Here is a 115343-nt window from a genome sequence, read left to right as displayed (position 1 = left end):
GGCTGAGGTCATCCCGACCCTGAAGCGTCTGATCGGTGAGGCTAAGCAGCGCGTTATTCTCGCTTCTTTCGCTTCCAACGTCTACCGTGTGCAGGCTGCCGTGGATGCCGCAGTGGCCAATGGTCGCAAGGTTGCCTTCAACGGCCGCTCGATGATCCGCAACATGGAGATCGCCGAGAAGCTGGGCTACCTCAAGGCACCGCGTGGCACCATCATCTCGATGGAAGAAGCTTCCCGTCTGGCTTCCCACAAGGTCCTGCTGATCACCACCGGTACCCAGGGTGAGCCGATGGCAGCACTGTCTCGCATGGCACGTCGTGAGCACCGTCAGATCACCGTCCGTGATGGCGACATGATCATCCTGTCCTCTTCGCTGGTTCCCGGCAACGAGGAAGCTGTCTTCGGTGTCATCAACATGCTCGCGCAGATTGGCGCGACTGTGATCACCGGCTCGGACGCCAAGGTCCACACCTCTGGCCATGGCTACTCCGGCGAACTGCTGTTCCTCTACAACGCAGCTCGTCCGAAAAACGCCATGCCCGTCCACGGCGAGTGGCGCCACCTGCGCGCCAACAAGCAGCTGGCTATCTCTACCGGCGTCGACCCGAACAATGTCGTCCTGGCACAGAACGGCGTCGTCGTCGATCTGGTTGATGGCCACGCCAAGGTCGTTGGACAGATCCCAGTGGGCAACCTCTACGTCGATGGCGTGACCATGGGCGATGTGGATGCTGACGTGCTTGCAGATCGCACCAGCCTCGGTTCTGGCGGTCTGATCTCGATCACCGCCGTGATTGATAACCGCACCGGCCGGTTGCTGGAGTCTCCGACGGTATCGACCAAGGGCTTTTCTGATGATGCCAAGGCCATGATGGCCGAGGTTCGTGAGCTCTCGGAGAACACGCTCAATGATCTGGCAGCGGAAGGGGAGAACAACCCCTACCGGATGGTTCAGCAGCTGCGCCGCAAGGTCTCTCGTTTTGTGGAGCAGAAGTGGCGTCGTTCCCCGATGATCCTGCCGACGGTGGTCCCGATGTCCTCTGAGGACCGGAGCATCGATGAGTCGGATCTGAAGGCTACTCGCCCTTCGCTCTAACTGATCTCTATCTGAGCTAAGCCCATGCACCCTGGCACTGTCACAAGAACTCGTGGCTATGCTGGGGTGCATGACTTTTGCCAGTACCGAACGAAGTAGCCTTGCCAAGCTCATGCTCGAACTAGGACCGGATGCTCCGACCCTCTGTGAAGGGTGGACCACTCAGGACATGGCTGTCCATCTGTTGATCCGAGAAAACCAGCCGCTAGCTGCCGGCGGAATGTTTGTCCCGGCTCTTTCTGATGTGTTGGACAAGGCCACGGCGAAGGCCAAAGCACGGGACTACACAGAGGTGGTGTCTGAATGGGCGGCTGGTCCAGCCAAGTTCAGCCCGGTCCGCTTGATTGATCCGTTGATGAATACCGCTGAGCATTTCATCCACCATGAGGATGTGCTCCGCGGATCGGGTGAGATCAATCCCCGCGAGCTAAGCCACGTGGTTAACGGTCAGCTGCACAAGGCACTGTCGACTATGGGGCGCAAGATGTTGTCAAAGAGTCGGGTGCCAGTTGTACTTCTCCCCACCGATTTTCCGCGCATTGTGGCGGCAGATCAGAAGGGAGTTTCCCCGGATGGGGAGGCAGTGGTTCGGGTATCGGGCGATGTTGGAGAGCTATTGCTGTGGGCCTATGGTCGCGATGCGGTCAAGATCACGGTGGAGGGTGACCCGGAAGATATTAAGAGGTCAGGCGTGTAGGCTTGACTTCTCTATGAAAAATTGCGTGGCTCCTATCGGTGTGGCTGATGTGAATAGTGTGGTCTGAACTACTACAGTTGGGCCCATGTCTGCACGTAACTCGGCGCCCCGCACCACCAAGCGCTCATCTTCCCGGACCGGCGAGGTCGATCGAACCCGCCCGTCCGGGAGCACTCGTTCGCGGACGGCCAATAACAGCCCATCAGCGGCTCCTGCTACCTCGGCGTTCCGCGCAGCCGAGACCTCCCAAGAGCGAACCGGCAGTGCCTTCCGCGCCGTCGGTGATGGAATCGGGACGGTATTTTCCGCCACTGCCCGCGGGCTCGGCGGGCTCACTCGCTCCATCTCGGCCAGATCTCAGTCTGATGAGGATGGGCTTTTCGAGGATGATTCGGCCACCACGGTGATCTCCCGGAAAGACTCCGCTAGCAAAAAAAATACCAAGAAGGAGACTGGGACCACGAAGTCCAAGAGTGCTCGATCGGAAGCTACAGAAGATGTAGATGAGCTCGAGGATGCAGAAGCAGACCTTGATGGATTGGCATTAATCCTCATTGGCTTAGCCGCCGTATTAGGCGCCTCAGTCTGGTTAGATATCGCTGGCCCGATCGGCGCTGCCATCTCCACTGCCGTCCACCTCATTATTGGCGCCGGAGCCCTAGTGCTTCCCGTGGCTTTGGTTGGCTTGGCCGTCGTACTCATGCTCAATCTGCGACAAAGCCCGGGCAATCGAACCCGAGTAGCGGTGGGAACCTCCCTGATCATTATCTCCATGCTGGGATTAGTGCACCTATTCGCTGGCAATCCGAGCGATTGGGAATCCCGCAGCCGCGCGGGCGGTGCTGTTGGAGCTTGGACGGGTGGCTTCTTGGCCGCAGGTTTTAGCTCCTATGTCGCGATCCCGCTGTTGATCTTGGTCATCATCTACGGCGCACTGAAGGTCACCGGGATCACCACCCGCCAGGCTTTCGGATATCTGCGCGAGCTTATCGACGCCCGCCTTAACCGTCCCGATCGCGATGATCTGGACAACCAAGAAGAAGACGATCTTTATGCCCATGTGGCCGAGGACATCGAAGACCGCGCGCAAGGTCGAGAGCCTGCCCGGCGCGAGATCCGGGAACCGCGTGTCCGTAAACCACTAGCTAGCCCGCGCAGGACTCCGCTGGAGAACTACCCGCTCGATAGCGAAGAAGACCACGAGGGACAGTTCGAGCACGACACCGAACACAAGCTATTCGAGACTCCGGAAAAGCCGCGCGCGCAGAAGCCGAAACCGCCGGTCAAAGAAACCACCGACACCGAAGAGTTCCCGGCAGTCGTTCCGCCAGCCAGCGGAGACGTGGTCGATCAGTCGCGGGAAGCAATCCGCCAGGCCATCGTTGCTAGATCTGGAATTGATCCGAGTGCGATCCCTGCCGCTACTCCGAAATCTGAGCGCGAGGAGCAGCTGCCAGAAACGGCTCCTCGTCTCCCCGAAAGTGAGTCCAATTATCAGCTACCGAGCACCGATCTGCTGGTAGCCGGACAGCCGCCGAAGACTCGCACTGAGACCAATGACCGCATGATTGAGGCAATCACTGGCGTCTTTGGCGAGTTTAAGGTCGATGCCGTGGTGACCGGATTCTCTCGTGGTCCGACCGTGACTCGCTATGAGGTGGAGCTAGGTCCAGGTGTGAAGGTCTCCAAGATCACCAACCTGCAGTCCAACCTTGCCTACGCCGTGGCCAACGACAATATTCGTCTGTTGACTCCCATCCCCGGCAAATCCGCCGTGGGCATCGAGGTGCCCAACTCTGACCGTGAGATGGTCCGGTTGGCAGATGTACTCAACGCCCCGGCCACTCGCGGAAACCATGACTCCATGCTGATCGCTTTGGGCAAGGATATTGAGGGTGAGTTCGTCTCAACCAGCATTCAGAAGATGCCGCACCTCTTGGTTGCCGGTTCCACCGGCTCAGGTAAATCTGCCTTCGTGAACTCTCTGCTGGTCTCCTTGCTCACTCGAGCCACTCCTGAAGAGGTTCGACTGATCCTGGTTGATCCGAAGATGGTGGAGTTGACTCCCTATGAAGGTATTCCGCACCTGATCACCCCGATTATCACGCAGCCGAAAAAGGCAGCGACAGCATTGCAGTGGCTGGTCGAGGAAATGGAACAGCGCTACATGGATATGAAGTCGGCCAAGGTTCGACACATTAAGGACTACAACCGCAAGGTCATCTCCGGCGAGATTCAAGCCCCTGCCGGTTCCCAGCGCGAATACCGCCCGTACCCGTTTATCGTCTGTGTCGTCGACGAGCTGGCCGACCTGATGATGACCGCACCGAAGGAAATCGAAGAGTCCATCGTGCGCATCACTCAGAAGGCACGTGCTGCCGGCATCCACCTCGTGCTGGCTACCCAGCGGCCCTCGGTTGATGTGGTTACCGGTTTGATCAAGACGAATGTTCCCTCCCGTCTGGCCTTTGCTACCTCATCGCTGATCGACTCTCGAGTCATCCTCGACCAAGGCGGAGCAGAAAAGCTCATCGGTATGGGTGACGCACTATTTATTCCACAGGGCGCTGGCAAGCCACAGCGACTACAGGGATCCTTCGTCACCGATGATGAGATCCAAGCGGTGGTGGATGCTGCCAAGAACCAAGCCGAGCCCGATTACACCGAGGGTGTGACCGAGGACAAGGCAGCCGAAGCTAAAAAGAGTATCGACGCCGATATCGGCAAGGATCTTGACGATCTACTCGAAGCCGTCGACCTGGTGGTTAACTCACAACTGGGTTCTACCTCGATGCTCCAGCGCAAGCTGCGCATCGGCTTCGCTAAGGCAGGTCGCCTCATGGACCTGATGGAAACCCGCGGTGTCGTAGGCCCCTCCGAGGGGTCAAAAGCACGAGACGTGTTGGTCAAGCCCGATGAGCTAGAGACCATCATCTGGATGATTAAGGGCGCCAATCCTGAAGACGCCCCGAAAGAAGATAGCGGGGAGGACCAAGTGTCAGCGGAGGATGCCTCCGAGACTCGAACTGTCCAGGCCACCTACAATCCTTCTGCGGGCGCCTTCTAAGTAGCTCTGCTGGCTCTTTGCCTGCCCTCTTGTCAGAGCGGGCAGCCCCTGCGCCTAGCTGGAGCAAGTAGCCAAGCCTTTTTAAGTCTTGTTCACTGCGTGCTCCACCAGTTGGAGGGGATGACAAATCCTTATTGCCAGGTATAGTGGCACCTTGTCATGGAGGGGAGTACCCCACTCTCAGTGCTAATCGTCAACACGGAGCTTTTCGGAGCTCCCGGTTGTGCTGGCTCGCCGAGAACGCGAGCGGGGGAGACCTCCGGTCCATTTTTTTTCATTCAACGACCGGAGGATTGGTTTTTATGTCCGTACACCTATGGATCTGGATAGCCACCATTGTGGTTATCGCAGGTTTCTTCGTCTTCGACTTTTATAGTCACGTACGCACTCCCCACGAACCAACGATTAAAGAAGCGGCGTTGTGGTCGGCCTTCTATGTCGGCTTAGCGTTGGTTTTCGGCGGATTCGTCTTTTTGATGTGGGACACCCAGCACGGAGTGGAGTACCTCACCGGCTATGTCACGGAGAAGGCTCTGTCGGTGGACAACCTCTTCGTCTTTGCGCTGATCATCGGTGCTTTTAAGATTCCCCGAAAGTACCAGCAGAAGGTGCTGCTGATCGGTATTGCTTTGGCACTAATCTTCCGACTAGCTTTCATCCTGCTGGGAGCAGCCGTTATTGCTGCGTGGTCGGACGTGTTCTACCTATTCGCGGTGTTCCTGCTGTGGACTGCGATCAAGCTGATCTGGGATGAAGCCTCTGACAAACCCGAGACTGATCCCAATGACATGAAGCTGATCAAGTGGCTGCGTCGGGTCGTCCCAGTGACCCCGGGATATCACGGCGATAGTTTGATCACGAAGTTCCACGGCAAGCGCGCGCTGACCCCACTGTTTGTCGCTTTGGTGGCAATCGGCTTGGTCGATATCATGTTCGCTTTCGACTCCATCCCCGCGATCTATGGCATCACCACCGAGGCCTATTTGGTCTTTGCAACCAACGCCTTTTCGCTGATGGGACTGCGCCAGCTCTACTTCTTGCTCGACGGATTGCTGGATCGCCTGGTCTACCTGCCCTATGGTTTGGGCCTGATCTTGGCCTTCATTGGCGCCAAGCTATTGCTTCATGCTCTGCACGAAAACAACCTGCCGTTTATTAACGGCGGTGAGAATGTCGCGGTCCCAGAGATTCCGACTGAGCTGTCTTTGCTAGTTATTCTGGGAATTCTCGTAGTCACCGTCCTGCTATCGCTCTGGCGTAACAAATATGACCATGCACAAGGCGCGCTCGATACTCGCATCCGGCCAGAGGAGTGGGACCACGAGCTCAGCGAACATGAGATGTTCGATGCCGCGGAGCCCGCATCTCCTGCCTCTCCCGAGAATAACGGGGAAGATACCGGAGAAACCCGCAGTTAAGCTTCCGGATCTGCAAAGACGTTAATCACGGGGTTCCATTCCCGAATGCTGCGCCCAGCCAGGGCGTCAGCTTTGTGGAATGGATCATTGTCCATCAATTCCTCGGCGTCAGTAAGAGTGGCTGATTTCGGCAAACGAATGATGATCAAGGCACCGCCGAGGCCATCGGTGAAGGGGCCAGAACCGACGAGCTTGCCTTCGTCGAGCAAGCTGCCTAGCCATTGCCGGTGCGCTGGGCGAATCTCGATGATCTGTTCGGAATCGGGGGCATAAAGATACTGGGCTACGAAATAGTTCATGCCATCCGATCCTAGTCCGCGCTCCTTAACTCAGGGGCGAGGACTACTGACGGGTAGGGTGTGGGATGTGAATGGAGCAAAGACCTCAGCGTCCGGCGGATCTGATAAGCCAAGCAATCTCAATCTGCCTAATGTGCTCACTAGCCTGCGCATTGTTTTCATCCCGGTTTTTGCCTGGTTAGTGCTCAAGGGAGATAACCAGTACGTCGGCTGGATGTGGGCGGCCTTTGCCACCTTCGCTTTGCTGATGTACACCGACAAACTCGATGGTGACATCGCCCGCGCTCGTGGATTGGTCACCAACTTCGGCAAGATCGCTGACCCGATCGCCGATAAAGCACTGATGACCACAGCTTTCGTTTGCCTCAACATTATTGGGGTACTGCCCATCTGGGTCACCGTGGTCATCGTGATCCGTGAGTTCGGCATTACTTTTTGGCGCATGTATATGCTGCGCCAAGGCTTGGTTGTGCCAGCCAGCAAGGGCGGAAAGATCAAGACCGTCTTGCAGACTCTCGCAGTTGCCCTCTATCTCATCCCGTTCCCCTCGTGGATGGATATTCCCGTCTTTATCGTCATGCTCGCGGCGGTCGCAGTCACCGTGGCCACTGGTATCCAGTACTTGATTGATTCTCGGAAAAAGGCGTGAATGATCCAACCACTGCGGCTGCGCTGGTAGCTGCTCTTTCTTCCGCGGGGCTGAGTGTGTCCTTTTGCGAATCGTTGACTGCTGGTTTAGCGGCGGCGACGGTGGCAGATATTCCCGGCGCCTCTGCCGTCTTACGTGGGGGACTGATCACCTACGCTACCGAGCTCAAATCGACTCTCGCTGGAGTTCCCGTGGAGCTGCTTGCTACCCACGGACCTGTTGCATCAGAGACGGCAGCAGCCATGGCCGTTGGTTGTCGAAAGGCCTGCGCCTCTGATTGGGCGGTATCCCTGACTGGTATCGCTGGGCCCGATACCCAAGATGAACACCCCGTGGGGCAAGTTTGGCTCGGGTTTGCCACCGATGGGGACGTATCCACCGCACAATGCCAGTTCAGCGGTAGCCGGCGAGAGATTAGGAAGGCCGCAGTCGAAGCAGCTTTAGCTGGTCTTTTGGCACGGCTTTAAAATTAGTTGAACCCAAGGGGAACAAAACCTAGGTCCGTGTCGTTAAAGAGAGTAATGGTTACTACCGCTGTTCTCGACACCCCGATCACCCCGTCCAGGCGCGCTCCAGAGCTGCTACTGCGCGAGGCCCTCGGTGCCGCACTGCGCGGCTTTCGGGCCGACCAGGGCATCACGCTGAGGGAGCTCGCCGAATCGGCTCGCGTCTCGCCGGGTTACCTCTCTGAGCTCGAACGCGGCCGCAAGGAGGTTTCTTCTGAACTCCTCGCCTCGGTCTGCCATGCATTGCACACCACGGTCGCCGATGTCCTCATTGAGGCAGCCGGCTCCATGGCTTTGCAGTCAGTGGCTGAGGAACTTGCCTCCGAGCATATTCAGGCTTAAACGTTCTCATCTAAGATACGTCGGCGGAATAGGCTGCCCTCCGCTACCATAGTGGCGATGAGGTCTCCTTTCCTCGACTAATTTCATTGAAACATTTTTAGGAAGGTCCAATCCAGCATGGCTAATCCCTTTTCGAAGGCATGGAAGTACCTGATGGCGGCATTCGACTCCAAGATTGAGGAGAATGCGGATCCGAAGATTCAGATCCAGCAGGCCATCGAGGAGTCCCAGCGTCAGCACCAGGAACTCTCCCAGCAGGCTGCCGCGGTCATCGGAAACCAGCGCCAGTTGGAGATGCAGCTCAACCGTCGTCTCGGCGAAATCGAGAAGCTGCAGGCTAATACTCGCCAGGCACTGCAGCTCGCCGACAAGTCTCGTGCTGAGGGCGACCAAGCTAAGGCCGTCGAGTATGAAAACGCCGCCGAGGCCTTCGCTGCGCAGCTGATTACCGCCGAGCAATCGGTGGAAGATACCAAGCAGCTCCATGATCAGTCTCTTCAGCAGGCTGAGAAAGCTAAGCAGGCCGTTGAGCGCAATGCTCTTGCCTTGCAGCAGCAGGTCTCTGAGCGCAGCAAGCTGCTCTCTCAGCTGGAGCAGGCGAAGATGCAGGAGAAGGTCTCCGATTCCCTGCAGTCAATGAACGCCATCACTAATGGTTCGGGTTCTACCCCGAACTTGGATCAGGTGCGCGAGAAGATTGAGCGTCGTTACTCCACCGCTCTGGGTCAGGCCGAGCTGGCTGAGAACTCCGTTGAGGGTCGGATGGCTGAGGTCCAGCAGGCTGGTGTCCAGATGGCTGGCCACTCTCGCCTCGAGCAGATCCGTGCAGAGATGGCTGGTGGAAACCAGATTTCCGCACCGGCTGCAGATCCGGCAATTGAGTCTGGCGACTCTGCTGCTGGCACCGATGATGCTGTCGCTCAGCGGATGCGTGAGCTACGCGGGGAGTAATTCCCGATCTAGTTAGCCTTCTAATCTTTGAGAAAACCTCGAACACCCGCTTCCTTGCCTTATCCATCGGCACGGGGGCGGGTGTTCTTGTGCGTTCTGAGTTGGTTAGTCAGCTACTCCGCGAGCGATGAGCGCCTCGGCCAAGCCTCGGGCTCGTCTGATTGAGCGAATCAGTACTGGAGTCCCGAAGGCTGCGATAGAAAACCCGGCCCCACGGGCTTTCCTGGCTGTCAGAACATCCTGGACGGTAGCCAATTGCAGCGGAATTAGCCGAATAGTCAAAGATACGGCGAGGGAAATGGTCTCCACCGGCAGGCCAAGCCTCCCCAGGGGTGCTAGACCAGTCTCGATCGATTCCATAAGTTCGGCGATAGTAGTGGTCAAGGTCAGTAGCGCGGCGGCTGCGACGGCGGCGAAAAGTGTCAGAACTGTTACTGCTGCGAATTCTGCACCGCGCTGCCACCATTGAAAGGCTCCGAGCATCAGCAACACGGGCAAGACGGGTGCGGTCTGGCCTACGGCGATTCTGAGTGGGATACGGGCCACTAGGTAGCCCGCCAGCACCATTGCCACAGCTCCCACCGCGATTACTACGGTGTCCGCTAGCACGGTGCTGGAGATGATAAACCCGAGCAACCCGAGCAGTTTGAGGCCTGCGGGCATTCGGTGCAGTGCGCTGTGGCCAGGAACATAGACACCTAGGGGGATCGAGGTGATCTTCATAGCGGATTCTGGCTGATCAGCGAATGATAGAAGGAAATGACCTCGTTTGGTTCGCCGTCGGCCACCACGGAGCCTTGGTCGAGGCAGATCACTCGGTCGAAGTCATCGAGCATCTCTAGATCGTGAGTGACTACGATCAATTGTTGTTCAAGTTGAGCGAATTCGCGGGCAATGCGTGCCCGATTGCGCAGATCCAACAGCGTGGTGGGTTCATCGGCAATGATCAACTCTGGTTCGATCACTAATACGGCAGCCAGTGCCAAGAGTTGTTTTTGCCCGCCGGAGAGGGTGTGGGGGGAGGCTTCGGCATGGCGGCTGAGGCCAAAGCGGTTGAGGGCGGCGTCGACACGCTCTTTTTTCACTTGTTTGGAGAGTTTGAGTCGCCGCAGGGAGAAGGCGACGTCGTCATAAACTTGCGGCATGACGATCTGATTCTCGGCGTCGGAGAATACGAAGCCTACTCGTCGGCGAATCTCTCGACCGTGTTTGGAAACGTCTAGATCATCGATAGAGATGTGGCCTTGAGTCGGATCCCCGAGCCCATTGATCAATCGCGCGAGGGTTGATTTTCCGGAGCCATTTGCGCCGATGATGCCGATGCGGTGTTCGTGGAGATCCAGATGGATCTGGTCAAGGACCGGGAAAGTGCTACCGGGATAGCTGACGGAGACCTCGTCGAAACGAATATGAACCATGATGTCGAAGACTAGGCGCTGCGCCGACGAGGGGCTAATAGGTCAGGGAAGGCGGCGTGGATGCCTAGGGCAATGACCACCATGAACGCGAATTTCGCAAGATCTGGGATGAGGAAGGGTACCTGGGCCAGGGCAGCTTCGCTAAAGCTCAGGCCAGCACGCCACATTAGGCCGAGCCCGCCGCTGAGGTATTGCAGGAATAGACCAACGGTGGCAGCGATGGCGAAGATAGCCGCTTGGGTCTTTCGCCGTTGAGCGGGGGCGCGGTAGGCGATGGCGCCGGCGACCGTCGCCGAGATGAGATAGCCAGCGACGTAGCCAATGGTGGGGCCGGCCAGTGCAGCGAGAGTGGTGCGACCACCGGCTAACACCGGCAGTCCTAGCATTCCCAGGCCAAGGAATAGGGCTACCGCGAGGAATCCGCGCCGCCCGCCGAGGACCAAGCCAGCTAGGACTACTGCCGCATTCTGGAGGACGATGGGGACTCCGAAGACACCGACAGGGACGGCGACAAACGCTAAGACGATCATCAGCGCGGCGAAGACACAGATATAAGCCAGATCTTGCACCCGTGATCGAGAGGAAACGCGGGAGCTACTTGGCTGGGAAGTTGTTTCAGTCATGGTGTGAGACTCTATCATTGAACGGTGTTTAGCCACGATAGCGGCTATTTTGAATGATGTTCAATGATCAGACTTTCGAGATTGGCTAGCGGCGGTACTATCGGGGTATGCGGTTGACGGAATTTCATCAGCTCATCAATGATGAGTTTGGCCCACTTCAGGCTGGGTGGATCGTGCATTCGCATGTCTTGGCCACCTTTGGTCGCACTGGCGAACAACTTATCGAACAGGGTGAGGATCTTAGGGCGGTATGGCTGGGCCTGTGTGATGATTTCCAAATCCCTGAATCGCGACGTCTGGGCAGGGATGATCCGCCTTTCGGGGTGTGATGAAATTTCCAGGTCATCATGACTGATAGCCGTTGCATTCGAACAGATGTGCGTGTAGGTTCGAACTCGATGACGGAGACGGCAGATATCCTTGCTCCTTAGTAAAAGAAGAATCTGGCGGTGCAATCTGCGGATCACGGGAGCCGCAGGCGGGGATTCAACGTCTAATAGGATGTGGACACACTTTCCCGCCCGATGCATCCAACGCTGATAGCCACCTCGACAGAAGGAATAACCTCCATGGCACCTAAGAAGAAGACCAACGCCTCTTCCACCGGCGATGATCGCAACAAGGCACTTGGCGCCGCGCTAGCGATGATTGAGAAAGACTTCGGCAAAGGCGCAGTCATGCGTTTGGGCGATGATAATCGTCCGCCGATGCAGGTAATCTCCTCCGGCAACACTGCTATCGATGTCGCACTCGGCATTGGCGGATTTCCCCGTGGCCGCATCGTCGAGGTCTATGGGCCAGAATCTTCCGGTAAGACCACCGTGGCTTTGCATGCCATCGCGCAGGCACAGAAGACCGGCGGCATCGCTGCCTTCATCGATGCTGAGCATGCGCTTGACCCGGATTATGCCAAGAAGCTTGGCGTAGACACGGATGCGTTGTTGGTCTCCCAGCCGGATACTGGCGAACAAGCTCTCGAGATCACGGACATGCTGGTGCGTTCCGGAGCGATTGACATCATCGTCATTGACTCCGTGGCAGCACTGACGCCCAAGGCCGAGATCGAGGGGGAGATGGGAGATAGCCATGTCGGCCTGCAGGCCAGGCTCATGAGCCAGGCTCTACGCAAGATGACTGGTGCGCTTCATAATTCCAATACCACCGCCATCTTCATCAACCAGTTGCGCGAGAAAATCGGCGTGATGTTTGGTTCCCCGGAGACCACCACCGGCGGCAAAGCTCTAAAATTCTATGCCTCTGTCCGCTGTGACGTGCGCCGAATTCAGACTCTCAAAGACGGCCAAGACGCAATTGGCAACCGCACCCGCATGAAGATCGTCAAGAACAAGGTCTCCCCGCCGTTTAAAATTGCTGAATTCGACATCATGTACGGCGAGGGCATTTCTCGTGAGTCTTCCTTGATCGATATGGGTGTGGAGAACGGCATCGTGAAAAAGTCCGGCTCTTGGTACACCTACGAGGGCGACCAGCTGGGTCAGGGTAAAGAGAAAGCCCGACTCTTACTCAAAGAGACCCCAGAGCTGGCTGATGAGATCGAGCGCAAGATCTTTAGCAAGCTTGGTATCGGTGCTCAAGCCGAGGGCGCTGACGATAGCCTCAGCGATGACCCGGTTGATATGGTCCCCAACGTCGACTTCGACGATGAGGACGAAAAAACTACAGCCAAGAAATAGGTTTAGAAGGAGCCGTAGTTGACCTCCGATTCCGGCCAACAGGCCACCCTAGAAAAGCTCCGCAGGGCACTGGCTGACTACGCGGAAGGGCAGACCCCAGGTCTTTTTGATCACGAGGCTGAAGAAGCAAAAGCGCCAGTGCGTAAACGCGCCCTGGGATTGCTCGATCAACGGGCACGGTCCCAACACGAACTCCGCACCAGGCTTCTGGCTGCTGAATTCGAACCAGTCGTTGTTGACGCTGTCTTAGAGGACCTCGTTGGCGTTGGTCTGCTGGATGATGCCCACTTTGCTCAAGAATGGGTCCGCCAGCGCCATGCACGGCGGGGCAAATCAGCCCGCGCGCTCGATCGAGAGCTGGTAGATAAGGGCGTGGATGCGGATACCCGCGCGTTAGCGCTAGAGCAGATTGAACCTTCCGATGAAGAAGCCACCGCCAGGTCCTTGGTTGCTAAGAAGGCTCGCAGTATCCACGAGATCCCCGCATCATGGTCCGAACGCGATAAAGCACTCCGACGTATTGTCGGAGTGCTTGCCCGCCGTGGCTTCAACGAAGGGATGTCCCTTCGCCTGGCCCGCGAGGCGCTCGAAGAGCGGATCAACGAGCTTAGCTGAGGTTAATTTCCTAGCTCTTAGTTTCGCCAGATCCCGGAGCAGGTTGTGCAGGTACTTCGGCCACGGGCTGGTCTTCGGTGGTATCTTCCGTGGTCTCTGCCACCGGGGTGCTCTTTTTCTCGCGCCCTGAGCGAAGTCGCTTTTCGATTGTCTGGGCCAGGCTGGTCAGCCCCCAGTTGATCAGGATCATAATGATCGCCACGACTGCCAGCGAGGCCAGGAAGTTCTGGTTAACAGAAGCGGACTGGATGCCGGAGCGGACAACCTCCACATAGCCGATCTGGTAGCCGAGTGCGGAATCCTTCAGTGCGATAACCATCTGGGCAATCAGCGCCGGCAGCATGGATGCCACGGCCTGGGGGAGCAGGATCGTCCACATGGTCTGGCGATGAGACATACCCAGCGCACGGGCAGCTTCGGTTTGACCCTTGGGCAGAGACTTGATGCCGGAGCGCAGAATCTCTGCGATAACTGATCCGTTGTACATGGTCAGTCCGAATACGACTGCGGAGAAAGCCAGTTGCTGTGGCGGGACCATGTTGTAGATGGCAAAGAGCTGATAGGCGAAAATCATCAGCAACAGCACTGGGATCGCTCGGAAGAATTCGACGATCACAGCACAGATCCACCGCAGCCAGGATTTCTCTGAAAGCCTTCCCAATCCGAGCAGGACACCGAGTATCAAGGCCAGCAAGATGGAAACGAAAGCTGATTTCAGAGTGCCCCAGAGGCCGGGGAGCAGGTAGGTCTTCCACGTCAGCGGGTCGACGAAGGGATCCCACTTTTCGGCTGTCAATTGGCCGTTGGCCCCGAGAGTCCACAACACCCAGCCGATGATTCCGGCTGCAATCACAGCGGTAATGGCTGTGTAGATCAGGTTGTTGCGTCGACCTTTCGGCCCTGGAATGTCATAAAGGACGGTTGCTTGGGCGCTCATTATTTCTTCACCGCCATGCGGTCGGAGAGCCGGCCCAAGGCCAGGCCTGTGGGCAGCGTCAGGATGATGAAGCCGAGTGCGAAGATACCGAAGATCACAAACAGCATGTTGGCGTGGAACTCAATCGTGGACTTCATTAGCAGTGAAGCTTCAGCGACACCGATGACGGAAGCAATCGTGGTGTTCTTGGTCAACGCGATGAGTGTGTTGCTCAACGGGACGATGGCGGCACGCAATGCTTGGGGAAAGACCACCAGTCGGAAAATTTGTCCGAAGGTCAATCCCAACGAGCGGGCGGCCTCGGCTTGGCCGAAGTGAACTGTATTAATGCCTGAGCGCAAGGACTCTGAGACAAACGCTGAGGTGTAGAGAACGAAAGCCAAGATGGCTAGTCGGAAGTTATTGTCTATCAAAAACGTGGAGGAATCCGGGTTAGAAAGGGTCAGTCCAAGGTTTTGGTAGAGGCCGAAGGAACAAAACAAGATGATCAGCGTCAGGGGAGTGTTACGCAAGACGTTGATATAAAACGTTGCCATCCCGCGCAGAATCGCGACTGGGGAGAACCGCATGGCGGTGAGGATGGTACCCAGGATCATCGATCCGATCGCGGAATAGATGGTCAGCTGGATGGTCAGCCAGAACGCTGGCAACAACTGCGGGCCGAGATCAGCCCATAGTGCGCTCATGCGGGTCTCCTTGTCGTGGCGAAAATACTCAGTTCGGGCGGTTTTACTCTAGGAAGGACAGGTCACCCGGGGTGCCGGGGGAGACTGCCTCGTCGCCGCCGAGGTTCTTGTCCACCAGCACGTCGAACTCGCCGGACTCATGCAGCTCAGTCAGCGCAGCGTTGACAGCATCGGTGCCCTCGGTGTCGTCCTTGGTCAGGCCGATGCCGTAGTACTCATTGGTGAAGGGCTCGCCGTCCTGTTCCATTTCCAAGACCTTGAACTGGCCTGGTGCCTGTGCGGAGTAGCCCAGCAGGATGGTGGCGTCAGTGGTCATCGCATCGATGTTGCCCTGACGCAGTGCCTCAACACAGGAGGAGTAGGTGTCGAATTCCTGCAGCTGGACGCTGGGGAGAGCTTCCTTGACCTTCTGCGCCGGGGTGGAGCCGGTGACCGAACAGAGGATCTTGCCGTCGAGGCCTTCAAGACCGGTGATCTCAGCCTCGTCCTCGGCCACCAGCAGTGCCTGGTGGGTCAGCAGGTAGGGGCCGCCGAAGTTGACGGACTCTGCACGGCTGGCGTTGATGGAGTAGGTCGCAGCAATGAGGTCAACCTCGCCATTTTGGATGAGCGTCTCACGCTGGGCGGAAGGAGTCTCGCGCCAATCGATGGAGGGCTCGTCCCAACCGTTGTCCTCAGCGATGTAGTTGAGGATGTACTCAGCGACGTCGACGTCGAGGCCGGACATGGTGCCGTCCGGGTTGCGCAGACCAAGGCCGGGCTGATCAAACTTGGTTCCCACGGTGACCTCACCGGCTTCGATGGCGGCGAGCATGTTGTCATCGGAGGATGAGTCGCTGCCACAGGCGGCGAGGGAGACGCCGGCCACAACAGTGGTGGAGGTCAATGCGAGGGTGCGGAGGAACATGCGATTCATGGTCTTTTAGGTCCTTTGCTGCTCGTGTATTTAGTGGGAGAGGATCTTGCCAAGGAAGTCCTTGGCTCGGTCAGTACGCGGATTGGAGAAAAATTCCTCCGGGGTGGTGTCTTCGACGATCAAGCCATCAGCCATAAAGAGGACACGATCGGCCGCCCGACGGGCGAAGCCCATCTCGTGGGTGACCACGATCATGGTCATGCCTTCTCCGGCTAGCCCGGTCATGACGTCGAGAACCTCGTTCACCATTTCTGGGTCGAGGGCCGACGTCGGCTCGTCGAAGAGCATGACCTTCGGGTTCATCGCTAGTGCTCGGGCGATGGCCACGCGCTGTTGCTGACCGCCGGAGAGCTGAGCAGGATATTTGGCAGCCTGGTCAGCGATGCCGACTCGGTCGAGCAGTGCCATCGCCAGTTCGCTAGCCTCGGCCTTTTTCATTCCGCGCACCTTGAGGGGGCCGAGGGTGACGTTTTCTTTAATCGTCAGGTGCGGGAAAAGGTTGAACTGCTGGAAGACCATGCCGACGTCGGATCGCAGCTTTGCTAGCTCGCGTCCTTCATCAGGCAGGATCTGTCCATCGATGTCGATGGAGCCGCCTTCGATTGTCTCGAGGCGGTTGATTGCGCGGCACAGGGTTGATTTGCCGGAACCGGAGGGGCCGAGTACCACTACGACCTGCCCTTGGGGCACCTCCAGGTTGATGTCGGTGAGCGCGTGGAAGTCGCCGAAGAACTTCTGCACGTCCGTCATCTTGATCATGGGGACTTCTTCCGCACCACGACCAGTGTCCTGTGTGTTCTGCGTCATGAGGGGAATCTTATACATACAAGCTTCGCTAATTCGACACTTTTCCAATCAATTTCACAGCGAATACGCGAAGTTTGCAAAGAATCCGCGAGGTGGACACAGTCGGGCGTGAACGGCAATAACTATTAGTTGGCAGGTAAGGGCCTTGTTTGGTGGTTACTAGCCGGTTGGGTGGACCTCTTGGTGGTGGCTACAATGACCTGCGTGGAGCAGCGAGAAGTAGATACCCCCGTCAAGACCCCCCGCACTTATGAGGTCCGCACCTTCGGGTGCCAGATGAATGTGCACGATTCCGAGCGCCTTTCCGGCCTGCTCGAGGAAGCCGGCTATGTCGCCGCCGATGCCGGAAATGATCCTGACCTGGTGGTATTTAATACCTGCGCAGTTCGAGAAAATGCCGATGAGCGCCTTTATGGCAGCCTTGGCCAGCTCAAATCCACCAAGGAGAAACATCCCGGCATGCAGATTGCCGTCGGCGGCTGCCTGGCGCAGAAGGACCGCGACACCGTGGTCACCAAGGCGCCGTGGGTGGATGTGGTCTTTGGTACCCACAACATTGGCGCCCTGCCGACGCTGTTGAAGCGTTCCCTACACAACGAGTCAGCTCAGGTAGAGATCGTTGAATCGCTGGAAGCCTTTCCCTCAGTGCTTCCGGCCAAGCGGGAGTCCGCCTATGCCGGTTGGGTATCCGTGTCGGTGGGTTGCAATAACACCTGCACCTTCTGCATCGTGCCCAGTCTGCGTGGCAAGGAAGTCGACCGTCGACCAGGCGAGATTCTCGCCGAGGTCCAAGCCCTCGTTGATCAAGGCGTCAGCGAAGTCACTTTGTTGGGCCAAAACGTCAACTCTTATGGCGTGAATTTCGCCGATCCCGATATCGAACGGGATCGCTCGGCCTTTTCTAAGCTTCTACGCGCGTGCGGCCAGCTAGAAGGACTAGAGCGCGTGCGCTTTACCTCCCCGCACCCGGCCGAATTCACCTCAGATGTCATTGATGCCATGGCTGAGACCCCCAATGTTTGCCCGCAGCTGCATATGCCCCTGCAATCGGGCTCCGATGACGTGCTCAAGCGGATGCGTCGTTCTTATCGCTCCAAGAAATTCCTCAACATCCTGCACGAAGTACGAGAGAAGATCCCGCACGCCTCTATTACTACCGATATCATCGTCGGCTTTCCGGGGGAGACCGAGGAAGATTTCCAAGCCACCCTTGATGTCGTCGAGCAGTCCCGCTTTACTTCGGCCTATACCTTTCAATACTCACCGCGCCCTGGTACCCCGGCTGCCACCTATGAGGAGCAGATTCCCAAAGAGGTCGTCCAAGAACGTTTCGAACGTCTCATTGCGCTCCAAGAACGCGTCAGCGAAGAAGATAATGCGGCGCTGGTCGGCACCGAAGTTGAGCTGCTGGTCCAAGCAGTTGGTGGGCGTAAGAATGCCGCCACCAAGCGCATGAGCGGCCGAGCACGCGATGGACGCCTAGTTCACTTCGCCCCTAACGGCGAGCTAGACGGAATAATCCGACCCGGTGATGTCATCACCACCGTGGTCACTGATTCGACCCCCTATTTCCTGCTCGCTGATGCCGGAGTGATCACACATCGCCGGACTGCTGCCGGGGACATGTCCGCTGCTGGGCGGGTGCCCACCACCGCGCCGATCGGAGTGGGCCTTGGGCTACCCAGCCTGGGGGCACCCGCCTCGACCCCCGTGGCTGCGGGGGAGTGCGGTCTCTAGCTGTCCTCGGGTCTATTCTGGGCCAATAGACCTCCGGGCAGAATCACTACCAGCACCGGCCCGCGGAGAATCAAGGAGATGCCTGAGATATGAGTGAGACCACCCCAGAATCAGATGCTTCTGATTCCACGCAGATTCGGAAGAATTCGGAGTCGGTGCGCAACCTGGCGGTAGAGGAGAAAAAGGCCGCCCGTCGGATGAACCTGGGCGTCCACCTCTACACCCTGCTCGCAGCGGTGGTCCTCTACGTCATCGCACTCTTGCTGCCGCAGGCCGGCGACGTTCGTGGATACGAGATCTTGCTGCATCTGCCCGCAGCCTCGGAATCGGGAATCAAGATCACCGAGTATTCCTATGCCAATCTATTGTTTCTGGGCCTGGGACTGTTTAGCACCTTGACCTTGATTACCCGGCGCGCAGTCTTCGGCCTGATCGCCTGGATGTTCTGCACCGTCGGCTTGGCCTACTCAATCTTCGCAATTTGGCTGCGACAGACCCGCAGCAGCTCGAGCGACGGAGTTGACCTGAATATTGGTATGTGGGTGTCCATCCTGGCAGTTGCCCTAGCTTTCTTCGCCTACAGCATGGTTGCGCTGCGTCGCGATGATAAACAGGCGGAGTTGGCGGATTCGCGCGCTCAACAAGAAAACCTCGATGAGGTCGGCTACGCACAACGCTCCGCGATGGTCTCCCAGCAGCATGCTTCCGCTGAAGACAACCCGTTGCTTATCGACGACCGTCGTCACCGCGCCGCCGAGCGCCACCCTGACCACCCAAACGCCACTAGCCCGACAGCCAAGCCAGACGCTGAGCCGAATCAACAGCCCACAGACTAGGCAGCTAGACCGTAGGAAGGTGTTTCTGCCAGCCAGAGCCACCGCTGAGAACTCGCCACCCAAGTGCCTCGTTGACCGCAATCATGGCGCTATTCACGCTCGCGCAGGAGGTATAAATCCGGCGGGCGGCGGGCAGCTCTGTGGCCACCGCGTGGAGCAATTCTCGTTTGAGGAGCAGACCTAGGCCGCGTCCACGGGCACGGGGGTGGATGATGGTAATGCCCTGCTCGAGCACATCTGGATCAGAACCAGGATGGCAGGTCACCTCGCTAAGACCAATGACCCCAGAGTCGTCGATCAACAGCACCGAGAGCATGCTTCGCTCCGTGGTCACTACTCGCTTCGCTGCCTGGTGCAACCTCCTCGGGGTCCATTCCACGGGTTCTGCGTCAAGGCTGCCATGGGGCACCTCCACCGAGGCTAATCGGTAGAGCTCAATTAATCCGGGGATCAATGCTTCAGGTACGCAGAGATCTCGGATGATCTCTGCCCGAAGACTAGCGTCCTGGGGCAAGGATTCTCCGATGGCGGTGGTGGCGATATTGGATTGGATATCTACAAACCCTTGAATTTCAGTTAACCCTGGCAGGTAGCCATATTCGCGCAAGAGATCGGCGAACTCACCGGTACCGGCTGGTTCATCTGGGCTATGCAGCAGCCAGGTTTGCAGGGTGTTTCGGCCTATAACCCGAGCTACCCGCTCGGCTTCCGCGAGCAAACGATGGATGACGTGCTTGCCCTCAGCTTCCAGCACCTCACCTGGGATCGGGAGATAGCCAGCATCGAGGATAAATTCCACCTCGACCACGCCGGTGTCTTCCTGGAGCGGTAGCCCCAACAGGAGGAAGCCCTCGGCGTCGTCAACCAGCTCGGTGTCATCATCGCCAGTAGCTGGCACCAACGGGTAGCCAAGATCAGAGAGCTTTGAGCCTGGTGGAACAGGTAGGTCATCGATCAGTGCTAAAGCCAGCACATCATGAACGGTGGAACCGACTAACCGATGGACTAGCCGCTCAGTAGAGGTCGAGGACGCGGTATCGCCAGTGGTCTCTTGGGCCGCCAAGTTGGCTAAAAACACCAGGGTCCGAATGCCATCGGCCGGTTCCCACCCGGGAACCGGCCGATCGAAGTGAACGAACATGCTCGAAAAAACTACTGGTTTTCGATCGCATGCTGGGCAGTAGTAGCCCATTCCTGCCACTGCGCTGCCTGCTCACGCAATTGGCTGGCCTTTTTAGCCTTACCCTTGGCTTCTGCAGCCTCAGCCTGGGCGGTGAACTCATCGACCTTGGCACGGAACTGATCCACTCGGGCCTGAGCCTCGGGATCGGTGCGACGCCATTGGGAATCCTCGGCCTCGGAGACTCGCTTTTCGAGCTTGCCGATCTTTTCTTCGTACTCGCCGATCTTGCCGCGTGGGACGAAACCGATTTCGTCCCACTTTTCTTGGAGATCGCGCAGACGAGCCCGAGCCGGGGCGATTCCCTTGGCTGGGTCAATCAGGACATCGTATTCTGCGATCAAGGCATCCTTGGCCTGAGCATTGGCCTCGAACTCCTCATCCCGTTTGGCTGCGAGGGCATTGCGCTCGTTGAAGAAGTGATCCTGGGCGCCACGGAAGGCCTCCCATAGTTTGTCATCGACCTCGCGGGGAGCGCGCCCAGCTTCCTTCCACTCCTTCATCAGGTCGCGGAAGGCACGGGCAGTGTCATTCCACTCGGTGGAGTTCTTCAGCGCCTCAGCGCGCTCAACCAAGGCTTCCTTGACTCGACGAGCAGCGGCACGACCCCGGTCAAGGTCAGCGAAGTGGGAGCCGCGACGGCGGTTGAAACCATCCCGGGCACGCGAGTAGCGCTTCCACAATGCGTCATCAGTAGTGCGGTCGATGCCTCGAATGGACTTCCACTCCTCGAGGATGACCCGCATCCGATCACCGGCGACCTTCCAATCGGAAGAGTTGGCAGCCAGATCTTCAGCCTCAGCGGCCAGAACTTCCTTCTGCGCGATAGCTTCTTCCCGGCGACGGGCCTTGTCCAGCTTGGCCTGCTCACCGGCAGCCTCAGAGTGATCGACAATGGAATCCAGGCGGGTAGCCAAGGCCGCAAGGTCACCGATGACCGCAGCGGTGGGCAGAGATTCCTGCAGCTGACGGGCAGACTTCTTGATTGCAGCCGCATCATCGGGATGCGAGAGCAAGCGAGCCTCAAGCAACTCCACCTCAGTAGCTAGGTCCTCGAACCGAGTGCCATAGTGTGCCAGTCCCTCCTCAGGGGTACCAGCCTGCCAGGAACCGATCTGACGCTCCGAGTCACCAACGCGAACGAATACTGCACCGTCCTCGGCGACCCGTCCCCACTTGGCCGGATCATTCTTGGGCAGTGCCGAAGGGGCTGGCGTCTGAGAGGCAGGACGCGGCGACGGAGTCGGGCGAGCTCCCAAATGAGCTCCTGGGCGGGGTCCCGGCTTCGGGCCCGGCTTAGGCATGTTGCCGGGGGAGGGGGAGGGCGTCGGGGGAGTAGTCATTTGTGGAGTCCTTCTCTATCGTCGTCATGCCGCGCGACACGGCTGCCAGGGCCCGCGACTGCGGACCCGTATGAGTGCTCCACCTAACATACCGCGCACCCCTAGGCGGGACAGTACTATGGCCGGGGTGAACGCCAACCTTCTCGTGATGCCAGCCGGGCCCGCCCTGGTGAAACAACTCGCCCCGCAGGATTTAGAAGGTGCAAAATTGCTTGCCAAACTCCGCGAGCTTATCGACGCCCTCCCTTCCGCTACCCCCATTGACCTGGTCGGTAGCCGTGCAAGTCGGTGGATCACCAAACGAGAAGGCTCCTTCGGAGCCTGGGGCGCACCAGAAGTCAACGTCGGAAAAGGGCACCATCTTCCGGAACTTATCCAGCGCTACGCATTGGGCAAACGGGCCGAGCAAGTAGAACAAGTCCGTGGACAGCTCGGGCAGCCACGCCCAGGCGTGCTGACACTAGTAGCCATTGACGGCAGCGCCGGGTTGACCCCCAGAGCGCCCCTGGCATTGCTAGATCAGGCCCCAGAAGTTGATCACTGGTGCCGACAGCTCCTCGCCGGGCAGCTACCTGAGATCGCGCACAACGCGGCGTCGTTAAGCGATGCTGGAATCATTGAGCCGGAGCTATGGCTGGAATTGGCGTCACTGCAACCTCAGCGGGCAGAGTTAATCAACGCTGATATCAGCTTGGGCGTTGGCCGCTACGTGGCCAGATGGGAAATTTAGGAAACAATGCAACCAATTGCCGTAGTGGGGCCGACCGCCTCCGGAAAATCAGCACTGAGCCTAGCGCTGGCACACCAATTCAACGGTGAGATCGTCAATGTTGACTCCATGCAGCTCTACCGCGGGATGGACATCGGCACCGCCAAGCTCAGCATTGAACAACGAGAGGGCATCCCGCACCACCAATTAGACGTGTGGGAGGTCAGCGAAAGTGCCTCGGTGGCCCGCTATCAAACCGATGCCATCGCCGATGTTGAAGAAATCATGGCGCGAGGAAAGACCCCGATCCTGGTCGGCGGATCGATGCTCTATGTCCAATCCCTCATCGACGATTGGCGTTTCCCCCCAACTGACCCGGAAGTACGAGCCCATTTCGAAGGACTACTCCACGAGATCGGGATTGACGCACTCCATGCACAACTAGCCGCAGTAGACCCCACCGCCGCCGCGATCATCGAAGACCAAGACCCTCGTCGCACCGTCCGCGCATTAGAAGTCATCGAACTCACCGGGCAACCCTTCCAAGCCTCCCAACCGCCTAAAAACGCCCCGCCCAGATGGAACACCAGAATCTTGGGTCTGCGCACCAACTCCGAATGGCTCAACCCTCGCATCGAGCAGCGCACTGAGCAGATGTTTGAAGAAGGCTTCATCGATGAGGTCACCGGCCTGGTTCAACAGCATGGGTTGGTGGCAGATTCCACCGCCGGCCGAGCCATCGGCTACGCCCAAGTACTAGCGGCACAAGCCGGACAACTGCCCTGGGAGGACGTCCTCGAGCGCACAATCATTGGAACTAGGCGCTACGTACGCCGCCAACGCTCCTGGTTTAACCGAGATTTGCGGACCCATTGGCTAGCAGCAGAAGATAATCCCATCGAACGGGCGTTAGAGTGGGGCGCGTGAACACCATAGAATTCTCCAAAGGCCATGGCACTGAAAATGACTTCATCATCCTCCCTGACCCACATGGACAGCTGGATCTGACCCCTGCGCAGGTAACCGCACTCTGCGATCGGCGCGCCGGGCTGGGTGCTGATGGCATCTTGCACGTCGTATTCGCCGATGGATTGTGGTTTATGGATTATCGCAACGCTGACGGCTCGATCGCGGAAATGTGCGGCAATGGAGTGCGCGTATTCGCTCACTACCTGCGCTCCCGCGGGCTGGTGGATACGGACGCGTTTACCGTCAACACTCGAGCAGGTCAGCGGCCAGTGGTGGTCCATGACTGCGATGACTTCTCAGCCACCGTCACCGTAGAAATGGGGCCAGCTGAGGTCACTGGCGTATCTACTGCCCAGATGGGCGGGCTAGATTTCGCAGGTCTCGGAGTAGACCTCGGCAATCCGCACCTAGCCGCCGTAATCCCCGGATTGAGCCCGCAACAGCTCAGCGAGTTGGTCTTTGATTCGCCTACTTATGATGCAGAGTTCTTCCCTGAGGGCGTGAACCTAGAGGTAGTCACCGAGCTTGTCGACGATCGCGTGTCCATGCGGGTATTCGAACGCGGGGTAGGTGAGACCCGTTCCTGTGGAACGGGCATTATCGCTGCTGCTCGGGCAGCTCTGGCCGATGCTGGCAAGACCGATGGCCAGCTCACCGTGGAAGTACCTGGCGGCCAGGTGCTGGCGGAGATCACCGGGGAAACCTCCCGGCTGACCGGGCCTTCCCGAATTATTGCTAGTGGCCAGATTGTGCTGGCCGACTAGTAGTTCGGGCCGAGGCGTTTGGCGGCCTGCCGAGCCGTCAGCCAGGCGCTTTCGATATCGAGAGCGCGCTGGTCGGTGACGCTAAGCAATGACTCCAGTTGACTGACCTCTAGAGCAGGATTAGACAACCTAGCTTCAAGCCGGCTGAGATAGCGACGGCTGGTGGCATATTGATGGCGGAAGGATTCCACCGCCGGATCCTCGCAGTCCTGGTCTATTAACGCCGGTCGCATCAGGGTGCGATCGGCGAGCGAATCTGCATCGGGGGCGGTGGCAAACTGGTCATACTCGGCCAGGACATCGCTGATGTCTTCCGCCGAGAGCGCGATAGAGGCACGCAATGCCGTGATCTCCGTAGCATCAGGGCGTTTGTTGGAGACTAAGAAAGCGATCGCCACAATCGGGGCAATCAGCAATAATCCTTGTAACCGAAATAGCACCAAAATCAGCAACGAGCTGATGATGATGATTGTCATCGCCCAGGGGAATTTATTCGGCCCGGGATGGGGGAGTGATCCTTCGCGCATCATGGCACTTTCCAGCTCCTATCCCGGTTGATTATCGCTTGTCGCTGCTAATTTTTAGCCGCAACCACAGCTTCCGCCGCAACCTCCGCAGCCACCACCGGAGACCGGAGACAACACCGAGGCGGTCAGCAGCGCAGTACCGGCAATGATCGCGTCACGGGCTGGGAGCTCAGAGACATCTGGCAGACACACATCGAAGGGGAACGCGCCATCGACGACGGCGTGGATAAAACGCTGTCCGGTGAGCTGGTTCGTGCGGTGTTCAGCCTCAAGAACGCGGGCAGAAAAGCTGATGGCAGCATCCGGCACGGCTCCGCCGGAGCCAGAGATCACGAGCTGAGCACCTTCGGAGACCAGCTGTCCCTCGACCTCGCCGGTGGCGGCCTGGTAAGCATCGGCGCTGTCATAAGTGGTGGTGTTGAGAGCCAACGCAGTGACCCCGATCTGCTGCCACTGCTGAGTGGGTTCTTCTGCCAGCAACGGGCCTTGAGCAAGGTTGCAGGTGATAGAGGTCAAAACATTTCCGGCAGGATCAAGGATCTCGCAGAAAGCCAGCACATCGTTGACCATGCTGACATGGGCGAAAGTTTGGGTAATCGCCTCAAATCCGGCGAAGGTCGCGAAGGGTTCGACGGCGAGGATATTGATCTGCGCGCCGGAAACATCCGCGAACTGAATGAGCTGTCCGCCTCGGATCTCACCGATGACGGCTAGCTGATTGGTGGCGATAGCGGCTTCGACGGCATCCTGCCAGCGGTCGAATCCCAGGCCGATGCTTTTCAGGTCGGTACTCATGATCTTCAGTCTAACGGTTCCCACCCACAACCTGAATCACGGTGGCAGATATCCGACCTATGCCAGGTCGGGGGAGCAAACGTGGAACAATAGTAAACAATGACTGAATCCTCAGACCACAATTCCGGCCGCCGGAGCATTGACTCCGATCACGACGGCCTTCTCGCACGTGCGTTCAAAGACAACACTCCGCAGCCGACGGAACCGGAGGACCCGGGCACAGACCTGTCCGGCCTCCTATCGCCAACGGTCGGCGAGCTCGATCTAGCCGAGCGAAATGCGATGCGCCAGGGCTCCCGCGAGACCACTATCCGCGCCGAAGAAATCCAAGATGGCTTCGAGGTTGAGTACCGCAAGCTGCGCCTAGAACAGGTCATCTTGGTTGGCGTATGGACCGAAGGCACTAGCGCAGAGGTCGAAGCGAACATGGCGGAACTGACCGCTTTGGCGGAAACTGCTGGCGCCGAAGTCCTCGAATCGCTCTATCAGCGCCGAGACAAGCCCGACCCCGGTACATTCATCGGCTCGGGAAAAGTCACCGAACTCAAAGAAATCATCGCAGCTACCGGAGCAGACACGGTCGTCTTCGATGGTGAGCTGACTCCTGGCCAATTGGTCACCCTAGAGTCCACACTCAACCTCAAAGTAATCGACCGAACCATGCTCATCCTGGATATTTTCGCCCAGCATGCGAAGTCCAAAGAGGGTAAAGCTCAGGTCGGCTTAGCCCAGATGGAGTATCTCTACACCCGTGTGCGCGGCTGGGGCGGTAGTCTGTCGCGTCAGGGTGGTGGCCGAGCCGGTTCTAATGGCGGCGTTGGCCTTCGTGGCCCTGGCGAGACTCGAATCGAGTCTGACCGTCGTCGCCTACGCGCCGATATGGCCAAGCTGCGTCGTGAACTTGCCAGCATGAAAACTGCCCGTGAGATCAAGCGTCAGCGTCGCCAAGAGTCGACCATCTCGCAGATCGCCATTGCCGGCTACACCAACGCCGGTAAATCTTCACTCATTAATGCCATGACTGGGGCGGGAGTCTTGGTGGAGAACGCTTTGTTCGCCACCCTGGATCCGACCACTCGGCGCGCTGAACTAGCCGATGGGCGGTCGGTAGTGTTCACCGATACCGTCGGTTTTGTTCGGCACCTGCCCACCCAGTTGGTGGAGGCGTTCAAGTCCACCTTGGAAGAGGTCTTGGCCGCCGATTTGATGCTCCATGTTGTTGATGGATCAGACCCCTTTCCGCTCAAGCAGATTGAGGCTGTCAACAAGGTCATCTACGACATCGTCAAGGAAACTGAGCAACCCGCTCCCGCGGAAATGATCGTCGTAAACAAGATCGACGCCGCCGATCCGATGGTGCTCGCTGAACTGCGACATGTCCTAGATCGCGAGGATGTGGTGTATGTCTCTGCACTCACTGGCGAGGGCATTAAAGAGCTCGAAGCCAGGGTCGAGTTATTCCTCAACTCCCAGGATACTCACCTGCACGTGCTGGTGCCTTTTACCCGCGGAGATGTGGTTTCCAGGCTGCACAGCTCAGGCACAGTGCGCAGTGAGGAATACACCGCTGAAGGCACGCTCATGGACGTCCGATTGCCAGCATCACTGGCGTTAGAGCTGTCTGAATTCGTGGTAGAGGACTTCAAGGGCCATAATTAGGATTCGTGACTAACTCCCCAGGAAGCCTTTTCGGCTGGACCGTCCATGGTGACGGCAAGAATATCCGCCCCGGCGCAGTCGTAGCGCCCGAACAACGTTTGACCTGGCCGCGCACAATCGGCATCGGTATGCAGCACGTGGTAGCCATGTTTGGCGCCACCTTGTTGGTGCCTACACTCACCGGCTTCCCGGTCAACACCACCCTGTTGTTCTCGGGCTTGGGCACGATCATGTTCTTGTTGATCACCCGTAACCGACTTCCTTCCTACCTCGGCTCTTCCTTCGCATTTATCGCACCGATGGCAGCAAGCCAGTCCTATGGCCCAGGCGCCCAAATTGGTGGCGTCCTGATCACCGGCCTTGTACTGATCGCGGTGGGCTTTATTGTTAAAGCCGCTGGCCGACAGGTAATTGATGCGGTCATGCCACCCGCGGTCACTGGTGCGATTGTTGCCTTGATCGGATTGAACTTGGCACCGACTGCAGTGGTGAACTTTGAGGCTCAGCCCTTGGTGGCAGCAGTGACTTTGGTGTGCATCCTCTTGGCTACCGTCGCTGGTCGAGGAATGATTGCTCGCCTGGGCATTCTCCTTGGAGTGGTAGTCGGCTGGGTATTTGCAGCAGTGACCGGCAACCTGGCAGAAGGCACCAATGAAGCCGTTTCCCAAGCCGCCTGGTTTGGTCTTCCCGAGTTCCATTCCCCGGAGTTCCAACTCTCTGCCATCCTGGTCACCTTGCCGGTGATCATTGTCTTGATCGCGGAAAACGTCGGTCACGTCAAGGCAGTCAGCGAAATGACTGGTCGCAATCTGGATGACTTGGCCGGTGACGCGCTAGTAGCTGATGGTTTAGCTACGACTCTTGCCGGTAGCTTCGGCGGTTCCGGTACTACCACCTACGCAGAGAACATCGGCGTCATGGCCGCGACCAAGGTCTACTCCACAGCCGCCTATTGGGTTGCTGCCTTTACCGCTATTGCCTTGGCGTTTATCCCGAAGTTCGGGGCGCTTATCTTCACCATTCCGGTTGGTGTGCTCGGTGGCGCCACCTTGGTCCTTTATGGCTTGATCGGCATGCTGGGTATCCGCATTTGGCAGGATAATCAGGTCAACTTCAACAACCCGGTTAACCTCACCACCGCAGCAGTCGCATTGGTAGCCGGCATCGGTAACCTAACGCTGTCGGTCTTTGGCGTGGAGCTGGAGGGCATCGCCTGGGGCTCGGCGGGCATTATCATTGCCTACCCGCTGCTCAAGCGCCTCTATCTCACCGTCGGCGAAGGCAAAGGCGCAACCTTCTAATTGCAGTACCGAAGGTCCAGACCGCTAGGTAGACTCGCAAAGTATGACCCAGACACGAACGTTTACGGTCCCTGCCCATGCTTTTCTCGCTGAGCGAAAAATCATCAAAGGCGCTGATATCGGCGCCTTTGTCGGTAGCTCCTTGGAAAAAACCTTTGGTTCTTTCGCTGCGGTTGGGGAGGCGCCCTCCGGTCCGCCTCGGGTGTACTACTACAGTCCAATGGCAGAAACGGTCGATCTGGCCAGTGGTTTCCCTATCGCTGAGGAACTCATTTCAGCAGTGGAATCTGTGCTCTCAGCTGACTCTGGCCTCGCAGTGTACCGAGTAGGAGAAACTGAAGTGCTCAGTATTCGACACACTGGCAGCTATGACACGCTCAAAGATTCCTGGCAGGAATTGAGCGAGCAGCTTCGCATCTTGGGCCGTCCTACCGGTCCAGTGTTCTGGGAAGAATATGTGACGATGCCCTCTTCAGAGGACCCTTCAGCCAACGTCACTGATCTCTACGCCACGTTGCTTTAGTCGGTTAGGAATATCGAAAAGCTAACGCCTGCCTCCCCCAAGAAATCGGGGAGGCAGGCGTTAGCTTTCGCTTTGCTAGCGAGTGCTAGCTGCAGGAAGGTTAGGCGTCTAGATCTGATGCGATGAGCGCGGCGATCTTCTCTACCGCTTCAGCGTTATCTGACGTGACGGTGATCTGGTCACCCTTTTCTGCACCCAAAGCCATGATCATCAGGGAAGAGGCAGCATCCGCCTCTTCTTCCTCATCGTCGGGGACGGTGAGGATAATGTCTTCGTCGTATTCGCCAGCAGCATCGGCGACGACAGAGGCAGGGCGGGCGTGGAGACCGACGGCGGAACCGACGGTGACGGTCTTAGATGCCATGAGCAGAAGTCCTTTCAGGGACGGGATTTCAGTAATTACCAGTGTAGGTAGTCTGTCGGAAGACTGCTACGCAGCGGCCAATTGTTGTTCGCGTGCAGCGGCTTCTTGGGCGATGCGGTTAGGCCAGAATTGCTTCAGCGCGATCACAGTTGCGGCAGAAACCGCCGTGCCCGCGGCAATGGCCAAGAGGAAGCCCCACCAAGGATCGATGGCGAACAGGACGAACACGCCACCGTGAGGAGCCCTGGAACCAACTCCCAGTGCCATCGATAGTGCGCCGGTGACCGCGCCGCCAGCCATCATCGAGGGGATTACCCGCAGTGGGTCGGCTGCTGCGAAGGGAATAGCGCCTTCTGAGATAAACGACAGTCCCAGCAACCAGGCGGACTTGCCATTTTCCTGCTCAGCGGGAGTAAACAGCGTCTTACGCAGCAGGGTGGCTACCGATAGGGCGATCGGCGGGACCATACCAGCGGCCATGACAGCAGCCATGATCTGGAGGCTGGCTTCATCACCAGTGGACAATCCAGCGGTGGCGAAGAGATAAGCAGCCTTGTTGACTGGCCCGCCCAAGTCGAAGCACATCATCAGACCGAGGATGATACCAAGCAGCACTGCAGAGGTGCCGGACAAAGAGCTAAGCCAATCGGTCATTCCCATCATTGCGGAAGCTAGGGGGCGACCTAGCAACAAGAACATAATCAGGCCGACGGATAGGGACGTCAGCAGCGGGATGACCACCACCGGCATGAGGGAGACCAAGATCCGAGGGACCTTCCAGCTACCGATCCAGTAGGCGATGAGACCAGCGAGGATACCGGTGACCAGACCGCCGAGGAAGCCAGCGCCGATGAGCACGGAAATGCCGCCACCGACAAAGCCGGGGGCGATGCCGGGGCGTCCGGCCAGAGCCATCGCAGTGTATCCAGATAGCGCGGCGACGATAAAGCCCATCGCCATCTGGCCGGTGGCAAAGAGCACCGCGCCCATGTAGAGAGCCAGCCCGGAACGATCGAAGGTGATCAGCTCGCCGCCGACCTCGACGGTGTTGCCGGGGAGATTATTAGGGGAATAACCAGTGGCGATGGCCTCCCAGCCGTTGGCCATGTCGTAGCCGCCGACGAGGAAGCCCAGCGCCAAGAGGAGTCCACCAGCAGCAACGAAGGGGATCATGTAGGACACACCCGTCATCACCGCCTGCTGGATTTTGCGAGGCCAACCGATTTCGGCGTCTTCATCGGCGGCTGCTGCACTGGCACCTGAGCCACCAGCAGAGACCTTGCGGGCATTGGGATTGTTCGAGGCAACAATCGCCTCATCGATCATGACCCCAGGTTCATTGATAGCGCGCTTAACGCCTGATTCAATCACGGGCTTGCCAGCGAAACGCTCGCGGTCCCGGACCCCGACATCAGTAGCAAAGATGACGGCATCAGCCGCAGCAATAGTCGAATTGGGCATCGATTTGGTCGAAGATGAGCCTTGGGTTTCCACGACCAATTCGACGTCTGCGCGGGCTTCTGCAGCTTGAGCCAGGGCGTCGGCAGCCATATAGGTATGTGCGATACCAGTGGGACAAGCGGTGATCGCGACGATCCGCGTCGTGGATTCTCCTGTAGGTTCCGCAGCCGGTTGCTCGGTGGCGGTAGCGGGCTCGGCAGGCTTCTTCTTTTTTTCTGCCGTGATGACCTCAGTGACGAGCGTGACGATGTCCTCGTTGGTGTCTGCTGCCCGTAGGCTATCGAGGAAATCCTTACGTACTAGTGCTCGGGCTAGCTTGGAGAGGATCTTGAGATGCTCTTTGCCTCCGCCTGCGGGGGCTGCGATGAGGAATACCAAGTCGGCATCTCCATCGGGCCCACCGAAGTCGACGGGACGGGCCAAGCGGGCGAAACCGAGCGTCGGCACGGTTATTGCCTCAGAACGGCAATGGGGGATTGCCACCTTGCCAGGAACCCCAGTGGGGGCCTTAGTCTCGCGGGTGAGCGCATCGGTGGCCAGCTGCTGGGGGTCAGTGGTGCGACCGGCGGTAGCAAGCACCCCTGCAAGTTGGGTGACGATGTCGGTGGCTGAAGTGCCGAAGTCCGCGTCCAAGCGGACAAGATCGGCGGTAATGATCGGAGAGGTCATTGTTCTTCCTCGGAGTTCAGGAGTGCGAGATGAAATTCCCGCACGTCTATGTCAGCGATCTTCAGTTGGTGAGGGGAGGGAAGTTGGGTACCGGGGAGACCAGCGGCGGCGGAACCATAAGCCACTGCCCGGACGAGACAATCAGCTGGACTAGCACCTTCGGTGCGAGCGAGTAAGTAGCCCGCGAGCGAGCTATCGCCGGCTCCGACGGTAGAGAGAACTACTGTCGGTGGCGGAGTGGCAAACCAAGCGCCGTGTGCAGTGACCAGTGCGGCACCAGCCTCACCAAGAGTGACTAGTACCTCCTGAATACCACGAGTGATCAATTCGGAGGCTGCAGCGATCACTGGACTGATGTCGCCAGCTAGAGCTGCTCTTTCAATTGCTTGGCCGTCTTGGCCGGTGAGCTGTCCTAATTCAAGCCCATTGGGCTTGATTAGGGTAGGCGCAGCACATTCGAGGCCGCGACCTACTTCAGCGATGGCGTTGTCGGAGGTGTCGATCGCAATCTTGAGTTCTGGTCGGGTCTGGCGGATCCGTTCCATGAGCAAGGTGTACCAGTTTTTAGGTGCGCCCGGTGGCAAAGAACCTGCGATGACCAGCCAATCAGTGAAGGCGAGCAGCTTGTCTAGTTCTTGCTCCAGAGTTTCACGGGTAGCAGGGGTGATCCGAGCCCCGGGGCCATTGATTTTGGTGGTGGTCCCGTCCGGCTCAGTCAAGGTGGTGTTCATCCGTACCCCACCATTGACTGGGACCGAGTGAAAGGGGATTTCGGCCTGTTTTAGCAATGCAATGAAGGGGTCATCTTCATCTGCGGGGAAAAGCGCAAGGCTCTTTCGCTCGGCCAAGTGAAGGGCATGGGCGACGTTTACCCCCTTTCCGCCTGCCACCTGAGAAACGGATGTCGGTCGCATGACCTGGCCCCGCTGCAAGGGGGAAGCCAGCTGCATCGTTGCATCGATGCTGGGGTTTGGGGTCAAGGTGAGTATCACAGTGGACTCCCTGTCCGTTCGGATATTTTCTAGCCCAATCTGTAATGAATCGGGACTCAGGCAGCGAGCGTCATTCCGAGAAACGATGGTGGGTGACACCTTGAACTGGCCTGATCGTAGAACACTTGGATGTAGAGACAGTCAATCTAACCAAAAAGACGAAGAAATGAGATCCCTGGAAGTGGCATAGCTCACAACGGTAGTCTCTTTGTGTCCTAAGCTTTGCCCGATTGTGTCTGATTGTCAAATAGGCCATGTTGGTATCGTTGCGCAAACGGGGAAAATGTGGTGATCTTGAGGGTGGATATATCCATGGTGTGTGAGACGGGAGACAATCATGCAAGGTGTGCATAGCGTCACGATCAAGGGCACCGGCGTAGTAGCCGGAATTGCCTATGCGCAGGCCATCTGGGTTCGGCCTCGGCCGGAGCTGCCCTCAGCGGGGGAGACCGTTCCAGAAGAAGCTAGGGAAGCAGAATTCGAGAGGTTTGTGGCAGCTGCGGATACCGTAGCGACACGATTGATCGATCGTTCTCACCATCACGAAGGCTCTGCGGGGGAAGTCCTCAAGGCTACTGCCGGAATGGTCAAAGACCGAGGCTGGCGCAAAGCCGCTCGCAAATTCATTAACTCCGGCCAAGCGGCAGAAAATGCCACGGTAGCCGCGACCGATAAATTTGTAGCGTTATTTGAATCCGCGGGTGGCTTGATGGCGGAGCGCACCACTGATCTCAAAGATATTCGGGACCGAGTTCTAGCAGAGCTGCGGGGAGAACCCGAGCCGGGTTTGCCGGAGATCGAGGGGCAAGCTGTACTTTTTGCCGACGATCTTTCTCCGGCAGATACTGCGACCCTAGACACTGATCTCGTGGTTGCCCTGGTTACTGAATTGGGTGGTCCGACCAGCCACACCGCAATCATTGCTCGCCAGCTCAACTTGCCTTGCATCGTTGCCGTGGGCAGCGCTATCCGGGAAATTGACAACGATGAATTCGTGCTGATCGATGGTGCGATGGGCACCATTATCATCGGAGCGGATCCGGAGAGCTCCCAGGAATCGGTGAAAGAATCTCGTGCACGCGCGGCAGTCGTTGCTAAGTGGCGCGGTCCGGCAAAGACGCAGGACGGACATCGGGTGCAGTTGTTGGCAAACGTGGCAGACGGCAATGCTGCCCGCCTCGCTGCTGACTCCCAAGCCGAAGGCATCGGCCTCTACCGGACAGAAATGAGCTTTCTTTCTGCCACGGAAGAACCCGGCGTCCAAGAACAAGCTCGTATCTACCGCAAAGTCTTTGATGCCTTCCCCGAGTCGAAGGTAGTCATTCGCACCCTTGATGCGGGTTCGGACAAGCCGATCGCTTATGCCAACATGGCAGCCGAAGAAAACCCAGCCTTGGGTGTGCGTGGACTGCGTATCGCCAACAACAATGAGCCGCTGTTGGCCCGTCAGCTAGATGCCATCGCCTTGGCCGCTGATGGACGTGGAGATGACGCGCCGACGTGGGTGATGGCGCCAATGGTGGCCACCCAGCGCGAGGCAAAGTGGTTTGCCGGTCTGTGTCGTGAGCGGGGCTTGATCGCTGGCGCAATGATTGAGGTGCCGGCAGCTGCTCTTATGGCGGATAAGCTCATGCCGTTTTTGGATTTTGTGTCCATTGGCACCAATGACCTCACGCAGTACACGATGGCAGCTGATCGGCTTTCGCCACAGTTGGCTTACCTGACTGACCCCTGGCAGCCAGCGGTGTTGCGTCTGATCCGCCACACTTGTGTCATCGGGCACGATACGCAGACTCCGGTGGGAGTCTGTGGTGAAGCAGCCGCTGACCCACTATTGGCTTGCGTGCTCACTGGTCTGGGAGTGAACTCATTGTCGGCGGCCTCCACTGCGCTACCTGGCGTGGGAGCTCAGCTAGCCGATGTTGATCTAGAGACCTGCAAGCAGGCCGCAGATGCTGCACTGGAGTCCGTGGGAGCAGCTGCAGCTCGCGAGGCAGTCCGCGAGCTCATTCTAGGATAATCCCCGCTTAGGCGGCGATAATGACCTCGATCTCCCGATCGCGCAGCGCCTGAACGAAACTTTCAGGTGCTGCAGGATCGGTGATGACCACATCAATGGCATCGATGCCAGCGAAACTGACTAGATAGTCATTGCCTAGTTTGGTCGAGTCACAGAGCACAACCACCTTGTGGGCATTGGTCACCATGGCCGACTTAATCGCGGCTTCTTGGGCATCGGCGGTGGATAGCCCATGATCGAGAGTCAAGGCATTGGTGCCGATGAAGGCAACATCCGCACGCATCAAAGCGAGTGTCCGTAGAGCAGTATCTCCGACGACTGCTTGGGTGATGGCGCGTACCGAACCGCCGAGGAGTTGCACCTCTGGCAGGCCCTTGTTAGTGAGGTTTAATGCGATGGGGAGGCTATTGGTAACGATGGACCATTGGCGCGCATTGGGCTGCTCAGCGATAAACTCCGCCAAAGTGCCGATGGTGGTGCCAGAGTCAAGAAAGAGCCCTCCATTAGGTTCCGGAAGAAACCTGAGAGCTGCTCGAGCAATGGACGACTTCGCCGTCGGGGAAGAACGAAAGCGGGCGTCCAAGGTGAACTCCGCAGTCTGAAAAGTCTGGCTGGCCACCGCACCACCGTGTACACGGTGGACTACTCCCTCACGGTCGAGCACTGCCAAATCCCGGCGGATAGTCTCTGCCGTCACATCAAAATGGCTGGCAAGCTCAGTGACGTTGACGCGTCCCTCCGTAGCAGTGAGTGCAGCGATCTGTCGCCGACGTTCTTCTGCGTACATGGATATTCCTCACGATCCCACATGAATTACCGGACTGATGCCCGTTTCTTCCATTGTGGCAGAATCTTTGACTTAGTGGCCCGAGTTGGCCCTAGCTGCCGAAGATTGCCATGTCGATTCCGTCGATCGGTGGGAAAATCCACGCTCAGAACCCAATTTGTGCCCGTTCGGGTGGGAACATGCCCAAATTTAACATTTTGAATATTCCCTATTCGGGGGTAGCCAGTGCTAAATATTCACTTCCAATCTACTGGGATGGGGTGAATGCCAAAGTGGTTCTCAGAGATCTTGAGGCTTAGAGCTTTCGTAGGACGGTGACAATCTTGCCCATTATCTCTGCATTCTCACCCGAGATTGGAGCGAAGTCATCGTTGTGGGGAAGCAACCAGACTCCGGTGGAATCCTTGTGGAATTCCTTAGCGGTGGCTTCTCCCTCGATCAGCGCAGCAACGAACTCTCCTTGTTCGGCTACCGGTTGGGAGCGGACAACGACCCAGTCGCCGTCGAGGATGCCAGCGTTGATCATTGATTCACCGACGATTCGGAGCATGAATAGTTCACCATCGCCGACTAGCTCTGAGGGCAGTGGATAGTATTCTTCGACGGTCTGCTCAGCGAGCATGGGTGAGCCTGCCGCGATCTGGCCCAGTACGGGAATGAAATTAGTGGGACTGGCCTCGGTATCGGGAGTTTTGACGGCAGAACGCCGACCAGGCTTTTTGGCCGAGTCGGTGGAGCTGATGGTGCGGACATCTACTGCACGGGGCTTATTGGGGTCCCTGCGAAGGAAGCCCTTCTTCTCCAATTGCTTGAGCTGGTAGGCCACTGAGGAGGTGGACTGCAGACCTGCGGCATCTCCAATCTCCCGAATGCTCGGCGGGTAGCCCCGTAGAACTACCGCATCGCGGATGACCTCGAGGATGCGGCGCTGTCGGTCCGACAACGCTGCCGGGTCGGGCTTACCGGTAGGGGTGAGGCTGGGAGTCGGGCGGGCCATGGGGAGGATTCCTTCTGCGTCGGGGTGTATGGATGTTCGCTAGTGGAGCTGGCGATCAGGCAAACTCCTCGAATGCCTGTACGGGAGAAATCAGTCATCTAGATACATGTTTAGCACGTACTGGTACGGATGTTCGAGACCCTGAGGGAATCTCTGGACAAATGTTCGAAGCACTGATATAAATCGAACATGTCCAATATTCGAACATATGAACGATGAATGTGGCTGTGGGATGCAGATAAATTCAGTCGCTTGTGTGTAGCCATTGAAAGGAATTCCTATGGTCACCTCTCTTAATACCCATCCGGTAGGTAGTGGCATCTTGACGTCTAGCGTTACCGTCGTTCCGGCTGCTGCAGTATGGAATCCTGTCTTCAATTCGAAATCCGCAGCCGATCGACATCCTGTTCGAACACTCGTTGTCGAGGATAGAGCGCAACAACAATCCGTGCAGCATCTGTTTGAAGGAATATCGCCGGATGAAGCTGCTGAGAGCAACGGATACCATAATCAAGAAACCGCGGGCAGCTACCTGGGTGGTGCCTTATTCGGGCTATGCCTAGTGGCAGCGATCTTTCTGTCGTGGCACGTAAGTGAGAGCGGCGGGCAAGATATGCCAGTCCAAGGAGGACCTGATACTGCGGTAGTTTCGGTTCCCTAGAACAATCCGGGGGTAGGATACTTCGGAAAGCTGAACCTAGTGTCCACACCAGCTCCCGGAAAGAGGATGAACAACAACCGTGTATTGCCCGTTTTGCCACCACGATCAATCCCGCGTTATCGATTCTCGGGTGGTAGACGCGGGGGCATCGATTCGCCGCCGCCGTGAATGCACTAGCTGCCGTGGTCGGTTCACCACCATTGAGAAAGCCGTCTTGCTGGTGGTCAAGCGCAACGGGGTGACCGAGCCGTTTAGCCGGGACAAAGTTGTCCTGGGTGTCCGACGTGCATGCCAAGGGCGTGACGTATCCGATGACGCGCTTAAACGTCTAGCCCAGGAAGTCGAGGAGACTGTCCGCCGTCATGGCAGCTCCCAGGTCAACGCCAATGACATTGGGCTAGCTATTCTTGAGCCTTTGCGTGCGCTGGATGAAGTCGCCTATTTGCGTTTTGCCTCTGTCTATAAGTCTTTTGAATCCGCAGAGGATTTCGAATCGGAGATCCGGTACATGCACCGTCGCTCTCGTGAAGAGGATTTCGGATCTGAGTAGGCATCAATTCTCTAAGCCCCAGAGAGGAAGAAACGCTCTTCTGCCACGGCAGGAGAGCGTTTCTTGGTCGCAGGAAACCTAGCGCAGCTTGTCTACGGCCTTTTGAATGCGGCGTACCGAGATCGGCCGGGTAGTGCCTAGTCGCTGGGCAAACAGGCTCACCCGCAGTTCTTCGATCATCCAGCGGATTTCTTTGACCTCACGAGTCTTTTCTCTGCCAGCGGGCAGTTTTGCCAGGCGCAGAGCCAGGTAGGAAGATGCTTCCTCCACTTGATCTTGCCGGTCGGCATCTTTATCCGGATCTACGGACATCTCAGCTAGTCGAGTACTCATCGCTTGCAAATAGCGCGGAAGATGCTTCAAATGCTCTTGACCATGGATAGTGACGGCATTGCGTGGAAGCAGGAAAGCCAGTTGAGCAGTCATGTCATCAATGGCCCCACCAGACCACTTGCTGAGTTCATCTGAGACTCGGTGGAATTCAATCAGCGCCGGTGCCATAGAAACCACCGTCCTGCGTACGATGCCCGGAACCCCAGGGGAGATAGCCTCGGTTAATGCTTGAAACTGCTTCGGATCGCGCACTGGTCCGCCATTGTCGATCAGTAGATCGCGGATGGCGGCAATGCGGGCATCTTCAACCAACCCGGTAGCTCCACCGTGTGGATAGTTGTCTACCGCTACGCGTTGTTGCAGTGGCAGCCCCTTGGTCATTGGCTGGGGATTGATCGGGATAGCTCTAATCAGCAGAGTCAATGTTGCGGTGAGCATCGAAGAATCCGCGGCGGCTCTGGTGGGATGCACCTTGACCGCCACGCCACCAGCAGTAGCTACTAGTGCTGGATAAGCAGTGACTTCGTGACCGTCCACGATGGTGCTGGCCTCTTCGGCGATAACTCCGAGTGAATCAGCGGTCCACTTGGGCACCGATTTGGCCTCAGCTTTGTGGCTGACCTTGCTCAGTGAAGAGGTGATCGATCCAGACTTACGGCGGATGAGAGCGTCAAGATCTTTGTCGGCATCGATTACTTTGCCGCGCTTGTCTACCGCGCCATAGGTCATCTTGAGGTGAGCAGGCAACGCCGAAGGGCGGAAATCAGTGGCGCTGATACTGCGGCTGCCCATCTCGTGCAAGACCCGGGCCAATTCAACGACCACAGGGCTGTCGTAGGGGCGCATCTTGGGTAGAGCTCGGGCCGCATACTCAGGAGCTGGCACGACTGCGCGTCGCAGGTCCTTGGGCAGGCTGCGGATCAACTCGGTGATGAGCTCTTCGCGGAGCCCAGGGACCAACCAATCAAAGCCGGCGGTGTCCAATCCCGACAGTAATGGCACCGGAATCAAGACTGTCACGCCATCGCGGGGATGGCCTGGTTCGAAGCGATAAATCAGGTCATAGGTGAAGAGGTTTTTGTTCCACCGGTCAGGGAAGGCTTCTTCGGTGATCTCTTGGGCCTGATCATCCAGCAGGGCAGCTGGATCGAAATCGAGCATGTCTGGACTATCTCGACGGGTTTTCTTCCACCAAGAGTCAAAATGCCGACCGGTGGTCACGCTTTCCGGCAGCCGAGAATCATAGAAGGCGAAGAGGGTTTCCTCATCGACCACGAGGCCACGGCGTCTGGCCTTTTCCTCCACCTCCGCGGCAGCTTCCAGCTGTTCTACATTGCGGTGATAGAAGGTGTGGTGAGTGCTCCAATCACCCTCGATGAGGGCATGGCGGATAAACATCTCCCGCGCGGCCTCCGGATCCACCCGGTGGAAAGGCACCACACGATCGGCCACGATGGTTACCCCATAGAGCATGGACTTTTGATGCGCGATGGCACAAGAGCGCTTTCTCGACCACGCGGGCTCGGAGTATTGATGCTTGAGCAGCGCTCCGGCGATTTTCTCAACCCATGCGGGTTCAATCTTGGCCACGTCGCGGGCCCAGAGCCTGGAAGTCTCCACCAGTTCGCCGGCCATGAGAAACTCCGGGGGCTTTTTAGCCAGGGAAGAACCGGGAAAGACCATAAAGCGGGTGCCGCGGGCGCCTTTAAACTCCCGGGTATTGCCGTCGCGGACACCGATATGCGAAAGCAACCCAGACAAGAGAGATTGGTGGATCGAATCAGGATTGCGCTCACCACTGACCTCGTGGCGGCTGCTCCACCCCAGCTGGCGGGAGACCTCCCGTAGTTGACGGACCAAGTCGTGCCATTCCCGAATCCGCATGTAGTGCAGGAACTCTTTTTTCATCTGCTTACGGAAAGCGTTGCCGCTGAGATCATCGCGTGATTGGTTGATGTAGTCCCACAGCTTCAGGGAAGAGAGAAAGTCACTGCTGGGGTCTTTGAAACGGGCATGTGCTTGATCAGCTTGAGCTTGGGCTTCTAAGGGGCGCTCCCGCACATCCTGGATGGTCATGGCGGCGACGATGACTAAGACGTCGTCAAGCACACCGAGACGGTTGGCCTCGACGAGCATGCGCGCCATGCGTGGGTCAACTGGCAGCCGGGCGAGATCTCGACCGATCGGCGTCAGCACAGGTTGGCCCTGGTCCTCCTTCTTAGCTAATGCGCCTAGTTCATGCAGCAAGAGCAAGCCATCGCGGACTGCTCGGTTTTCAGGCGGCTGAACGAAAGGGAACTCGGTAATCGCACCTAGGCGCATCTGTGCCATCTGCAAGATGACACTGCCGAGGTTGGTACGCAGGATCTCCGGGTCAGTAAATTCCGGCCGGGATTCGAAGTCCTCCTGGGAGTAGAGCCGAATAGCAATACCATCGGCCACACGGCCGCAGCGGCCTGAGCGCTGGTTGGCACTAGCTTGGGAGATCGCCTCGATGGGCAGGCGCTGGACTTTGGTGCGAGTGGAATAGCGAGAGATTCGCGCGGTGCCCGTATCGATGACATAGCGAATGCCCGGAACCGTCAATGAGGTTTCAGCAATATTGGTAGAAAGTACGACTCGGCGGCCAGAATGTGGCTGAAATACTCGGTGCTGCTCTTGGTTGGAGAGTCGACCGAAAAGGGGAGTGACTTCCACACCCTTCAACTTGCGTCCCTCGATGGCCTCCATGGCATCGCGGATATCGCGTTCTCCGGGGAAAAAGCAAAGAATATCTCCTGGGCCTTCACCCATGAGTTCTTCGATCGCCTCGCAAAGCGCATCGAGGGGATCTTGGTCGACCAGTTTGCCTTGGACCTCAAACTCCATGGGCTGGTAGCGAATCTCCACCGGGAAAGTACGTCCGGACACCTCGATGATGGGAGCGGGTGTGCCCTGAGCATCGGCGAAGTGATGAGCGAATCGTTCCGGATCGATCGTCGCGGAGGTGATGATCACCTTCAAATCCGGGCGTTGGGGGAGCAGCCGACTGAGATAGCCCAGCAGGAAGTCGATATTGAGCGAACGCTCATGTGCCTCATCGATGATGAGAGTGTCATACCCACTGAGCTGGCGATCCCGCTGCATCTCCGCGAGCAAAATGCCATCGGTCATCAGTTTGACTGCTGAGGTGGACGAGACGCGATCGTCGAAACGAATGGTATAACCGACCGTTTCGCCCAGATCCTGGCCAAGCTCATCGGCGATGCGCTCAGCCACGGTGCGGGCAGCCAGACGCCGCGGCTGGGTGTGCCCGATCTTGCCGCGTCGGCCGCGACCTAGTTCCAGGCAGATCTTCGGAATCTGAGTGGTCTTTCCGGAACCGGTCTCACCGGCAACAATGACTACCTGGTTGTTCTCGATAGCCTCGGCGATATCGTCCCGGCGCGCCGAAACCGGCAGCGTCGCAGGGTAGGTAATTTTCGGAACGGCTGCATCGATCCGGGCTCGCTTGGCGACGGCCGCTTCCACATCGGAAGCGATTGCTCGCAGGGCCTTCGGCGCGCGTGCCCGAGAAAGCCTGCGGGTTAACGCCCGCTCATCGGCAAGAGTCACCTTAGATAGTCGAGCGAGCAGATCTTGGCGGGAGGGATGGGATTGGGAAGAGGCAGTAGTCATGGCTGATCCAGGATTCTACCGCTTGTTTGGGAGATGACCTATCGTGGGACACCTATGTCTTGATCACAAGAGAATTGAGGGAGTATGACCCAGCCTGGTGTTGGCCCAGAAGATGACCGTTCGCGCGATGATGAGACTCCCGGGGATTTTCCGAACTACCCCGCATACCCGTCTACTCCGCATCCAGAAGACAGTGCCTCCTATGGAGCTTCTGAAAGCACTCCTAGTAGCTATCCCGGATATCAGCACTACAACGTAGATGGTGCGAATTGGGCGGCGACCTCCGGAGGTTACGCTGCTGGTCAGCAGCCGCAGGGCACCGGCAAGGTTCAGATTCGGGAAGCACTCGGTTGGGCGTTTAAGACGACCTTCCGCAACTGGGCATTGTGGATCTTCGGACTGCTGGCACTGATGGCAGCCGGGATCGTCGTGTCGGTGGCTTTTGACCTTCTCACCGGAGCTTTCACCAGTGGCGGTTCTGTAGAAACTGGGTGGGGCTACCAGCTAGGGCAGCTACTTCTCACGGTGATCTTCGCTGGTGTGATGATTGCGGTCTACCACGGGGCTTTGCGTCAGATCGACCAAGCCAAGGTTGGCTTGAATGATTTTGTTGATCGCGTCAACTTCTGGCCTAGCTTAGGGATGTCGCTGTTGGTGCAGATCGTCTCCGGCGTAGTTGCGGTAATTTTTGTACTCCCACTAGTGATTCCCATGCTGGGAGTGGATGTGCTCAACATCACCGATGCGGAAGCCATGGACCTGCTCGGGCAAATATTCCTGGCTCTAGCGGTAGTGCTGCTGATCAGCGCTTTGATCTCCCCGCTGGTCACCTTTATTGTCTGGTACTTGGTAGATCGCAAGACCGGCTTCTGGGAGGCGATTTCCCAAGGCGTGCGCAATGGACTGGCTAACTACGCAAAACTGCTGCTGTTTTTCGTGCTGGCAATGATAGTGAGCATGATTGCAATGGTGATGACCTTCGGTCTCGCCCTGATAATTTTGATGCCGGTCGGGATACTGACCCAGGCGATGCTCTACCGCCAGATGTCATCTGGCCCATTGCCAGCCCAAGAAACTGCGACCTACTGAGCCGAGATGGCCTTTAAATAGGCTGCGGTGACCAGCTCGCCGAAGGCCGCAAATTCGCCGGCCCGCGAGCTGGAATTGCGGAAAACCAATCCCACTTCACGTTGAGCGCTAATCCCCGGCCGGAAGCTGGCAGTAGCCAGCCCGGGGCGAGCGCACTCGCTGTTGACTGCAGATTTGGGGATCAACGTGCTGCCCAGTCCACCAGCGACCAACTGGATGATGGTGGTCAATGAAGAAGCCCGAGTAATGGAGTTAGTAGTCTCGGTGGGATTGAGTTCAGCAGTCCGACATAGATCGACAATCTGATCACGCAGGCAATGACCATCATCGAGCAGCAATAGATCTAAGTCTTCGAGGCAATCAAGACCTAAGTCATTCCGACCAGCTAGGTGATGGCCCTGGGGAACGACTACTGAGAATTTCTCCTGGTAGAGCGAAATTTCCGTGACTCCAGGCGCTTCCGACGGCAGGGCCATTACGGCTAGATCTATCTGCCCGTCGCGCAGCATCTGGATCAAGTGATCGGTCTGATCTTCGATGATCCGAGGCTCTAGCTCCGGAAATTTCTCATGCAAAGAAGTAAGGAGATTCGGCAGGAGATAGGGGGAGATGGTCGGGATGATGCCAATGGTCAGCGGTCCGGTGAAATCACCGTGAGTGCCGCGGGCATGAGTCAAGAAGATATCAGCGGCATCGAGGGTGGCTTTGGCATAGGGTAGGAGCTTTTCCCCGGCAGTGGTCACGATCACGCGCCGGGTAGACCGCTCGATGAGCTGGAGTCCCAACCCTTGTTCTAATGCCATGAGTGCTTGCGATAGTGATGGCTGCGAGATGGCGAGCTTGTGTGCGGCTGTGCCGAAGTGTTTGTTCTCCGCAATGGTGACAAACGTGCGCAGTTGAGACAGTGTTGGGCGATACTCCTTATTGCTCATGCCTATTACTATAGACACAATTTGTAGTAATTTTTTATTGACGAGCTTGGAGGTTCCGGGCATAATGGGATCTGGCTCCACCAACGGCAGTAGTCGATTACGGCGCTGTTATTGGTATGGCCGATCGCATGAGCGGTCTGGGGTGTCCAGCAACCGAAGGTCTACCCCGCAACCACGATTTTTCTGAGGAGACAGAGAATGGCAATTCTGACCGTTGGAGAGAAGTTCCCCGAGTTCGAGCTGACCGCGCTTAAGGGCGGCGACCTGCATGACGTCAACGCTGCGCAGCCGGAGGACTACTTCGAGACTGTTTCTCTGGACAAGTACGAGGGTAAGTGGAAGATTGTGTTCTTCTACCCCAAGGATTTCACCTTCGTTTGCCCGACCGAGATTGCCGCATTCGGCAAGCTCGACGAGGAGTTCCAGGATCGTGACACCCAGGTTCTCGGTGGCTCCACCGACAATGAGTTCGCCCACTTCAACTGGCGCGCAACCCACCCGGAGCTCAAGGGTGTTCCCTTCCCAATGTTCGCTGATGTCAGCCACACCCTCGTTCGCGCTCTGGGTGTAGAAAACACCGGCGGTGTCGCTGACCGCGCAACCTTCATCATCGACCCCGATGGCATCATCCAGTTTGTTTCGGTCACCCCGGATGCCGTCGGCCGCAACGTCGACGAGGTCTTGCGTGTCCTCGATGCACTGCAGTCCGAAGAGGTCTGTGCCTGCAACTGGCAGGCCAATGACCCGACCAAGAACATTGACAAGCTTGCCGTTGTCCAGGAGGGCCTGAAGTAACTTATGTCCATTGACAACCTGAAGCAGTCCCTGCCCGAGTACGCTAAGGATCAGAAGCTCAATTTGGGTTCTTTGACCCGCTCGACTGAGCTTACTGAGCAGCAGCTGTGGGGGACTTTCCTCTCCACTGCCGCCGCTACCGGCAATGACGTGGTCTTCTCGGAGATTGCCGAAGAAGCCAAGGAGCACCTTTCCGAGGTTGCTTTCGACGCCGCCCTCGGTGCTGCCACTGTCATGGCCATGAACAATGTTGCCTACCGCGCTCGCCACTTCCTCGGTGATGACTACACCCAGGTCAAGATGGGCCTGCGGATGAACATTATCAACAAGTCCGGCGTGGATAAGGTTGATTTTGAGCTGTGGTCCCTGGCTGTGTCCACCGTTAACGGTTGTGAAAACTGCGTCAACGCGCATGACAACACCGTCCGCGGCGAGGGCCTGACCAAGGAGCAGGTCTGGGAGTCTGTCAAGATTGCCGCCGTCATCACGGCCGTTGCCCAGGCACTCCAGATTGAGGCTGCACGCTAGATATAGTCAGCCGCTAGATCCAAAGACGGCCGCTACCTTTCCGAATGATGGGGAGGCAGCGGCCGTTTTTGTGCGCTGTGGGTAGTGCTTATCGACGCCGAGTTAGTTCGCTGGGAAGCTTAGCTCCGCCAGGTCGCGTCCATCAGCGTCATCAAGATCGATCTCCCAGCTTAAGTCTCGATCGTCATCGAGTTCGACCTCGTCGAGGAATCCTTCTGGCTGTTCATCGAGCGCCTGTCTGATGGCTTCAGCCGCAGTGACGCTGGCCGACTGTGCCTTAGCTACGTCATCTCCATCGTTGTCTCGTTCTTCTTCCCGGATGTTTCCATCAGGGTCAACCTCCAGATCGATAACCTCATCTCCTGCCACCACCTCGATGTCGTAGGCGTTGCGATCATCTTCACGATCGATATCAATGATGATGCCGTTGGAGTATTCGGCCAATACTTCATCGATGGCAGCAAACACCGGATCGGCAGGGGGCGTCGGGATCTCTTCTACTGAGCTGGGCGTGGTCTCAGCGGCGGTGGTCTCAGCGACAGTGGATTCAGCAGCGGTGGTGTCCTGTGCGGCCGTGGAGGTCACGGTGATCGCGTCTGTTCCAGTATCTTCGGTGGTCGCGTCTTCGGCCGAGCTGCAGGCGCTCAACACCAAGCCAGAGCTCAAGGCTAAGACGGTGGTGGTGATCAATCGTGAAGTCATGGTCTGTTACTCCTGGGAGGATCGGGTACCGGAAGCAGGTCAATGTCTTCTCTACCGTAAAACAAAATACGGAAATCGGCCTGAAATTGAGGAGATCGATCTCAACAACAAGAGCAAGATTGTTAGGTGAGGCATCCCAGCCAGCTGAAGCGAGAACGGGAAAACTCCCCGTGACCAGTAGAAATAGGGCCTCGGGGAGTAATTCACCTGGGTAGTGATCGAGCAGGCTGGAGCTTCTAGATCTCCTTGATGGCGTCCTCGATGATCTCAAGCCCGCGACGCAGATCTTGCTCAGAGATAATCAGCGGCGGCGCAATATGGATGCGGTTTTGTTGGAGCATCGGCCATAGACCAGCAGCCTTGCATGCGGCGCTGATCTTGAGCATGGGCTCATTTTGCTCAGCAGTCGGGTGGAAAGGCACCAATGGTTCCCGGGTGTCGCGATCGGTGACCAATTCAATAGCCCAGAGCAATCCCAGACCGCGGTACTGGCCAACAACCTCGTATTTGTCAGCCAAGCCAGCCAAGAAGGGGGCCACGACCTCGTCACCTAGCTGGCGGGTATGCTCCAGAATCTGCTCATCTTCAAAGATAGCGAAGGTCTCAACTCCAACCGCGCAGCCGAGCGGATGGCCAGAATAGGTCAGTCCACCGGGGTAGACGGTGGTGGCGAAGCTATCTCGGACGGCATCTGAGATCAGCACTCCGCCGAGTGGGACATAACCTGAGGTGACACCCTTAGCGAAGGTCAGCAGATCTGGTTGGGCTTGAAAATTCTCCACGGCAAACATCGTGCCGGTACGGCCAAAACCAACCATGACTTCATCGGCGATGTAGAGGATGCCGTACTTATCGCACAGGGCGCGGATTCCAGGTAGATATCCAGCCGGAGGGACAAGGATGCCATTGGTACCGACAACGGTCTCGATGATGATCGCCGCGATCGTGGAGGCGCCCTCCAGGATGATCTGTTCTTCCAAGTGCGCCAAAGCGCGCTCGCACTCTTGGGCCTCATCTGCAGCCCAGAATGCGGAACGGTAAGCGTAGGGGCCGAAGAAGTGGACTACCGACGGGTCGCCTTGATCATTGGGCCAGCGGCGAGGGTCGCCGGTCATGCTGATCGCAGTGGTGGTGGCGCCATGGTAGGAGCGATACATCGACATCACTTTTTGGCGTCCGGTGTGCAACCGAGCCATGCGCACTGCGTGCTCATTAGCATCGGCGCCAGCATTGGTGAAAAAGACCTGATTGAGCGCACCTGGAGCGGCCTCTGCAAGCAGGCGTGCTAGCTCGGAGCGAGCATCATTGGCGAAGGCCGGCTGGATGGTAGCCAATTTTTCAGCCTGGTCCTGGATTGCGCGGACCAGTCGTGGGTGCTGGTGGCCGAGGTTGAGGTTGACCAGCTGAGAACCGAAGTCGAGGTAAGTATTTCCCTCATAGTCAGTGAAGCTGGACTCGGAGCCAGAGACTACCGGTAGAGCGTTAAATAGATCCTGAGCAGCCCAGGAATGGAAGACGTGACTGTTGTCGAGCTCGCTTACCCGCTCAGCCGACATATCAGTAGTTACTGTCGCAGTGGTCATGGTCGTACTCCTTAGAGGAAAGGTGAATGCGGTGAGGGCTAGTTGGTGGGGAAGCCGAGGTTGATATGGGACTCATCTGGCAGCGGCCAGCGGGAGGTAACCACCTTGCGGCGGGTGTAGAAATTGAAGGACTCTGGGCCGTAGATATGAGTATCGCCAAACAGGGACTTCTTCCATCCGCCGAAGGAGAATGATCCGATAGGTACTGGGATCGGCACGTTAACTCCGACCATGCCGACCTCGATGGCGAACTCAAACTCGCGGGCGGCGCGGCCATCTCGAGTAAAGATCGCGGTGCCATTAGCAAATTGGCAGTTGTTGATCAGCTCTACGGCCTCGTCGAAGCTCTGGGCACGAGCCACCGACAGCACTGGGCCGAAGATTTCTTCGTCATAGACCGGCATGCCAGGTGCGACGTGGTCGATCAACGTCGGACCAACGAAGAAACCGTCCTCGGGTAGGTCAGCGGATCGGCCGTCTACGACCAACTCTGCACCAGAAGTACTAGCCCCGGCGATGAGTCCTTCGATGCGCTGCTTGGCCTCGGAGGTAATCACCGGACCCATTTCTGAATCTGGGTGGGTGCCTTCGCCGATGGTCAGGTCAGCCATCCGGGTCTTGATTTTGGCGATCAACTCATCGGCAATATCGCCGACTGGAACGATCACACTGATGGCCATGCAACGCTCGCCGGCAGCGCCGAAACCTGCCGAGATGGCGGCATCGGCAGCGGCGTCGAGATCCGCATCCGGCATAACGACCATATGGTTTTTCGCCCCGCCTAGAGCCTGAACTCGCTTGCCCAGCGCAGTGGCGCGGGTATAAATCGACTGGGCGATCGGAGTGGAACCGACGAAGCTTACTGCCTGAACTCGCGGGTCGTCGATAATAGTTTCTACGGCTTCGCGGTCACCATGGACAAGATTGAGCACGCCTTCGGGAAGTCCCGCTTCGTGGAAGGCCTCTACGATCCAGTTGACTGCGCTGGGGTCCTTTTCGCTGGGCTTGAGAACGACCGTATTGCCGGCGGCGATAGCAGTGGTGATCATCCACAGTGGCACCATCGCCGGGAAGTTAAAGGGAGTAATGCAGGCGACTACGCCCAGCGGCTGGCGAATCTGGCGGACATCGACGCCGGTGGCTGCTTGCTCGAGGAATTCACCCTTCATGTGATGGACCAAGCCAGCACAGAACTCCACGTTTTCTACGCCACGGGCGATTTCACCGATGGCGTCAGAGAGCACCTTGCCCTGTTCTTCGGTGATCAGTTCAGCTAACTCATGCTTGCGAGAAGTAATGATCTCATGCAGTTTGAACATCACTGCTGCACGCTTGGCCAAGCCGGTGGATCGCCAGCCAGGAGCAGCCGCTTGGGCTGCGGAGATGGCAGCGTCCACGGTGTCGCGGGAAGCAAAAGCAACCGAAGCGGTCACTAGCCCGGTGGCAGGGTTGTAGACCTTGCCAAAGTGCTCTGACTCAGCAAGCTGGCGGCCGCCAATAATATGAGGGACCACTCTTATTGCGGAGTCCGTAGTGGTGTCGTTGTGATCGATGCGGGTATCTGGGACAACCTGGGTCATCAATTTCTCCTTGTTTGGTGTGGTGACCGGAGGGTCGAGGATTGGTTATGAGTAGGAAAAAGACAGTGTGTTTAATTGCCGTCAGTGAGGGGAGCGGCCTACGAGGAAGTCAATAGTGATCTAGCAACAGTGTCACTAGCACGGGGTATCGCTTCCTTGGAGAGAATCTTGCCAGTAATAACTATTGATTGGCAGGTTCAATGTGTGGTGGAAGTGACATAGAAGTGGACACTCTGTAGTTCTGGGCTCTTGGCTGGCACTTGGGAATTATGGAACCTATCGAATGATCGTTATGATCGATCGACAGAAGCCCTCGAGTTGAAGGCACCAGCCAAACGCGATTGCGCACCCTGGCAACAGCAAGCGCCGATGACCGCGCGCGCTCCTTAGCGCAGCAACCTTAAAGATGAAAAGCGGTGACCATGACTGTCCCAGAACAAGCTTCCGCAGATAGCCTCAGTGCAAGGCCAGATCGTGCAAGTACCAGCCAATTCACACCGGCAGACTTGGTCTCCACCGTGACGGTCAGAGATGTGCTCGGACTGTCAGTGATGACCTTGGCCCATGTCGAAGTCCAAGCCGCCCATGGCCACCTGGGGCGGATCATCCGCTGGGTTCATGTCGCAGAATCCCCGCGGGCAGGCAAACTCCTCAACGGCGGCGAATTATTGTTGACCACCGGAATTGGGTTGGGTTCAGATGAGGCGACGCTAAAAAGCCAGATCGCCCAATTTGCCCGCGCCGGGGCTGCTGCCCTCCTGGTGGAGCTGGGCACCTATTGGGAGCAGATACCCGAGACTGTCATCAAGGAATGTGAGCGCAACAAGCTCCCGTTGTTGGTGGCTCATCGTGAACTGCGCTTTGTCACGGTCACCGAGCAGGTTCACTCAAGAATCCTCAATGATCAGTTTGCGCAAATCTCAGCGATGCGCGATGTATCTGAATCCTTCTGGGCTTTGATGTTCAACGGCGCCCCACCGGAGCAGCTGGTAGTCCACACTTCCCGGCAGCTGGGATGCCCGGTGGTCCTCGAGGATCTTTCTCACCGGGTGGTCTACTACGCCGAGGGCCATGAACTCCCCTCAGAACTCTTGGCTGATTGGGAGAAAAAGTCCAGGTTCTGGTCGGTGGAAAATCGCCATCAAGGCCTCATCGCTGAGCCTATTCGGGTTCAAGACCCGCAGGATTCAAAAGTCTCATGGGAGTCCATCGATATTCAAGCGCAAGGTAGTCATTGGGGCAGGCTCTACTACCGCGGAGTTACCGATAATCCAGCGGAGGGGGCTCATGTGCTCCGTCATGCCGCGATGGCATTGGCCATTGAACGACTAGGCTCTGGAGCTCCGCATTCCTGGAATGGATTGATTGATAGGGTTTCGCTCAACCGATTGATGAGTAATCGTTTTACTACTATCGACGGCGAGCGCACGGTACTTGAGGCAGCTGGTTTTCCCACACGCGGACGTAAACTCTTAGCCTTAGATATTCGATTCCACGGCCAGGAAATTACCGCTGAGCAGGTTCGTCGGATGCTCGAATCCTCCGCTTCGCGTTCGTTCGCGTTGGCTTCGACCTCGCCGGAGCATCAAGATCGCATCAGCTGTGCCTGGAGCTTGACTGCGGAGTCCAATCTAGAAGCTAGTTGTCTGCAACTGGCAGATCGCCTCAAAAGCATGGCGCAGCGAGTATCTGTAGTGGTCTCTAGCGAGTTGACCGGGCCGGTGGATCTTTCTTCGGCTCTGCATCAGGTAAAACGGGCGGATTATCTTGCTAGCGCTAACGGGGTTCACCTGTTTACGGTCTCCAAGCAACGCATTGATGGGTTGATGCACTCTCTACGCGGTGACGTGCGGGTTCAAGCTTTCGTGGATTCCACATTGGAGCCGCTGATCCTTCATGACGATCGCAATGGCACCGATTTGCTGCAGACCTTAGAGGCTATTCTTCGCTTTCCGACGTCGCGTTCGGCCGCAGCCGATGCGCTGCATCTGTCTCGAACTGCCCTGTATTCGAGGATCTCCACCATTGAGCGGCTTTTGAAAGTCGATTTAGGAGATGGAAACACTCAGTTCACGCTCGCATTGGCCATCCGGGCTAGGGCTTAGGCAGTTTTACGCCCGGACCATCTCTCGCGAGATGGTCCGGGCGGTAGTCTTTTTGCGGCTGCAAGCCTAGTGGATATCAATTCCTACGGAATCACGCCAGGCTTGCATAGCTTTCCAGTCCTGGGCAATTGCCGGATTAGTGGCGGTGAGCTGGTTCCAGGTGACAGATTCTCGGCCAGAAGGCACAGTAACCATCTCGATGCAGTCTTGGACTGGGCAGACATTGGCACAGAGTGCACATCCCACGCAATCAGACTCACGCACCTTCGGGGTCGGGCGGATGTCTAAGGTGAGCTTGCCATTAATCTCGGGGTTAATCCCTGGTTTGACCACTGCACCTTCGGGATTAACCAGGTCAATGCACTGATGTGCGGTGTCATGACAGGCAGTAACGCAGAGATTGCAACCGATGCATTTGTCTTGGTCGATCCGAGCCACGGACTTATGCGATAGATCGAGATCGTTGAAGGTTCCATGCTCAGCGAGGGCTTTGCCACGAAACTCATCGAGGGATTTAAAGCCCTTGTCATCCATCCACCTTGACAGTCCATCACAGAGGTCATCAATGATGCGGAACCCATGAGTCATTGCTGCGGTACACACTTGAAGTGAGGTAGCACCCAATAGTAGGAACTCTGCTGCATCCTGCCAGGTAGATATACCACCCATGCCGGAGACCGGAAGCCCCGATTCGCTGAGGAAGGGGTCATCCATTAGCTCGGTGAGCATATGCAAGGCAATGGGTTTGACCGCCGGTCCTGCGTAACCGCCATGGGTGGAACGGCCACCGATGGTGGGGGAGACCGTGAACGTATCTAAGTCCACTTTGGTCACCGAATTAATGGTGTTGATTAGTGACAATCCGTTTGCGCCACCGCGAACTCCTGCTCTGGCAGCGACTCTGACATCGGTGACATTGGGAGTGAGTTTTTGAATCACTGGTATCGAGGCATAGTCGGTAGCCCAAGCGGTGTTCATCTCGCAGGCTTCTGGGGACTGCCCGATAGCGGAACCGAGATTGCGCTCAGACATCCCCTGCGGGCAGCCGTAGTTGAGTTCGATACCATCAGCGCCGGTGTCCTCGATCTGATGGACAATCGTGCGCCAAGCCTTCGGATCGGCATCGACCATCGCCGAGACAATGACAGCTCGATCGGGCCAATTGCGTTTGACCTCAGCAATCTCGCGCAGGTTGATCTCGAGCGGGCGGTCAGAGATGAGCTCAACATTGTTGATGGCCATCATCCTGCGCCCGCCTTTGGTGAAAGAACCATAGCGGTTGGAGATATTCTGGACCGGTGGGCCGAGCGTTTTCCACACCGCTCCACCCCAGCCAGCCTCGAAGGCGTGGTTGACCTGGTATCCAGAGTTAGTTGGTGGCGCTGAGGCCAACCAGAAGGGGTTCGGGCTGGTAATGCCGCTAAAGGTAGTAGTTAGATCAGCCATGGTGTCGCTCCTTCAGAAAGTCAGTGATGGAACGGGCAGCGATCTTTCCGTCTTGGACCGCCATCACGGTGGAAGCCTCGCCGGTCTGTCGGATGGCATCGCCTCCAGCAAAGACATTGTCTAGATCTGCGGCGGTGACCGCTAGCTCCTTGGTGGTGGCGAGATAGCCGGAGGAAAGTGGAAGCCCAAGGCCAGTGTCGTGGTCGAACTTTTCCTGACCAATCGCAGAAATCACTGCGTCGCAATCAATGATCAGATCAGGTTGTCCTGAGGGCACTGGTCGAGAACGTCCCTGCTCATCGGGATCACTCAGGACCATTCTGGTGCAGGACAGTCCGGTGACTTGTCCGTTCTCATCTGAGAGAACTTCAGACGGGGAGGCCAAGAAGACGAAGTCGATGCCAGCTTGGACTGCGAAGAGATATTCGTGTTCGAAGGCGGTCATCTCTGCTGCGGTGCGTCGATAGACGATGGTGGCAGCAGCGCCTTGAGTACGAGCGGTGGTCGCGGCGTCGATAGCCGTATTGCCGGCACCGATGACTGCTACGTGTTGGGGGCTTAGAGCTGCTGGCTGCTCAGTTTTCACATCGGAGATATAAGCCAAGCCATCCACGACGAGCTCCCCGCCGGGAATATCAAGAGCAGGTACTGCACCAAGGCCAAGGCCCAAAAATACTGCGTCATATTCTCCGGCTAGTTCATGAAGCTCCTGCGAGCTAGTCAGTTGTTTGTTGGTGTGAATTCTCACCCCAAGCTCTTGCACCATCTCTACCTCAGATTGGGCGATAGCTACGGGTTCACGCAAAGTAATGATGCCGTAAGTAGATAGACCTCCAGCTAATTGACGGCGCTCCCAAATAGTGACTGAATGTCCCTCCTTGGCCAGCTCGGCGGCGGCGGATAATCCAGCTGGTCCCGAACCGATGACCAGAACACTGCGTCCGGTAGGAGCCCCCGCAGTGAACGGGGAGATTCCTTGTTCGGCGAGATGATCCGTGGCGTGGCGTTGCAGCCGGCCAATCTCAATGGGCGCTTCAGCCGTCTTGTTCATCACGCATGCTCCCTGGCAGAGCTCGGCAACCGGGCACACTCTGGCGCAGGTTCCGCCGAGGAAGTTTTCTTCCAGGATGGTCTTGGCAGCTCCAGTGGTGTTGCCACTGGAGATCTTGCGGATGAACTCAGGGATGTCGATATGGGTAGGGCAAGCTTGCATGCAGGGGGCATCGGCGCAGTAGAGGCAACGGTTAGCCTCACCGACAGCCTCAGCGAGGCTCATCGGGGGATGAGCCTCGCATTGGCTGAGCACCCTGGGCATAGGGAGCGTCGTAGTCACAGGGGGTCTCCTTAAACGAGTTATACGGTGGCCTTCTCAGTGGTGCTGCGGTTGACCAACACGGTGGCAAAGGCGCCAAGTGCTACGCCGATCGGCCAGCTGAAGGGAGCAATAGCGGAGAACACGGGGACCAAGGCCAGCACCATACAGATCAAGCTGCAGACGGCGAAGAGAGCAACGTAGACCTTGTTGACACCGTTGGAGTAGTGATAGCGGGAATCAGGAGCGGAGGTATAAAGATCCCGGATTTTGACCTGCTGGCGCTTGACCAGGTAGTAGTCGGCCATGATGATGCCAAACAGCGGTCCGATCATTGCGCCGACACCACCGAGGAAGTAGTTGACGATCACTGGGGAGCTGTAGAGGTTCCAGGGCATAACCACAATGGCCAACACTGCGGTGATCAGCCCGCCGGTACGGAAGGAGATCGCGCCGGGTGCTAGGTGGGAGAAGTCGAAGGAGGCGGAGACGAAGTTGCAGATGATGTTCACGCCGACCTGGGCGACAGCCACGGCCAAAGTAGCTACGAGCAGCAGTGCCACGGAATCGAGTTCGCCCAGCAGCAGGATCGGGTCAGTGACCGCGGAGCCATAGACTTCAGCGGAAGAGATACCGATGATGACCGAGACCACGGCAAAGGCAATGCCATTGAGCAGCAAGCCTAGGGAGTTGCCGCGCTTGACCTCGCTGGCGTTAGCGGAGAGACGGGTAAAGTCGGCGAAGTTAAGCATCGGGCCAGCCATATAGGCCAAGGTCAGGGAAGCGGTGGCCAGTATGGCAACGATCATGGCACCGCCGCTAAGCGGGGTTTCAGCCATGGTGTAGTTCCAGTCGAGCTTCCAATCGGCCAGGGATAGTGTCCATACTGCGAGGGCGATCATTGCTACCCAAATGGTGGGGCCGGCGAAGTCGGAGAGCTTGCGCACAGCCTCCATGCCGCGGAACAACACGATGAGCTGAGCTGCCCAGAGCACGAGCAGGCACATCCAACCCAGTGCGGACAAGCCTAGGAAGTTGGATTGGTCGAGGCTCTCGGCTCCGGGGAATACCTTGAGGATCAGGATCTTGACCGCGTGTGAAGCCAAGAAGGTCTGGATGCCGTACCAGCAGACGGCCACGATTGCGCGGATGAAGGCTGGGAGGTTGGCGCCGTAGACGCCGAAGGAGATGCGGGCGAAGACGGGGAAGGGGACTCCCACGCGTTGTCCAGCCACGCCCATGAGGTTGGAGGCACCCCACATGGTGATCATGCCCAGAACCATGCCGATCATTGCTTGCCAGCCGGTCAGCCCCAAGGACATGAAACCGACGGCCATGGCGTATCCGCCGAGGGAGTGCCAGGCGCTCATCCACCAGTTAAAGAGGTTTCGAGCTTTCCATTCGCCAGCCCCAGTGCGCGGGGCGATGTCTACGTTGTAGAGGCGAGCATTGTTGGTATGCAACTCAGTTAGTTGAGCGTTTTCCGGGAGGGTGCCACGGGACCCGGGATCTTTTACAGTTGTCATGGCCTTGTGCCTTTCTTCTGTCATTCAGGAGGGTCTTGAGTGGTTGCTTCGACCGGGATTATCCTGTCTGAGCTGGTATGTCTCGAGGACCCCTTTAGTAAATCAATTAATTGACAGGTATTGAAGTGCCAATATGTGCCGTACCTAGACTGGTTGTGGACATAGTGGCAAGTAGTTCGCCAGAGACTTGGTCAGCGATAGAGCCACAACGTGCAAAAAAGCGGCCGTACTGTCCACTAGGGACGTACGGCCGCGTGAAATCATGCGGGAAGGGCAGCTAGCTAGTCATTGAGCCCCTTGGTCTCTGGGACCTTGGTCAACCAAATGGTCAGCAAGACTGCAACAGCGAGTGCGAGAATATAGAAGGCCGGGGCATAGCCGACGCCCGATCGATCAACCAGCAGGGTGCCGATGAACGGGGCAGTACCACCGAAGATGGCATAACCAACGTTATAAGAAAACGCTGCTGAGGTCATTCGGGTACGAGTATCAAAGACCTCGATGAAGAAAGCGTAGCAACCTCCGCCGTAGCTGGTGATAGTCAGCACGAAGATGACCTGACCCAGTAGCGCTAACCAGACGTTACCGCTGGTGACCAGCATGAAGGCTGGGATGATGGTGATCGCCACTGCTAGTGCGCCACCAATGAGCATTTTCCGACGGCCAATCCTATCTCCGAGGATGCCCCACATCGGAAGTGCGACGGTGTACAAAGTCATCGCCACCGCGTTGATCGCCAAAGCCTGGACTCCGCTGAGGTTGCCGGCAGTTTGCACGTAGGGGATGAAATAGCCGGAGAGGAAGTAAAAGCCCATGGCGGTAAAGCCCATGATCATAATGACCTGGAAGATCTTCCGGCCGTTGAGCGCGAAAGCCTCCTTTAGCGGGCTCGACTGCGAGACCTTTTCCTCCGTCTCAGAGACCATCTTCAAATAGGCCGGGGACTCCTCGGTGCGCGCACGGATCCACAGGCCCAGCAGCGACAGCGGCACAGCTACCAGGAAGGGAATGCGCCAGCCCCAAGAAAGGAAGGCCTCTTCGCTCAATCCACCCTGCAACAGCATGACAAACAGGGAAGCAAAGACAGCCGGCAGCGCGGTAGCTGCGATAGTCACCGTGATGAAGAAGCCGCGGCGATCCTTGGGAGCGTGCTCGAAGGCGAAAGTGGGAGAGCCCACCGACTCGCCACCAGCGGAGAATCCCTGCAGCAGGCGACAAAACACCAAAGCCACGGTGGCAGCAACGCCCCAATGCTCCACGGTAGGCAACAGACCGATGGTGCCCGTAGCTAGACCGATCAGCAAGATCGACGCCGTCAGTACCACTCGGCGCCCATAGCGATCTCCCAAGGAGCCGAAGAACAAACCGCCAACCGGGCGGATAAAGAAAGAAATACCGTAGGTAGCAAAGAGCATCAACAAGCCAGCGGTTGTGGAACTAGCCGGGAAGAAGTGATAAGCCAAAGTGACTGAGAGGATTCCATAGAGCGCGAAATCATAGAACTCAATGAACTGACCAACACCAGCGCCGAGCAATGCTCGGCGTTGCATTTTGGTCATCGGCGGGCGCTGCCCTTGGTCAGTACTAGAGGGAAGTGGGGCGTCGTTAACAAGAATCTCGGTCACGAGGAGCTTGTCCTTTCATAGGGACACCGCCTGATGCAGGCAAATAACACCAGGCGGTGGATGTGTCAGGGCAAAATTAAATGGAAGTGATCTAAACGGCGGTGTTAGAGCTCGGCCTCGCCAGGCTCAACAGCATCGAGGGAACCGGAAACCAACTTGGAGGCAATCTCAGCAAGCACCTTGACACCAGCAACCAAATCCTCATCGCGGGTGAATTCACGCTCACAGTGGGACACGCCATCAACCGAGGGGACAAACACCATCACCGTGGGAACGATGCGGTTCATCGGCACCGAATCATGGCCGGCCATCGTCTCAATCCGCATACACGACTGACCCGCCTCAGCGGCAGCCTTCTCCGTGAGCTCAATGCCCTCCAACGGGTAGTGCTGGTGATCGCGAATATCGTAGTCTTGAGCCAATACTGTCAGGTGACGGCGAGCTTCAATCTCCTTGAACTGCTCAAGCAAGCGAGTTCGCGCTTCCTCCACCTGGCTGCGCAGATGCGCACGAAGGTCAACGACCATATTGACCTGGCGAGGAACCACGATCGGCGAGTTCGGCTCCACTGTCAGCTGACCCACCGAGGTAACGATCTCTTCCGCCGGGAAGGTATCGACGACCGCTTCGGTCTTCAGCACAATCTCCGCAGCAGCAGCGAGGGCGTCGTGACGATCAGCCATATAGGTAGCGCCGGTATGGGACTGCTCACCATTGACCGTAACCAGCAGCTTCTGGGTGTACCAAGACTGGGTTACTGCACCAATCTCGGTCTTATGACGCTCAAGCAGACGACCCTGCTCAATATGAATCTCAGCATAAGCAGTCGGAATCGGAGCCACATCGGTACCCAAGTATCCGATGTCCTCCAGCGCCTCCTTGACCGAAATACCCTTGCTATCTTTAGTGGCGAGAATCTTGTCTCGATCCATCGAGCCGGCAACTACCGAAGAGCCCATAATCGAAGGCTGGAAACGAGCACCTTCCTCGTTAAACCAATCCACTACGGCTAAGTTGTGGACAGGCTCGAGCTCACCGGCCTGCACCCGAGCATTAATCTCCTGAGCCGCATGGAGCGCAGCGATCACGCCATAGCAGCCATCGAAGCGGCCACCGAGCGGCTGGGAGTCTAGGTGAGAACCCAAGAACACGTGATTGAGGGAAGGATCCCAGTTGTAGAGGGCGAAAAGGTTACCGACCGAGTCAACCCGAACTTCCATCCCTGCGGCAATAGCGCGTTCGCGGAACCAGTCACGGATTTGGCCATCTTCTCGGGTGCCTGCCTGACGGTCCACTCCGTTGGCCGGGGTAGCGCCGAATTGGTAGGTGTCGTGGAAATCTGCAAGGAAAGCCTGGTCAAGAGAAGTAGCAGTGGTCATGATAGATGTCTCTTTCTGGAGAATGAGGGGTAGTGATTATTAGATGAGGTACTGGCAAGCATCGCGCTTGATGTACTTGCCATGACCCTTGGCGCCCAAGTAGGTGTTGTCGTCAATGACCACACGCCCACGAGAGAGCACCGTGTCCACATGACCATCGATCTCGAAGCCCTCCCAGGCCGAGTGATCCATATTCATATGGTGGGTCTTGTCCAACCCGATCGAGGTATGTCCCTTCGGGTTGTAGAGCACAACATCAGCGTCCGCGCCGGGTGCAATAACACCCTTGCGGCCGTACATGCCGAACATCCGCGCCGGGGTGGTGGAGGTGATCTCAACCCAACGTTCTAGGGAGATCTGGCCATCGACGACGCCTTGATACATCAAGTCCATGCGGTGTTCGACGGAGCCAATACCGTTGGGGATCTTGGAGAAATCGTTAACACCTAGATCCTTTTGGCCCTTGAAGCAGAAGGGGCAGTGGTCGGTGGCGACCATCTGGATGTCGTTGGTGCGAAGAGCCTGCCACATGTGCTCCTGGTGGTGTTCTTCTTTGGAACGCAGGGGAGTGGAGCAGACCCACTTGGCACCCTCGAAGCCCTGTGCGCCTAGCTGATCTTCCAATGAGAGGTAGAGGTACTGCGGGCAGGTTTCGCCGAAGACATTCTGGCCATTGTCGCGGGCGGCTGCCAGCTGTGCCACTGCCTGCTTGGCGGAAACGTGGACCACATAGAGCGGGGCGTTGGTCAGATTTGCCAACATGATCGCACGGTGGGTGGCTTCCTCCTCCATCTGCCAAGCACGGGCGACGCCGTGGTAATAGGGGTCGGTCTTGCCCTGGGCGAGCAGTTCTTCGACCATGGCATCGATGGCGGGGCCGTTTTCGGCGTGGATCATCGATAGCAATCCGGTGTCGGCGGACTTGCGCATGGCCTTGTAGATTTGGGCGTCATCGCTGTAGAACACGCCGGGGTAGGCCATAAATAGTTTGAAGCTGGATACGCCCTCGTCCATGAGGTGGTCCATGGCGTCAAGGGAGTCACGGTTGACTTCGCCGATGACCTGATGGAATCCGTAGTCGATGGCGCATTCGCCATTGGCCTTATCGTGCCAGGCTTCGAGGCCGTCAAAGACTCGCTCGCCGTGCTTTTGAATCGCAAAGTCAACGATCGTGGTGGTTCCGCCCCAGGCTGCTGCCCGGGTGCCGGTCTCGAAGGTATCCGAGGCCTCGGTGCCGCCGAAGGGCATCTGCATGTGGGTGTGGGCGTCGACGCCACCTGGTACGACATATTTGCCGCGGGCATCGATTAGCTTGTCGACGTTGCCGGCGAGATTCTCACCGAAGATATGCGACTGGGGGTCTAGAAGAGCGACGATCTTTTCGTTCTCGACCAGCACATCCGCAGCACTGCGGCCAGTGGAGCTGACTACTGTGCCGCCCTGGATCAAGGTTGTTGTCATCGTAGGTTCTCCTTTTACTAGAGGTCATGGCGTGGAACCCTCGTGGTGAACAAGTTGAGTAGCTGGTTCCGCTTTCAAAGGTGTGTTCTTTGGAAGAGATGGAAAGTTGTCGTTAGCAGCAACTTTCGAATGACCTATAGAAATTAAACACCCGCAGGGCCTCCTGGGCAATATTGAAAGTGTGCGGATTCGATAGGGGATTTGAACATAGTGTCCGGCCCTGATGGCGGCCTGCGAAAAGGCTGGTTTTTACATCCCGGTATTGACAATTGTTTTCATTAGGGCTTAAATCGGTAGCGCTAGTGATTGATCGTTCTATTTGTCGAAGCACTGGCTCAACCTGTGCACACTCTGGACTGTTAGCTGAGTCAGTATCACTAGCGAAGGCAACCGGGCGAGGACTCCTAGACCGGCTTGAGGTATTCGATAGGCCACGCCATTGCCAGTTACCGATAACTACTCAATTGAAGGAAAATACGTATGCTCTCGTTCAGCAAGTCGCTGGCCGTTCCCGCTGTCGTTGCTAGCACTGCGATCTTGTTCGCCGGTTGCACCAGCGCAGAAACTGAGGAAAGCCCCTCAACCACCACCAGCCCTGCTGCAGCTGAAGAGTCACACGAGGGCCATGATCATGGTGAAGAACAAGAAGAAGCTGTAGAGGTCTCGGCGGCGCAGCCCCGAATCGTAGCCACCTACGACGGAGGCCTGCTTACCCTAGATGCCGAAACCCTTGAGGTAGTCTCTGAGACCCCGATCGATGGCTTTGCTCGCGTTAACAACGTTGGAGATGGCCGACATGTGATGGTCTCGGCAAACGGAGAATTCCAGCTTTTTGACGCGGGAGTATGGTCGGAGCCCCACGGAGACCATTCCCACAGCTTTGCCGGGACCCCGGAATTGACGGATACCGTTTTTGAGGGAGACACCCCCGGCCATGTGGTCAACCACGCCGGAAAGACCCTCTTGTATAGCGACGGCGATGGCAAGATCCAGATCCTGGATACCTCCAGCACGTTGACTGAAGACACCCTAGAACCTGAGATCCACTACACTCTGGAGCCACATCACGGTATTGCCGTCGAGCTGTCCAACGGCGAATTGGTCCATACCCTTGGCAACTCGGAAGAGCGCGTCGGTGTTATTGCCTTTGATAGTGAGGGAGAAGAAATCGCACGCAGCGAACAATGCCCCGGTGTCCACGGCGAGTCCGCTATCGAAGGTGAAGTTCTCTCCTTTGGCTGTGAAGATGGCATGCTCACCTACGAAGACGGACAGTTTGAGAAAATCGATTCCCCGGATGAGTATGGTCGGATCGGAAGCCAAGCAGGATCTGAGGTCTCCTCTGTTGTTCTCGGCGACTACAAGGTTGACCCTGATGCAGATAATGAACAGCCTGAGCGCGTCAGCTTAACCAACACCGAGACCGGCAACATTCAGCTCGTTGACCTAGGAACTTCTTATACCTTCCGCTCTTTGGGCCGTGGCCCAGTCGGAGAAGCCTTGGTCTTGGGCACTGATGGCAACCTGCATGTCATTGACCCTGATTCCGGAGAGATCACCAATTCCATTCCTGTCGTTGAGGCATGGGAAGCCCCAGTCGAGTGGCAGGATGCTCGCCCAACGCTGCATGTTATTGGTGACCTAGCCTATGTGTCCGACCCCGCTACCAATGAGCTCCATGTCGTGGATCTGACCACCGGCGAAGAGATCACCAGCAGCCAGTTGCCGGAGACGATCAATGAGATCGCCAGCGTAAGCGGATAGCCTGCAGCTATTTTACTGCGCAGCTAGCAGCCCCACTAGATAAAACCTCCTCATCTTGAGCAGATGAGGAGGTTTTATTTGTTCAGGCTATCCACGCTAGTGATGACGAAAGCTGATTTGCTAGCGCTGCTCAATCTGCAAGCTGGACAGTCGTACTTCGCCGGCTTCATCAGAGGCGTCGAGATCGATGGTGGCGATAAAGGCGAAGGAATTATCCCCAGCAGGGTCCTTGATGACCTGGCGCACTTGCCACGACCTGCCCTCTTGCTCCAGGCGGAAGTACTCCTTGCCACGGGCATCTTGGCCCGTATCTAGATCGGCATATTCATCAAAGTAGGCATCCAAGGCGGAACCGAAATCGGGCTTATCTTCCCGCTCGAGATAGTCAGTCAGCCGGGCTAGCTCAGCCTCTTTTTCAAAGGCAAAGAGCTCGACCAAGCGGAACATAAGATTGCGCACCATGATGGTAAACGCGCGTCGATTAGAAGTCAGCGCAGAAGGATCCTCAACGCCGAAAGCCAGCTCACGCTCGAGAGCTTCCTTGGAGATCGGGGTGTCCTCATCGCTCATGTGCGCCCACTCATCCACCAGTGAAGAATCAACCTGTTTGATCAGCTCGCCGAGCCATTCGACTACATCATCGAGTTGCTCGGTCATTGCCTCTTGGGGCACAGACTGGCGCAGAGTACGCCAAGCATCAGTGAGATAGCGCAGGACAGCACCCTCAGAGCGTGCAAGACCATATGTAGCCACCAGATCCGAGAAGGTCATGGCGTGTTCAATCATGTCTCGGACTACGGATTTAGGCGAAAGTTCGAACTCGCGTACCCAAGGATGGCCTTCGGCGAAGGTGGTATAAGCCTCCTCGAGTTCTTCTTCAAGTGGTTTAGGCCACGTGATGTCCTCAATGATGGCCATCCGTTCGGTATATTCCACTCCCTCAGATTTCAGAGCTGCGATTTCTTCGCCGCGAGCGGCATTTTGCTGGGCGCGCAACACCGGACGCGGATCATCCAGAATTGCCTCATAAGTAGAGATCACATCCAGGGTATAAGTCTCAGCCTCCGGATCTAACAGCGAGAGCGCAGCGAGGGCGAAAGGTGAGAGCGGCTGGTTGAGCGCGAAGTCACGCTGGAGCTCGGTGGTCAGATGATAGGGGCGTCCCTGGTCATCGGTCCCGTTTTCAGCCTTGACCACGATGCCAGCGTTGAGCAGACCGCGGAAGAGATCCAGGGCCGTTAAGATGTCCCGATTCTGCTTTGCCCGAGTGTCATGGTTGCCGCGTAGCAGATGTTTGAGGTGCTCATAGCCATTGCCTGGGCGGGCAATGACGTTGATGAGCATGGAGTTGGAAATCTTAAACTGCGAGCTCATAGCTTCCGGCTGGCCGGTAGTTAGCCGCTCAAAGGTCTTTTCTGACCACGTCACCTCGCCTTCCCGGGCTGCCTTCTTGCGCAGTTTCTTGAGCTTTTTGGGATCTGATCCGGCGCGCTTTCGCAGCCGGAAATTCTCAATCTCATGCTCAGGGGCCTGAATAATGACGGTGCCCTCAGTATCGAACCCTGCACGCCCAGCACGCCCAGCAATCTGATGGAACTCGCGCGATTTGAGGACGCGCTGTTTGAAACCGTCATACTTAGCAAGACCGGTGAACAAGACGGTGCGAATGGGCACATTGATGCCCACACCCAACGTGTCAGTTCCACAAATGACCTTGAGCAGACCAGTCTGAGAGAGACGCTCTACCAGCCGGCGGTACTTTGGCAGCATGCCAGCGTGGTGGACACCGATACCTCGACGCAACAGCTTAGACAGGTCACGACCGTAGACGGTGGTGAACTTGAAATCGCCTATCTCAGCAGCGATCTGGTCTTTGATCTCGGGAGTGATAATTTTCAGACTAGTGAGTGCTTGGGCGCGTTCCGCGGCCTCGCGCTGGGAAAAGTGCACCACATAGATGGGTGCTTTCCCGCCTTCGAGCAATTCCTCGATGGTTTCATGGACGGGAGTGTAGACATAGGAGAAATCAAGGGGGACTGGGCGTTCTGAGCCTGCCACTAAGTTGGTCGTGCGCCCAGTGCGCTCCGAGAGATCCTCCTGCAAGAAGGTGGTATCTCCCAAGGTCGCCGACATCAGCAGGAACTGCACCTTCGGCAACTCCAGCAGCGGTACCTGCCACGCCCAGCCACGCTCTGGATCGGAGTAATAGTGGAACTCATCCATAACGACTTGGTCGATCTTGGCCGCAGCACCGTCGCGCAGAGCGATATTAGCCACGATCTCGGCGGTAGCAGCGATGATCGGAGCCTTCGAGTTCACCGTGGCATCACCGGTCATCATGCCAACATTTTCCGGCCCGAAGATTTCACAGAGGGCGAAGAACTTCTCGCTCACTAGCGCCTTGATCGGCGCAGTATAAAACGAACGCTGACCGCGTGCCATCGCGATGAAATGGGCGGCGTTAGCCACCATCGATTTACCAGAACCGGTAGGGGTGGCCAGGATGACATTGTCCCCGGCCAAGATCCCTAACGCGGCTTCTTCCTGCGCCGGATAAAGGGAAATATCCCTCGTTTTCGTCCACGCTAGAAAGGAATCATAGATCGACTCATCGAGGAGGGACTCGGGGACATCGGTCAGGTCGGGCAGCATTTGGGCGAGGTTCACGCCCTCCAACCTAGTCGGTTAGCTACTCGTCGTCAGAAACCCCTGGCTGCTTATCGACGTCTCCGTCCTCCTGCTCATCAGATCCTTGCGGATCCACGGAGTGCTGATCGCCTTGACCATCCAAACCAGCTAGGAAACGTTCGAATTCATCGCCGATCTCATCACCAGTAGGCACGGCCTTTTCTCCGGGCAACATCGCCTGTGGATGAGACGCTAAATAGCGTTCGAGCTCTTGGTCGTATTGCTGTTCCAACTGCTCAACCACGTGTTGGATATCAGAGGAATCATCAACTTGCTCAGACAATTGGGTAACCACCCGAGCTACGTCATGCTCGAGGCTGCGCAGTGGAAGCTGCAGATCTGCAGCATTGGCAACCGAATCCAGCAATTCGTGAGTGGCCGAAGGATAAGGGGAAGCCGCCAAATAGTGCGGAACATGCGCAGTGTAGCCAGCAACATTTCGGCCACGCTTATGCAGCGCACGCTCAATCATCATCGAGGCAGAACCCGGCATGACCACCTTGGAATCGTAGGTGAACATCCCACCGACTAAGTCCACAGCATTGCCATGAGCGGAGACAATCAAAGGGCGGGTATGGGGGACCGCCATGGGTGCGGAATAGAGACAGATGGTGTGCTCTACTCCAAATTTCTCTACCAGATCGGCGACCGCTTCGGTGAACCCTTCCCACCGCAGATCAGGTTCTGGTCCTGACATGAGTAGAAATGCTTTACCCTCGGTATCGCGCAGTACCCGGATCCCTAGATCCAAGCTTTCCATCTCGGTCAGATGATGCTTGTCCATCGTCACTGACGGGCGTCTAGAGCGATAGTCGATGAGCTCGTCATTATTGAATGAAGCCACCGGCCGAGAATCGAGTGCAGCCAGCAAATGATCAGAGCTAGCTTGTACCGCTAAGCCAGCATCTGCATAGCCCTGCAGCGCGACGATGAGAGTCGGCCCGTTGGACGAACCGCCATTGACCTCAGGGGTCGGGTATTCCAGTTCGTATATACGACGTTGGTCGTCGTGCATCCCCATCAACCTCCTTCGCTGAAGTGAAACAATAAACCGATCGACATGAGTTGCCACTATCCCAACCACAGTGGTGCAGCGTCTAAATATCTCCAACACGGTTAGTGGCTGAGATAATCCCGGGACACCGGCCGTAGCCGTGGGCGATCACGCTAGTTTCAGTGTATCCGCCCCATTTTGCCTGAGACTGCTCGAGCTTGCCACCATCGCCTGATGTCAGATGTGGATAACTGCTCATCATCCACAGCTACCGGCTGCCTATTCGGTACGACCACTGTTGCGGGTGGTCCAGCGAGGCCATGCTCAGGGGCATGACGACATCGACCACGCCATTGCACCGTCCAGGACAACTGATCGCCAACCTTCCCGGAATCCTGGGATTCTACCCAGATGACTCTGTCATCTTCGCAGCTTTTCGAGCCACCGGACATAGGAATCGACACCAGCTGGGTCCGGTCATGCGGATTGATTTTGATGATCTTCACGTCTTACCTGAGGTGGCCGCTAGTCTCGACCGAGATAATCACGGTCTGGTGTTTTGTTTCGTGGTCACAGAACGCCAGGGCGAAGATGTTGAAGCCGTTATCGACGAACTCTTTGCCGTCGCCGAGGTGGGACTGATCCCTATTCGTGCCTGTTGGGCGACGCGCAGGATCCTCACGGGTGAGAAGATTCGGCTGCTTTTTGGGCCAGATAGCACTAGCTCAACCAACGGTATTGCGCCTTCTCCATCAGGACAATGGGCTGACGATGTGGTGGCACCTGTATCGCAGGCTCAATCGATGGGGCCCTTGCTTGCTCAAGGCGAATTGCCTGATTTGAACAGGGACGAGTCCTTCGAGAATTTCGCTAGGTGGAACCCAGCCGTTAGTGGCGGTCACGCTGATGAGCTGAGTGAATTTGCCCAGCGCCAGGCCCGTGAAATTGAGCGAAGTGCCAGATCTAAACCATCAGTAGTGGAGCAGCCCCCAGAGTGGGCTAGCGTTCTCGGAATTGTCGCTGATCTCAGACTTATGCTGGAAGAGATCAATGATGAGGAACTCACGGTCGCTGATCTCATGGCTAACCAAGAGATCCTCACCACTACGGCAACCATTATGGCTGGAGTGTTGTTACGTGATGCGGTCATCGAAGATCTCATTGAGCAGCCCCGCCCAGCTGCGCGCTTGATGCTGGCTACCGCGAGGACTTTTGGCGGTGAGATCCGAGCGAACGCTTTGTGTTGTTATTCCTTGGCGGCTTTAGAAAACAACCTATCCATGCGGGCGATGCCGGCACTCATGGCAGCTCAGCAGGAATGCCCGGGGCACTCATTTAGCGTGTTGCTATTAGAGACCTGCCGGGTCGGGGCCTTCCCGCAGCTGTTAACTGCGGTGCAGCGAGGAAGTCAGCTGGTACGCCAGACCCACGGGATTGGGAACGCAAACGACGATGCGGCCGCAGCCTGAGACTGCGGGGCTTGAACTAACGGTTTCGGCCTGCGGAATGCGCCTGATCGCCCAACTCAGAGGTGAAAGCCCAAGCGTCTTGGACAATGGTCTTCAAATCAGTTCGGGTCGGATTCCAACCAAGCTCGGCGCGGATCTTGGCAGAGGAGGCAATCAGGACGGCCGGATCTCCAGCCCGCCTGGGTGCTACCTCGGCAGGGATGGGGTATCCGCTTACTTCTCGGCACATCTCGATGACCTGGGATACCGAGTAGCCATCGCCGGAGCCGAGGTTATAGATGCGATGGGTTCCGGGCTCATTGGTGGCCAAAGCTAAAACATGAGCCTCGGCGAGGTCTCGGATGTGGATATAATCCCTGACTGCAGTGCCATCCGGGGTAGGCCAGTCATCGCCGAAGACGAAGATCTTATCCCGGTGACCCAGCGCAACCTGGAGGACTAGCGGAACCAGGTGGGTTTCCACCTCGCGGTTTTCGCCGATGGAACCATAGGCACCAGCGACATTGAAATAGCGCAAGCTAGTAGCACCAAGACCGTGAGCGTTGGCATAAGAAGTAATCGCGTGGTCAATGGCCAGCTTGGTTGCCCCATAAGGGTTCGTCGGCTGGGTGGGCATCTCCTCGGTGATAGGAACGGCTTCTGGTTCACCATAAGTGGCCGCAGTAGAAGAAAACACAAGGTTGTTGACGCCGTTAGCGCGCATGGCATCAAGCAATTCCAGCGTGGTGACCACGTTGTGCTGCCAATACTCTTCCGGCTTGACCATCGATTCGCCGACCAAGGAGCGAGCAGCGAAGTGAACAACCCCCTCGAAGCCGCCTTCAGCGAGTACCTCAGCAGCTAAATCCCGCACGTCGCCCTCGACTAAGCGAGCTACTGCTGGGACTGCAGCCCGATTGCCGGTGGAGAAATTGTCGATAATGGTGACATCGTGCCCAGCCTCGCTGAGCACGGCGGCGCAGACACTACCTACATAGCCGGCACCGCCGGTGACCAGAAGCTTCACAGAGATCAAAAACCTTTCAGAAGGGGAAGAGCTAGATCAATTCGACGCGGATTGCATGGGCTAGATCCGGCGCGAGTTCAACCGTTCGATCGCCAGAGCTAATCCGAACAGTGCCGTTGTCATTGACCAAGCTCACTCGAGAGCCGACGGCAATGCCGGCATCGTAGAGGACCGAGAACTGATCAGCATCGACCTGCAGGATTTCATTGAGTTGGACCACCCGAGCCTCTACCGATTCCGCGGCGGGAAGATCCACCGCACGGATGCCAAACTCAGTAGGCCCGGGGCCAGAACTAGCACCGGGCATATCCAGGCTATCGAGCCCGGGGATAGGATTTCCGAAGGGGGAGCGGGAAGCATCCTCTAGGACAGCGACGACGCGCTGCTCTACGGCCTCGCTCATTACATGCTCCCAACGGCATGCCTCTTCATGGACCTGATGGATGTCTAGGCCGAGGACATCGGTGAGCAATCGCTCCGCGAGCCGGTGCTTACGCATGACCGCGGTGGCCAGTTCACGGCCAGTGTGAGTCATTTCTAGGCTGCGGTCCGGCTTAAGGACCACCAACCCATCACGTTCCATCCGCGCGACAGTCTGGCTCACGGTCGGACCAGATTGCTCGAGACGCTCAGCAATACGAGCACGCAGGGGTACAACTCCCTCTTCCTCCAGCTCGTAGATCGTCCGCAGGTACATCTCGGTGGTATCAACCAAGTCCTTCACGTCCGGAGTGCCTTTCTTTGCAGTGAGTCAGGGACTAACCGCCGAAGTTCCAGCGGCAGTCAACACAATCGAGCATATCCTAGGAGCCGTGGCGCCATCCGCCATGCGGATACACGAAACCCGCCGACCGAGAATCATGGTGGCGGGTGGCGTGGGCTCGGAGGTGAAATTAGATGGCGTATTCGCGGAGTCGGTCGGCGCGGCGACCGTCCCGCAACTTGCTCATAACCTCACGCTCTATCTGGCGTACTCGCTCACGGGAAAGTCCGAAGCGACGACCAATCTGATCAAGGGTGCGAGGCACACCGTCATCCAAACCATAGCGAAGGCGGATGACATCTTGCTCGCGCACATCGAGGGTGCTCAAGACCGATCGGATATCAGAGTGGCGCATGGAAGCAACCACAGCGGATTCCGCATCAGTAGCTTCTGAATCCTCGATGAAATCGCCCAGCGGAGCTTCCTCATCGGCGCCAACCGGCATATCTAGGCTCACCGGGTCGCGGGATTGACGCAGCAACATCTCGATCTTGGACTCATCGATGCCCGACTCATCAGCGAGTTCTTCGTTGCTGGCTTCACGTCCCAGGGACTGATAGAGCTCACGCTTGATTCGAGAGAGCTTATTTACCTGTTCAACCAGATGAACAGGTAGCCGGATGGTGCGGGATTGATCTGCCATTCCGCGGGTGATTGCCTGGCGGATCCACCACGTGGCGTAGGTGGAGAACTTAAAGCCCTTGGCGTAGTCGAATTTCTCCATGGCACGGATCAACCCCAGGTTGCCTTCCTGGATCAGATCCAGCAGGGGCATGCCACGACCTGTGTAGCGCTTGGCCAGCGAGACCACTAGCCGGAGGTTAGCCTCCAGCAGGTGCGCACGGGCCTTGCGCCCTTCCTTGACTAGAACCTTCAGGTCACGCTTGAGCGCACGAGTCAGGGGCTTTTCAGAGCCCTTGAGCAGATGCTCGGCGTAGAGGCCAACCTCAATCTGTTGGGCCAGTTCCACCTCATCAGCTGCGGTCAATAGAGCAGTTTTGCCGATCCCATTGAGATATACGCGGACAAGGTCCGCTGATGGATTGTCGTTGGTTTGCCCACGACGGCTTCCACGGTCGTGCTGTTCCTCTGCGCCAAATTCCTGTGGTGAAGGGGTGGTCATGAGATATGCCTCCTCGGTATCGCCAGTCTTAATGGAACAACGCACGACTCTTGAGAATTGTTCCCAAGCAATTAATTGCTGATGCCCGGAAAGGGTTAGCTACGGGGGTGATCTTTAGCATTCGACCAAGACAGTGAAGGGTCCTTCATTGACTGAGGCGACTTTCATCATCGCTCCGAAGCGTCCCTGCTCGACGGTAATTCCTCGTTGCTTCAACCCATCAGCGATTGCTTGGATCACCGGTTGAGCAAGGTCGCCAGGAGCAGCAGCGGACCAGCTGGGTCGACGCCCCTTGGCAGTTTTCCCCTGGAGCGTGAACTGACTGACGAGAAGCACTGGCGCACCAACCTCTTGGACACTGTGTTCCCCATCGAGAATGCGCAGTTCAGCGATCTTGCGCACCATCGTCTCCCACGCATCAGCAGTATCCTCCCGACCGATACCAACAAGTGCCAGTATCCCACCAGTTTCGGGGCAGTCGATTGCTCCTACTACTTCCCCCTCGACGGTGACTGAGGCAGAGCTGACTCGAGATAGGACCGCTTTCACTGATCCTCGCTTGCCAGCTCGGCGGGCAGGACTAGGCCATGTCTGATCAAATCGACGACCGCGGTGATGGCATCTTCTACTAAGCAATCCTCCGGCAATCCCTGGGCCATCTCATAGAGTCCGACGGTTTCTCGGAGACTCAGACCCGCGGGGTGTAGCCCTGCGATAATGGAGGCCAGATGCTTATCGACGTCGTGGGACCACCGAGGACCGTCGGTGCGGGTTATCCGTAGTGCAGCAGGCGCAAAACCAACGCCGGCCTCAGTGTCAGCGAGGGTGACCTCTTCCTTGGCTACCCCTGGGCGAACCAGGAACTGAGCGTCAGCGATCTGCGCTGCGGAACGCTCTCGTAGCCACGCAGTGCGCAGGAAATACTCCTCTACTTCTGGTCCGAGTGGATCAGTGAATGTCTGTGACATCTCTTCGGCCAGGATCTCAGAAGGCTCGTCACCGATGTCACGGATGGCCACGAAGCCGAACCCAATGCCGGTGACTCCGTGTTCGGCGAAATGGCTCAGCCATGCTTCCGTGCGCTCAGCTGCCTCTGAAGACCTGGGATCGACGGATTCATCGCGCAGCCAGGTGCCCACGTAGAGAGCTGGATCCGCAACGTCGCGTTCGATGATCCATGCGGCTACACCGCGATCAGGCAACCAAGAGGCCACCCGCTGTTGCCAGGATTGCTCGGCGGTATGGACCCATGCTGCGAGCAAATGAGCGGTGCCACCAGAGGCAAGATGTTCTGGAGCTTGGGAGACGACCAATTCGCTGGCACCGTCGAGGTTGAGTCCAGAATCCCGATAGATATGACCGACCTCAGGCAATCCGACTACGAACGGCGGGTTGGCTACAATCCGGTCGAATTTCTTTCCGGCTACCGGCTCAAACCAGGGACCTTTGAGGAGCTCTACCTGGGCATTGGCACCAGCAAACGTGGCTTCAGCTAGATCCAATGCGGGCGGGTGAATATCAGTCGCGGTGATCTTCTCTGCACAATTGATCTGCCCAAGTGCCTGGACACCTGACCCAGTTCCTAAATCGAGAACCGAGCCAACTGGGGTGACAGGAGTCGATTGTAAAAGCGAGAGGCTCGCTGCCCCCACCCCGAGCACATGGTCAGGATTCGGAGCCTGCGCGGTCATTGCTGCATCAGGGTCAGAAAAGACCCAGCGATCGGTGCCCACGATGACGTGCGGTCGGATATCGAGCACGACTCGACAGCTATCGTGCTCATCGACCTCGACGACGTGAGCGTCGATTAGCGAAGCGAAAAGAGCTTCGCCAACTAGCTCGATGAGCTCGTTGGTAGGCAGACGATCATGAAGAATGAATGCTCGAATCAGTCCGGAAAGCACCGAGGAATCTCTGGTGGCGTAGCGCACAGCTGCAGGTTCACCGCGGTGCATTGCCTCGGTGGCTTCGGGCCCAAGCTGCATAGCGATGCCATCGGCGCTGAAACCCACCTTCGCAAATAGGTCGATCAGATCAGGGGCAAGCGAGGTCAGTGGGCTGCGGTTCATGGTGATGATCTTGCCTTAGCTAGTGGAGGTGGAGTCTGTATCAGGGGGAAGTTGGTCAATGATAATGATGTCATCATCGTCATTTTTGGCCGCACTAATCTCCTTAGTGACAGGACCAGCTGCCAATTCAGCGGCCCGTTGAGCAGCTTCCAATTCCAACTGCTGGTTGTACTCACGGGCCACCGCTGGTTTGTAGACCTGCTGGGAACGCTTGTCATGTGGTTCACCGTGGCCGTTAGCAATCACCACCGCAATCCACGGCAGTGGCACCGAAATAGTAAACAGCACCGCAGAAATCCACCAGTTCTCCCACCACAAGAAAGTCACTGCACTCAGCAGCAGAAACGGAATTCGGGAGCCTTGGATCCAGGCATAGGCACGCTCGCGACGGCGACGGTCCTGGGAGGGGGAAAGACGCGCATCGGTGATTAGTTCGGCCCGGTCTCGTCCTAAACGAAAACGCCGTTTCTTAGATTTCCCACGGGCTCCGGATGGGCCGGGGGATCCAGCGTCGTAGGTGTCTGGATTCATAAGCCACAGGGTAGCCCCGTGTGCCAAGAGGTGGGATCGTGGGGCATGATGGTGGGCGTGAGAACCAGTACTAAAACCATCGAATGCCCCGATGTCAACGAGGACACCCAACTCGATGACGGCACCCCGAAGTTCTTCCATTACGTCAAAAAGAACCAGATCGTCGACTCTGCAGTGAGTGGACAAATGGTGGTTGCACTGTGTGGAGAGACCTTTCCAGTGACCAAGCAGGCTAAGCCTGGATCGCCAGTATGTCCCGACTGCGAACGGATCTACCAGGGCCTGCGTAAGAAGTGAGTGACAGCGGCACTGCGCGTCTGCGCGCGTGGCAGAGGGCAGCACTGACCAAGTTTCTACTGCATAAGCCCAAGGACTTTTTGGCAGTAGCAACTCCCGGCGCTGGTAAGACTACTTTTGCGCTTCGGGTGGCTACTGAGCTTAAATCCGGCCGCGAGGTCGACCGGGTGATTGTGGTCGTCCCCACCGAGCATCTGAAGAATCAGTGGTCGGCGGCTGCGGCTGGGGTCGGGTTGGCGTTAGACCCGAACTTCACCAATTCTTCGGCGATTAACCCCTCCTATGACGGAATCGTGGTCACCTACGCCCAAGTTGCGATGCATCCCTATAAGCATCATGCACTGGCTAGCGCTCGACGCAGTCTGGTCATTCTCGATGAGATCCATCACGGCGGTGACGCACGTAGCTGGGGCGATGGTATTCGCCAGGCATACACTGATGCGGTCCATCGGCTGTCCTTGACTGGTACCCCTTTTCGCTCTGATGACTCCCAGATTCCATTTGTTCGCTATGAGCAAGACGGTGAGGGACATCTAGTCTCTCGGGCAGACCATGTCTATGGCTACTCCGATGCGCTAGCTGATGGTGTTGTTCGGCCAGTGGTGTTTCTGGCCTACTCCGGTGAAGCCAGGTGGCGCACTAGCGCTGGTGAAGAATATGCGGCCCGGCTCGGCGAACCTCTCAACCCTGAGCAAACAGCACGGGCCTGGAAAACCGCGCTAGATCCCAATGGGGACTGGATCCCGGCGGTGTTGCAATCTGCGCACACCCGGCTTCGTCAGCTGCGCCGAAATATGCCTGATGCTGGTGGCCTAGTCATTGCCACTGATAAGGCCACTGCTCGGGCCTATGCAAAAATCCTGGCTAAAATGTCGGACACTCCGGTGGCAGTGATCCTTTCTGATGAGCCTGGATCTTCCGAGCGCATCGAAGAGTTCAGCGCCTCCCGCGATGAATGGATGGTCGCGGTGCGCATGGTCTCCGAGGGCGTTGACGTCCCGCGACTGGCCGTGGGCGTCTATGCCACCTCAGCTTCCACCCCGCTGTTTTTCGCCCAGGCTATTGGTCGATTCGTGCGTTCTCGGATGCCAGGGGAGACCGCTAGCGTGTTCCTTCCTAGTGTTCCGGTGCTATTGGATTTGGCAGCGAAATTGGAAACCTCCAGGGATCACGTCTTAGGTAAACCCGACCGCCCAAAGGAAGGGTGGGATGATGAGGCGCTCGTTGAAGCTAATCGTGCGCAGGATGAGCCGGAAGAACAGCAAGGCTATGAATCTCTTGGCGCAGATGCAGAACTAGATTCTCTCATCTATGACGGTTCGACTTATGGCACTGCTACTTTGGCAGGTTCTGCGGAGGAAGCCGATTACCTGGGACTTCCGGGGCTCTTGGATGCTGAGCAGATGCGAGCATTGCTGCGCAAGCGCCAGGAAGACCAACTCGATACCCGTGACGCGGAAGCCGAAAACCGACGAAAAGTGGAAGAACGAACCCGTCAGTCGAGCAAAGAGAACGAAGGAAGCTCAGCGGGGGACAAGGTTGCCAGCGCCGAAATTCCCAAGCTGCGCAAAGAACTCAACGCCATAGTCTCGATCACTGCCGGGCGCACCGGACGTCCACACGGGGCAATTCACACAGAGGCGCGCAAAGTGTGTGGAGGTCCACCAACCGCTATGTGCAACGCCGAGCAATTGCGCGATCGCATTGCTTATCTGCGTCGTTGGTGACTTAAGAATCTGAGTCAGATGCGTTTGCCCGGTTAGATCGGGGACGGGGTTGATCTCAAGCTAGTTGGATATCCTGAAAAGCAACCAGCCCACCAAACCAGGAAGCCGACACTATGACTAACCCTAGTAATCCCCACCACCCCGAGAAACCGGAATACCCTAGCTACGATTCCTACCGCTCGTCGGAGCCTTCGATGGATGGATCTGCGCCTTCTTCTGGGCAGTCACCGATGCCGGCGATCACAGGGGCGATCGAGACCCAATCCAACCGAGTGGCAGCTTGGGCGCTTGGTCTAGCGATCGCTGGCTTGATCCTATTTTTCACTCTCTTTGGTGCCGTATTTGCCATCCCGGTGGCCATGGTCAGTCTGATTCTCAGTGTGATTGCCATCGGCAAGGCACGAAAGCTGACTGGAGCAGATACCCGATTCAAGATGTCGGTAACCGCGTTGGTGATCTCGGCAGCCACCCTGGTGTTGTCGATCATCTTGTGGGCGACAATCTTTATGTTTGTCAGCAACTCGGATGTCATCGACTGCTTCGAGGTCACTGACGCTGCTGAACGGGATAGCTGTCTACAAGACTCCGTATCTGGCTGGTTGAATTAAGACACTGAAAGCGACGGCTTAATTTCATGAGCTTGCCTGATTCCGCTGCTCCACCTGAGAGCGCTGGCCAGCCTTCGCCACGCTACTTGGTACCTGATCTGGCGCGTGGATTGGCTTTATTGGGGATCGCCGCTGCCAATATGCCCACGGCGTGGTCAGTAGCCGAGGGTGCCGATTACGCTGGTTTCTTTGGCGGAGTATTCGGCGATGGAAACATCTTCGAGAACCTAGCAGTGGTATTTTCCGCGATGTTTGTTCATGTCCGAGGCTTGCCGATGTTTACTACCTTGCTCGGTTTCGGCGTTGGCATGATCACTCTGAGCCTGTGGCGTCGGAATTACTCGCCTAGGCAAGCTCGCTGGGTGCTATGGCGACGGTATGGGATCTTGGCAGTATTTGGGACGATTCACCTAGTCCTGCTGTTTTTCGGCGATATCATGCTCGCTTATGGGCTTGGTGTGATGATCGTTGCCTTGCTGATCACCCTGGGAGATCGCTCCTTAATGGTCGTTGCTTGGGTGATGCTCAGTCTCCAACTGCTGTTATCAATGCTGGGTGCCTTGGTCTTGTGGCTAGAGCCCACTGCGCTGGTGTCAGATTCACCGGTATTAGGTGATGACGGGTCCTATGTGAGCTATCTAAATACCAACCTCAGCTTCGGTCTAGAGCAACTGACCGGGCTTCCCTTTGTCGTGTTTATGCTCGTTCCCTTGATGCTCATCGGATTCGTGTGGGCACGTCGAGGGGTCCTCAGCGATCCTGGCGCTCACCTGGGTACTTTGCGGCGTTGGCTGGCATTGGCAGTCCTGGTGATGGTCGGTATTGGATTGCCGTGGGGATTGGCTGCAATCGACATACTGCCAGCAGGGGCAGAAGTTGTCCTAGCAGCTCTCAACTATGGCTTCGGAATGTTGACCGGACCGGGGATCATCGCGGCGGTAGCGCTTGCGACCAGAAGCTTGCAAGCAAGAGTTGATGATGCGAGAGCTCAGGGGAATAGCTATCGACTAAGTCTGCCGGTGGTAGCTCTGATGGCACTCGGCAAGCGATCGATGAGCGGCTACGTGCTCCAGTCCCTTCTATTCGTCGTGATCACGCAACCATTTGTGCTCGGCTGGGGGAGTGACTCCGGTATCCTTATCCAGTTGGGACTGGCTCTTCTCGTGTGGCTGATCACCCTTGTGCTGGCACTGCTGTGGGACCGAGTCGGTTGGGCCGGTCCGCTTGAGGCTGTTCACCGACGCTTGGCTTATGGCAAAGATGGGCTACGCAGGCCACTCCCTGTTGCGGCAAAGAACTAGCTGCTAGAAACGAAGAAAACGTCGTGGTTACCTGGGCGGGTGACCACGACGTTTTTTCGTCTATAAAGCAGGGTGGAGCTAGTCCAAATAGTCTCGCAAAACCTGCGAACGAGAAGGGTGGCGCAGTTTCGACATCGTCTTCGACTCAATCTGGCGGATGCGCTCGCGGGTGACCCCGTAGACCTGCCCGATCTCATCGAGGGTGCGCGGCATGCCATCGGTCAGGCCGAAGCGCAGGCGGACCACGCCAGCTTCGCGCTCAGACAGCGTCAGCAGGACGTCTTGGAGCTGATCCTGGAGCAGAGTGAAGGAGACGGCGTCCACAGCCACCACTGCCTCGGAGTCTTCGATGAAGTCACCGAGCTGCGAGTCGCCTTCATCACCGATGGTCTGATCTAACGAGATCGGCTCGCGCGCGTACTGCTGGATCTCGAGGACCTTTTCCTCAGTGATGTCCATTTCCTTGGCCAATTCCTGCGGGGTGGGCTCGCGACCCAGATCCTGCAGCAACTCACGCTGGATACGACCAAGTTTGTTGATGACCTCGACCATATGCACCGGGATGCGGATGGTTCGTGCCTGGTCAGCCATAGCACGGGTGATGGCCTGACGGATCCACCACGTGGCGTAGGTAGAGAACTTGTAGCCCTTGGTGTAATCGAATTTCTCCACCGCACGAATCAGACCCAGGTTGCCTTCCTGGATCAAATCCAGGAACGCCATACCACGGCCGGTGTAACGTTTGGCCAAAGAAACCACTAGACGAAGGTTGGCCTCCAAGAGGTGATTTTTAGCCTTGCGGCCATCACGAGCAATCGCCCGGAGATCGCGCTTGACCGCAGGGGTGAGCTTGGCATCCTTGTCGCCGTCAGCATATGCCTGCTCCATCTGCTCCATCCGGTAGGTGGAGTAGAGGCCAGCCTCAATGCGCTTGGCTAGGGAGACTTCCTGCTCGGCGTTGAGCAGGGCGACTTTGCCGATCTGCTTAAGGTAGGCACGAACGGAGTCCGCAGAAGCTGTGAGTTCGGCGTCTTTGCGGGCCTGGCGAAGAGCCGCGGACTCATCTTCATCCCAGACAGAAGATCCTTCGTCCTTCTCATCGTCTTCTTCGACGTCCTCGCTGACCTCGTCTTCATCGAGGTTTGGCTCAGCAAATTCATCCTCAGAATCCGTGTTGTCTTCGGTGGATTCGTTGTCTGAGTCTTCAGAAGAGCCGCCAACGGCAGCTGCTGTGGCCTTTTTTCGAGTCGTTTTCTTAGCGGTCTTCTTTGCCGTCTTTTTCGCCGTTTTCTTGGCGGTTTTTCTGGCTGTCTTTTTGGCTGTTTTCTTAGCAACCTTGCGGGCTGCCTTCTTCACCGGAGTGGAGGCATCGCCCGCAGCCGCTGCATCTGTTGCACCTCCAGAGGTAGTACTCCGTGCAGAATCCGGCATCTCGCCTTCACCGCTGCCTGCGAGTGCCTTGTCTGAAGAATTCGTGGCTGCCACGTACGCCCTTTCGCCTTGCTCAATTCGTTCTTGTGGACCGGTGTCGCGCCGACCCGGAGTTCGAATCAGTCCATGTCACCGGCCACACTAGTCAACAGTGAGGTCGTGCCTGACGACTACACGCCCAAACCGGGAATATAGCCGCGTCAATGGCGAAACTGACATTGACGGTCCTCTCCCGTCACGATCAACAGCCCAGTATAGATCACTATTCCCAGGGCCGTTGCACCGGCTATCAGCTTTTGATCTCGGGTTAGGGGGCTAGGTGCGCCCGAACTGCCATAGCGGCACCAACGATGCCTGCCCGGTTTCGAAGTGTTGCGGGCACAACCGGGGCAGTCGCCTTGAGCAGGGGAACCCATCGCTCATGGTCACGTGAGATTCCGCCGCCGACAACGAAGGCGCTGGGGTTGAGCAGACGCTCGTATTCTTGCAGGACGGCAGAAACCCGCTTTGCCCACTTCTTGAAGCTGATGCCGTCCCGATCCTTTGCCGCAGACGATGCTTTGGCCTCGGCTTCCTTCTTGCCGACAAACATGTGGCCGAGTTCGGTATTGGGAAATAGCACCCCGTCAGTGATGAGCGCGGATCCGATGCCGGTGCCGAATGTGAGGAAGATGACTGCACCTTCTTTGGTTACTGGGTTGCCGAAGGCGACCTCAGCCAGGCCCGCGGCATCGGCATCATTGAGCACGCTGACTTCACGCTCCCCAAGATAGCGGGAGAAGAGATGATGCACATCCGTACCAACCCAGGAGGGATCAATGTTGGCGGCTGTGGTGGCAACCTGGCCCCGGATAACCGAGGGCAGAGTAATTCCGACTGGGCCATTCCATCCAGCACGGTCGAGGATCTCGGCGACTGTATCTGCCACCGCATCTGGTGTCGCTGGCTGGGGCGTCTTGATCTTTATCCGATCGCCGACGAACTCGCCGTTGTCGAGGTTGACCCGGGCCCCCTTAATGCCTGAACCGCCAATGTCAATGCCGAACCCGATGTCGTTCATGGCTCCCAGTTTACAAACTCCGGGCACAATAGGCGCTATGAACATCGATTATGAGCCAGCCATTCTTAGAGACATCGCGGTTGAAACCGCTGTCGCAGCAGCGGAGAGGATCAGCCAGAAGCGTGAGGAATTGACCGCTAAAGCGAGTATCCGAGATTTCGCCACCTCGAAATCTTCTGCCGAGGACGTCGTGACCATCGTGGATACGCTGGCGGAGGATTTTATTTCAGACCGCTTGGCTACCTTGCGCCCTGAAGACGGAATGATCGGGGAAGAGGGGAGCCAACGCCCTTCGCATAGTGGGGTTTCGTGGGTGGTGGATCCAATTGACGGCACCGTCAATTTCCTTTATGGAATCCCCGAATATGCGGTTTCGATCGGTGCGGCTGTCGACGGTGAGGTCGTCGCTGGGGCAGTGGTCAATGTTGCTACCGGTGTGATCTATTCAGCAGGCAGTGGTCTCGGCGCGACTCGACAGTGCGATGGCCAGATCACTGAACTGCGGTGCAGTGAAGCTACTGATCCATCTCTATCACTGGTAGCAACCGGTTTTGCCTATTCTGCGGCCCGTAGACAGGCTCAAGCGCAATTATTGACTCGAGTGTTGCCGCACGTGCGTGATATTCGACGGATAGGCGCCGCTGCGCTTGATTTATGCCGAGTCGCAGAAGGCAGTGTCGATGCCTATTACGAACACGGCATCAATTGCTGGGATTATGCAGCTGGGCTGGTTATCGCCCAGGAAGCAGGTGCGGTTGCGCTGACCCCGCGACTTTCAACTCCCGGAACCGCCGGAGAACTGAGTTTCGTCGCGGCTGCCACCGTTGTTGAGCCTCTGAAAAAGCTACTTAGTGATGCTGGTGCACTATCTCCATTAGGGCGATGAATTTTATCGCTCTGGCCTGGCGATATGACAGGGAGGAAAAATACGCTTAGTATGCGCCTCGACACGTTGGTCAACATCGACATTCCAGTCGACGACACGAAGGACATACACGCATGGCCACTGATTATGATGCCCCGCGACGCAGGGTCGAGGACGAGCCGGAAACTGACTCCCTCGAGGGCCTGAAGGCTGCTGAGAATCAGAACACGGGAATAGACGATGATGGAGAAATCGTCGAGCCTTTTGATTTGCCGCCCGTTGACCTCTCAGGCGAGGAACTTAATGTTTCCGTAGTCCCGCGTCGCCCAGATGAATTCACCTGTTCGATCTGCTTTTTGGTGCAGCGCAATAACCGCCGCTCCCATACTGAGGCTGATGGCTCTGAGGTCTGCCTCGACTGCGAATAGTCCGCAGTAGAGCTTGTACTCCATAGGCTCAACCGGTTGAGGCTGCTTTAGCCGCCTACTAAGACCGGTAATGAGCGAGCGAAGCGTCGGTCTGCCCTGGGAGGAAAGCTGTGAGTAGCTTTTCTGGGTTTCTAGAGCTGATTAGCCAGTAGGGAGTGGGATCTTCCGGGTCCTCGAGAACCAGCATCACCATCTCAGGTACCCACGCGTGGGAGACCAAGAATGCTGCTGGGTCGAGCTGGCGGCCCATGGCGTTTCGCTTGGCAGAGGCCGGAACAGCCAAAGACCTAGCTACGACATCTGCGGGTAGGGATGCTGACTGTACTGACAGCCAGGTAGTGCCGCTGTCGTCTCTTTCAACGCGTAGGACGGTGGAAGACCACGTCAGCAGAATCCATATCGCGGCTGCGCTGAGAACAATTGCTGGGATGATTAACCACCAAATGTCTCGGTTGTGCGCTAGCTGTGCGGTAGTTAGTGCGACCAACAGACCCGCCAAGATCCACCAGTAGAAGGGCACCCACTGGCGTTCTTGGTAAAGGGTCTGGGTCGCGCTTGAAGTTTCAGTCGATCCGGTGTCACTCACGGTTGACCACTTTACTGCAACCAAGGACGCACTCCCTCTGGGGTGGGGGAGTTCCCGAGGTTGCCCAGGGTGCGTAGATTGGTCGTTGTGACTGAACAACCAGCTATCGAATCTGTCCGCATTAAGCGCCTTGATCGGGATCTTCCGCTACCCAAGCGTGCGCATCGTGGAGACGCCGGAGCGGATCTCTATTCCACTGAAGAGGTAGTACTCAACCCAGGCCAAAGGGCTCTAGTAGGCACTGGCATTGCCTTGGCACTACCGCTGGGCACCGTTGGCCTAGTTCATCCGCGTTCCGGTCTAGCCGCACGCGAGGGACTGAGCATCGTCAACGCTCCGGGAACCATCGACGCCGATTACCGCGGAGAGGTCAAAGTCTGCCTGATCAATCTTGATCCTGAAACATCAGTGACCATCACTCGAGGAATGCGTATCGCTCAGCTGGTCATCCAGCGGGTTGAACTCGTGGACTTCATTGAAGTTGAGGCGCTTGATGAAACCATTCGGGGTGAAGGCGGCCACGGATCCACCGGGCTGGTTTAAAACACCACGGTAGGCTGGACCCAGATGGGGTAGGAGAGGGCGTCGAGCGCCCCCTACCCATGTAGACGAGCAAGGAGACGATGACTCATGGCATTGTGGCCATTCGGGAAAAAGAAGGACGAACAGGTCCCAGATGAGGCTTTGGTGGAGGCCACCTCTACTGACCTAATCGCGGAGCCGGAGCTGCCCTCGGAAGAGACGCCTATTGCGGTTGAAGCCCTAGATCATGACGCAGTCAGTGGCGAAACTGGACCTTTCGACGGTGACTCGGTAGAAATCACTGATTTCGATTTCTCCGAATTCTCCACTGGTGTGCTCAACCTTGGTTCGATGAAGATCCCGCTGCCGAAGAACTCTCAAGTTCAGGTGGAAATGGGGGAGAAAGGGCCCAAGATGGTCCATATCGTCACCGAATTCGGTCGAATCACCCCAGTCGCTTTCGCAGCGCCGCGCTCCGCAGGACAGTGGAGTGAATCTCTGGAACAGATCACCCAAGGGATGAGCCGTGATGGGCTTGACGTCGAGGTCGAACAGGGCCCGTGGGGGCCCGAAGTAGTAGGGAAAAGCGCCAAAGGGATCATTCGAGTCATCGGTGTAGATGGACCGCGCTGGATGCTCCGGCTGACCAACACCGCCCCGCTTGAGCGTGCTGAGGGTCTGCGAGATCTTTCTCGCGAGGTCGTTGCCCGGACTTTTGTCTATCGAGGCGAGAACCCGATCTTGGCTGGAAACTCCCTTCCAGTAGCTCTCCCACAGCAGCTAGTGGCCCAGGTGCAGAAAGCCCTCGAACAACGCTCGCAGCAAGCAAACAAAGCAGCTAAGCCCACAGCTGCCGCACAGCCAACTGCCGATAATAAGCCGAGTGGGCAAAATACCCCACCCGTCAGTGCCACTGAGGGCGCAGGCTCGGATAAGTGATGGAAGAACGCACTCCCGCGGAGACCACTAATTCGCCTGATCCGGACTCGTCAGAACATATTGATAACGAGATTGAGCAAGCACCTCAGGCGACAATGCTGGAGCAAATGGGTGGCCTCTCCGGGCTAGTGTCGTCGACTTTGCCGATTTTGGTGCTGGTCCCGGTCAATAATTCTTTCGGCCTGGTCCCCGCACTACTGGCAGCTCTCGGCATCGCCATGGCCGTCTTTATCGTCCGGTTGATCCGCAAGGAAAATCTTCAGCCGGCTTTTTCCGGTCTGATGGGGGTGGGCATCGGTGCAGGCATTGCTTGGGCCACTGGAGATGCCAAAGGCTATTTCCTCTATGGCATCTGGATGTCGTTGTTGCTTTTCATCGTCGCTGTTGGCTCGGTGCTACTGAAGTGGCCCATGGTCGGAGTGATTTGGAAGGGCATTAACGGTGAGAACATGCAATGGCGTTCCAATGCCAAAGCCCGGATGAGCTACTCATTGGCCAGTTTGGCGTGGGCCGTGGTGTTTCTCTCCAGGTTTCTGGTGCAAAATGGTCTGTATAACTCTGATGAAACAAATGCCCTCGCGCTGGCCAGGATTCTTATGGGCTGGCCCTTGACGGGTATCGTCACACTTTTCACCTTCTTCATGGTCCGCCGGGCCAGCTCGGCGATGAAGTCCGATGAGGACACCGGAGAAGAAGAATCAGCAATCAAGGAGCACACATCGTGACCGATCTCGAGCGCGACACTACCCGGGAACTGCACGTTACCCGTATGGCCCACGGCGGTGAAGGCATCGCTGAGATCGACGGACGAGTGGTCTTCGTTCGCGGTGGATACCCCGGAGACACCGTCAACGCAACCATCACCAAGGTCAAGAAGAACTTTGCTAGGGCAGAGCTCGATAGCGTCATTACCGCCGGGCCGTTGCGCGTCACTCAAGCTTGTCCCGCTGCTGCTGCAGGTGCGGGCTGCTGTGACTTTGGAGATCTCGATCCCGCTCAGGAAACTGAGCTCAAGGCTGGGGTGCTCATCGGCCAACTCACTCGTTTAGGGCGGGTGGAAGAGCTTCCCGAGGCCGAGCGCATTGATTTGGCTCCGACCCGCGGTTGGCGCACCCGAGTGCGCCTGGGTGTGGATTCCCAGGGGCGAGCAGGTTTCCGGGCACGTGGTTCCAGAGACCTCATCACCGGAGCTGCCTGTACCCAGGTCTCCCCGGGTTTGCTTGATGGTTTGGTGGGTGTCGGCGCTAGGGCTTTCACCCCGCTTTCAGAGGTCATTGCGGTACTAGATGGTAAGGGCAGCCGGCACGTTGTTGAGACCCGTCGGGCCCCGCGCGGACGGCGCGTCGAGAAGGTCACTGAGGTTCTTGAAGGCACCGGAACCGCTATCGAGACCACTGACGGCCACACCTTTAGCTTCCCGACTACCGCGTTTTGGCAGGCACATGTGGCTGCCCCGGATTCCTACACTGGCCTGATCCGTCGTTGGTTGGCTGATCTGCCGGAAAGCGAAAACCACGTCGGTTGGGATCTTTATGGCGGCGTGGGTCTATTTGTCCCAGCATTGGCAGACAGCCTCGGCAAGGATGCCACTATTCACTCGGTGGATTACTCCTCGGCTGCAGCCAAAAACACCCAGGACACCCTGGAAGACTATGATCTTAAAATTCACAACACCCGGGTGGAAAGCGCCGTGGCTACACTGCCGGCACCGCGTGTTGTCGTGCTAGATCCTCCGCGCACCGGCGCTGGGGACGAGGTCGTTGCTGCCGTAGCGACCAAGAAGCCTGAGCGCATTATCCATATCGGTTGCGATCCGGCAACCTTCTCCCGCGATATTGCTGCCTGGGGTAAAGCTGGCTACCAGATCAACCGGCTGGCAGTGGTTAATGCGTTCCCCGGTACTCACCATTTCGAGATTGTTGCGGAGCTTCGTTCCGAGAGCCTAGAAGAGGCGCAGGAGTCTTAGGTCACTTCTGACAGGTACCATTGTTGGAATGTTGACGGCACTTTAGATGCGGTCTGATTGATCAGATCACCGAGAGAGAATGGAGTCGAGAGATACCGATGGGAATCCTCAGTGGACTTACTTCGCCTGCGGACCTAGAGTCGCTGGATCACCAGCAGCTTGAGGATCTGGCAGAGGAGATCCGGCGGTTTTTGGTGGAGAAGGTTTCTGCCACCGGAGGCCACCTCGGCCCCAACTTGGGCGTAGTCGAGTTGACGATTGCGCTGCACCGGGTGTTCCAGTCTCCCGAAGATCCCATCATCTTCGACACCTCTCACCAGTCTTATGTGCACAAGATGCTCACTGGCAGGCTTGAACAGTTTGATACCTTGCGCCAAAAGGACGGGCTTTCTGGCTATACGTCTAGATCTGAGTCAGAACATGATTGGACTGAGTCTTCGCATGCTTCTGCTGCGCTGTCTTATGCTGACGGACTAGCCAAGGCTTTTGAGCTCACTGGACGTGGCGAGCACAATGTTGTCGCCGTTGTCGGTGATGGAGCATTGACTGGCGGAATGTGCTGGGAGGCGCTCAACAACATTGCCTCAGGTAAAGACCGCAACGTGGTAATCGTGGTCAACGATAATGGACGCAGCTATTCGCCAACCATTGGTGGTTTAGCCGCGAACCTCGCTGACTTGAGAATGCAGCGTAGCTATGACGAGATCATGGAGCATGGCAAAAACACCCTGAAGTCGATGGGCTGGGTAGGTGAGCGCACTTTCGGCGCGCTTCAGGCGGTTAAAGAGGGAGTGAAATCGCAGTTTCTTCCCACCGAGATGTTCCCCGAGCTGGGAATGAAATACATCGGACCGGTTAAAGGTCATGACCTACAGGCGCTCAACCAAGCGATGACCTATGCCCACGATTACCAGGGCCCGATCATCGTTCACGTAGTCACTGAGAAGGGCCATGGTTTTGCCCCAGCGGTCAATGATGTCGCCGATCAAATGCATGCCACTGGGATCATGGATCCGATCACTGGCGTTCCAGTTTCCCAATCAGGTCCTAGTTGGACCGGCGTGTTCTCTGAAGAAATCAGTGCAGCTGCTGCGCGGCGAGATGACATTGTGGCTATCACTGCGGCGATGGCAGGTCCTACGGGCTTAGCTGCCTATGCCAAGGACTATCCTGATCGGTTCTTCGATGTTGGTATCGCTGAGCAACATGCCGTGACCTCGGCTGCTGGCTTGGCTCTGGGCGGATTGCACCCAGTCGTTGCCGTCTATTCCACCTTCCTCAACCGAGCCTTCGACCAATTATTGTTGGATGTGGGGCTCCTTGAGCTGCCAGTGACTTTTGTCCTCGATCGGGCAGGGGTTACCGGCTCCGACGGCGCCAGCCACAATGGTGTGTGGGATCTAGCATTAACCTCGATTGTCCCAGGCATCAGAGTTGCTGCCCCGCGAGATGGCGCACAGATGCGCGAGCTGTTCAACGAAGCACTAGAGGTCAATGATGGCCCGACGGTTCTGCGCTACCCCAAGGGATCGCTCCCTGTTGAGCATGAGGCACTGCTTCGTACTCAGGATGGAGTTGATCTGCTGCGCTATAGCGAGGACGCCGTCGATAATGACCAAGAGCGTATCGACGTCCTGTTTATCGCCGTAGGACCGTTTGCTGGCATAGCGCTCGAGGTCGCCGAAGAACTCGAAGCTGAAGGCGTCAATGTCACTGTGGTTGACCCGCGGTGGATTGCACCAGTTGCTCAGTCCATCGTGGCTTTGGCTGACGATCATGATCTAGTGATCACGCTCGAGGACGGCATCATCCGCGGTGGAGTGGGCTCGTTGATTTCCGAGGCACTCTCAGCTGCGGAAGTAGATACTCCCTTGCGTCATCTGGCTTTCCCAGATGTTTTCCCCCTCCACGCCAGCAGGAATGAGCTGCTGGCTGAAGTTGGATTGGATGTGGAAGGAGTTTCCACCTCTGTCAATGGATGGCTGGAGACGCTTTTCAACGACTCAAGCCAGTAGCACTGGGGCTATCAGCGGGACCGTGAGTTCAATCTGCCACGCTCGGGCGTCATGGTCGTGGAGCAGTTCCGCTAGTTCATCCGAGGTGCGCACAGTGCGTTCCTGAGCAGCCTGCCACGCTGCGATACGGAGGACCGCTGGCCGGAGAATGTTCTCAACGGGAATATCGAGATCGATAGACAGCTGCTCGATGAGTTCCCGAGCCTGCTCTAGTGCTGACCAAGAATCAGGGTAGTCCCGGGACCAAGGCTGGCGTGAGGGCAACGAACGAGGCCCGCGTTGCCTCTGTGGCCAAGTCGTGGAATCCGAAGTCAAAGCCCGGTTGACCACCCCAAACCAGAAGTTCGTGGCACCTTTGCGGCGGGCCGGAAAACCCTTTACTTGGGAGATCTTTTTCGGCGTACGGGGAACAGCGCGTGCGACTTCCACGAGAACCCTATTGGGCAGGACTTTGGAGACAGCTTGGTCGTTGTCGACGGCGATGGACTCTCGCGCCAGCCATAGTTCCCGAGCAATAGCTAATTGTTCCGGCCGAATGAGGGAGGAGACTCCCTTGGCTGCTCGCCAGGTAGCCACTGGGGGGCCGCTCATTCCAGCATAACTAGCCTTAATGTGTTCAAATTCTTCGTCAGCCCACTCGAGTTTTCCCTGGCTATCAAGCAACTCGGCCATGGCTTCTGCCAGTTCGAGCAGTAGCTCCACATCTAGGGCAGCATAGTCTAACCAATCGGCAGGCAAAGGACGTCTCGACCAATCCTCCGCACCGTGGCCTTTACGTAACGTGACCTCGAAGATCGCCTCGGTCATGGCGGCGAGATTGACGTGGTCGAATCCTGCCAAGCGACCAGCTACCTCGGTGTCGAAGAGCCGACCCGGATACAGGCCCAACCATGCAAGGCAAGGCAAATCGGAGATAGCTGCATGAATCACCCAATCTAGGCCGTTTAATACTGGGGCTAAGGCTTTGGTGAATTCATCTCGGTGGCCTTCCGGATCTAGCAGCAAGGTGCCGACCCCGCGGCGGCGGATCTGGATGAGGAAGGCGCGATCGTCGTAACGAAAGCCGGAGGCACGCTCGGTGTCGATGGCTACAGGGCCTTGACCTGCAGCTAAGGCCTCCGCAGCCTGAGAGAATCCTGCGGGGCTATCAATCAGCGGCGGGACGACGCCACTAGGGCTGCTAAGGACTGAACACATGGTGAACAATCCTAACCCTTAGTCCCCGAGCCGGCTGACTCCCTCTGGTGCTAGACCCGCGACATTGGCCAGCATCCGGGAAAATGCGATGACGTGGCTAGAGAGATCAATACCCACCGCGGTCCAAGAAGCGCGCATTTCTAGCTGGTGTGAGCGCGGAGGGCCACCAATTTCGCCGTAGCGCACAGATGCAGTGGCAGTGACTGTGCCGCCGAGATTGGTAAATTCCGCGTCAGCTTCTTCGAATCCTTCGGTCAGCCACTGCCACGCGACATCTGGCAGCAGGGGATCAGAAGCTACTTCATGGTCCATATCGGCTTGGATATAGGCGACCAAGCGCATGGATCCCTCCCAAGGCTCGTCGGCCCCGGGGTCATGCAGCAGGATTAACCTGCCGAAGGAATCTCCTGAAGAGTCTGTTGCGATGATCTCGTTGTCATCGTGCTCGACTTCAAGGCCGATGGCGTGACTAAAGGGAGCCAATCGCTGTGGCGGGCGAATAGTTCCGAGGGTGATCTCGGGGCGGAGGACGGCGGCGTGCATGGATTCGACGGCTTTAGTGAACACCGGCGGTGTGGAGTTACCGGTGGCGGATTCATCGGTATCCTTGCTGGCGCGCGACGTCAGGGGCGTCGGGGGAGCATCGTTGAACACGACCCCCAACGTAATCACCAGCACTGTGCGGAGGGTTAAGGCGCGCCGGAGAAGCTTTGTAGAGCTAAGCGTGGGGGTCGGACTACCGTAGGAAGCCTATCCAACTTATGATGGATGATGGTGCCGGGTCATCGGCATTCGACCTCAGGAAAGGACACGTGAACTTACGTGAATAAACCCAACTTCGAAGAGCTCAACGGCATGGAGCGCTACACCCAATGGGTCACCCTCCGGGCTATTCCCGGAGCGCTGGGCTCTGAGCGCACGAACATTATCTCGGAGGTCCGGAACTTCTTCACTGAATTGGAAGCCGAAGGTCTGGTGACGCTTCGCGGTGTCTACGATATCTCCGGTATCCGTGCCGAAGCCGATGTGATGATCTGGTGGCACGCCCAGCGATTCGAAGAGCTGCAGGCTGCACTCAACCGCTTCCGCCGCACCACCGTGCTGGGCCAGATTATGGAGGTGTTCTGGATTGGCAACGGTCTGCACCGCCCAGCCGAGTTCAACCGTTCTCACCTGCCCTCTTTCATCATGGGCGAGCCCGCCGAAGCCTGGATCACGGTTTATCCCTTTGTTCGCTCCTACGACTGGTACCTGCTTGATTCGGCAGAACGCCGCCGAATCCTCACCTCCCATGGGCAGGCAGCGCGGACCTATGCGGACGTGCGTGCCAACACCGTCCCAGCCTTCTCTCTCGGTGACTATGAGTGGCTGCTGGCCTTTGAAGCCCCGTCCTTGGACCGGATCGTGGACCTGATGTACGAAATGCGCTACACCGAAGCCCGTCTGCACGTGCGCGAAGAAGTCCCCTTCTTCTCTGGTCGCCGTATTGACGATGTCGCCGAGCTTATTGAGGCGCTTCCCTGATTCAATAGCTATCGGGCATGAAAGAAGACCCCATCTCCTGCGAGCAGCTGAACTGCTGCCTGGTGAATGGGGTCTTGTTGTCTGCTGACTACTCCGTAGGAGAGAGCTTCAAGCTGATGGAATTGATGCAATAGCGAAGATCAGTCGGGGTGTCGTAGCCTTCGCCTGCGAACACATGCCCCAAGTGGGACTCACAGTTGGCACAGATAATCTCAGTGCGGGTCATTCCATGAGAAGAATCTGTGCGCTCGATAATGCTCTCACCTGCTAGCGGGGAGAAAAAAGAGGGCCAGCCGCAATGGGAATCGAATTTTTGGTCCGAACGAAATAGCTCGGCACCACAGGCACGGCAGGAATAGATTCCCTCGGTGGTGGTATTGGTGTATTCGCCAACATTCGGCGGCTCAGTTCCTGCCTGGCGCAGTACGTGGTACTCCTGCGGGGATAACCGCTGGCGCCATTGGTCGTCGCTGATCAGGGTGAAGTCGGTCATGGGTCTACCTCCAACAAAATTATGGGTGTTCTAATCTCAACGTTGAGCTGTCTCGGAATGTTCCGGATCTGTTGTTCGTTGTCCGAGCCACCACATCACTGAACAGGTAGCTGTCACAAGCAGCAGGATCGCCCATCCAAAGGTTGGACGGAAGAACTCGAACCAACGGCCATAATCTACCCACCGACTAGAAAACCACGTGTCGGGGGAGAGGAAGAGGTAGGCTGCCAGCCACGCCAGCCAGTTATGAAAGACGCTGGTTCGCAGAACAACGGTAAACATCATGGGAAATAGCATCATCGAGTAGTACATCTGGCCGAGCGAAGACAAGAGAAACACTCCAGCCAAGAGCAGGCCCGCGGTGGTGGTAGCCCAGAGCAGAGGGTCGGTATAGCGCCAGCGCAGCAGCATGAGTACGCCGACAGCCACCGTCGTGGCAAAGATGAGCCACAACACTGATTCCAACGCACTAGGCATCTGGAAGTAGACGGCAAAGCCCGCCAAAGAAGAGTTGGCATAGTCACGGATCTGCCCAAGATAGGGCACCAGCTTGGAGAGGTAGTCAGAAGCACCTGGTACCAGAGGCCAAGCAACCAGGTTGAACACCACTGGGACAGCGATTCCACCGGTGAGGGTACGCCAATCCAATTTGACCGCGGGCAGGAACAGTAAGGGAGCAAACTGGGGCTTAATCAGAATTGCTAGCCCGATGACTAGTCCGGCCCACCAGCTCCTGCCTCGCAATAGCAACCAGAGAAACAGCGATAGTCCTAGCAGCAGAATGCCGTTGATATTGGAGAAAATAAGTGTGTTGCGAACCGCCTCGGTGCAAAAAGCTATGACGATTGACGCCGGCCACACCATAGAGCGCAGGGAGAACCCGAACAGCCGAGTCAGAAGCGCTAACGCTGCGACGATAGCTAGTGCGTTCGCGAGGATGAATAGTGCTCGCGCGTTGGCGAAGTCACTGATCAGGCCGATCGGGGACAGCAGTAACGTCGCCCCCGGGTTATACAAGTAGTGCGGGTCAACGTAGTAGTAGATCTCGTTATAGACTGGGGTTCCTTCTAGGAACCGCCGTACCGCTGAGTAGACCGTGGTGAAGTCATCGGTGACCGAACTATTAAGCGCCAGGATAAACACTCGATGAATGATCAGGATTATCGCCAGCGGCCACGTGATGGCATTGCCTACCCGATCCCACGAAGTGTGGCGGGGTGGACCGTCCACAGATTCGGTGAGTGGGGACGGGGCCACCCAGAGGCGTTCTAGTCGGGCAGTTGGCGAAGACACGACAATTACAATAACTTAAGACCGATCTAAAAGTGGAGTTCAACACCCCTTTTATAGCGTAAGAACATCGTGCTATCGGCAGTGGTGGAAGCATCTTCTAGCTGCAGTCGATGAGCGAATCCTCCGCTATCTGGTCTAGGGGAGAACAACTGCTTTTCGACGGGCGCGTGAGCCACCGGCTCGATGGTCAGGTGCAAGATATCGACCAAGTTTGCTTCAAACAGCATGGCGTAGATCCCAGGTCCGCCTTCGCAGGCGATCCGGGCATATCCGAGAGCATGTAAGGCTGCGATGATCTCTTGGGCACTACCTTGGCCGGTGGAGATCAGTTGAGCGCCAGCATCGACTAAACGGTGGCGCTGTGAATTCAAGGCAGGATCCTCGAGTGATTCTTGGGGGATAAGAATCAGCGGTGGCGTATCGGTGTCGGTGAACAGGCGGCTGCCGGGATCAAGAGAAAGAGAACGCGTGATTACTGCCAGCGGGGCAGGGGTCTTTCGCGAGGGGGTAGAACGTACGCCGGCATAGTCTTCTGCCGCGGCTGTCTTGGCACCTACCAAGACGACATCGGACCATTGACGAAGTCCTAGCAGCAGAGCAGTGTCAGTGTCATTGCCGAGAGATTCAGAAGTGCCACTCAGGCTAGCTCCACCACCAAGGGTAGTTACTGCGATAGCTCTTAGTTCTGGGAAACCCGGTTCTTGGACCGGGCCGATGAGATCTGCGGGGTCGATAGCAGTCGGGGAGGGGCGCATGGCACCCGAGCATACCCAGGGGAAATGATCAGGGCAGGAAAAAACCCAATCTAGGAAACCTAGATTGGGTTGATGTGGAGCGGATGACGAGACTCGAACTCGCGACCCTCACCTTGGCAAGGTGATGCGCTACCAACTGCGCTACATCCGCATCGAGGTTTAACCCTCTGTGCGCGATACTGGGATTGAACCAGTGACCCCTTCCGTGTCAGGGAAGTGCTCTCCCGCTGAGCTAATCGCGCGGGACTATCTAGAGGTGGAAACGGGAATCGAACCCGTGTGCACGGTTTTGCAGACCGTTGCCTCGCCACTCGGCCATTCCACCGTTGGCGATTACCGCCTTAGGAACCCTAAGATATAAAGGTACCAGAGCGGATGACGAGACTCGAACTCGCGACCCTCACCTTGGCAAGGTGATGCGCTACCAACTGCGCTACATCCGCATCGAGGTTTAACCCTCTGTGCGCGATACTGGGATTGAACCAGTGACCCCTTCCGTGTCAGGGAAGTGCTCTCCCGCTGAGCTAATCGCGCGGGTTCATTTCTTACCGATTGGCCCGGTGAAATGAGAGCGGATGACGAGACTCGAACTCGCGACCCTCACCTTGGCAAGGTGATGCGCTACCAACTGCGCTACATCCGCACACACCGTTCTTAGCAGCTTTCGTTGCATTCAATCGGTGCGAGATGAAACTTTATCCTCATCGGTGTCCTAGTTCCAAATCCCGTGGTCGGAGGGTGTATTTGCCTGCCGTCAGGGTGGTGTTAACTACCGTGGTGTCATTTTAGGGCGGGTTTTCCGGGCTGATTGCAGAGAAAACTGTATTCACCTGCGGATTAGGCCGCAAGTGGAGTGCCGTGTAATATTTTTCAACGCACGCAATGGTCCTATGGCTCAGTGGAAGAGCGTTCCGTTCACACCGGAAAGGTCGCTGGTTCGAACCCAGCTAGGACCACCATTATTAACGCGCAGGCCTCTAGATTCTTCGAATCTGTGAGAAGCCTGCGCGTTTTTCTGTTAGGGGAGTATCATCTACGCGGTGAGTCACACCACTACCAGTCTTGGTCAGCGCCCTTATCGCCCTACGGTGGCAGTGGCGCTTGGTTTTATGGGCATCATTGGCATTGGTACTGCCATCTTGATGTCTCCGTGGAGTTCTGCAGATGGCCGCATTACTCCGCTGGCAGATGCCTTTTTTACCGCTACCTCAGCTACCAGTTTGACTGGTTTGATCACCCTTGACACGGCGGTCCACTGGTCCTGGTTGGGTTTGGTGACCATCCTGCTGCTTATCCAAATCGGTGGATTGGGTTTCATGACTTTGGCCTCACTACTGGGGTTAATCCTGGCCGGCCGACTGGGGCTTCGGAGCCGGTTGGGAGCTACTGCTGAGGGGCGAGGGGCTGACCTAGGCGATGTAGTTTGGGTGATCCGGGCAACGGTACTTTTTACCCTGGCGGTGGAAACGCTCGTTGCGGTGTTTTTAGCAATCCGTTTTCACGGCAATTATGGATATTCCTGGGGAAGAGCCATCTGGGAGGGAATTTTCCACGCGATCTCTGGATTCAATAATGCAGGTTTTGCGCTCTACTCAGATAACGTCGTGGGTTTTGCCTCTGATGCTGGTATTTTGCTGCCCCTAGCGTTCGCTCTCATGATTGGCGGCATCGGCTTTCCAGTGTTGTTGGAGGCCACGCGTAGGGCTAAGCGCAAGATGTCGGGCAAACCGGTTCGCAGATGGAGCCTGACCGCTCGGTTTACCTTCATTGGCACAGTGGTCCTCGTGGTGGCGGGTACTGCTCTGGTGGCATTGGTGGAATGGAATCGGGCGTTGGTTCATGTGGGCTCAGCTACGGATTCTCAAGACGAGTCAAGTGCTGGCGTTCGCCTTCTCAACGCCTTCTTTTCTGGTGTTAGCCCCCGTACCGCAGGATTCAATTCCGTTGACTACGTAGATTTTCATCCTGCCACCTGGATGGGCACAGATCTGCTGATGTTTATTGGTGGCGGATCGGGTGGTACCGCGGGCGGGTTGAAAATCACTACCGCGATTGTTTTGGTAGCAGCCGTAGCAGCGGAGATTCGGGGCGATAGCTCGGTGGCTGTGTTTGGTCGGACGATTAGAAGCAGCGTTGTGCGTCAAGCATTGGTCATTTTGACCGGATCGGTAGCACTAATCCTGGGGGCAACGATGACAATCTTGTTGCTAGCACCAGATCTGAAAGCAGATCAGGTGCTGTTTGAAGTTATTAGCGCTTTTTCCACAGTGGGACTGTCGACCGGGATCACCGCAGAGTTGCCAGAGCTTGCGCAGATCTTGATTGCTGTGTTGATGTTCGCAGGCAGGATCGGGCCACTAGCATTAGCCACAGCAGTCGCTGCCCGTGCTCATGGGCGCAAATTTGATTATCCAGAAGAGAGGCCCTTCATTGGTTAACATATTTACCCGCGGTAAGTATCGGGAACATAAGGCTGCTAATGGGCCGGTTTTTATCCTCGGGCTTGGCAAGTTCGGCCAGGCACTGGGCGAAGAGCTCACAGCCAGTGGGGTGGAAGTACTTGGTGCTGATCGTGACCCCAAAATCGTCCAGGAGCTTTCGGCGACCTTTGATCACGTCGTTACCGCCGATACCACTAGCCCGGAGGTACTCCAGCAGATTGGAGTCGCTGAGGCCACCCGAGTAGTTATCGGTATCGGTCGTCATATTGAGCAGTCGCTGCTGACCGCTTCGGCGGTGGTAGATATGGGTGTGCCTTCTATATGGGCTAAAGCTGATAACCAGGCCCACGCTAAAATTCTGGGTCAGATTGGCGTCCATCACATCATTCGGCCAGAAGCCGATACTGGGCGCCGAGTGGCGCACATGATCGGTAGTCAACTCCAAGACTATCTAGAGTTCGAGCGGGGTTTTGGGGTGGCAAAAATTGCGCCGCCAGTACGCGCGCTCGATCACACGATAGAAGAGGTCATTAATCCTCGCGGAAAGTCTGTTCAGATTCTCGCGGTGCGTCCTCGAGAGGGGCATTTTCGGCGCGCAGAGATGACAGATGTACTCCGTGCGGGGGATCTGATCATGGTCGCTGGCTCGATTCAGGATATCGAGCAGTTTGCGGCCGGGGAATAAATCCTCGACCGCAACCTACCTATCGGTAACCTTCGGCGACGAAACTAAAGGCGTCGTCAAGCATCTCTTGGAGTTGAGGCCCGGGTGGGATCTGATTGCGCTGGGCGATCTCAAAAACGGTTCCAGACACCGCCAGACTGACATTGATCAGGGTCAGAGCCCGTAGTTCAGTCAGCGATCCATGTGAACGTGCGATGAGCGTGTCCTGCAGCCCATCGAAGATCCGTCGAGCTCGCTCGCGTCCAGCTGGTCCTAGATTGGCGGCTACATGCTCGCCGACAGTGACCAGGTTGGGTGGAGCAGCCAGATCATTATCGGGTCGAGCACACATCGCAGAGATAGCGCGCCGCATCAAATCATGGGGAGCCAAGCCCTCGGGCATATCCTCGACCTGGCTCACCCAGTTCCGGACTGTGATTTCGATGAAGTAAAGAAATGCGTCCTCGCGGGCGGCAAAGTAATTATGGAAGGTCCTGGTTGATACTCCGGCTCGAGCCGCGATGGCTGCTACGGTCGCACCTTCCTCACCTTCGCTCACCAGAAGCTCCACCGCTGCGGTAGCCAGGTCGAGCCTGGTGCGTTGCTTCTTCTTCTCTCGTCGGCTGATAATCACAGTCTTTTACTTCCCGAGTTCGGTTTTGCCTCGGCTTAAGCCGAGGGCTCCGTTACTGCCTCATGGTTGGAAATATTGGTCAGGGACTCTCCCTCAATATCTACCTTGGGGAGGATTCGATCGATCCACTTCGGGAGTTTCCAGGCCCGCTCGCCGAGCAGGAACATGGTCGCCGGAATGATAGTCATGCGCACAATGAAGGCATCTAGGAAGACCGCGATAGCCAGTGCGAAGCCGATGACCTTAATGAATTGTTCATCCACCAGCATAAACGCTGCGAACACGCTCATCATGATCAGTGCCGCAGCGGTGACCACGCGGGCGCCGTGTTTGAAGCCATTCGACGTCGCATTCGCCGCAGTCTTGCCGTGGACCCAACCTTCTCGCATGCGAGTGACCAGGAAGACTTGGTAGTCCATAGCTAGGCCGAAGACGATGCCGATGCAGATGATGGGCAGGAAGCTGATGATCGGTTGTGGGTCGGAGACGATTCCGCCCCAGCCTTCCTGCCACAGCGCAACGGTGATGCCGAAGGTTGCGGCAACCGATAGTCCGAAGCCCAAGGCTGCGATCAGCGGTACCCACAAGGAACGGAATACCACTACCAGCAGTAGGAATGCCAGCACCATAATGATGGCGACATAGGGGAGGAGCACCTCGGAAAGACGCTCGGAGATGTCTTCGTACACGGGTGTGACGCCGGTGACCGAGTAGTTGGCACCAGTGTCTTGGCTGAACGGCTCCTCGTTGGCACGGATATCTTCGAGTACGACGGCGGCGTTTTCGTCGTTAGCACCGTACTCCGGGGTGATGAGGACCTGCGCAGCTTCGCCATTATCGCTGACCGCGATGATCTGAGCGTTGACCACACCTTCAGTGTCTTGGATAGCAAGCGTCGCTGCGCCGAAAGCCATGCCACGTTCTTCCTCGGGCAGCTCACCGGCTTCCACGAGCGCAATCATGGGAGCGTTGCGGCCCGCACCAAAGGCATCCTCGGTCATTTCATAGGCAATTCGGCTGGGCGTACCCGGGGCGGAGGTGCCATCTGAAGGCATCGCCAGGCGCATGTTGAGTGCCGGGGCAGCTGCCAAGGCAAGCACGATGATGCCACCGACGAGGAATACCACGGGCCGGGCGCGAATTAGGCGAACCCATTTGAGCCCCATGGTGGGCTTTTCATCTTCTGGGTCCGGAGCTTTAACTACCGGGGCACGGCCGGCGAAGACCTTGGTTCCTACCGCGCCGAGAACGGCCGGAAGGAAAGTGATTGCCACGAAGACGGCAATGGCGACGGTCGCCGCAGCAGCCAGGGCCATCGCGCTGAGGAAGGGGATGTTAATGATCATGAGCGCGACCAGCGCGATGATGACCGTTGTACCGGCGAAGACCACTGCAGTGCCAGCCTTACCTACGGCAAGACCTGCTAGGTGGGCACGTTCGGTGAAGGGAATTGTCCGCAGTTTATCGGCCAAATCCTTGGGGGAGAGGTCATTTCCGCCGATGTGGTGGATCAGTTCGTTGCGGAAACGAGAGAGGATAAACAGGGCATAATCGATGCCCACCGCCAAGCCGATCATCATGGCCAAGGTGGGGGTCATGCTGGAGATATTGTCGGTGAAGGCAGTGGCTGCGTAGACACCAGCGATGCCGATTCCCACCCCAATGACGCCGGTCAAGAGGGGAAGACCTGCGGCGATGAAGGATCCAAAGGTGATGATGAGCACGAGTGCTGCCACGGCAATACCGATGAGCTCAGAGGTAAAGGACAGCTCTTGCACGAAGAAGGCGTTGCCAGAATAGGCAATCTCTAAGTCATCGCTGGAGTATTCATCGACGACAGCGGTGAAGGCATCTCGATCTTCTTCGGCGATGTCCATGGCGGTATCAGCATCGAAAGTGACCCCGACCGTGCCGGTAGTGCCATCAGCGGACAATGGGCTGATCGCTTCCAAATTGGCTGCAGCCTGCTCCTCGGAGAGCCCCTGGGTGCTGGCTTGGGCCGTCATCTGCTGCTCAAGTCCGGCAGCTGCTAGGACGGGGGAGACGAGGGCGTCGGTATCGACGAGACCATCGATCTCACTCAGATCTGCCAGGAAGGCGTCAACCTCTTCAGAGATCGCAGGATCAGCAAGGGTGCTGCCTTCCGGCGCCTGCATAATGATCGTTCCGGTGGGAGCTTCGACTAGATCTTCACTGTCAGCGAAGTACTCTCCGATCCGGGCTTCGGTCTCGACTGATTCGAGTCCGGGGATGGTGAAACTGTCGGAGGTCGGCTGCGTGAGGCTTACGGCGGCGGTTCCCGCGCCGAGGATCAGCATGATCCAGACGGCGATGAAACGCCAACGGTTGAGATAGGCGGATCGGCCTACCTTGTATAAAAAGGTCGCCATGAGGCGGTGCTCCTAGGAGAAAGATGAATGATGATGACCGGATAAATAGGTGCCTAAATCATCCGGTAAATGTAATCGTTGGCAATTATTGCACTAGGAGTGCAATCTTTGTCAATGCCATCGGCGCATGTAGTGTGCCAGGTCACTGCAATCTCTCGGGGGATGAATTTAACTCAGGTTGGCTTTGGTCAATTCTGTGCAGGTCATCAGGTTTTTCAACGTCGTTTTGGCTCCAGTGCTCTCACGAAGAGCTTGACTGAGTTGGATCTCGCGGGAACTAAATCCAATTTCTTTACGACTAGTCTTATGATGTCTACACATAGTGGGCATTCCATGCCCTGCCGACAGTATTGCCCGACAGTAAAAGGTGAATTATTTAGATGTTGAAGCTTCGATCCAACGTGGTCAGCGGCCTGATCGCTGCAGCAATCACCGGCACTATTGCCTGTGCTGCTCCTGCCGCGTGGGCTCATGACGTGGTCATCGGCGGCGATCCCGCAGATAAGGAAGTGCTCCAGGAATTTCCTGAAGTGCTTTCCCTTGAGTTTTCCGGCTACGTCAAAGAGGACTTCAATACCTTTGCGCTGTCTAACGCCACCACCGATGAGATCCTGTTTACAGGTGAACCAACGGTAGACGGGCGTTGGGTAACTCTGCAGGTTCCCGAAGATATCGAGGCTGGTGAAGGGGACTATCGCATTGGTTTCCAAATCACTTCCTCAGATGGTCACTCCACTCGCGGTATGACCACCTTCACCGTTGCTGGTGAGACATCAGACGACCCCGCTGACGCTCCGGGGGCTTCCTCTGCTGCGGATGATTCAGATGCAGCAGAGCCGTCGGGAGAAACCGCCGATTCCGATGCAACGACCCTGGTTGAAGGGCCGATGTCGTGGGTGTTGGCTGGCGTGGGCATTTTGGCAATCCTTGGCGTCATCGTGATGATGATTGCTAAGGGTCGAAACAACACACAGGAGTAAGACTATGTTTTCCCGCAATCGTATTGCCTTGTCTATCGTTGCCGTTTCTGCTTTGACTATCGCGGCCTGCACCTCGGCTGAAGAAGAGTCCACGGACGTTACCACCAGCGCCACGACCACCACCAGCGCCGCCGCAGAGGCAGAGTCCAGTGTTGAACAGGCCTCCCAGGTCACCTTCACCGATGGCTATGCCAAGGCTAAGGGCACAGAAACGGATATGACCGCAGTCTTCGGCATGATCAACAACACCGGTGATGAAGAGGTCAATCTGGTTGCCTTCTCCACTGACTTGGGTGCCGGTATGTACGAGCTCCACGAAACCATTGATGGCATGATGCAGGAGATCGATGGTGGCTTTGTTATCCCCGCTGGTGAAACTCACGAGTTGGCTCCGGGCTCCGATCACCTAATGATCATGGGCTTCCCCGAGGAGATTGCCGCAGGCAGCGAGGTCGCTGTCACCCTTGAATTCAGTGACGGATCTACCCTCGAGGTCGAGAATATTCCGGTCCGCACCATTGCTTCGGGCGAAGAGAACTATGTCGGAGAAGACATGGAGATGGACATGGACATGGAGATGGACTCCCAGTAGGAAGTCCTCCTCCATCCACCACGTCGCTATGAATTAGGAGCAAGCGCGCATGCTTTCGTTGTCCCGCCGGGGATTTCTTACCGGTTTATCCGTCACTGCTGGCGGGGCGGCGTTAGCCGCCTGTTCCACGAATGATGGCCGATCTGAACAAGCTATAGCTTCGGATTCTGCCACTGATTGTGCAGAAGCCGCAGACACTCGTCTACAGGATGCCATCGTTGCCTTTGATGGAGAGCACCAAGCGGGTATTGCTACCCCGCATCAAGCACATCTGAATCTCATCGCTTTCAACCTGGTCGACGGTGTTGATCGGGAAAGCATGATTCGTCTAATGCGCTCTTGGACAGAGGACTCCCGGGATTTGTGCACCGGAGAGACCCCGCCGGGCAGCCTGGAGCCTGAACTCCTGGTTTCTCCAGCTAACCTCACCATCACCTGTGGGTTCGGCCCACGGGTATTTGATGTCATCGACATGGCTGATCAGCGGCCAGAGTGGCTGGAGCCACTTCCGGAGTTCAACCTAGATCAGTTAGATCCAGCATGGGGGCAGGCTGATTTAGTGGTTCAAGTCTGCGCGGATGATCCGCTGATGGTTTCCCATGCTTCGCGTCACCTGATTCGTTCTGGCATCGATTACGCGACCTTTGCTTGGCTCCAACAGGGATTTCTCCACGCTGATGGCTCGGTTGCTAAGTCAACGACACCGCGAAATCTCTTCGGGCAAGTCGACGGAACCATCAATCCTCGGGATGAGGAATCCTATGACGAGCAGGTCTGGATTGGCAGTGACGCTCCAAAGTGGCAGCAGGGATCGACCTCCATGGTGGTCCGCAGGATCAACATGAACCTAGATACCTGGGAGATGCTGGACCGAGTTTCCCGTGAGGAAACTCTGGGCCGTCGTCTTGATAACGGTGCCCCGCTGACCGGCGAGGAAGAGTTCGACGACCCGGACATGGACGCCGTCGATAAGTATGGATTGCCCGTCATCGATGTCGATAGCCATATGGCTCGGGCCATGCCAGCTGAAGGCCACCCGGAGCAACGGATTCGACGTCGGCCTTATAACTACGACATCGCGCCGCTGCCCGGCAGTGATCAGTTGTCGAACTCAGGCCTGGTATTCATCACTTATCAAGCAGACCCAGTTACTCAGTACGTTCCCATTCAGCAGCGTCTTGATGAGTCGGATCGGCTCAATGAGTGGATCACTCATATCGGGTCTGCTGTCTATTGGATGCCCCCGGGGACCAGTGCTGATAGCCGAGAAGGTAAGCAGTTCTGGGGCCAAGAGTTGCTCGAGCGCACCTAGGGATCCCACCACGGGGTAGGATGACCGAGAATGTCGGCATCGAAGCCCAACGCAACCGTTGGTTTCGGTGTGGATATGCCAGGACTATCAGTAGGCGGCTGCCAGGTATGCCGCCGCCTACGTGAGCGCAAGTTAAGGAGCGCAAACACCCATGGTGAACGCCACCAGCACCGATTCTCTCTATTCTTCCTTCCCAGTTCCGGCCGGTACTTCCGTAGGCGCGGCAATGAGGGAACTTGAACTGCCGAACAAAGGCCCCGACGCCGTCGTATGCGTCCGTGACCTCACTGGCGCACTCAAGGATTTGGCGCATGTGCCAGACACTGACGAAGAGTTCACCCCAGTGGCTGCCAGCTCCGAGGCCGGCCGATCTGTGATCCGCCACTCCTGTGCTCACGTTCTCGCACAAGCAGTGCAGGTTGAATTCCCAGGTACCAACCTAGGCATTGGCCCAGCCGTTGAAAACGGCTTCTACTATGACTTTCAGGTCGCTGAGCCATTTACTCCAGAAGACCTCAAGACCTTAGAACGCCGGATGAAGAAGATCATCAAATCCGGACAGCGTTTTCAGCGTCGAGTTTATGAGTCTGTGGAAGCAGCTGCTGAGGAGCTCAAAAATGAGCCCTTCAAACTCGAACTGGTCCAGGACAAAAGTAGCGTTGATCCGGATTCAGACGAGGCCACTGAGGTGGGCGCCGGTGAGCTGACCGCCTATGACAACCTCAATCCGCGCACCAACGAGGTCGAATGGTCGGATTTGTGCCGTGGCCCGCACCTGCCCACCACCCGTTATATCCCGGCCTTCGCACTGACCCGGTCGTCTGCTTCCTATTGGCGCGGAGACCAAGCCAACGCTGACTTGCAGCGTATTTACGGCACTGCCTGGGAGTCCAAGGAAGCACTCGAGGACTACCAGCACATGCTGGCGGAAGCAGAAAAGCGCGACCACCGTCGTCTAGGCACCGAGCTAGACCTGTTTTCCTTCCCAGATGAGATTGGCTCCGGTTTCCCGGTATTCCATCCCAATGGCGGCATCATCCGCAACGAGATGGAAGAGCACTCTCGTCGTCGCCATATCGAGGCTGGCTATTCCTTCGTCAACACCCCGCATATCACCAAGGGTGACCTCTTCCAGAAGTCCGGTCACCTCGATTTCTATGCCGATGGCATGTTCCCGCCCATGCAGCTGGATGCAGAGCATGACGAGGAAGGCAATGTCACCAAGCCTGGCCAGGATTACTATGCCAAGCCGATGAACTGCCCAATGCACAACCTCATTTTCGGTTCTCGCGGCCGCTCCTACCGCGAACTACCGTTGCGGTTGTTCGAATTCGGTACGGTCTACCGCTACGAGAAGTCCGGCGTGATTCATGGACTGACCCGCGCGCGCGGTTTCACCCAGGATGACGCGCACATTTATTGCACCGAAGATCAGCTCGAGCAGGAGCTGACCACGGTGTTGGACTTCGTTATCTCCTTGCTTAAGGACTACGGTCTGGATGATTTCTACTTGGAGCTTTCTACCCGGGACCCGAAGAAATCGGTCGGCTCGGATGAGATCTGGGAGCGTTCCACCGATATTCTGCAACGGGTTGCTGATAGCTCTGGTTTGAGTCTGGTTCCGGATCCGGAAGGCGCAGCATTCTACGGTCCGAAGATCTCGGTGCAAGCCCGTGACGCCATTGGCCGTACCTGGCAAATGTCCACCGTGCAGCTCGACTTCAACCTGCCGGATCGCTTCAACTTGGAATACACCGCTTCTGATGGCACCAAACAGCGCCCCATCATGATTCACCGGGCTCTTTTTGGTTCTATTGAGCGCTTCTTTGGCGTGCTCCTGGAACACTATGCGGGCGCTTTCCCCGTGTGGTTGGCTCCACATCAGGTGGTCGGTATTCCGGTTGCCGAGAACTTCGCCCCGCACTTGGTGGAACTCACCACTGAGCTGCGCAAGCGTGGCATCCGAGCAGAGGTCGATACCTCGGATGATCGGATGCAGAAAAAGATCCGTAACCACACCACCGGCAAGGTGCCGTTCATGCTCCTGGCTGGTGCCCGTGACGTGGAGGCTAACGCCGTGAGCTTCCGGTTCTTGGATGGCACCCAGGTCAATGGAGTTCCAGTCGCCGAGGCGGTTGAGTTGATCAGCGCCTGGGTTGCAGAGCGGATTAATGTGCAGCCGAGCGAGGTCGCAATTGAGCAGCGTCGCTGATACCCCGAAGGATCCGGGAAACTCCTACGTCGATACTGGAGTAGGTGATCCCGATCCGTTGACTCGGCTCTGGGCTCCTTATCGGATGAGCTATATCGCTCAGCGTCCGGCAGCGGGGACTGCACATAGTCCTTTTGTCGATGCCCCGACCCATTCTGACGAAGAGTCATTGATTATCGCTCGCGGTAAGAGCGTATATGCGATTCTCAACCTCTACCCGTATAACGCCGGGCACCTAATGGTGGTGCCCTATCGTCAGGTTGCGGAACTGGAAAACCTTGATGCCGCAGAGGCGGCTGAGTTGATGGAATTCGCTCAACACGCGGTGAAGGTACTCAAGAAGGTCTCTCGCCCCGAGGGCATTAACGTGGGATTCAACTTGGGTAAAGCTTCTGGTGGATCGGTGGGAGATCATCTCCACCTCCACGTGGTGCCCAGATGGTCGGGGGATGCTAGTTTCCTCACTATTATTGGGGGCGCGAAAGTAATCCCGCAGCTGCTGCGGGATACCCGTCAATTGTTGGCCCAAGCGTGGGTTGAGCTTGCTGAGCACGAGACAGGGGAGAGAGACCAGGATGCTTAGTGTGCATGGCCGACGTCCGGCCGCAGTGATCGTCGAACCGGTTGCTCGGGTGTTGCTCAAAACCGGCCTGAGTCCGAACGTGGTTACCGTGCTGGGTGCGGCTGTCACCAGCATTATCGCTATTGTGTTGATCCCGTCTGGTTATCTGGTGTGGGCAGCCATCCTCACCGGATTGTTCTCCGCCTTCGACATGGTGGATGGGACGATGGCTAGGCTTCGAGGTGGCGGCACCAAGTTCGGTGCGACCCTGGATGCTACCTGTGACCGCATCACCGATGGCGTATTCTTCGCCGCGATTACGTGGTGGCTGATCTATAGCTATGATGCGTCTGCGCCATTGGTAGTGGCATCCTTAGTGGTACTCGTTGCCTCCCAAGTCATTAGCTATGTCAAAGCTCGTGGTGAGGCCAGTGGCTTCAGCATGATCGGCGGCCTCGTCGAGCGTCCTGAACGACTATTGATCGGTGCTTTCGGAATCGGTCTCCAAGGCCTTGGGGTACCTTTCGCTATTGACGTGGCGATCTGGATCCTGGCAGCGGGCTCTGTTTATACCGTGATCCAACGCCTGCTTATTGCTTCGCGTTCCCCTCATGCAAGTGACCCGACGGCACCCCCAGCAGGAAGCAGAGAAGCCCGAGAGCAGGAAGCCAGCCAGAGTACGGAGTCCCGATGAACATCACTCGTTCGGATCTTTCTGCTCTGGGCTATTTAGCAGGATGGAAGCTAGTCCGCTGGCTCCCGGAGTCTGTGGCTCGAGCGCTGTTTAATGCCGGCGCAGATCTGGCCAGTGACCACGGCCGCGGGATGGAACAACTCAGATGTAACCTCACCCGGGTTGTCGGGGCGGAAAACGTCACTGCTGAATTGGTGCGAGATTCGGTTCGTTCCTATGCTCGCTATTGGCTGGAAGCCTTTCGTTTGCCTTCACTCAAAGATGATCCCGAGTTAGCCACCGAGCTTGCCGAGTCAGTCATCGGGACTGAACACTTAGATAAATCTCGCGCCGCAGGTCGGGGAGTAATTTTGACTCTGCCCCATTCCGGAAACTGGGATATGGCTGGGCTATTTCTGGTTGCTCATCACGGACAGTTCGCGACTGTCGCTGAGCGAGTCCGTCCTGAGGCGTTGTTTGAAGCATTCGTTGACTACCGCGAGTCATTAGGCTTTGAGGTAATTGCGCTGACCGGCGGGCAGCCGCCTTTCCCTCGGTTGCGCCAAGTCCTCGCTGACGGCGGCGTCGTGGCGCTCTTGGGTGAGCGTGACCTGAAACGTTCCGGGGTGAGCGTAGATTTCTTCGGCGAGCCCACCACTATGCCGGCTGGCCCGGCACGTCTAGCCCAAGAAACTGGCGCGGCGCTTCATGCTGTGCACTGTTGGTTTGAAAATTCACCTCGTCCTGGCTGGGGATTTTCGATTTCTGAGGAGCTACAAGTCGATGCTTTGCAACCGACAGTTCAACGTATAGCGGATTCCTTCGCCAGTTCTATCGCGGAGCATCCAACCGATTGGCATATGCTCCAGCCACAGTGGACCGCTGATTTGGATCCTGTTCGGCTAGCCCGGCGTCCGTTAGATGAGGACAGTAGCTAATGCGGATCGGCGTCGTGTGTCCTTATTCTTTTGACGAGCCAGGCGGGGTCCAAGCACATATCCTCGATCTCGCGGAGATCCTCATTGAGGATGGGCACCACGTGAGTGTGTTGGGCCCGGCTTCCTCGAGCGTTGAGCTTCCGGATTTTGTGGTCCGTGGTGGCCGCAGCATTCCTATCCATTACAACGGATCGGTGGCCAGAATCTCCATCGGTCCTGCCGTCAATGCAAAGATCAGGAAGTTCATTAGCGAGGGTGAATTCGATGTGCTCCATATCCATGAGCCGAATTCTCCTAGCTATTCCATGGCTGCCCTGTGGCTAGCCGAAGGTCCGATTGTGGCTACCTATCATGCCTCTAGTGCTGGTTCGTTGATGTTGGCGTTGGCTCGTCCACTGTTGCGTCCCGCATTGGAGAAGGTCCGTGGTGGCATCGCTGTCTCGGAGATGGCGAGGCGCTGGCAGGTCGAGCAACTTGGCGGTGATCCCGTCTTGATTCCCAATGGAGTGGACACCTCTAGGTACGCTGCGGCCAGGATTGCGCAGGAAGATAACACTGGCCCAGTGGAGATCGTTTTTCTTGGCCGGATCGACGAGTCGCGCAAGGGCTTGGATATTTTGCTCTCTGCTCTGACACAGATCGACCGAGAGATCCGAGTGAGTGTGATTGGCGGCGGTCGGGAACGTCAAGTTCCTGGGGTTGATTTTCTTGGAAGAGTTAGTGATGAAGAGAAAGCCGCCATTCTGGGGCGGGCCGATATCTATGTTGCGCCCAATACCGGTGGCGAGAGTTTCGGCATTGTTCTAGTGGAAGCGATGGCTGCTGGATGCGCAGTGGTAGCCAGCGATTTAGAGGCGTTCGCGGCGGTGTGTGATGCCACAGCGGAGCGCCCCGCTGGCCGGCTATTTAGCATGGGCTCTGCCTCCGATTTGGCTAGTGCATTGCTTTCGCTTATCGACGACCCGCTGGCCCGCGCAGAACTCGCAGCCGCTGGGATCGCTCGTGCTCACCGTTTCGATTGGGACACCGTTGCGCGCGATGTGCTCACCGTTTATGAAACGGTTGCTGATGGCACCGTAGTGGGGGTGGAATGATGCTGTGGTACATCCTGATCGCGATGGCGCTCACCACTGTCGCGTTGTGGGCCTATTTTACCGCTCAACGGCTCAACCGACTCCATATCCGGACTGATGCCGCTTTGGCTGCCTTGCAGGCTTCGCTTGATCGGCGCGCTGCGGTGGTTGCTGCCTTAATACCTGATGCCCTCGAACTAGCCACCGCTGCTGAATGGGTGATGCTGGACTATGGCAACTTCGAGACCCGAGCAGTTCGGGAACGGGCGATCTCCGAGGCGATTGAGAATCTTGGGGCTCCAGTACCAGCACAATTGGTTGATGCCGAAGTCCGAGTTCAATTGGCGCATCGGTTCTATAATGATGCAGTTGCAGATACTAGGGCTCTGCGGTTGCGGCCGATGGTGCGCATGCTGCGATTGGGAGGCAATGCGCCCCTGCCCGAGTTTTTCGAGTACCACTCCTACTGATACTGAGCATGTGGTTTTGTCACCGCTTTGGTCTTTATCGCAAACCAAGCTGCGGCTAACACTGTGGTCAACACCATGAGCAGGTTGCGGATAGTGAGCAGAATTAACGCCAATGTGGCGGTACTGAGATCGTCTAAGAGCGATCCATAGGTCACTGGATAAACCAAAAACCCGAGTAGCCCTGAGATCAGGACCAGCACAGCCATCGAACGCACCAGCTTCGAGGTGCTGATGAGCAGGCACACCGCCAAGAGCGGGCCGATCCAGACGAGATACTGAGGCGAGAAGACCTTGTTGGTCACGATCAGCAACAAGATCATCACTACCGAAAAAGCAATGGTGGTCTGTGCTCGCCATCTATCGATCAGCGCCATCGTCAGTGCCCAGGCCATCGCGGCCACCAAGACCGCGAGCATCAAGATATCGAGAACCTGCACCGCGATATCGGTGCCGGGTCCAGCAATTTCGAAACTCTTGGATGTCGCATAAAACACCTGATAGTCCTCCGGAGAGCGATGCGCCATGAGGAGGAAGGGCGTGGCTGCGACCGACTCGATCTGCAAGCCACGGTCAGTTTGATAAGTCAGTGGACTCAGCAGTCGTTCGAGCCCGGAGTCAAAGACCGTCAGGCTCGCGAGTGCGACCAAAGATCCGAAGAAGGACACCAGGCGTGTCCAGGTGCCCAGCCGTCGCCAGCCGCCGACCAATCCAGCCGCCAGTACCCCAGGCCAAAGCTTGATGGCGGTGGCCATCGCCAAGGCGATAGCTGCGATATTGGGGTGCTTGAGCAAAAGGGCGCCGAAAGCGGCCACCAGCAGGCCAGGGAATAAGTCCAGGCGAAGAACAAATACTGGTCCCACCGCAGTCCCAAAGAGCACCCAAAACCAGCCGGCCTGTAGCCGACGACGGCTGCGATGACGCAGCAGGAGAGCGAGGAAAGCGGCGTCGATAAGCAAGCAGAGCACGATAAAACCGATGCGGAAGGTTGTTTCTTCATCGCCGGTGAGCGCGCCCAAAGCGCGAACCGGCCACACCCCGGCATCGGGATATTCGGTCATGACCGTCAGATCGTCGCCGAACACGCCGCGGAAGTAGTAATTAACGTCGCCCAAGGGATTGGGGAAAAGTACGACCATTCCCAGCAAGATAAGACGGGCTAGTGACCACCCAATCCAGACACTTGCCTGGGAACTCGCTCTGCGCATGAACGCGATTCTAGCCCGAAAAGAAAGTAATTCATGCCCAGGCTATTAATGGTCAGCGAACAGAGACTATGGTTTTGAGAAACTAATCAGTTATTGAATTGGGAGCACACTAGCCGTGAACACTGAAGATAAGTTCTCCACCAACCGCGTCAAGCGTGGCCTGGCAGAAATGCTTAAGGGTGGAGTAATCATGGATGTGGTTACTCCCGAGCAGGCAAAAATCGCGGAGGATGCCGGAGCGACCGCAGTTATGGCGCTTGAGCGCGTGCCTGCCGATATCCGGGCCCAAGGTGGGGTCTCGAGGATGTCTGATCCCGACATGATCGACGGCATCATTGACGCTGTGTCCATCCCAGTCATGGCGAAATCTCGAATTGGCCACTTCGTGGAAGCGCAGATTCTGCAATCCCTTGGGGTCGATTTTATCGATGAATCTGAGGTGCTCACACCAGCCGATTACGCCAACCACATCGACAAGTTCGCTTTTGGCGTTCCCTTTGTCTGCGGGGCGACCAACTTGGGCGAGGCCTTGCGTCGGATCAATGAAGGCGCGGCGATGATCCGCTCGAAAGGCGAGGCAGGTACTGGTGATGTTTCCAATGCGGTCACTCATATGCGCACCATTCGCGCGGAGATTCGCCGACTGTCCTCGATGGCTGAAGATGAGCTCTATGTTGCGGCCAAGGAACTCCAGGCGCCCTATGAATTGGTGGTAGAGGTCGCCCGAACTGGACAGCTGCCAGTGGTCATGTTCAGCGCTGGTGGAATCGCCACCCCGGCCGATGCCGCGATGATGATGCAGCTTGGTGCTGATGGCGTCTTCGTCGGCTCCGGCATCTTCAAATCCGGAGATCCAGCCACCCGAGCCTTGGCCATTGTCCAGGCCACCCAGAACTTTGACGATCCCGACACACTGGCAAAGGTCTCGCGCGGTCTAGGCCAAGCCATGGTGGGCATCAATGTCGATGATCTTCCGGTATCCCACCGTCTGGCTGAGCGCGGCTGGTAGCAGCGCGTTCGCTAGGGCTAGTTGACCGTTTCGGCGATAGCATCAGGGTCATAGGGCTGGCCCATGGTCAGCAGTAGGGCGAAGACGATAGCGATGACAACCAGCACGATCAACCCAGTGCGTACGGGGTGGCGGACCATCTGAGCTAGTCCGTGGTCGGGAAGAGTGCTCGGTTGTTCATCGGTATCCCGAAAACGCCAGCCACCCTCAAGTCGGCCTGCACGGTCGGCGAGAACGGTAAACGGCAGAGCCGCCCACGGGATGAGCGAAACAAACAATCCGAGCAAGCCAAGCCGAATTGGCCAATGGTTGTTGATCCACAGGATTACAGTGATCACGATGAAGCAAAGGAACCCGAAACCGTGAATGGGGCCGGCTACCGGAACCCACGCCTCGGTTACTCCGCTGTACTTGAGGATCATCGCGATAATCAAGAGGGTCCAAGTAAACATTTCGATGCCGGCCGCAGCGCGGTGCAGATTCTTCGGGGTCATTCCTGCAAGCTTAAGGCATGAACCCGGCCACGTATGGTGGCCTGAACACAAAGAGCAGGAGAACCGATGGGCGATATCACCCACATCCTTGACCTAGAGCGTATCGACGCCGATATCTTCCGCGGCCCAGTTGTCGATTCCGGCTTTGCCCGCACCTTTGGCGGCCAGGTTGCAGCTCAAGCCTTGGTGTCCGCAACCCGCACCGTTAACGACGGCAAGAGCGTTCATTCCCTCCACGGCTATTTCATTGCAGCAGGTAAAGCCTCAGAACCGACCATCTTCTTGGTTGACCGGCTCCGCGATGGCAAGAGCTTTTCTTCCCGTCAAGTTCGTGCAGTCCAAGGCGGGGAGACGATCTTTTCCATGCAAGCTAGTTTTCACCGCGACGGCGACCTTGGCCCAGAACACTCCGACCGGATGAGAGATGTTCCCGCACCCGATGAGATCGTCGATACTAGATCTCGACTATCAGTCTCTTCGCGGGCGTTGCTCGATGAATGGGGGGATTGGGATATCCGGGTAGTGCCAGCTGAGGATTATGATCACAATCCCTATACCCCAAGCCAGCAGGTCGTCTGGTTCCGCTCGCGACGGCCGCTGCCAGATGATGACACCTTCCATGTCTGCACCTTGGCCTATATGTCGGATATGACGCTGCTGCATTCCGCGTTGGTTCCCCATCCTGACCACCACGTACAGATGGCGAGTTTGGATCACGCGATGTGGTTTTTGCGTCCCTTCCGCGCTGATGAGTGGTTGCTCTATGACCAAGTTTCCCCTTCCGCAGCCGGTGGACGCGCGCTGACTCACGGTCGAATCTTCGACCAATCAGGCAACCTGGTAGCCATGGTCACTCAAGAGGGCCTGACCCGGAGTCTTCGCCAAGGAGCCACATCCATTCCACTGAGCACGCTGGAACCTGGACAATGAGCCCGGTGATCGGAATCCTTGCCTTGCAAGGCGGAGTGCGCGAACATGAGCGCAGCCTCGATAAATTGGGCGTTACACATCGTCAGGTGCGTCGACCAAATCAATTATTGGGCTTAGACGGAATCATTTTGCCCGGAGGAGAATCGACGACTATCTCCCGGCTGCTAGAACTCGGTGGCGTGCTCGAACCTTTGCGTGCTGCGTTAGCAAAAGGTCTGCCCGCCTATGGCACCTGTGCCGGGATGATTCTGCTGGCCAATCAGGTGCGCGATACCCGCGCAGATGCTCATCAATTAAATGCCCTAGATATCACGGTGCGGCGAAATGCCTTCGGTAGACAGATCGACTCCTTCGAGGCAGATTTAGACTTTGTTGGTATCGATGCTCCTGTCCCAGCAGTGTTTATTAGGGCGCCGTGGGTAGAACAGGTCGGGGAGGGCGTAGAAGTACTCGCTGTAGTGCAAGAAGGACCCGCGGCCGGAGCGGTTGTGGCCGTTCGGGCAGGAAATGTTCTGGCCAGTTCCTTTCACCCGGAGGTCACTGGTGATACTCGTCTCCATGAGCTGTTCATGGAGATCGTGCGGGCCAGCTAAGTGGCTCAATGAGGCTCCAGCTGCGGTCTGGGTTGCAGTGACTGCAAGAAGGCGAATGCCTTCCGCGTATAATCGGCACAGTTCAACTATCAGGTCTGTACCGTTCCCTCGGTCCCCGGGGTGTGAGCGGACAGGGTTTCAGCTGCGAGGGCTGACCGGTACCGACGGAAAGGAACGGCAATGTCAGGACACTCTAAATGGGCGACCACCAAGCATAAGAAGGCTGCCAACGATGCTAAGCGAGGGAAAGAATTCGCGAAGCTGATTAAAAATATCGAGGTTGCGGCCCGAACTGGCGGCGGTGACCCCTCAGCCAACCCCACGCTGGATGACATGATCAAGAAGGCCAAGAAGGCTTCCGTTCCCAATGACAACATTGAGCGCGCCCGTAAGCGTGGATCCGGCGAAGAAGCTGGCGGATCCAATTGGGAAACCATCATGTATGAGGGCTACGGCCCTAATGGTGTCGCTGTGCTGATTGAGTGCCTGACTGATAACCGCAACCGAGCAGCCACTGAGGTGCGCACGGCCATGTCCAAAAATGGCGGCAACCTCGGAGAATCCGGTTCCGTGTCCTATATGTTCACTCGCACCGGCGTTGTGGTCGTGGAGAAAGGTGAACTGACCGAGGACGATGTCCTCATGGCGGTACTCGAGGCAGGGGCAGAAGAGGTCAATGATCTTGGAGAAAAGTTCGAGGTAGTTTGTGCTCCTACCGATATCCCAGCCGTGCGTGACGCGCTGGTTGAGTCTGATATTGAGGTCGATGATTCCGACCAAGATTTCCGCGCTTCGCTTGAGGTACCCCTGGATCTGGAAGGTGCCAAGAAGATCCTGCGTCTGATCGACGCTCTCGAGGAATCTGATGACGTCCAGAACGTCTACACCAATATTTCACTCTCTGATGAGACGTTGGCTGAGCTCGACGCTTAAGTAGCTTATTCGGACAGGTGTGCTATATCTGGGTGGGTAATTTAAGTCAGTATCCGGGTGAGGTTAAGGGGCAGGGCTGGTGAGTCTGGAGAATCTGCGGGTCATGGGCATTGACCCCGGCCTAACTCGCTGCGGATTATCCGTGGTTCAAGCTGGTCAAGGGCGCGCAGTGCTGCCCGTGGCAGTGGGCGTCGTCCGCACTCCGGCAGGGGCTGAGCTTACGGAGCGCCTGCTGAGGCTTTCTAATGCCGTCAATGACTGGATGGATGACTACCAACCCGAGGTAGTGGCCATCGAGCGGGTGTTCGAGCGCGGCAATGTCTCCACCGTGATGAATACCGCACATGCCGTGGGCGTTCTCATGCTGGCCGCTGCCCAACGCGGCATTCCAGTGCATATGTATACCCCCTCAGAAGTGAAAAAGGCGGTCTCCGGCAACGGCCGGGCCGATAAACGGCAGATGACCATCATGATCACCCGTATTCTTGGACTCAGTGAAGCCCCTAAACCTGCTGATGCAGCTGATGCTTTGGCGCTGGCGGTGTGCCATTGTTGGCGCGCTCCGCTGCTGGCACGTACCAAGGCTGCGCTCGAGCCGAACTCCACCGAAGGAGCCCGCTAATGATTGCCTCCCTGCGCGGAAGCGTCATCCATATTGCACTCGACCATGCTGTGATCGATTGCGCAGGTGTTGGCTACCGAGTGGAGACAACTCCTTCCACCTTGGCCACCTTGCATCGAGGCGAAGAGGCCACCTTGTTGACGTATCTGGCGGTCAAGGAAGACGCCATGACTCTTTATGGTTTTAGCTCTGATGAGGACCGTGGGATGTTCCACCTCCTGCAGACGGTCTCTGGACTGGGGCCACGATTGGCACTGGCTTCATTGTCGGTCATGAACGCCGGAGAGCTTTGCCGAGCCATTGCCGGGGAGGAGGCTAAAACGCTCCAACGGATCCCTGGGGTAGGAAAGCGCATGGCAGAACGACTCATCTTGGAGCTCAAGGATAAGGTCGCGGCCTTCGCTCCGGCAGCTGATCCTGATAGCGGTGCTTTAGCTACGCCTGATCTTCCAGCTGGTGCAAGCGCAGTCGTGCTGCAAGTCACCGAAGCGCTAATCGGACTGGGCTTCAATGAGCGAATCGCCCAGCCGGTGGTTGAAGGTGTACTAGAAAAGTCCCCGACGCTAGATACCTCTGCAGCATTGCGCGCGGCGTTAAGCCAGCTCGGCCGAGCATAGGGCGGGTTAAATAATGTCTGATGTAGAACGCACTGAGTTTGAGCTGCCGAAGCAAGTCGAGCCTAGCGCCAGCTCACGGATGCCCGAGGCGGCCGTCGATACGCGGCAACAAGACGGTGAGCAGGATGCCGAGACCACCCTGCGCCCGCGGAGCCTGGATGAATTCATCGGCCAACCTAAGGTGCGCGATCAGCTGACCTTAGTGCTCACCGGGGCGCGGAAACGCGGAGTCACCCCAGACCACGTGCTGCTATCGGGTCCGCCTGGTCTGGGTAAGACCACCATGGCGATGATTATTGCGCAGGAACTCAATACCAACCTGCGAATGACCTCCGGCCCCGCGCTGGAGCGTGCGGGAGACCTCGCAGCCATGCTCTCCAACCTGACGGAGGGCGATGTCTTGTTCATCGATGAAATTCACCGTATCGCTCGGCCCGCCGAAGAGATGCTCTACATGGCGATGGAGGACTTCCGGATCGATGTGATCGTGGGCAAAGGGCCAGGGGCAACGTCAATTCCGCTGGAGATTCCGCCGTTTACGCTCGTTGCCGCCACCACCCGTTCAGGCATGCTTACCGGACCGCTGCGGGATCGCTTCGGCTTCAATGCCCAGATGGAGTTCTACGATGTGCCGGATCTAACCCGCGTGGTCGATCGTGCCTCGAAGATCCTCGGGGTGACCATTGACGCTGATGCCTCGGTGGAGATCGCCTCTCGTTCGCGGGGAACACCTCGAATTGCCAACCGGCTGTTGCGCCGAGTCCGAGACTTCGCGGAGGTTACCTCCGATGGGCATATCACGCTTGAATCAGCGCATGGTGCTCTAGCGGTATTCGATGTCGATGAACTAGGGCTCGACCGCCTTGACCGAGCGGTGCTTAGTGCGCTCATTAAAGGCCATGGAGGTGGCCCCGTCGGAGTCAATACTCTGGCGGTGGCTGTCGGCGAGGAATCTGCGACGGTCGAGGAAGTCTGTGAACCCTATCTGGTTCGTGCTGGACTTATTTCCCGCACTGGTCGAGGCAGGATAGCTACTGCCGCGGCGTGGCTGCACCTAGGGTTGACCCCTCCGGAAGGCACACTCGGTCTGCACTAAGATTATGTGCTTGGGTAGGCGATCACCCGGTGGTTCTGGCACACTGGTCGACTATGGACTTCCTTCTACTTCTGCTGATTCTCGCGGTATTCATCCTGCCTTCCTTCTTTATGATGCGCACTCAGCGCAAGCGCCAGGCGGAGTTGCAGAATATGCAGAGCTCCTTGCTGATCGGTGACAAGGTGGTGACAGTCTCTGGTATTCATGGCACCGTTGTTGGCATGAGCGAGACTGAGCTCGATATCGAGATCGCCGCTGGCGTAGTCGTGCTGATGGATCGAATCGCTGTCCTGCGTGAGGCTGAGCCGGCAGAGGTGGCGGCTCCGCCGATGACTGAGGTGGATGAGATCTCCAGCCAAGAACACCCCGAGAACTTCCCCGACGCAGGTGTTCAGGAAACTGAAAACCCCAATCGCCCGGAAGATAATCGCTAGAGACCTACAGCCCTAGATAGTCTTAAGCCATCGAACCACTGCACGTGGCCGGTGGCTTTTATCTTTCTCAATAACCTGCCGGGTGGTCGATACTTTGGGCATACCATGACGTAGCATGGGCAGACGTACGCCCCACGCCGGTCTATTGGCGCGGGCATTGAACGTCCGACCGCAGGCCGGATGCTTGTGCTGAATCGGTCTTGATCCTCGATAAGCAGTCTTAGGCATCCGGTAGTTGCCATCGCGACCGGCACAGAATCGGCCGGAGCGTTGGCAGCCTTTTTCACAGAGGAGCTACCTCATTGTCCGCAACTAACCAACGCGCCGGCAGCAGCCAGAGGGCGTGGCCAGCCCGCGCCCTGGCACTGTTTGTGCTCATCCTGGTCAGCGTTTACGCGCTCGTCTTTTTCACCGGCGATCGTCAAGCCACGCCAAATCTTGGCATTGACTTGCAGGGCGGCACCCGAGTAACGCTGGTCCCACAAGGGGAGGACCCCACCCAGGAGCAGCTCGCCCAGGCGCGAGTGATTCTGGAAAACCGCGTCAATGGCATGGGCGTTTCCGGCGCCAGCGTGGTCACCGATGGCAATACGCTGGTCATTACCGTGCCCGGTGAAGATTCTTCGGAAGCACGCACGGTGGGACAGACCTCTCAGCTGCTGTTTCGCCCGGTAGCTACCCCGGCCACTCCAGATATGGATTCCTTCCCCGAGGTTCTCGGCGATATGGCAACTAGCTGGGTTGAGCTCGGTGTGATTACTGAGGAGCAGGCGGAGACTTCCATTACCACTGTCTTCGATGCGATCAACCAATCCCAAGAGGAGGGCGTCGATGACCTCGAGGCCCCGGAACTAGATGCCACTGCGCTGCCGGAGCCCGAAAACTCCATTGCTGCCACCGAGCGTCGACAAGAGACCACCAGCCAGCTTCGCGAAGATCGACAGGCAACTGATCCGACCGTGCAAGCCGCGGCCAGCACTTTGCTTCAGTGCACCGGTGATACAGACCCGCTGGCCGGCTCAGATGACCCCGCACTGCCGCTAGTGACCTGTGACGTATCTACTGGTCAGGTATATCTGCTCGATCCGGCGCCGCTGCTGACTGGTGTCGAGGATCCGGAGGGCGCCCGCCTGACAGGTAATGAGATTGACACTGATCGTCCGATTACCGGCGGATACAATTCCGATACCGGCCAGATGGAAATCAGCTTCGCTTTCAAGACCGATGGCGATATCAATGGTTCCCAGACGTGGGCAGATCTGACCGCCGCTTACCTACAGAGCCAGATTGCTATCACGCTGGATTCCCAGGTCATCTCGGCTCCAGTTATCCAATCCGCCACTCCTTTCGGATCCGCCACTTCTATTACCGGTGACTTCACCCAGGAAGAGGCCCAGGATCTGGCTAATAACCTTAAATACGGCGCACTGCCGTTGT

General features: G+C 57.1%; 107 protein-coding genes and 7 tRNA genes (2 of these 114 running past the window's edge). 60 read left to right on the top strand and 54 right to left on the bottom strand.

Features of this window, described 5'->3' with window-relative positions:
- The 4 genes from C5L39_RS03050 to C5L39_RS03035 all read left to right on the top strand — a co-directional run.
- A protein-coding gene (locus C5L39_RS03050; protein WP_123047404.1) for a ribonuclease J crosses the window boundary here: on the top strand, window positions 1-1096 show its 3' portion. 1100 nt of this gene lie to the left of the window's left edge; the window shows 1096 of its 2196 coding nt (coding positions 1101-2196); its start codon lies beyond the left edge, outside the window; the stop codon is at window positions 1094-1096.
- Between the two features lie 70 nt (window positions 1097-1166).
- Window positions 1167-1793: a TIGR03085 family metal-binding protein gene (locus tag C5L39_RS03045; protein ID WP_245974858.1), complete on the top strand. Its 627-nt coding sequence runs from the start codon at window positions 1167-1169 to the stop codon at window positions 1791-1793.
- Between the two features lie 85 nt (window positions 1794-1878).
- On the top strand, window positions 1879-4860 hold the full coding sequence (locus C5L39_RS03040; protein WP_123047402.1) for an FtsK/SpoIIIE family DNA translocase: 2982 nt from the start codon (window positions 1879-1881) through the stop codon (window positions 4858-4860).
- A gap of 302 nt (window positions 4861-5162) precedes the next feature.
- Window positions 5163-6278, top strand: coding sequence for a TerC family protein (locus C5L39_RS03035; protein WP_123047401.1), 1116 nt, complete (start codon window positions 5163-5165; stop codon window positions 6276-6278).
- Here C5L39_RS03035 and C5L39_RS03030 read toward each other — a convergent pair.
- Window positions 6275-6577, bottom strand: a complete 303-nt coding sequence (locus C5L39_RS03030; protein ID WP_123047400.1) for a YciI family protein — start codon at window positions 6575-6577, stop codon at window positions 6275-6277. The two genes, C5L39_RS03035 and C5L39_RS03030, sit on opposite strands and share 4 nt — an antisense overlap.
- Before the next feature lie 67 nt (window positions 6578-6644).
- On the opposite strand from C5L39_RS03030, the gene pgsA (C5L39_RS03025) reads away from it, so the two are divergent.
- The 4 genes from pgsA (C5L39_RS03025) (at window position 6645) to C5L39_RS03010 (ending at window position 9025) form a co-directional block, all read left to right on the top strand.
- A complete protein-coding gene (gene pgsA, locus C5L39_RS03025; RefSeq protein ID WP_245974857.1) occupies window positions 6645-7226 on the top strand; it encodes a CDP-diacylglycerol--glycerol-3-phosphate 3-phosphatidyltransferase in 582 nt (193 codons plus the stop codon).
- Complete coding sequence (locus C5L39_RS03020) at window positions 7223-7693, top strand: CinA family protein (RefSeq protein WP_123047398.1); 471 nt, start codon at window positions 7223-7225, stop codon at window positions 7691-7693. Before pgsA (C5L39_RS03025) ends, C5L39_RS03020 begins: the two co-directional genes overlap by 4 nt.
- 54 nt (window positions 7694-7747) lie before the next feature.
- On the top strand, window positions 7748-8074 hold the full coding sequence (locus C5L39_RS03015) for a helix-turn-helix domain-containing protein (RefSeq protein WP_123047397.1): 327 nt from the start codon (window positions 7748-7750) through the stop codon (window positions 8072-8074).
- A 117-nt stretch (window positions 8075-8191) separates the two neighbouring features.
- Window positions 8192-9025 (top strand): PspA/IM30 family protein, encoded by an 834-nt coding sequence (locus C5L39_RS03010; protein WP_123047396.1) that lies wholly within the window; start codon window positions 8192-8194, stop codon window positions 9023-9025.
- A gap of 105 nt (window positions 9026-9130) precedes the next feature.
- Here C5L39_RS03010 and C5L39_RS03005 read toward each other — a convergent pair whose 3' ends face one another.
- From C5L39_RS03005 to C5L39_RS02995, 3 genes are read right to left on the bottom strand one after another with little or no spacing between them, the layout of a single operon-like run.
- A complete protein-coding gene (locus tag C5L39_RS03005; protein ID WP_165857978.1) occupies window positions 9131-9742 on the bottom strand; it encodes an energy-coupling factor transporter transmembrane component T family protein in 612 nt (203 codons plus the stop codon).
- A 2-nt stretch (window positions 9743-9744) separates the two neighbouring features.
- Window positions 9745-10443 (bottom strand): energy-coupling factor ABC transporter ATP-binding protein, encoded by a 699-nt coding sequence (locus C5L39_RS03000; protein WP_123047394.1) that lies wholly within the window; start codon window positions 10441-10443, stop codon window positions 9745-9747.
- Between the two features lie 11 nt (window positions 10444-10454).
- The gene (locus C5L39_RS02995; RefSeq protein WP_165857959.1) at window positions 10455-11066 is read right to left on the bottom strand and encodes a biotin transporter BioY; all 612 of its coding nucleotides are present in this window, start codon (window positions 11064-11066) and stop codon (window positions 10455-10457) included.
- A gap of 107 nt (window positions 11067-11173) precedes the next feature.
- Here C5L39_RS02995 and C5L39_RS02990 point away from each other — a divergent pair, with 107 nt between their 5' ends.
- The 3 genes from C5L39_RS02990 to recX all read left to right on the top strand — a co-directional run bounded on the left by C5L39_RS02990 (window position 11174) and on the right by recX (window position 13375).
- Window positions 11174-11395: a DUF3046 domain-containing protein gene (locus C5L39_RS02990; RefSeq protein ID WP_123047392.1), complete on the top strand. Its 222-nt coding sequence runs from the start codon at window positions 11174-11176 to the stop codon at window positions 11393-11395.
- A gap of 240 nt (window positions 11396-11635) precedes the next feature.
- Window positions 11636-12760 carry a recombinase RecA gene (recA, locus tag C5L39_RS02985; RefSeq protein ID WP_123047391.1) on the top strand — a complete coding sequence of 375 codons (1125 nt, stop codon included), beginning with the start codon at window positions 11636-11638 and terminating at the stop codon, window positions 12758-12760.
- Window positions 12761-12778: 18 nt separating this feature from the next.
- The gene (gene recX / locus C5L39_RS02980; RefSeq protein WP_123047390.1) at window positions 12779-13375 is read left to right on the top strand and encodes a recombination regulator RecX; all 597 of its coding nucleotides are present in this window, start codon (window positions 12779-12781) and stop codon (window positions 13373-13375) included.
- A 10-nt stretch (window positions 13376-13385) separates the two neighbouring features.
- On the opposite strand, the gene C5L39_RS02975 is transcribed toward recX, so the two are convergent.
- The 4 genes from C5L39_RS02975 to gluA are packed head-to-tail and all read right to left on the bottom strand — an operon-like array spanning window position 13386 to window position 16673.
- Entirely contained in the window at window positions 13386-14312 is a 927-nt protein-coding gene (locus C5L39_RS02975) for an amino acid ABC transporter permease (RefSeq protein WP_123047389.1), read from the bottom strand.
- The gene (locus C5L39_RS02970; protein WP_123047388.1) at window positions 14312-14998 is read right to left on the bottom strand and encodes an amino acid ABC transporter permease; all 687 of its coding nucleotides are present in this window, start codon (window positions 14996-14998) and stop codon (window positions 14312-14314) included. The genes C5L39_RS02975 and C5L39_RS02970 overlap by 1 nt, the downstream gene beginning before the upstream one ends.
- A 43-nt stretch (window positions 14999-15041) precedes the next feature.
- On the bottom strand, window positions 15042-15914 hold the full coding sequence (locus C5L39_RS02965) for a glutamate ABC transporter substrate-binding protein (RefSeq protein ID WP_123047387.1): 873 nt from the start codon (window positions 15912-15914) through the stop codon (window positions 15042-15044).
- A gap of 30 nt (window positions 15915-15944) precedes the next feature.
- Window positions 15945-16673 carry a glutamate ABC transporter ATP-binding protein GluA gene (gene gluA, locus C5L39_RS02960; protein WP_123047796.1) on the bottom strand — a complete coding sequence of 243 codons (729 nt, stop codon included), beginning with the start codon at window positions 16671-16673 and terminating at the stop codon, window positions 15945-15947.
- Window positions 16674-16925: 252 nt separating this feature from the next.
- On the opposite strand from gluA, the gene miaB reads away from it, so the two are divergent.
- Entirely contained in the window at window positions 16926-18458 is a 1533-nt protein-coding gene (gene miaB / locus C5L39_RS02955; RefSeq protein WP_281270220.1) for a tRNA (N6-isopentenyl adenosine(37)-C2)-methylthiotransferase MiaB, read from the top strand.
- Window positions 18459-18547: 89 nt separating this feature from the next.
- Window positions 18548-19294, top strand: a complete 747-nt coding sequence (locus C5L39_RS02950) for an Rv2732c family membrane protein (RefSeq protein ID WP_197714707.1) — start codon at window positions 18548-18550, stop codon at window positions 19292-19294.
- Between the two features lie 4 nt (window positions 19295-19298).
- Here C5L39_RS02950 and C5L39_RS02945 read toward each other — a convergent pair whose 3' ends face one another.
- Together C5L39_RS02945 and C5L39_RS02940 are read right to left on the bottom strand one after the other, a co-directional pair.
- Complete coding sequence (locus C5L39_RS02945) at window positions 19299-20435, bottom strand: GNAT family N-acetyltransferase (protein ID WP_123047385.1); 1137 nt, start codon at window positions 20433-20435, stop codon at window positions 19299-19301.
- An 11-nt stretch (window positions 20436-20446) separates the two neighbouring features.
- Complete coding sequence (locus C5L39_RS02940) at window positions 20447-21817, bottom strand: DUF349 domain-containing protein (RefSeq protein ID WP_123047384.1); 1371 nt, start codon at window positions 21815-21817, stop codon at window positions 20447-20449.
- A 118-nt stretch (window positions 21818-21935) separates the two neighbouring features.
- On the opposite strand from C5L39_RS02940, the gene C5L39_RS02935 reads away from it, so the two are divergent.
- The 3 genes from C5L39_RS02935 to dapF are packed head-to-tail and all read left to right on the top strand — an operon-like array spanning window position 21936 to window position 24259.
- Window positions 21936-22547: a hypothetical protein gene (locus tag C5L39_RS02935; RefSeq protein WP_425453834.1), complete on the top strand. Its 612-nt coding sequence runs from the start codon at window positions 21936-21938 to the stop codon at window positions 22545-22547.
- A gap of 6 nt (window positions 22548-22553) precedes the next feature.
- A complete protein-coding gene (miaA, locus tag C5L39_RS02930; RefSeq protein WP_123047383.1) occupies window positions 22554-23453 on the top strand; it encodes a tRNA (adenosine(37)-N6)-dimethylallyltransferase MiaA in 900 nt (299 codons plus the stop codon).
- Complete coding sequence (gene dapF, locus C5L39_RS02925) at window positions 23450-24259, top strand: diaminopimelate epimerase (RefSeq protein ID WP_123047382.1); 810 nt, start codon at window positions 23450-23452, stop codon at window positions 24257-24259. The genes miaA and dapF overlap by 4 nt, the downstream gene beginning before the upstream one ends.
- On the opposite strand, the gene C5L39_RS02920 is transcribed toward dapF, so the two are convergent.
- Both C5L39_RS02920 and C5L39_RS02915 read right to left on the bottom strand, forming a co-directional pair.
- The gene (locus tag C5L39_RS02920) at window positions 24256-24735 is read right to left on the bottom strand and encodes a hypothetical protein (protein ID WP_123047794.1); all 480 of its coding nucleotides are present in this window, start codon (window positions 24733-24735) and stop codon (window positions 24256-24258) included. The genes dapF and C5L39_RS02920 overlap by 4 nt on opposite strands.
- Window positions 24736-24840: 105 nt before the next feature.
- On the bottom strand, window positions 24841-25581 hold the full coding sequence (locus C5L39_RS02915) for a hypothetical protein (RefSeq protein WP_123047381.1): 741 nt from the start codon (window positions 25579-25581) through the stop codon (window positions 24841-24843).
- Window positions 25582-25680: 99 nt separating this feature from the next.
- Between C5L39_RS02915 and hflX the strand changes: the two genes are divergently transcribed.
- The 3 genes from hflX to C5L39_RS02900 are packed head-to-tail and all read left to right on the top strand — an operon-like array spanning window position 25681 to window position 29064.
- Complete coding sequence (gene hflX / locus C5L39_RS02910; RefSeq protein WP_123047380.1) at window positions 25681-27240, top strand: GTPase HflX; 1560 nt, start codon at window positions 25681-25683, stop codon at window positions 27238-27240.
- 5 nt (window positions 27241-27245) lie between these two features.
- A complete protein-coding gene (locus C5L39_RS02905) occupies window positions 27246-28541 on the top strand; it encodes a uracil-xanthine permease family protein (protein ID WP_123047379.1) in 1296 nt (431 codons plus the stop codon).
- Window positions 28542-28584: 43 nt separating this feature from the next.
- A complete protein-coding gene (locus C5L39_RS02900; RefSeq protein ID WP_123047378.1) occupies window positions 28585-29064 on the top strand; it encodes a GyrI-like domain-containing protein in 480 nt (159 codons plus the stop codon).
- A 100-nt stretch (window positions 29065-29164) separates the two neighbouring features.
- Here C5L39_RS02900 and C5L39_RS02895 read toward each other — a convergent pair whose 3' ends face one another.
- The 3 genes from C5L39_RS02895 to C5L39_RS02885 all read right to left on the bottom strand — a co-directional run bounded on the left by C5L39_RS02895 (window position 29165) and on the right by C5L39_RS02885 (window position 32550).
- The gene (locus C5L39_RS02895; protein ID WP_123047377.1) at window positions 29165-29428 is read right to left on the bottom strand and encodes an HPr family phosphocarrier protein; all 264 of its coding nucleotides are present in this window, start codon (window positions 29426-29428) and stop codon (window positions 29165-29167) included.
- A gap of 66 nt (window positions 29429-29494) precedes the next feature.
- Window positions 29495-31558: a PTS fructose transporter subunit IIABC gene (locus C5L39_RS02890; RefSeq protein ID WP_123047376.1), complete on the bottom strand. Its 2064-nt coding sequence runs from the start codon at window positions 31556-31558 to the stop codon at window positions 29495-29497.
- Window positions 31555-32550 carry a 1-phosphofructokinase family hexose kinase gene (locus C5L39_RS02885; RefSeq protein WP_123047375.1) on the bottom strand — a complete coding sequence of 332 codons (996 nt, stop codon included), beginning with the start codon at window positions 32548-32550 and terminating at the stop codon, window positions 31555-31557. Before C5L39_RS02885 ends, C5L39_RS02890 begins: the two co-directional genes overlap by 4 nt.
- Window positions 32551-32887: 337 nt before the next feature.
- Here C5L39_RS02885 and ptsP point away from each other — a divergent pair, with 337 nt between their 5' ends.
- On the top strand, window positions 32888-34570 hold the full coding sequence (gene ptsP, locus C5L39_RS02880) for a phosphoenolpyruvate--protein phosphotransferase (RefSeq protein ID WP_123047374.1): 1683 nt from the start codon (window positions 32888-32890) through the stop codon (window positions 34568-34570).
- A gap of 7 nt (window positions 34571-34577) precedes the next feature.
- On the opposite strand, the gene C5L39_RS02875 is transcribed toward ptsP, so the two are convergent.
- Together C5L39_RS02875 and lexA are read right to left on the bottom strand one after the other, a co-directional pair.
- Window positions 34578-35357, bottom strand: a complete 780-nt coding sequence (locus C5L39_RS02875; RefSeq protein ID WP_123047373.1) for a DeoR/GlpR family DNA-binding transcription regulator — start codon at window positions 35355-35357, stop codon at window positions 34578-34580.
- Between the two features lie 295 nt (window positions 35358-35652).
- Window positions 35653-36354 (bottom strand): transcriptional repressor LexA, encoded by a 702-nt coding sequence (gene lexA, locus C5L39_RS02870; protein WP_123047372.1) that lies wholly within the window; start codon window positions 36352-36354, stop codon window positions 35653-35655.
- A gap of 740 nt (window positions 36355-37094) precedes the next feature.
- Here lexA and nrdR point away from each other — a divergent pair.
- Window positions 37095-37565, top strand: a complete 471-nt coding sequence (gene nrdR / locus C5L39_RS02860) for a transcriptional regulator NrdR (protein ID WP_123047370.1) — start codon at window positions 37095-37097, stop codon at window positions 37563-37565.
- A 78-nt stretch (window positions 37566-37643) separates the two neighbouring features.
- Here nrdR and hrpA read toward each other — a convergent pair whose 3' ends face one another.
- Entirely contained in the window at window positions 37644-41555 is a 3912-nt protein-coding gene (gene hrpA, locus C5L39_RS02855; RefSeq protein WP_123047369.1) for an ATP-dependent RNA helicase HrpA, read from the bottom strand.
- Between the two features lie 84 nt (window positions 41556-41639).
- Between hrpA and C5L39_RS02850 the strand changes: the two genes are divergently transcribed.
- On the top strand, window positions 41640-42644 hold the full coding sequence (locus C5L39_RS02850) for a hypothetical protein (protein ID WP_123047368.1): 1005 nt from the start codon (window positions 41640-41642) through the stop codon (window positions 42642-42644).
- Here the strand turns inward: C5L39_RS02850 and C5L39_RS02845 are convergent.
- On the bottom strand, window positions 42638-43576 hold the full coding sequence (locus C5L39_RS02845) for a hydrogen peroxide-inducible genes activator (RefSeq protein ID WP_123047367.1): 939 nt from the start codon (window positions 43574-43576) through the stop codon (window positions 42638-42640). The two genes, C5L39_RS02850 and C5L39_RS02845, sit on opposite strands and share 7 nt — an antisense overlap.
- A gap of 198 nt (window positions 43577-43774) precedes the next feature.
- On the opposite strand from C5L39_RS02845, the gene C5L39_RS02840 reads away from it, so the two are divergent.
- Window positions 43775-44371 carry a peroxiredoxin gene (locus tag C5L39_RS02840; protein WP_123047366.1) on the top strand — a complete coding sequence of 199 codons (597 nt, stop codon included), beginning with the start codon at window positions 43775-43777 and terminating at the stop codon, window positions 44369-44371.
- A gap of 3 nt (window positions 44372-44374) precedes the next feature.
- Window positions 44375-44899, top strand: coding sequence for an alkylhydroperoxidase, AhpD family (gene ahpD, locus C5L39_RS02835; protein WP_123047365.1), 525 nt, complete (start codon window positions 44375-44377; stop codon window positions 44897-44899).
- Between the two features lie 102 nt (window positions 44900-45001).
- On the opposite strand, the gene C5L39_RS02830 is transcribed toward ahpD, so the two are convergent.
- The 3 genes from C5L39_RS02830 to C5L39_RS02820 form a co-directional block, all read right to left on the bottom strand.
- Window positions 45002-45601 (bottom strand): hypothetical protein, encoded by a 600-nt coding sequence (locus tag C5L39_RS02830; protein ID WP_123047364.1) that lies wholly within the window; start codon window positions 45599-45601, stop codon window positions 45002-45004.
- Window positions 45602-45837: 236 nt separating this feature from the next.
- Entirely contained in the window at window positions 45838-47184 is a 1347-nt protein-coding gene (locus tag C5L39_RS02825; RefSeq protein ID WP_123047363.1) for an aspartate aminotransferase family protein, read from the bottom strand.
- A gap of 38 nt (window positions 47185-47222) precedes the next feature.
- Window positions 47223-48764: a CoA-acylating methylmalonate-semialdehyde dehydrogenase gene (locus C5L39_RS02820; RefSeq protein ID WP_123047362.1), complete on the bottom strand. Its 1542-nt coding sequence runs from the start codon at window positions 48762-48764 to the stop codon at window positions 47223-47225.
- Between the two features lie 422 nt (window positions 48765-49186).
- Here C5L39_RS02820 and C5L39_RS02815 point away from each other — a divergent pair, with 422 nt between their 5' ends.
- On the top strand, window positions 49187-50869 hold the full coding sequence (locus C5L39_RS02815) for a PucR family transcriptional regulator (protein ID WP_123047361.1): 1683 nt from the start codon (window positions 49187-49189) through the stop codon (window positions 50867-50869).
- Window positions 50870-50935: 66 nt separating this feature from the next.
- Here C5L39_RS02815 and preA read toward each other — a convergent pair whose 3' ends face one another.
- The 6 genes from preA to hydA all read right to left on the bottom strand — a co-directional run bounded on the left by preA (window position 50936) and on the right by hydA (window position 59618).
- The gene (gene preA, locus C5L39_RS02810; protein ID WP_123047360.1) at window positions 50936-52315 is read right to left on the bottom strand and encodes an NAD-dependent dihydropyrimidine dehydrogenase subunit PreA; all 1380 of its coding nucleotides are present in this window, start codon (window positions 52313-52315) and stop codon (window positions 50936-50938) included.
- A complete protein-coding gene (locus tag C5L39_RS02805; protein ID WP_245974855.1) occupies window positions 52308-53648 on the bottom strand; it encodes an NAD(P)-dependent oxidoreductase in 1341 nt (446 codons plus the stop codon). The genes preA and C5L39_RS02805 overlap by 8 nt, the downstream gene beginning before the upstream one ends.
- Window positions 53649-53668: 20 nt before the next feature.
- On the bottom strand, window positions 53669-55153 hold the full coding sequence (locus C5L39_RS02800; protein WP_165857958.1) for an NCS1 family nucleobase:cation symporter-1: 1485 nt from the start codon (window positions 55151-55153) through the stop codon (window positions 53669-53671).
- Window positions 55154-55434: 281 nt separating this feature from the next.
- Entirely contained in the window at window positions 55435-56778 is a 1344-nt protein-coding gene (locus tag C5L39_RS02795; protein WP_245974854.1) for an MFS transporter, read from the bottom strand.
- A 104-nt stretch (window positions 56779-56882) separates the two neighbouring features.
- Window positions 56883-58157, bottom strand: coding sequence for a M20 family metallo-hydrolase (locus C5L39_RS02790; RefSeq protein ID WP_123047357.1), 1275 nt, complete (start codon window positions 58155-58157; stop codon window positions 56883-56885).
- A 39-nt stretch (window positions 58158-58196) separates the two neighbouring features.
- On the bottom strand, window positions 58197-59618 hold the full coding sequence (gene hydA / locus C5L39_RS02785; RefSeq protein WP_123047356.1) for a dihydropyrimidinase: 1422 nt from the start codon (window positions 59616-59618) through the stop codon (window positions 58197-58199).
- Window positions 59619-60098: 480 nt separating this feature from the next.
- On the opposite strand from hydA, the gene aztD reads away from it, so the two are divergent.
- Window positions 60099-61382 (top strand): zinc metallochaperone AztD, encoded by a 1284-nt coding sequence (gene aztD / locus C5L39_RS02780; protein WP_123047355.1) that lies wholly within the window; start codon window positions 60099-60101, stop codon window positions 61380-61382.
- A 120-nt stretch (window positions 61383-61502) separates the two neighbouring features.
- Here the strand turns inward: aztD and C5L39_RS02775 are convergent, their stop codons facing one another.
- On the bottom strand, window positions 61503-64049 hold the full coding sequence (locus tag C5L39_RS02775) for a DEAD/DEAH box helicase (RefSeq protein ID WP_245974853.1): 2547 nt from the start codon (window positions 64047-64049) through the stop codon (window positions 61503-61505).
- 22 nt (window positions 64050-64071) lie between these two features.
- Window positions 64072-65085, bottom strand: coding sequence for a PAC2 family protein (locus C5L39_RS02770; RefSeq protein ID WP_123047354.1), 1014 nt, complete (start codon window positions 65083-65085; stop codon window positions 64072-64074).
- Window positions 65086-65396: 311 nt separating this feature from the next.
- Here C5L39_RS02770 and C5L39_RS02765 point away from each other — a divergent pair, with 311 nt between their 5' ends.
- Window positions 65397-66533, top strand: coding sequence for a DUF4192 domain-containing protein (locus tag C5L39_RS02765; RefSeq protein ID WP_165857957.1), 1137 nt, complete (start codon window positions 65397-65399; stop codon window positions 66531-66533).
- Between the two features lie 16 nt (window positions 66534-66549).
- On the opposite strand, the gene galE is transcribed toward C5L39_RS02765, so the two are convergent.
- The 6 genes from galE to C5L39_RS02735 all read right to left on the bottom strand — a co-directional run bounded on the left by galE (window position 66550) and on the right by C5L39_RS02735 (window position 72025).
- On the bottom strand, window positions 66550-67539 hold the full coding sequence (gene galE, locus C5L39_RS02760) for a UDP-glucose 4-epimerase GalE (protein WP_123047352.1): 990 nt from the start codon (window positions 67537-67539) through the stop codon (window positions 66550-66552).
- Between the two features lie 31 nt (window positions 67540-67570).
- Complete coding sequence (locus C5L39_RS02755; protein ID WP_123047351.1) at window positions 67571-68263, bottom strand: metal-dependent transcriptional regulator; 693 nt, start codon at window positions 68261-68263, stop codon at window positions 67571-67573.
- Window positions 68264-68432: 169 nt separating this feature from the next.
- Window positions 68433-69425: a sigma-70 family RNA polymerase sigma factor gene (locus tag C5L39_RS02750; protein WP_123047350.1), complete on the bottom strand. Its 993-nt coding sequence runs from the start codon at window positions 69423-69425 to the stop codon at window positions 68433-68435.
- 114 nt (window positions 69426-69539) lie between these two features.
- Window positions 69540-69974: a D-aminoacyl-tRNA deacylase gene (gene dtd / locus C5L39_RS02745; RefSeq protein ID WP_123047349.1), complete on the bottom strand. Its 435-nt coding sequence runs from the start codon at window positions 69972-69974 to the stop codon at window positions 69540-69542.
- On the bottom strand, window positions 69971-71494 hold the full coding sequence (locus tag C5L39_RS02740) for a DUF7782 domain-containing protein (RefSeq protein WP_123047348.1): 1524 nt from the start codon (window positions 71492-71494) through the stop codon (window positions 69971-69973). Before C5L39_RS02740 ends, dtd begins: the two co-directional genes overlap by 4 nt.
- 15 nt (window positions 71495-71509) lie before the next feature.
- A complete protein-coding gene (locus C5L39_RS02735) occupies window positions 71510-72025 on the bottom strand; it encodes a DUF3099 domain-containing protein (protein ID WP_123047347.1) in 516 nt (171 codons plus the stop codon).
- A 45-nt stretch (window positions 72026-72070) separates the two neighbouring features.
- Between C5L39_RS02735 and C5L39_RS02730 the strand changes: the two genes are divergently transcribed.
- The 4 genes from C5L39_RS02730 (at window position 72071) to C5L39_RS02715 (ending at window position 75958) form a co-directional block, all read left to right on the top strand.
- Window positions 72071-72322 carry a DUF3039 domain-containing protein gene (locus tag C5L39_RS02730; RefSeq protein WP_123047346.1) on the top strand — a complete coding sequence of 84 codons (252 nt, stop codon included), beginning with the start codon at window positions 72071-72073 and terminating at the stop codon, window positions 72320-72322.
- Window positions 72319-74049, top strand: coding sequence for a DEAD/DEAH box helicase (locus C5L39_RS02725; RefSeq protein WP_123047345.1), 1731 nt, complete (start codon window positions 72319-72321; stop codon window positions 74047-74049). Before C5L39_RS02730 ends, C5L39_RS02725 begins: the two co-directional genes overlap by 4 nt.
- A 113-nt stretch (window positions 74050-74162) precedes the next feature.
- Window positions 74163-74657: a DUF4190 domain-containing protein gene (locus C5L39_RS02720; protein ID WP_126268718.1), complete on the top strand. Its 495-nt coding sequence runs from the start codon at window positions 74163-74165 to the stop codon at window positions 74655-74657.
- A 26-nt stretch (window positions 74658-74683) separates the two neighbouring features.
- The gene (locus C5L39_RS02715) at window positions 74684-75958 is read left to right on the top strand and encodes a DUF418 domain-containing protein (protein WP_123047343.1); all 1275 of its coding nucleotides are present in this window, start codon (window positions 74684-74686) and stop codon (window positions 75956-75958) included.
- 78 nt (window positions 75959-76036) lie between these two features.
- Here the strand turns inward: C5L39_RS02715 and C5L39_RS02710 are convergent, their stop codons facing one another.
- Together C5L39_RS02710 and ppgK are read right to left on the bottom strand one after the other, a co-directional pair.
- Window positions 76037-77443, bottom strand: a complete 1407-nt coding sequence (locus C5L39_RS02710; protein WP_123047342.1) for an RNA polymerase sigma factor — start codon at window positions 77441-77443, stop codon at window positions 76037-76039.
- 253 nt (window positions 77444-77696) lie between these two features.
- Window positions 77697-78449, bottom strand: a complete 753-nt coding sequence (gene ppgK, locus C5L39_RS02705; protein ID WP_123047341.1) for a polyphosphate--glucose phosphotransferase — start codon at window positions 78447-78449, stop codon at window positions 77697-77699.
- A 37-nt stretch (window positions 78450-78486) separates the two neighbouring features.
- Here ppgK and C5L39_RS02700 point away from each other — a divergent pair, with 37 nt between their 5' ends.
- Both C5L39_RS02700 and C5L39_RS02695 read left to right on the top strand, forming a co-directional pair.
- Window positions 78487-79335: an inositol monophosphatase family protein gene (locus tag C5L39_RS02700; RefSeq protein ID WP_245974852.1), complete on the top strand. Its 849-nt coding sequence runs from the start codon at window positions 78487-78489 to the stop codon at window positions 79333-79335.
- Window positions 79336-79448: 113 nt separating this feature from the next.
- Window positions 79449-79742, top strand: a complete 294-nt coding sequence (locus tag C5L39_RS02695; RefSeq protein ID WP_123047339.1) for a DUF4193 domain-containing protein — start codon at window positions 79449-79451, stop codon at window positions 79740-79742.
- 58 nt (window positions 79743-79800) lie between these two features.
- Here C5L39_RS02695 and C5L39_RS02690 read toward each other — a convergent pair whose 3' ends face one another.
- The gene (locus C5L39_RS02690; protein WP_123047338.1) at window positions 79801-80328 is read right to left on the bottom strand and encodes a DUF3093 domain-containing protein; all 528 of its coding nucleotides are present in this window, start codon (window positions 80326-80328) and stop codon (window positions 79801-79803) included.
- A 105-nt stretch (window positions 80329-80433) separates the two neighbouring features.
- Between C5L39_RS02690 and dut the strand changes: the two genes are divergently transcribed.
- The 5 genes from dut to dxs all read left to right on the top strand — a co-directional run bounded on the left by dut (window position 80434) and on the right by dxs (window position 85770).
- A complete protein-coding gene (gene dut, locus C5L39_RS02685; protein WP_425453844.1) occupies window positions 80434-80871 on the top strand; it encodes a dUTP diphosphatase in 438 nt (145 codons plus the stop codon).
- 87 nt (window positions 80872-80958) lie between these two features.
- Window positions 80959-81789 (top strand): DUF3710 domain-containing protein, encoded by an 831-nt coding sequence (locus tag C5L39_RS02680; RefSeq protein ID WP_123047336.1) that lies wholly within the window; start codon window positions 80959-80961, stop codon window positions 81787-81789.
- 95 nt (window positions 81790-81884) lie between these two features.
- Window positions 81885-82514: a DUF3159 domain-containing protein gene (locus C5L39_RS02675; RefSeq protein ID WP_245974890.1), complete on the top strand. Its 630-nt coding sequence runs from the start codon at window positions 81885-81887 to the stop codon at window positions 82512-82514.
- The gene (locus C5L39_RS02670; protein ID WP_123047334.1) at window positions 82511-83755 is read left to right on the top strand and encodes a class I SAM-dependent RNA methyltransferase; all 1245 of its coding nucleotides are present in this window, start codon (window positions 82511-82513) and stop codon (window positions 83753-83755) included. The genes C5L39_RS02675 and C5L39_RS02670 overlap by 4 nt, the downstream gene beginning before the upstream one ends.
- A 98-nt stretch (window positions 83756-83853) precedes the next feature.
- Window positions 83854-85770, top strand: coding sequence for a 1-deoxy-D-xylulose-5-phosphate synthase (gene dxs / locus C5L39_RS02665; RefSeq protein WP_123047333.1), 1917 nt, complete (start codon window positions 83854-83856; stop codon window positions 85768-85770).
- Here the strand turns inward: dxs and C5L39_RS02660 are convergent.
- Both C5L39_RS02660 and C5L39_RS02655 read right to left on the bottom strand, forming a co-directional pair.
- Window positions 85759-86967, bottom strand: a complete 1209-nt coding sequence (locus tag C5L39_RS02660; protein WP_123047332.1) for an HRDC domain-containing protein — start codon at window positions 86965-86967, stop codon at window positions 85759-85761. The two genes, dxs and C5L39_RS02660, sit on opposite strands and share 12 nt — an antisense overlap.
- An 18-nt stretch (window positions 86968-86985) precedes the next feature.
- A complete protein-coding gene (locus C5L39_RS02655) occupies window positions 86986-87594 on the bottom strand; it encodes a DUF3000 domain-containing protein (RefSeq protein WP_245974889.1) in 609 nt (202 codons plus the stop codon).
- 228 nt (window positions 87595-87822) lie between these two features.
- Here C5L39_RS02655 and hemQ point away from each other — a divergent pair, with 228 nt between their 5' ends.
- Entirely contained in the window at window positions 87823-88491 is a 669-nt protein-coding gene (gene hemQ, locus C5L39_RS02650; protein ID WP_123047791.1) for a hydrogen peroxide-dependent heme synthase, read from the top strand.
- Between the two features lie 88 nt (window positions 88492-88579).
- Here hemQ and msrB read toward each other — a convergent pair whose 3' ends face one another.
- The 9 genes from msrB to C5L39_RS02605 all read right to left on the bottom strand — a co-directional run bounded on the left by msrB (window position 88580) and on the right by C5L39_RS02605 (window position 91675).
- Window positions 88580-88984 (bottom strand): peptide-methionine (R)-S-oxide reductase MsrB, encoded by a 405-nt coding sequence (gene msrB, locus C5L39_RS02645; RefSeq protein ID WP_123047330.1) that lies wholly within the window; start codon window positions 88982-88984, stop codon window positions 88580-88582.
- A 36-nt stretch (window positions 88985-89020) separates the two neighbouring features.
- Window positions 89021-90277 (bottom strand): glycosyltransferase family 87 protein, encoded by a 1257-nt coding sequence (locus C5L39_RS02640; RefSeq protein WP_281270219.1) that lies wholly within the window; start codon window positions 90275-90277, stop codon window positions 89021-89023.
- Between the two features lie 26 nt (window positions 90278-90303).
- The gene (locus tag C5L39_RS02635) at window positions 90304-91032 is read right to left on the bottom strand and encodes a pyrimidine reductase family protein (RefSeq protein ID WP_123047329.1); all 729 of its coding nucleotides are present in this window, start codon (window positions 91030-91032) and stop codon (window positions 90304-90306) included.
- A 75-nt stretch (window positions 91033-91107) separates the two neighbouring features.
- Window positions 91108-91183: transfer RNA gene (locus C5L39_RS02630), tRNA-Gly, on the bottom strand.
- 19 nt (window positions 91184-91202) lie between these two features.
- Window positions 91203-91274: transfer RNA gene (locus tag C5L39_RS02625), tRNA-Val, on the bottom strand.
- 12 nt (window positions 91275-91286) lie between these two features.
- Window positions 91287-91357: transfer RNA gene (locus tag C5L39_RS02620), tRNA-Cys, on the bottom strand.
- Window positions 91358-91402: 45 nt separating this feature from the next.
- A tRNA-Gly gene (locus C5L39_RS02615) sits at window positions 91403-91475 on the bottom strand.
- A gap of 19 nt (window positions 91476-91494) precedes the next feature.
- A tRNA-Val gene (locus C5L39_RS02610) sits at window positions 91495-91566 on the bottom strand.
- Window positions 91567-91602: 36 nt separating this feature from the next.
- Window positions 91603-91675 (bottom strand) — tRNA-Gly (locus tag C5L39_RS02605).
- 241 nt (window positions 91676-91916) lie between these two features.
- On the opposite strand from C5L39_RS02605, the gene C5L39_RS02600 reads away from it, so the two are divergent.
- The 3 genes from C5L39_RS02600 (at window position 91917) to C5L39_RS02590 (ending at window position 94158) form a co-directional block, all read left to right on the top strand.
- Window positions 91917-91991 (top strand) — tRNA-Val (locus C5L39_RS02600).
- Window positions 91992-92072: 81 nt separating this feature from the next.
- Window positions 92073-93470, top strand: coding sequence for a TrkH family potassium uptake protein (locus C5L39_RS02595; protein WP_342767878.1), 1398 nt, complete (start codon window positions 92073-92075; stop codon window positions 93468-93470).
- 1 nt (window position 93471) lies between these two features.
- The gene (locus C5L39_RS02590; RefSeq protein ID WP_245974888.1) at window positions 93472-94158 is read left to right on the top strand and encodes a potassium channel family protein; all 687 of its coding nucleotides are present in this window, start codon (window positions 93472-93474) and stop codon (window positions 94156-94158) included.
- 19 nt (window positions 94159-94177) lie between these two features.
- Here the strand turns inward: C5L39_RS02590 and C5L39_RS02585 are convergent, their stop codons facing one another.
- Both C5L39_RS02585 and C5L39_RS02580 read right to left on the bottom strand, forming a co-directional pair.
- On the bottom strand, window positions 94178-94771 hold the full coding sequence (locus tag C5L39_RS02585; RefSeq protein WP_245974851.1) for a TetR/AcrR family transcriptional regulator: 594 nt from the start codon (window positions 94769-94771) through the stop codon (window positions 94178-94180).
- A gap of 35 nt (window positions 94772-94806) precedes the next feature.
- Window positions 94807-97161 carry an MMPL family transporter gene (locus C5L39_RS02580; protein WP_123047327.1) on the bottom strand — a complete coding sequence of 785 codons (2355 nt, stop codon included), beginning with the start codon at window positions 97159-97161 and terminating at the stop codon, window positions 94807-94809.
- Window positions 97162-97541: 380 nt separating this feature from the next.
- On the opposite strand from C5L39_RS02580, the gene C5L39_RS02575 reads away from it, so the two are divergent.
- The 9 genes from C5L39_RS02575 to C5L39_RS02535 all read left to right on the top strand — a co-directional run bounded on the left by C5L39_RS02575 (window position 97542) and on the right by C5L39_RS02535 (window position 105973).
- Window positions 97542-98141 carry a copper resistance CopC family protein gene (locus C5L39_RS02575; RefSeq protein WP_123047326.1) on the top strand — a complete coding sequence of 200 codons (600 nt, stop codon included), beginning with the start codon at window positions 97542-97544 and terminating at the stop codon, window positions 98139-98141.
- A gap of 4 nt (window positions 98142-98145) precedes the next feature.
- Complete coding sequence (locus C5L39_RS02570; RefSeq protein WP_123047325.1) at window positions 98146-98733, top strand: copper chaperone PCu(A)C; 588 nt, start codon at window positions 98146-98148, stop codon at window positions 98731-98733.
- 49 nt (window positions 98734-98782) lie between these two features.
- Window positions 98783-100045: a Dyp-type peroxidase gene (locus C5L39_RS02565; protein ID WP_123047324.1), complete on the top strand. Its 1263-nt coding sequence runs from the start codon at window positions 98783-98785 to the stop codon at window positions 100043-100045.
- 151 nt (window positions 100046-100196) lie between these two features.
- Window positions 100197-102257 (top strand): threonine--tRNA ligase, encoded by a 2061-nt coding sequence (thrS, locus tag C5L39_RS02560; RefSeq protein WP_123047323.1) that lies wholly within the window; start codon window positions 100197-100199, stop codon window positions 102255-102257.
- Window positions 102217-102840: an ATP adenylyltransferase gene (locus C5L39_RS02555; RefSeq protein WP_123047322.1), complete on the top strand. Its 624-nt coding sequence runs from the start codon at window positions 102217-102219 to the stop codon at window positions 102838-102840. Before thrS ends, C5L39_RS02555 begins: the two co-directional genes overlap by 41 nt.
- The gene (gene pgsA / locus C5L39_RS02550; protein WP_123047321.1) at window positions 102833-103513 is read left to right on the top strand and encodes a phosphatidylinositol phosphate synthase; all 681 of its coding nucleotides are present in this window, start codon (window positions 102833-102835) and stop codon (window positions 103511-103513) included. Before C5L39_RS02555 ends, pgsA (C5L39_RS02550) begins: the two co-directional genes overlap by 8 nt.
- Window positions 103510-104430, top strand: coding sequence for a phosphatidylinositol mannoside acyltransferase (locus tag C5L39_RS02545; protein ID WP_123047320.1), 921 nt, complete (start codon window positions 103510-103512; stop codon window positions 104428-104430). The genes pgsA (C5L39_RS02550) and C5L39_RS02545 overlap by 4 nt, the downstream gene beginning before the upstream one ends.
- Window positions 104430-105524: a glycosyltransferase family 4 protein gene (locus tag C5L39_RS02540; RefSeq protein ID WP_123047319.1), complete on the top strand. Its 1095-nt coding sequence runs from the start codon at window positions 104430-104432 to the stop codon at window positions 105522-105524. The genes C5L39_RS02545 and C5L39_RS02540 overlap by 1 nt, the downstream gene beginning before the upstream one ends.
- Window positions 105521-105973 (top strand): hypothetical protein, encoded by a 453-nt coding sequence (locus tag C5L39_RS02535; RefSeq protein WP_123047318.1) that lies wholly within the window; start codon window positions 105521-105523, stop codon window positions 105971-105973. The genes C5L39_RS02540 and C5L39_RS02535 overlap by 4 nt, the downstream gene beginning before the upstream one ends.
- Here the strand turns inward: C5L39_RS02535 and C5L39_RS02530 are convergent.
- Window positions 105967-107178, bottom strand: a complete 1212-nt coding sequence (locus C5L39_RS02530) for a DUF2029 domain-containing protein (RefSeq protein WP_123047317.1) — start codon at window positions 107176-107178, stop codon at window positions 105967-105969. The genes C5L39_RS02535 and C5L39_RS02530 overlap by 7 nt on opposite strands.
- Window positions 107179-107293: 115 nt before the next feature.
- Between C5L39_RS02530 and pdxS the strand changes: the two genes are divergently transcribed.
- Complete coding sequence (gene pdxS, locus C5L39_RS02525) at window positions 107294-108187, top strand: pyridoxal 5'-phosphate synthase lyase subunit PdxS (protein WP_123047316.1); 894 nt, start codon at window positions 107294-107296, stop codon at window positions 108185-108187.
- Window positions 108188-108204: 17 nt separating this feature from the next.
- Here pdxS and C5L39_RS02520 read toward each other — a convergent pair whose 3' ends face one another.
- Entirely contained in the window at window positions 108205-108681 is a 477-nt protein-coding gene (locus C5L39_RS02520; RefSeq protein WP_123047315.1) for a DUF3817 domain-containing protein, read from the bottom strand.
- Between the two features lie 66 nt (window positions 108682-108747).
- On the opposite strand from C5L39_RS02520, the gene C5L39_RS02515 reads away from it, so the two are divergent.
- From C5L39_RS02515 to secD, 8 genes are all read left to right on the top strand, one after another.
- Complete coding sequence (locus tag C5L39_RS02515; RefSeq protein ID WP_123047314.1) at window positions 108748-109611, top strand: acyl-CoA thioesterase; 864 nt, start codon at window positions 108748-108750, stop codon at window positions 109609-109611.
- Window positions 109608-110204 (top strand): pyridoxal 5'-phosphate synthase glutaminase subunit PdxT, encoded by a 597-nt coding sequence (gene pdxT / locus C5L39_RS02510; RefSeq protein ID WP_123047313.1) that lies wholly within the window; start codon window positions 109608-109610, stop codon window positions 110202-110204. Before C5L39_RS02515 ends, pdxT begins: the two co-directional genes overlap by 4 nt.
- A 180-nt stretch (window positions 110205-110384) precedes the next feature.
- Window positions 110385-111137 carry a YebC/PmpR family DNA-binding transcriptional regulator gene (locus C5L39_RS02505; RefSeq protein WP_123047312.1) on the top strand — a complete coding sequence of 251 codons (753 nt, stop codon included), beginning with the start codon at window positions 110385-110387 and terminating at the stop codon, window positions 111135-111137.
- 103 nt (window positions 111138-111240) lie between these two features.
- Window positions 111241-111759, top strand: a complete 519-nt coding sequence (gene ruvC, locus C5L39_RS02500) for a crossover junction endodeoxyribonuclease RuvC (RefSeq protein WP_245974886.1) — start codon at window positions 111241-111243, stop codon at window positions 111757-111759.
- Complete coding sequence (gene ruvA / locus C5L39_RS02495; protein WP_123047310.1) at window positions 111759-112376, top strand: Holliday junction branch migration protein RuvA; 618 nt, start codon at window positions 111759-111761, stop codon at window positions 112374-112376. Before ruvC ends, ruvA begins: the two co-directional genes overlap by 1 nt.
- A gap of 13 nt (window positions 112377-112389) precedes the next feature.
- Entirely contained in the window at window positions 112390-113472 is a 1083-nt protein-coding gene (gene ruvB, locus C5L39_RS02490) for a Holliday junction branch migration DNA helicase RuvB (protein ID WP_123047309.1), read from the top strand.
- Between the two features lie 53 nt (window positions 113473-113525).
- Window positions 113526-113906, top strand: coding sequence for a preprotein translocase subunit YajC (yajC, locus tag C5L39_RS02485; RefSeq protein ID WP_123047308.1), 381 nt, complete (start codon window positions 113526-113528; stop codon window positions 113904-113906).
- 302 nt (window positions 113907-114208) lie between these two features.
- Window positions 114209-115343, top strand: the 5' portion of a protein-coding gene (gene secD / locus C5L39_RS02480) for a protein translocase subunit SecD (RefSeq protein ID WP_165857956.1). It continues 761 nt past the right edge of the window; 1135 of the gene's 1896 nt are visible here — the first part of the coding sequence; it begins with the start codon at window positions 114209-114211; the stop codon falls past the right edge of the window.

It is taken from the genome of Corynebacterium alimapuense, from assembly GCF_003716585.1.
Classification (GTDB): Bacteria; Actinomycetota; Actinomycetes; order Mycobacteriales; family Mycobacteriaceae; genus Corynebacterium; species Corynebacterium alimapuense.
This window is presented reverse-complemented; position numbering and strand designations above follow the sequence as displayed.

Excerpts from the sequence above, each read along its gene's own strand:
- C5L39_RS03045 (WP_245974858.1), top strand. The coding sequence starts at position 1,167 with ATGACTTTTGCCAGTACCGAACGAAGTAGCCTTGCCAAGCTCATGCTC.
- C5L39_RS03040 (WP_123047402.1), top strand. The coding sequence starts at position 1,879 with ATGTCTGCACGTAACTCGGCGCCCCGCACCACCAAGCGCTCATCTTCC.
- C5L39_RS03035 (WP_123047401.1), top strand. The coding sequence starts at position 5,163 with ATGTCCGTACACCTATGGATCTGGATAGCCACCATTGTGGTTATCGCA.
- C5L39_RS03030 (WP_123047400.1), bottom strand. The coding sequence starts at position 6,577 with ATGAACTATTTCGTAGCCCAGTATCTTTATGCCCCCGATTCCGAACAG.
- C5L39_RS03015 (WP_123047397.1), top strand. The coding sequence starts at position 7,748 with ATGGTTACTACCGCTGTTCTCGACACCCCGATCACCCCGTCCAGGCGC.
- C5L39_RS03010 (WP_123047396.1), top strand. The coding sequence starts at position 8,192 with ATGGCTAATCCCTTTTCGAAGGCATGGAAGTACCTGATGGCGGCATTC.
- C5L39_RS03000 (WP_123047394.1), bottom strand. The coding sequence starts at position 10,443 with ATGGTTCATATTCGTTTCGACGAGGTCTCCGTCAGCTATCCCGGTAGC.
- C5L39_RS02995 (WP_165857959.1), bottom strand. The coding sequence starts at position 11,066 with ATGACTGAAACAACTTCCCAGCCAAGTAGCTCCCGCGTTTCCTCTCGA.
- C5L39_RS02990 (WP_123047392.1), top strand. The coding sequence starts at position 11,174 with ATGCGGTTGACGGAATTTCATCAGCTCATCAATGATGAGTTTGGCCCA.
- recA (WP_123047391.1), top strand. The coding sequence starts at position 11,636 with ATGGCACCTAAGAAGAAGACCAACGCCTCTTCCACCGGCGATGATCGC.
- C5L39_RS02975 (WP_123047389.1), bottom strand. The coding sequence starts at position 14,312 with ATGAGCGCCCAAGCAACCGTCCTTTATGACATTCCAGGGCCGAAAGGT.
- C5L39_RS02970 (WP_123047388.1), bottom strand. The coding sequence starts at position 14,998 with ATGAGCGCACTATGGGCTGATCTCGGCCCGCAGTTGTTGCCAGCGTTC.
- C5L39_RS02965 (WP_123047387.1), bottom strand. The coding sequence starts at position 15,914 with ATGAATCGCATGTTCCTCCGCACCCTCGCATTGACCTCCACCACTGTT.
- gluA (WP_123047796.1), bottom strand. The coding sequence starts at position 16,673 with ATGATCAAGATGACGGACGTGCAGAAGTTCTTCGGCGACTTCCACGCG.
- C5L39_RS02950 (WP_197714707.1), top strand. The coding sequence starts at position 18,548 with ATGAGTGAGACCACCCCAGAATCAGATGCTTCTGATTCCACGCAGATT.
- C5L39_RS02945 (WP_123047385.1), bottom strand. The coding sequence starts at position 20,435 with ATGTTCGTTCACTTCGATCGGCCGGTTCCCGGGTGGGAACCGGCCGAT.
- C5L39_RS02940 (WP_123047384.1), bottom strand. The coding sequence starts at position 21,817 with ATGACTACTCCCCCGACGCCCTCCCCCTCCCCCGGCAACATGCCTAAG.
- C5L39_RS02935 (WP_425453834.1), top strand. The coding sequence starts at position 21,936 with ATGGCCGGGGTGAACGCCAACCTTCTCGTGATGCCAGCCGGGCCCGCC.
- miaA (WP_123047383.1), top strand. The coding sequence starts at position 22,554 with ATGCAACCAATTGCCGTAGTGGGGCCGACCGCCTCCGGAAAATCAGCA.
- C5L39_RS02920 (WP_123047794.1), bottom strand. The coding sequence starts at position 24,735 with ATGACAATCATCATCATCAGCTCGTTGCTGATTTTGGTGCTATTTCGG.
- C5L39_RS02915 (WP_123047381.1), bottom strand. The coding sequence starts at position 25,581 with ATGAGTACCGACCTGAAAAGCATCGGCCTGGGATTCGACCGCTGGCAG.
- hflX (WP_123047380.1), top strand. The coding sequence starts at position 25,681 with ATGACTGAATCCTCAGACCACAATTCCGGCCGCCGGAGCATTGACTCC.
- C5L39_RS02900 (WP_123047378.1), top strand. The coding sequence starts at position 28,585 with ATGACCCAGACACGAACGTTTACGGTCCCTGCCCATGCTTTTCTCGCT.
- C5L39_RS02895 (WP_123047377.1), bottom strand. The coding sequence starts at position 29,428 with ATGGCATCTAAGACCGTCACCGTCGGTTCCGCCGTCGGTCTCCACGCC.
- C5L39_RS02890 (WP_123047376.1), bottom strand. The coding sequence starts at position 31,558 with ATGACCTCTCCGATCATTACCGCCGATCTTGTCCGCTTGGACGCGGAC.
- ptsP (WP_123047374.1), top strand. The coding sequence starts at position 32,888 with ATGCAAGGTGTGCATAGCGTCACGATCAAGGGCACCGGCGTAGTAGCC.
- C5L39_RS02875 (WP_123047373.1), bottom strand. The coding sequence starts at position 35,357 with ATGTACGCAGAAGAACGTCGGCGACAGATCGCTGCACTCACTGCTACG.
- lexA (WP_123047372.1), bottom strand. The coding sequence starts at position 36,354 with ATGGCCCGCCCGACTCCCAGCCTCACCCCTACCGGTAAGCCCGACCCG.
- hrpA (WP_123047369.1), bottom strand. The coding sequence starts at position 41,555 with ATGACTACTGCCTCTTCCCAATCCCATCCCTCCCGCCAAGATCTGCTC.
- C5L39_RS02850 (WP_123047368.1), top strand. The coding sequence starts at position 41,640 with ATGACCCAGCCTGGTGTTGGCCCAGAAGATGACCGTTCGCGCGATGAT.
- C5L39_RS02845 (WP_123047367.1), bottom strand. The coding sequence starts at position 43,576 with ATGAGCAATAAGGAGTATCGCCCAACACTGTCTCAACTGCGCACGTTT.
- C5L39_RS02840 (WP_123047366.1), top strand. The coding sequence starts at position 43,775 with ATGGCAATTCTGACCGTTGGAGAGAAGTTCCCCGAGTTCGAGCTGACC.
- ahpD (WP_123047365.1), top strand. The coding sequence starts at position 44,375 with ATGTCCATTGACAACCTGAAGCAGTCCCTGCCCGAGTACGCTAAGGAT.
- C5L39_RS02830 (WP_123047364.1), bottom strand. The coding sequence starts at position 45,601 with ATGACTTCACGATTGATCACCACCACCGTCTTAGCCTTGAGCTCTGGC.
- C5L39_RS02825 (WP_123047363.1), bottom strand. The coding sequence starts at position 47,184 with ATGACCACTGCGACAGTAACTACTGATATGTCGGCTGAGCGGGTAAGC.
- C5L39_RS02820 (WP_123047362.1), bottom strand. The coding sequence starts at position 48,764 with ATGACCCAGGTTGTCCCAGATACCCGCATCGATCACAACGACACCACT.
- C5L39_RS02815 (WP_123047361.1), top strand. The coding sequence starts at position 49,187 with ATGACTGTCCCAGAACAAGCTTCCGCAGATAGCCTCAGTGCAAGGCCA.
- preA (WP_123047360.1), bottom strand. The coding sequence starts at position 52,315 with ATGGCTGATCTAACTACTACCTTTAGCGGCATTACCAGCCCGAACCCC.
- C5L39_RS02800 (WP_165857958.1), bottom strand. The coding sequence starts at position 55,153 with ATGACAACTGTAAAAGATCCCGGGTCCCGTGGCACCCTCCCGGAAAAC.
- C5L39_RS02790 (WP_123047357.1), bottom strand. The coding sequence starts at position 58,157 with ATGACCACTGCTACTTCTCTTGACCAGGCTTTCCTTGCAGATTTCCAC.
- hydA (WP_123047356.1), bottom strand. The coding sequence starts at position 59,618 with ATGACAACAACCTTGATCCAGGGCGGCACAGTAGTCAGCTCCACTGGC.
- aztD (WP_123047355.1), top strand. The coding sequence starts at position 60,099 with ATGCTCTCGTTCAGCAAGTCGCTGGCCGTTCCCGCTGTCGTTGCTAGC.
- C5L39_RS02770 (WP_123047354.1), bottom strand. The coding sequence starts at position 65,085 with ATGCACGACGACCAACGTCGTATATACGAACTGGAATACCCGACCCCT.
- C5L39_RS02765 (WP_165857957.1), top strand. The coding sequence starts at position 65,397 with ATGACGACATCGACCACGCCATTGCACCGTCCAGGACAACTGATCGCC.
- C5L39_RS02750 (WP_123047350.1), bottom strand. The coding sequence starts at position 69,425 with ATGACCACCCCTTCACCACAGGAATTTGGCGCAGAGGAACAGCACGAC.
- C5L39_RS02740 (WP_123047348.1), bottom strand. The coding sequence starts at position 71,494 with ATGAACCGCAGCCCACTGACCTCGCTTGCCCCTGATCTGATCGACCTA.
- C5L39_RS02735 (WP_123047347.1), bottom strand. The coding sequence starts at position 72,025 with ATGAATCCAGACACCTACGACGCTGGATCCCCCGGCCCATCCGGAGCC.
- C5L39_RS02730 (WP_123047346.1), top strand. The coding sequence starts at position 72,071 with ATGATGGTGGGCGTGAGAACCAGTACTAAAACCATCGAATGCCCCGAT.
- C5L39_RS02720 (WP_126268718.1), top strand. The coding sequence starts at position 74,163 with ATGACTAACCCTAGTAATCCCCACCACCCCGAGAAACCGGAATACCCT.
- C5L39_RS02715 (WP_123047343.1), top strand. The coding sequence starts at position 74,684 with ATGAGCTTGCCTGATTCCGCTGCTCCACCTGAGAGCGCTGGCCAGCCT.
- ppgK (WP_123047341.1), bottom strand. The coding sequence starts at position 78,449 with ATGAACGACATCGGGTTCGGCATTGACATTGGCGGTTCAGGCATTAAG.
- C5L39_RS02700 (WP_245974852.1), top strand. The coding sequence starts at position 78,487 with ATGAACATCGATTATGAGCCAGCCATTCTTAGAGACATCGCGGTTGAA.
- C5L39_RS02695 (WP_123047339.1), top strand. The coding sequence starts at position 79,449 with ATGGCCACTGATTATGATGCCCCGCGACGCAGGGTCGAGGACGAGCCG.
- C5L39_RS02680 (WP_123047336.1), top strand. The coding sequence starts at position 80,959 with ATGGCATTGTGGCCATTCGGGAAAAAGAAGGACGAACAGGTCCCAGAT.
- C5L39_RS02675 (WP_245974890.1), top strand. The coding sequence starts at position 81,885 with ATGCTGGAGCAAATGGGTGGCCTCTCCGGGCTAGTGTCGTCGACTTTG.
- dxs (WP_123047333.1), top strand. The coding sequence starts at position 83,854 with ATGGGAATCCTCAGTGGACTTACTTCGCCTGCGGACCTAGAGTCGCTG.
- C5L39_RS02660 (WP_123047332.1), bottom strand. The coding sequence starts at position 86,967 with ATGTGTTCAGTCCTTAGCAGCCCTAGTGGCGTCGTCCCGCCGCTGATT.
- hemQ (WP_123047791.1), top strand. The coding sequence starts at position 87,823 with ATGGAGCGCTACACCCAATGGGTCACCCTCCGGGCTATTCCCGGAGCG.
- msrB (WP_123047330.1), bottom strand. The coding sequence starts at position 88,984 with ATGACCGACTTCACCCTGATCAGCGACGACCAATGGCGCCAGCGGTTA.
- C5L39_RS02635 (WP_123047329.1), bottom strand. The coding sequence starts at position 91,032 with ATGCGCCCCTCCCCGACTGCTATCGACCCCGCAGATCTCATCGGCCCG.
- C5L39_RS02580 (WP_123047327.1), bottom strand. The coding sequence starts at position 97,161 with ATGGCGACCTTTTTATACAAGGTAGGCCGATCCGCCTATCTCAACCGT.
- C5L39_RS02575 (WP_123047326.1), top strand. The coding sequence starts at position 97,542 with ATGTTGAAGCTTCGATCCAACGTGGTCAGCGGCCTGATCGCTGCAGCA.
- C5L39_RS02570 (WP_123047325.1), top strand. The coding sequence starts at position 98,146 with ATGTTTTCCCGCAATCGTATTGCCTTGTCTATCGTTGCCGTTTCTGCT.
- C5L39_RS02565 (WP_123047324.1), top strand. The coding sequence starts at position 98,783 with ATGCTTTCGTTGTCCCGCCGGGGATTTCTTACCGGTTTATCCGTCACT.
- thrS (WP_123047323.1), top strand. The coding sequence starts at position 100,197 with ATGGTGAACGCCACCAGCACCGATTCTCTCTATTCTTCCTTCCCAGTT.
- C5L39_RS02555 (WP_123047322.1), top strand. The coding sequence starts at position 102,217 with ATGTGCAGCCGAGCGAGGTCGCAATTGAGCAGCGTCGCTGATACCCCG.
- pgsA (WP_123047321.1), top strand. The coding sequence starts at position 102,833 with ATGCTTAGTGTGCATGGCCGACGTCCGGCCGCAGTGATCGTCGAACCG.
- C5L39_RS02545 (WP_123047320.1), top strand. The coding sequence starts at position 103,510 with ATGAACATCACTCGTTCGGATCTTTCTGCTCTGGGCTATTTAGCAGGA.
- C5L39_RS02540 (WP_123047319.1), top strand. The coding sequence starts at position 104,430 with ATGCGGATCGGCGTCGTGTGTCCTTATTCTTTTGACGAGCCAGGCGGG.
- C5L39_RS02535 (WP_123047318.1), top strand. The coding sequence starts at position 105,521 with ATGATGCTGTGGTACATCCTGATCGCGATGGCGCTCACCACTGTCGCG.
- C5L39_RS02530 (WP_123047317.1), bottom strand. The coding sequence starts at position 107,178 with ATGCGCAGAGCGAGTTCCCAGGCAAGTGTCTGGATTGGGTGGTCACTA.
- C5L39_RS02520 (WP_123047315.1), bottom strand. The coding sequence starts at position 108,681 with ATGACCCCGAAGAATCTGCACCGCGCTGCGGCCGGCATCGAAATGTTT.
- C5L39_RS02515 (WP_123047314.1), top strand. The coding sequence starts at position 108,748 with ATGGGCGATATCACCCACATCCTTGACCTAGAGCGTATCGACGCCGAT.
- pdxT (WP_123047313.1), top strand. The coding sequence starts at position 109,608 with ATGAGCCCGGTGATCGGAATCCTTGCCTTGCAAGGCGGAGTGCGCGAA.
- C5L39_RS02505 (WP_123047312.1), top strand. The coding sequence starts at position 110,385 with ATGTCAGGACACTCTAAATGGGCGACCACCAAGCATAAGAAGGCTGCC.
- ruvC (WP_245974886.1), top strand. The coding sequence starts at position 111,241 with ATGGGCATTGACCCCGGCCTAACTCGCTGCGGATTATCCGTGGTTCAA.
- ruvA (WP_123047310.1), top strand. The coding sequence starts at position 111,759 with ATGATTGCCTCCCTGCGCGGAAGCGTCATCCATATTGCACTCGACCAT.
- ruvB (WP_123047309.1), top strand. The coding sequence starts at position 112,390 with ATGTCTGATGTAGAACGCACTGAGTTTGAGCTGCCGAAGCAAGTCGAG.
- yajC (WP_123047308.1), top strand. The coding sequence starts at position 113,526 with ATGGACTTCCTTCTACTTCTGCTGATTCTCGCGGTATTCATCCTGCCT.